This is a genomic window from Rhizobium sp. BK049 (assembly GCF_014193135.1).
GTDB lineage: Bacteria > Pseudomonadota > Alphaproteobacteria > Rhizobiales > Rhizobiaceae > Rhizobium.
Genome location: NZ_JACHYV010000006.1, coordinates 113,972 through 223,574, shown reverse-complemented (window position 1 = coordinate 223,574; position 109,603 = coordinate 113,972). Strand labels below are relative to the sequence as shown.

The 109,603-nt window shown below is 60.9% G+C and carries 118 protein-coding genes, 1 tRNA gene, 3 pseudogenes and 2 riboswitches (2 of these 124 cut by a window edge); of the genes and pseudogenes, 68 read left to right on the top strand and 54 right to left on the bottom strand.

Features of this window, described 5'->3' with window-relative positions:
* A protein-coding gene (locus FHT70_RS09045; protein WP_183700412.1) for a hypothetical protein crosses the window boundary here: on the top strand, nucleotides 1-1,093 show its 3' portion. It extends 11 nt beyond the left edge of the window; 1,093 of the gene's 1,104 nt are visible here — the last part of the coding sequence; its start codon lies beyond the left edge, outside the window; its stop codon occupies nucleotides 1,091-1,093.
* A 253-nt stretch (nucleotides 1,094-1,346) separates the two neighbouring features.
* On the opposite strand, the gene thrS is transcribed toward FHT70_RS09045, so the two are convergent.
* The 5 genes from thrS to FHT70_RS09020 all read right to left on the bottom strand — a co-directional run bounded on the left by thrS (nucleotide 1,347) and on the right by FHT70_RS09020 (nucleotide 5,273).
* Nucleotides 1,347-3,353 (bottom strand): threonine--tRNA ligase, encoded by a 2,007-nt coding sequence (gene thrS / locus FHT70_RS09040; protein ID WP_183700410.1) that lies wholly within the window; start codon nucleotides 3,351-3,353, stop codon nucleotides 1,347-1,349.
* 117 nt (nucleotides 3,354-3,470) lie between these two features.
* Nucleotides 3,471-3,998, bottom strand: coding sequence for a DUF1697 domain-containing protein (locus FHT70_RS09035; protein ID WP_085778234.1), 528 nt, complete (start codon nucleotides 3,996-3,998; stop codon nucleotides 3,471-3,473).
* Nucleotides 3,995-4,423, bottom strand: coding sequence for a DUF2267 domain-containing protein (locus FHT70_RS09030; protein WP_183700454.1), 429 nt, complete (start codon nucleotides 4,421-4,423; stop codon nucleotides 3,995-3,997). The genes FHT70_RS09035 and FHT70_RS09030 overlap by 4 nt, the downstream gene beginning before the upstream one ends.
* Nucleotides 4,420-4,821 carry a membrane protein insertion efficiency factor YidD gene (gene yidD, locus FHT70_RS09025; protein ID WP_183700408.1) on the bottom strand — a complete coding sequence of 134 codons (402 nt, stop codon included), beginning with the start codon at nucleotides 4,819-4,821 and terminating at the stop codon, nucleotides 4,420-4,422. The genes FHT70_RS09030 and yidD overlap by 4 nt, the downstream gene beginning before the upstream one ends.
* A gap of 5 nt (nucleotides 4,822-4,826) precedes the next feature.
* Nucleotides 4,827-5,273, bottom strand: a complete 447-nt coding sequence (locus FHT70_RS09020) for an iron-sulfur cluster assembly scaffold protein (protein ID WP_183700406.1) — start codon at nucleotides 5,271-5,273, stop codon at nucleotides 4,827-4,829.
* A 311-nt stretch (nucleotides 5,274-5,584) separates the two neighbouring features.
* On the opposite strand from FHT70_RS09020, the gene folE reads away from it, so the two are divergent.
* From folE to FHT70_RS09005, 3 genes are all read left to right on the top strand, one after another.
* Nucleotides 5,585-6,199 (top strand): GTP cyclohydrolase I FolE, encoded by a 615-nt coding sequence (gene folE / locus FHT70_RS09015; protein WP_097599323.1) that lies wholly within the window; start codon nucleotides 5,585-5,587, stop codon nucleotides 6,197-6,199.
* Between the two features lie 25 nt (nucleotides 6,200-6,224).
* Nucleotides 6,225-6,677, top strand: coding sequence for a phosphoribosyl-AMP cyclohydrolase (gene hisI / locus FHT70_RS09010; RefSeq protein WP_183700404.1), 453 nt, complete (start codon nucleotides 6,225-6,227; stop codon nucleotides 6,675-6,677).
* A 116-nt stretch (nucleotides 6,678-6,793) separates the two neighbouring features.
* Nucleotides 6,794-7,756, top strand: coding sequence for a patatin-like phospholipase family protein (locus FHT70_RS09005; RefSeq protein WP_183700403.1), 963 nt, complete (start codon nucleotides 6,794-6,796; stop codon nucleotides 7,754-7,756).
* 50 nt (nucleotides 7,757-7,806) lie between these two features.
* On the opposite strand, the gene FHT70_RS09000 is transcribed toward FHT70_RS09005, so the two are convergent.
* Both FHT70_RS09000 and FHT70_RS08995 read right to left on the bottom strand, forming a co-directional pair.
* Complete coding sequence (locus tag FHT70_RS09000) at nucleotides 7,807-8,241, bottom strand: CBS domain-containing protein (RefSeq protein ID WP_097599322.1); 435 nt, start codon at nucleotides 8,239-8,241, stop codon at nucleotides 7,807-7,809.
* Nucleotides 8,242-8,336: 95 nt separating this feature from the next.
* Entirely contained in the window at nucleotides 8,337-9,125 is a 789-nt protein-coding gene (locus tag FHT70_RS08995) for a rhomboid family intramembrane serine protease (protein ID WP_183700401.1), read from the bottom strand.
* A gap of 260 nt (nucleotides 9,126-9,385) precedes the next feature.
* Here FHT70_RS08995 and FHT70_RS08990 point away from each other — a divergent pair, with 260 nt between their 5' ends.
* The 7 genes from FHT70_RS08990 (at nucleotide 9,386) to FHT70_RS08960 (ending at nucleotide 16,155) form a co-directional block, all read left to right on the top strand.
* On the top strand, nucleotides 9,386-10,030 hold the full coding sequence (locus tag FHT70_RS08990) for a PAS domain-containing protein (protein ID WP_183700399.1): 645 nt from the start codon (nucleotides 9,386-9,388) through the stop codon (nucleotides 10,028-10,030).
* A gap of 125 nt (nucleotides 10,031-10,155) precedes the next feature.
* Nucleotides 10,156-10,767: a PilZ domain-containing protein gene (locus tag FHT70_RS08985; RefSeq protein WP_183700397.1), complete on the top strand. Its 612-nt coding sequence runs from the start codon at nucleotides 10,156-10,158 to the stop codon at nucleotides 10,765-10,767.
* Nucleotides 10,768-11,151: 384 nt separating this feature from the next.
* Complete coding sequence (pip, locus tag FHT70_RS08980; protein WP_183700395.1) at nucleotides 11,152-12,123, top strand: prolyl aminopeptidase; 972 nt, start codon at nucleotides 11,152-11,154, stop codon at nucleotides 12,121-12,123.
* A 352-nt stretch (nucleotides 12,124-12,475) separates the two neighbouring features.
* Nucleotides 12,476-13,081, top strand: coding sequence for a transglutaminase-like cysteine peptidase (locus FHT70_RS08975; protein ID WP_183700393.1), 606 nt, complete (start codon nucleotides 12,476-12,478; stop codon nucleotides 13,079-13,081).
* A 220-nt stretch (nucleotides 13,082-13,301) separates the two neighbouring features.
* Nucleotides 13,302-14,087 carry a hypothetical protein gene (locus tag FHT70_RS08970; protein ID WP_183700391.1) on the top strand — a complete coding sequence of 262 codons (786 nt, stop codon included), beginning with the start codon at nucleotides 13,302-13,304 and terminating at the stop codon, nucleotides 14,085-14,087.
* Nucleotides 14,088-14,227: 140 nt separating this feature from the next.
* Entirely contained in the window at nucleotides 14,228-15,766 is a 1,539-nt protein-coding gene (locus FHT70_RS08965) for a serine hydrolase (protein ID WP_183700389.1), read from the top strand.
* Between the two features lie 113 nt (nucleotides 15,767-15,879).
* Complete coding sequence (locus tag FHT70_RS08960; RefSeq protein WP_183700387.1) at nucleotides 15,880-16,155, top strand: hypothetical protein; 276 nt, start codon at nucleotides 15,880-15,882, stop codon at nucleotides 16,153-16,155.
* 44 nt (nucleotides 16,156-16,199) lie between these two features.
* On the opposite strand, the gene FHT70_RS08955 is transcribed toward FHT70_RS08960, so the two are convergent.
* Both FHT70_RS08955 and FHT70_RS08950 read right to left on the bottom strand, forming a co-directional pair.
* A complete protein-coding gene (locus FHT70_RS08955) occupies nucleotides 16,200-16,637 on the bottom strand; it encodes a DUF1489 family protein (RefSeq protein WP_183700385.1) in 438 nt (145 codons plus the stop codon).
* Nucleotides 16,638-16,697: 60 nt separating this feature from the next.
* On the bottom strand, nucleotides 16,698-18,101 hold the full coding sequence (locus tag FHT70_RS08950) for an L-serine ammonia-lyase (RefSeq protein WP_183700383.1): 1,404 nt from the start codon (nucleotides 18,099-18,101) through the stop codon (nucleotides 16,698-16,700).
* 229 nt (nucleotides 18,102-18,330) lie between these two features.
* Between FHT70_RS08950 and FHT70_RS08945 the strand changes: the two genes are divergently transcribed.
* Together FHT70_RS08945 and FHT70_RS08940 are read left to right on the top strand one after the other, a co-directional pair.
* A complete protein-coding gene (locus FHT70_RS08945; RefSeq protein WP_097599313.1) occupies nucleotides 18,331-19,095 on the top strand; it encodes a DUF599 domain-containing protein in 765 nt (254 codons plus the stop codon).
* Nucleotides 19,095-20,084: a heparan-alpha-glucosaminide N-acetyltransferase gene (locus tag FHT70_RS08940; RefSeq protein WP_183700381.1), complete on the top strand. Its 990-nt coding sequence runs from the start codon at nucleotides 19,095-19,097 to the stop codon at nucleotides 20,082-20,084. The genes FHT70_RS08945 and FHT70_RS08940 overlap by 1 nt, the downstream gene beginning before the upstream one ends.
* Nucleotides 20,085-20,111: 27 nt before the next feature.
* Here the strand turns inward: FHT70_RS08940 and FHT70_RS08935 are convergent, their stop codons facing one another.
* Together FHT70_RS08935 and mgtE are read right to left on the bottom strand one after the other, a co-directional pair.
* Nucleotides 20,112-20,504 carry a MerR family DNA-binding transcriptional regulator gene (locus FHT70_RS08935; RefSeq protein ID WP_011425479.1) on the bottom strand — a complete coding sequence of 131 codons (393 nt, stop codon included), beginning with the start codon at nucleotides 20,502-20,504 and terminating at the stop codon, nucleotides 20,112-20,114.
* A gap of 65 nt (nucleotides 20,505-20,569) precedes the next feature.
* Nucleotides 20,570-21,982, bottom strand: coding sequence for a magnesium transporter (mgtE, locus tag FHT70_RS08930; protein WP_085778252.1), 1,413 nt, complete (start codon nucleotides 21,980-21,982; stop codon nucleotides 20,570-20,572).
* A gap of 240 nt (nucleotides 21,983-22,222) precedes the next feature.
* On the opposite strand from mgtE, the gene FHT70_RS08925 reads away from it, so the two are divergent.
* The 3 genes from FHT70_RS08925 (at nucleotide 22,223) to FHT70_RS08915 (ending at nucleotide 23,967) form a co-directional block, all read left to right on the top strand.
* Nucleotides 22,223-22,717, top strand: a complete 495-nt coding sequence (locus tag FHT70_RS08925; RefSeq protein ID WP_085780076.1) for a peptide deformylase — start codon at nucleotides 22,223-22,225, stop codon at nucleotides 22,715-22,717.
* Nucleotides 22,718-22,787: 70 nt separating this feature from the next.
* On the top strand, nucleotides 22,788-23,300 hold the full coding sequence (locus tag FHT70_RS08920; protein ID WP_097599310.1) for a BON domain-containing protein: 513 nt from the start codon (nucleotides 22,788-22,790) through the stop codon (nucleotides 23,298-23,300).
* A gap of 298 nt (nucleotides 23,301-23,598) precedes the next feature.
* Entirely contained in the window at nucleotides 23,599-23,967 is a 369-nt protein-coding gene (locus FHT70_RS08915) for a hypothetical protein (RefSeq protein ID WP_183700379.1), read from the top strand.
* A gap of 60 nt (nucleotides 23,968-24,027) precedes the next feature.
* Here FHT70_RS08915 and FHT70_RS08910 read toward each other — a convergent pair whose 3' ends face one another.
* Both FHT70_RS08910 and FHT70_RS08905 read right to left on the bottom strand, forming a co-directional pair.
* Nucleotides 24,028-24,672 carry a methyltransferase gene (locus FHT70_RS08910; protein ID WP_097599377.1) on the bottom strand — a complete coding sequence of 215 codons (645 nt, stop codon included), beginning with the start codon at nucleotides 24,670-24,672 and terminating at the stop codon, nucleotides 24,028-24,030.
* A 249-nt stretch (nucleotides 24,673-24,921) separates the two neighbouring features.
* Nucleotides 24,922-25,006: transfer RNA gene (locus FHT70_RS08905), tRNA-Leu, on the bottom strand.
* Between the two features lie 182 nt (nucleotides 25,007-25,188).
* On the opposite strand from FHT70_RS08905, the gene lipB reads away from it, so the two are divergent.
* From lipB to FHT70_RS08865, 8 genes are all read left to right on the top strand, one after another.
* A complete protein-coding gene (gene lipB, locus FHT70_RS08900; protein ID WP_183700377.1) occupies nucleotides 25,189-25,908 on the top strand; it encodes a lipoyl(octanoyl) transferase LipB in 720 nt (239 codons plus the stop codon).
* An 80-nt stretch (nucleotides 25,909-25,988) separates the two neighbouring features.
* Nucleotides 25,989-26,909: a DMT family transporter gene (locus FHT70_RS08895; RefSeq protein WP_183700375.1), complete on the top strand. Its 921-nt coding sequence runs from the start codon at nucleotides 25,989-25,991 to the stop codon at nucleotides 26,907-26,909.
* Nucleotides 26,910-27,006: 97 nt separating this feature from the next.
* Nucleotides 27,007-27,711 (top strand): hypothetical protein, encoded by a 705-nt coding sequence (locus FHT70_RS08890; protein ID WP_183700373.1) that lies wholly within the window; start codon nucleotides 27,007-27,009, stop codon nucleotides 27,709-27,711.
* Between the two features lie 108 nt (nucleotides 27,712-27,819).
* Nucleotides 27,820-29,829: an acetyl/propionyl/methylcrotonyl-CoA carboxylase subunit alpha gene (locus FHT70_RS08885; RefSeq protein ID WP_183700371.1), complete on the top strand. Its 2,010-nt coding sequence runs from the start codon at nucleotides 27,820-27,822 to the stop codon at nucleotides 29,827-29,829.
* Nucleotides 29,830-29,904: 75 nt separating this feature from the next.
* A complete protein-coding gene (locus FHT70_RS08880; protein WP_183700369.1) occupies nucleotides 29,905-31,032 on the top strand; it encodes an S-(hydroxymethyl)glutathione dehydrogenase/class III alcohol dehydrogenase in 1,128 nt (375 codons plus the stop codon).
* Nucleotides 31,032-31,505 carry a GNAT family N-acetyltransferase gene (locus tag FHT70_RS08875; protein WP_085778260.1) on the top strand — a complete coding sequence of 158 codons (474 nt, stop codon included), beginning with the start codon at nucleotides 31,032-31,034 and terminating at the stop codon, nucleotides 31,503-31,505. Before FHT70_RS08880 ends, FHT70_RS08875 begins: the two co-directional genes overlap by 1 nt.
* A 10-nt stretch (nucleotides 31,506-31,515) precedes the next feature.
* The gene (locus FHT70_RS08870) at nucleotides 31,516-31,983 is read left to right on the top strand and encodes a YaiI/YqxD family protein (protein WP_183700367.1); all 468 of its coding nucleotides are present in this window, start codon (nucleotides 31,516-31,518) and stop codon (nucleotides 31,981-31,983) included.
* Nucleotides 31,984-32,146: 163 nt separating this feature from the next.
* Nucleotides 32,147-32,461, top strand: coding sequence for a multidrug efflux SMR transporter (locus tag FHT70_RS08865; protein WP_183700365.1), 315 nt, complete (start codon nucleotides 32,147-32,149; stop codon nucleotides 32,459-32,461).
* A 41-nt stretch (nucleotides 32,462-32,502) separates the two neighbouring features.
* On the opposite strand, the gene FHT70_RS08860 is transcribed toward FHT70_RS08865, so the two are convergent.
* The 7 genes from FHT70_RS08860 to crcB form a co-directional block, all read right to left on the bottom strand.
* Nucleotides 32,503-32,895: a DoxX family protein gene (locus tag FHT70_RS08860; RefSeq protein WP_183700363.1), complete on the bottom strand. Its 393-nt coding sequence runs from the start codon at nucleotides 32,893-32,895 to the stop codon at nucleotides 32,503-32,505.
* A gap of 116 nt (nucleotides 32,896-33,011) precedes the next feature.
* Entirely contained in the window at nucleotides 33,012-34,544 is a 1,533-nt protein-coding gene (locus FHT70_RS08855; RefSeq protein ID WP_183700361.1) for an acyl-CoA carboxylase subunit beta, read from the bottom strand.
* 36 nt (nucleotides 34,545-34,580) lie between these two features.
* Entirely contained in the window at nucleotides 34,581-35,039 is a 459-nt protein-coding gene (locus tag FHT70_RS08850; protein ID WP_183700359.1) for a hypothetical protein, read from the bottom strand.
* Between the two features lie 67 nt (nucleotides 35,040-35,106).
* On the bottom strand, nucleotides 35,107-35,892 hold the full coding sequence (locus FHT70_RS08845; protein ID WP_183700357.1) for an ATP12 family chaperone protein: 786 nt from the start codon (nucleotides 35,890-35,892) through the stop codon (nucleotides 35,107-35,109).
* A gap of 9 nt (nucleotides 35,893-35,901) precedes the next feature.
* On the bottom strand, nucleotides 35,902-36,555 hold the full coding sequence (locus FHT70_RS08840) for an HAD-IA family hydrolase (protein WP_097599298.1): 654 nt from the start codon (nucleotides 36,553-36,555) through the stop codon (nucleotides 35,902-35,904).
* Nucleotides 36,552-37,550, bottom strand: a complete 999-nt coding sequence (locus FHT70_RS08835; RefSeq protein WP_085778268.1) for an RluA family pseudouridine synthase — start codon at nucleotides 37,548-37,550, stop codon at nucleotides 36,552-36,554. Before FHT70_RS08835 ends, FHT70_RS08840 begins: the two co-directional genes overlap by 4 nt.
* An 87-nt stretch (nucleotides 37,551-37,637) precedes the next feature.
* Nucleotides 37,638-38,015: a fluoride efflux transporter CrcB gene (gene crcB / locus FHT70_RS08830; RefSeq protein WP_097599297.1), complete on the bottom strand. Its 378-nt coding sequence runs from the start codon at nucleotides 38,013-38,015 to the stop codon at nucleotides 37,638-37,640.
* A gap of 120 nt (nucleotides 38,016-38,135) precedes the next feature.
* Here crcB and FHT70_RS08825 point away from each other — a divergent pair, with 120 nt between their 5' ends.
* Nucleotides 38,136-38,402 (top strand): hypothetical protein, encoded by a 267-nt coding sequence (locus tag FHT70_RS08825; RefSeq protein WP_183700452.1) that lies wholly within the window; start codon nucleotides 38,136-38,138, stop codon nucleotides 38,400-38,402.
* Nucleotides 38,403-38,476: 74 nt separating this feature from the next.
* On the opposite strand, the gene FHT70_RS08820 is transcribed toward FHT70_RS08825, so the two are convergent.
* Complete coding sequence (locus FHT70_RS08820; RefSeq protein ID WP_183700355.1) at nucleotides 38,477-39,481, bottom strand: copper chaperone PCu(A)C; 1,005 nt, start codon at nucleotides 39,479-39,481, stop codon at nucleotides 38,477-38,479.
* Nucleotides 39,482-39,553: 72 nt separating this feature from the next.
* Nucleotides 39,554-39,934 carry a hypothetical protein gene (locus FHT70_RS08815; protein WP_183700353.1) on the bottom strand — a complete coding sequence of 127 codons (381 nt, stop codon included), beginning with the start codon at nucleotides 39,932-39,934 and terminating at the stop codon, nucleotides 39,554-39,556.
* 158 nt (nucleotides 39,935-40,092) lie between these two features.
* Nucleotides 40,093-40,185: riboswitch (glycine riboswitch) on the top strand.
* Nucleotides 40,186-40,266: riboswitch (glycine riboswitch) on the top strand. It begins immediately after the preceding riboswitch.
* A 75-nt stretch (nucleotides 40,267-40,341) separates the two neighbouring features.
* Between FHT70_RS08815 and gcvT the strand changes: the two genes are divergently transcribed.
* From gcvT to FHT70_RS30245, 5 genes and pseudogenes are all read left to right on the top strand, one after another.
* On the top strand, nucleotides 40,342-41,478 hold the full coding sequence (gene gcvT / locus FHT70_RS08810; protein WP_183700351.1) for a glycine cleavage system aminomethyltransferase GcvT: 1,137 nt from the start codon (nucleotides 40,342-40,344) through the stop codon (nucleotides 41,476-41,478).
* Nucleotides 41,479-41,505: 27 nt separating this feature from the next.
* Entirely contained in the window at nucleotides 41,506-41,868 is a 363-nt protein-coding gene (gene gcvH / locus FHT70_RS08805; RefSeq protein WP_064802805.1) for a glycine cleavage system protein GcvH, read from the top strand.
* Nucleotides 41,868-44,732: an aminomethyl-transferring glycine dehydrogenase gene (gene gcvP / locus FHT70_RS08800; protein ID WP_183700349.1), complete on the top strand. Its 2,865-nt coding sequence runs from the start codon at nucleotides 41,868-41,870 to the stop codon at nucleotides 44,730-44,732. Before gcvH ends, gcvP begins: the two co-directional genes overlap by 1 nt.
* A 211-nt stretch (nucleotides 44,733-44,943) precedes the next feature.
* The gene (locus FHT70_RS08795; RefSeq protein WP_183700347.1) at nucleotides 44,944-45,984 is read left to right on the top strand and encodes a GH25 family lysozyme; all 1,041 of its coding nucleotides are present in this window, start codon (nucleotides 44,944-44,946) and stop codon (nucleotides 45,982-45,984) included.
* Nucleotides 45,983-46,084: pseudogene (locus FHT70_RS30245) on the top strand (IS481 family transposase); the annotation flags it as partial. The gene FHT70_RS08795 and the pseudogene FHT70_RS30245, both read left to right, overlap by 2 nt.
* A 7-nt stretch (nucleotides 46,085-46,091) precedes the next feature.
* Here the strand turns inward: FHT70_RS30245 and FHT70_RS08790 are convergent.
* Nucleotides 46,092-46,220 (bottom strand): annotated as a pseudogene (locus FHT70_RS08790) (agmatinase); the annotation flags it as partial.
* Nucleotides 46,221-46,314: 94 nt separating this feature from the next.
* Between FHT70_RS08790 and FHT70_RS08785 the strand changes: the two are divergent.
* On the top strand, nucleotides 46,315-47,478 hold the full coding sequence (locus FHT70_RS08785) for an aminotransferase (protein WP_183700345.1): 1,164 nt from the start codon (nucleotides 46,315-46,317) through the stop codon (nucleotides 47,476-47,478).
* Here FHT70_RS08785 and FHT70_RS08780 read toward each other — a convergent pair.
* The 4 genes and pseudogenes from FHT70_RS08780 to hutC form a co-directional block, all read right to left on the bottom strand.
* Nucleotides 47,455-47,993, bottom strand: a pseudogene (locus tag FHT70_RS08780) (flavin reductase family protein). The gene FHT70_RS08785 and the pseudogene FHT70_RS08780 overlap by 24 nt on opposite strands.
* Entirely contained in the window at nucleotides 47,990-49,345 is a 1,356-nt protein-coding gene (locus FHT70_RS08775) for an LLM class flavin-dependent oxidoreductase (protein ID WP_183700341.1), read from the bottom strand. Before FHT70_RS08775 ends, FHT70_RS08780 begins: the two are co-directional and overlap by 4 nt.
* Nucleotides 49,346-49,459: 114 nt before the next feature.
* Nucleotides 49,460-50,389 (bottom strand): LysR family transcriptional regulator, encoded by a 930-nt coding sequence (locus tag FHT70_RS08770; RefSeq protein ID WP_183700339.1) that lies wholly within the window; start codon nucleotides 50,387-50,389, stop codon nucleotides 49,460-49,462.
* Between the two features lie 29 nt (nucleotides 50,390-50,418).
* Complete coding sequence (hutC, locus tag FHT70_RS08765) at nucleotides 50,419-51,126, bottom strand: histidine utilization repressor (protein ID WP_097599287.1); 708 nt, start codon at nucleotides 51,124-51,126, stop codon at nucleotides 50,419-50,421.
* Between the two features lie 229 nt (nucleotides 51,127-51,355).
* Between hutC and FHT70_RS08760 the strand changes: the two genes are divergently transcribed.
* The 6 genes from FHT70_RS08760 to FHT70_RS08735 all read left to right on the top strand — a co-directional run bounded on the left by FHT70_RS08760 (nucleotide 51,356) and on the right by FHT70_RS08735 (nucleotide 55,600).
* Entirely contained in the window at nucleotides 51,356-52,183 is an 828-nt protein-coding gene (locus tag FHT70_RS08760) for a transporter substrate-binding domain-containing protein (protein WP_183700337.1), read from the top strand.
* 96 nt (nucleotides 52,184-52,279) lie between these two features.
* Nucleotides 52,280-52,921, top strand: coding sequence for an amino acid ABC transporter permease (locus FHT70_RS08755; RefSeq protein WP_183700335.1), 642 nt, complete (start codon nucleotides 52,280-52,282; stop codon nucleotides 52,919-52,921).
* Entirely contained in the window at nucleotides 52,918-53,586 is a 669-nt protein-coding gene (locus FHT70_RS08750) for an amino acid ABC transporter permease (protein ID WP_097599285.1), read from the top strand. The genes FHT70_RS08755 and FHT70_RS08750 overlap by 4 nt, the downstream gene beginning before the upstream one ends.
* On the top strand, nucleotides 53,583-54,374 hold the full coding sequence (locus FHT70_RS08745; RefSeq protein ID WP_183700333.1) for an amino acid ABC transporter ATP-binding protein: 792 nt from the start codon (nucleotides 53,583-53,585) through the stop codon (nucleotides 54,372-54,374). Before FHT70_RS08750 ends, FHT70_RS08745 begins: the two co-directional genes overlap by 4 nt.
* A gap of 188 nt (nucleotides 54,375-54,562) precedes the next feature.
* The gene (locus tag FHT70_RS08740) at nucleotides 54,563-54,868 is read left to right on the top strand and encodes a flagellar basal body rod C-terminal domain-containing protein (protein WP_183700331.1); all 306 of its coding nucleotides are present in this window, start codon (nucleotides 54,563-54,565) and stop codon (nucleotides 54,866-54,868) included.
* A gap of 108 nt (nucleotides 54,869-54,976) precedes the next feature.
* Nucleotides 54,977-55,600 (top strand): hypothetical protein, encoded by a 624-nt coding sequence (locus tag FHT70_RS08735; protein WP_183700450.1) that lies wholly within the window; start codon nucleotides 54,977-54,979, stop codon nucleotides 55,598-55,600.
* Nucleotides 55,601-55,668: 68 nt separating this feature from the next.
* On the opposite strand, the gene sufA is transcribed toward FHT70_RS08735, so the two are convergent.
* The 8 genes from sufA to FHT70_RS08695 all read right to left on the bottom strand — a co-directional run bounded on the left by sufA (nucleotide 55,669) and on the right by FHT70_RS08695 (nucleotide 63,395).
* Nucleotides 55,669-56,061, bottom strand: coding sequence for a Fe-S cluster assembly scaffold SufA (gene sufA, locus FHT70_RS08730; RefSeq protein ID WP_183700329.1), 393 nt, complete (start codon nucleotides 56,059-56,061; stop codon nucleotides 55,669-55,671).
* 113 nt (nucleotides 56,062-56,174) lie between these two features.
* Nucleotides 56,175-56,555 carry an SUF system Fe-S cluster assembly protein gene (locus FHT70_RS08725; RefSeq protein ID WP_183700327.1) on the bottom strand — a complete coding sequence of 127 codons (381 nt, stop codon included), beginning with the start codon at nucleotides 56,553-56,555 and terminating at the stop codon, nucleotides 56,175-56,177.
* Between the two features lie 12 nt (nucleotides 56,556-56,567).
* Entirely contained in the window at nucleotides 56,568-57,809 is a 1,242-nt protein-coding gene (locus tag FHT70_RS08720) for a cysteine desulfurase (RefSeq protein WP_183700325.1), read from the bottom strand.
* A 13-nt stretch (nucleotides 57,810-57,822) separates the two neighbouring features.
* Nucleotides 57,823-59,097: a Fe-S cluster assembly protein SufD gene (sufD, locus tag FHT70_RS08715; RefSeq protein ID WP_183700323.1), complete on the bottom strand. Its 1,275-nt coding sequence runs from the start codon at nucleotides 59,095-59,097 to the stop codon at nucleotides 57,823-57,825.
* A gap of 24 nt (nucleotides 59,098-59,121) precedes the next feature.
* Nucleotides 59,122-59,880 carry a Fe-S cluster assembly ATPase SufC gene (sufC, locus tag FHT70_RS08710; RefSeq protein ID WP_183700321.1) on the bottom strand — a complete coding sequence of 253 codons (759 nt, stop codon included), beginning with the start codon at nucleotides 59,878-59,880 and terminating at the stop codon, nucleotides 59,122-59,124.
* 316 nt (nucleotides 59,881-60,196) lie between these two features.
* Nucleotides 60,197-60,538: a GIY-YIG nuclease family protein gene (locus FHT70_RS08705; RefSeq protein ID WP_183700319.1), complete on the bottom strand. Its 342-nt coding sequence runs from the start codon at nucleotides 60,536-60,538 to the stop codon at nucleotides 60,197-60,199.
* 60 nt (nucleotides 60,539-60,598) lie between these two features.
* A complete protein-coding gene (gene sufB, locus FHT70_RS08700; RefSeq protein WP_097599278.1) occupies nucleotides 60,599-62,068 on the bottom strand; it encodes a Fe-S cluster assembly protein SufB in 1,470 nt (489 codons plus the stop codon).
* Between the two features lie 160 nt (nucleotides 62,069-62,228).
* Entirely contained in the window at nucleotides 62,229-63,395 is a 1,167-nt protein-coding gene (locus FHT70_RS08695) for a cysteine desulfurase family protein (RefSeq protein WP_183700317.1), read from the bottom strand.
* 217 nt (nucleotides 63,396-63,612) lie between these two features.
* Between FHT70_RS08695 and FHT70_RS08690 the strand changes: the two genes are divergently transcribed.
* Nucleotides 63,613-64,290, top strand: coding sequence for an alpha/beta hydrolase (locus FHT70_RS08690; RefSeq protein WP_064705075.1), 678 nt, complete (start codon nucleotides 63,613-63,615; stop codon nucleotides 64,288-64,290).
* Between the two features lie 59 nt (nucleotides 64,291-64,349).
* Here FHT70_RS08690 and FHT70_RS08685 read toward each other — a convergent pair whose 3' ends face one another.
* A complete protein-coding gene (locus FHT70_RS08685; protein WP_183700315.1) occupies nucleotides 64,350-65,462 on the bottom strand; it encodes an anhydro-N-acetylmuramic acid kinase in 1,113 nt (370 codons plus the stop codon).
* A 131-nt stretch (nucleotides 65,463-65,593) separates the two neighbouring features.
* On the opposite strand from FHT70_RS08685, the gene tyrS reads away from it, so the two are divergent.
* Complete coding sequence (gene tyrS / locus FHT70_RS08680; RefSeq protein ID WP_183700313.1) at nucleotides 65,594-66,850, top strand: tyrosine--tRNA ligase; 1,257 nt, start codon at nucleotides 65,594-65,596, stop codon at nucleotides 66,848-66,850.
* Between the two features lie 62 nt (nucleotides 66,851-66,912).
* Here the strand turns inward: tyrS and FHT70_RS08675 are convergent, their stop codons facing one another.
* Nucleotides 66,913-67,209 (bottom strand): hypothetical protein, encoded by a 297-nt coding sequence (locus FHT70_RS08675; protein WP_183700448.1) that lies wholly within the window; start codon nucleotides 67,207-67,209, stop codon nucleotides 66,913-66,915.
* Nucleotides 67,210-67,392: 183 nt separating this feature from the next.
* Here FHT70_RS08675 and FHT70_RS08670 point away from each other — a divergent pair, with 183 nt between their 5' ends.
* The gene (locus FHT70_RS08670; RefSeq protein WP_183700311.1) at nucleotides 67,393-69,054 is read left to right on the top strand and encodes an alpha-amylase family protein; all 1,662 of its coding nucleotides are present in this window, start codon (nucleotides 67,393-67,395) and stop codon (nucleotides 69,052-69,054) included.
* Nucleotides 69,055-69,067: 13 nt separating this feature from the next.
* Here the strand turns inward: FHT70_RS08670 and FHT70_RS08665 are convergent, their stop codons facing one another.
* Nucleotides 69,068-72,466 (bottom strand): AsmA-like C-terminal domain-containing protein, encoded by a 3,399-nt coding sequence (locus FHT70_RS08665; RefSeq protein ID WP_183700309.1) that lies wholly within the window; start codon nucleotides 72,464-72,466, stop codon nucleotides 69,068-69,070.
* 125 nt (nucleotides 72,467-72,591) lie between these two features.
* Here FHT70_RS08665 and FHT70_RS08660 point away from each other — a divergent pair, with 125 nt between their 5' ends.
* The 5 genes from FHT70_RS08660 (at nucleotide 72,592) to FHT70_RS08640 (ending at nucleotide 77,406) form a co-directional block, all read left to right on the top strand.
* Nucleotides 72,592-73,065, top strand: a complete 474-nt coding sequence (locus FHT70_RS08660) for a peroxiredoxin (RefSeq protein ID WP_183700307.1) — start codon at nucleotides 72,592-72,594, stop codon at nucleotides 73,063-73,065.
* Nucleotides 73,062-73,889, top strand: coding sequence for a ferritin-like domain-containing protein (locus FHT70_RS08655; RefSeq protein ID WP_183700305.1), 828 nt, complete (start codon nucleotides 73,062-73,064; stop codon nucleotides 73,887-73,889). The genes FHT70_RS08660 and FHT70_RS08655 overlap by 4 nt, the downstream gene beginning before the upstream one ends.
* A 105-nt stretch (nucleotides 73,890-73,994) precedes the next feature.
* Entirely contained in the window at nucleotides 73,995-75,308 is a 1,314-nt protein-coding gene (locus tag FHT70_RS08650) for a peptidoglycan DD-metalloendopeptidase family protein (RefSeq protein ID WP_183700303.1), read from the top strand.
* Between the two features lie 157 nt (nucleotides 75,309-75,465).
* Nucleotides 75,466-76,959, top strand: coding sequence for a DEAD/DEAH box helicase (locus tag FHT70_RS08645; RefSeq protein WP_183700301.1), 1,494 nt, complete (start codon nucleotides 75,466-75,468; stop codon nucleotides 76,957-76,959).
* A 6-nt stretch (nucleotides 76,960-76,965) separates the two neighbouring features.
* Complete coding sequence (locus tag FHT70_RS08640) at nucleotides 76,966-77,406, top strand: NUDIX domain-containing protein (protein WP_183700300.1); 441 nt, start codon at nucleotides 76,966-76,968, stop codon at nucleotides 77,404-77,406.
* On the opposite strand, the gene FHT70_RS08635 is transcribed toward FHT70_RS08640, so the two are convergent.
* Together FHT70_RS08635 and FHT70_RS08630 are read right to left on the bottom strand one after the other, a co-directional pair.
* Nucleotides 77,376-77,696 (bottom strand): TfoX/Sxy family protein, encoded by a 321-nt coding sequence (locus FHT70_RS08635; RefSeq protein ID WP_064705086.1) that lies wholly within the window; start codon nucleotides 77,694-77,696, stop codon nucleotides 77,376-77,378. The two genes, FHT70_RS08640 and FHT70_RS08635, sit on opposite strands and share 31 nt — an antisense overlap.
* 27 nt (nucleotides 77,697-77,723) lie before the next feature.
* Complete coding sequence (locus tag FHT70_RS08630; protein WP_085778299.1) at nucleotides 77,724-78,218, bottom strand: flavin reductase; 495 nt, start codon at nucleotides 78,216-78,218, stop codon at nucleotides 77,724-77,726.
* 277 nt (nucleotides 78,219-78,495) lie between these two features.
* Between FHT70_RS08630 and FHT70_RS08625 the strand changes: the two genes are divergently transcribed.
* From FHT70_RS08625 to purB, 5 genes are all read left to right on the top strand, one after another.
* Complete coding sequence (locus FHT70_RS08625; protein ID WP_183700298.1) at nucleotides 78,496-79,578, top strand: ABC transporter substrate-binding protein; 1,083 nt, start codon at nucleotides 78,496-78,498, stop codon at nucleotides 79,576-79,578.
* 63 nt (nucleotides 79,579-79,641) lie between these two features.
* Nucleotides 79,642-80,319, top strand: a complete 678-nt coding sequence (rpe, locus tag FHT70_RS08620; RefSeq protein WP_183700296.1) for a ribulose-phosphate 3-epimerase — start codon at nucleotides 79,642-79,644, stop codon at nucleotides 80,317-80,319.
* Nucleotides 80,316-81,041, top strand: a complete 726-nt coding sequence (locus tag FHT70_RS08615) for a DUF2259 domain-containing protein (RefSeq protein WP_085778302.1) — start codon at nucleotides 80,316-80,318, stop codon at nucleotides 81,039-81,041. Before rpe ends, FHT70_RS08615 begins: the two co-directional genes overlap by 4 nt.
* A 17-nt stretch (nucleotides 81,042-81,058) precedes the next feature.
* Nucleotides 81,059-81,544 (top strand): hypothetical protein, encoded by a 486-nt coding sequence (locus tag FHT70_RS08610; protein WP_097599262.1) that lies wholly within the window; start codon nucleotides 81,059-81,061, stop codon nucleotides 81,542-81,544.
* 72 nt (nucleotides 81,545-81,616) lie between these two features.
* On the top strand, nucleotides 81,617-82,924 hold the full coding sequence (gene purB / locus FHT70_RS08605) for an adenylosuccinate lyase (protein ID WP_183700294.1): 1,308 nt from the start codon (nucleotides 81,617-81,619) through the stop codon (nucleotides 82,922-82,924).
* A gap of 284 nt (nucleotides 82,925-83,208) precedes the next feature.
* Here purB and FHT70_RS08600 read toward each other — a convergent pair whose 3' ends face one another.
* Together FHT70_RS08600 and FHT70_RS08595 are read right to left on the bottom strand one after the other, a co-directional pair.
* Nucleotides 83,209-83,691: a low affinity iron permease family protein gene (locus tag FHT70_RS08600; protein WP_183700446.1), complete on the bottom strand. Its 483-nt coding sequence runs from the start codon at nucleotides 83,689-83,691 to the stop codon at nucleotides 83,209-83,211.
* A 110-nt stretch (nucleotides 83,692-83,801) separates the two neighbouring features.
* Entirely contained in the window at nucleotides 83,802-84,605 is an 804-nt protein-coding gene (locus FHT70_RS08595; RefSeq protein WP_183700293.1) for a DUF2189 domain-containing protein, read from the bottom strand.
* A 176-nt stretch (nucleotides 84,606-84,781) separates the two neighbouring features.
* On the opposite strand from FHT70_RS08595, the gene FHT70_RS08590 reads away from it, so the two are divergent.
* The 7 genes from FHT70_RS08590 to FHT70_RS08560 all read left to right on the top strand — a co-directional run bounded on the left by FHT70_RS08590 (nucleotide 84,782) and on the right by FHT70_RS08560 (nucleotide 90,792).
* Complete coding sequence (locus FHT70_RS08590; RefSeq protein WP_085778306.1) at nucleotides 84,782-85,336, top strand: alpha/beta hydrolase; 555 nt, start codon at nucleotides 84,782-84,784, stop codon at nucleotides 85,334-85,336.
* A 94-nt stretch (nucleotides 85,337-85,430) separates the two neighbouring features.
* Nucleotides 85,431-87,722: an EAL domain-containing protein gene (locus tag FHT70_RS08585; RefSeq protein WP_183700291.1), complete on the top strand. Its 2,292-nt coding sequence runs from the start codon at nucleotides 85,431-85,433 to the stop codon at nucleotides 87,720-87,722.
* A gap of 271 nt (nucleotides 87,723-87,993) precedes the next feature.
* Complete coding sequence (gene purC, locus FHT70_RS08580) at nucleotides 87,994-88,758, top strand: phosphoribosylaminoimidazolesuccinocarboxamide synthase (protein WP_085780082.1); 765 nt, start codon at nucleotides 87,994-87,996, stop codon at nucleotides 88,756-88,758.
* 34 nt (nucleotides 88,759-88,792) lie between these two features.
* Nucleotides 88,793-89,035: a phosphoribosylformylglycinamidine synthase subunit PurS gene (gene purS, locus FHT70_RS08575; RefSeq protein ID WP_085778308.1), complete on the top strand. Its 243-nt coding sequence runs from the start codon at nucleotides 88,793-88,795 to the stop codon at nucleotides 89,033-89,035.
* A gap of 46 nt (nucleotides 89,036-89,081) precedes the next feature.
* On the top strand, nucleotides 89,082-89,636 hold the full coding sequence (locus FHT70_RS08570; RefSeq protein WP_183700290.1) for an RNA 2'-phosphotransferase: 555 nt from the start codon (nucleotides 89,082-89,084) through the stop codon (nucleotides 89,634-89,636).
* Nucleotides 89,633-90,304 carry a phosphoribosylformylglycinamidine synthase subunit PurQ gene (gene purQ / locus FHT70_RS08565; RefSeq protein WP_183700288.1) on the top strand — a complete coding sequence of 224 codons (672 nt, stop codon included), beginning with the start codon at nucleotides 89,633-89,635 and terminating at the stop codon, nucleotides 90,302-90,304. Before FHT70_RS08570 ends, purQ begins: the two co-directional genes overlap by 4 nt.
* Before the next feature lie 89 nt (nucleotides 90,305-90,393).
* The gene (locus FHT70_RS08560) at nucleotides 90,394-90,792 is read left to right on the top strand and encodes a hypothetical protein (RefSeq protein WP_097599255.1); all 399 of its coding nucleotides are present in this window, start codon (nucleotides 90,394-90,396) and stop codon (nucleotides 90,790-90,792) included.
* A 21-nt stretch (nucleotides 90,793-90,813) separates the two neighbouring features.
* Here FHT70_RS08560 and FHT70_RS08555 read toward each other — a convergent pair whose 3' ends face one another.
* A complete protein-coding gene (locus FHT70_RS08555; RefSeq protein ID WP_097599254.1) occupies nucleotides 90,814-91,068 on the bottom strand; it encodes a DUF1127 domain-containing protein in 255 nt (84 codons plus the stop codon).
* 81 nt (nucleotides 91,069-91,149) lie between these two features.
* Here FHT70_RS08555 and FHT70_RS08550 point away from each other — a divergent pair, with 81 nt between their 5' ends.
* From FHT70_RS08550 to FHT70_RS08535, 4 genes are all read left to right on the top strand, one after another.
* Nucleotides 91,150-92,568, top strand: a complete 1,419-nt coding sequence (locus FHT70_RS08550) for a PLP-dependent aminotransferase family protein (RefSeq protein WP_183700286.1) — start codon at nucleotides 91,150-91,152, stop codon at nucleotides 92,566-92,568.
* Nucleotides 92,569-92,690: 122 nt separating this feature from the next.
* Nucleotides 92,691-93,269, top strand: a complete 579-nt coding sequence (locus FHT70_RS08545) for an acyloxyacyl hydrolase (RefSeq protein ID WP_183700284.1) — start codon at nucleotides 92,691-92,693, stop codon at nucleotides 93,267-93,269.
* Between the two features lie 121 nt (nucleotides 93,270-93,390).
* Nucleotides 93,391-95,622 carry a phosphoribosylformylglycinamidine synthase subunit PurL gene (gene purL, locus FHT70_RS08540; protein ID WP_183700282.1) on the top strand — a complete coding sequence of 744 codons (2,232 nt, stop codon included), beginning with the start codon at nucleotides 93,391-93,393 and terminating at the stop codon, nucleotides 95,620-95,622.
* Between the two features lie 19 nt (nucleotides 95,623-95,641).
* The gene (locus tag FHT70_RS08535) at nucleotides 95,642-95,875 is read left to right on the top strand and encodes a BolA family transcriptional regulator (RefSeq protein WP_004676237.1); all 234 of its coding nucleotides are present in this window, start codon (nucleotides 95,642-95,644) and stop codon (nucleotides 95,873-95,875) included.
* A 254-nt stretch (nucleotides 95,876-96,129) separates the two neighbouring features.
* Here FHT70_RS08535 and FHT70_RS08530 read toward each other — a convergent pair whose 3' ends face one another.
* Genes FHT70_RS08530 through FHT70_RS08485 form a run of 10 tightly spaced genes read right to left on the bottom strand, consistent with a single transcriptional unit; the run spans nucleotide 96,130 to nucleotide 103,495 of the window.
* The gene (locus tag FHT70_RS08530; RefSeq protein ID WP_183700280.1) at nucleotides 96,130-97,167 is read right to left on the bottom strand and encodes a Gfo/Idh/MocA family oxidoreductase; all 1,038 of its coding nucleotides are present in this window, start codon (nucleotides 97,165-97,167) and stop codon (nucleotides 96,130-96,132) included.
* 3 nt (nucleotides 97,168-97,170) lie between these two features.
* Entirely contained in the window at nucleotides 97,171-97,620 is a 450-nt protein-coding gene (gene aroQ, locus FHT70_RS08525; RefSeq protein ID WP_183700278.1) for a type II 3-dehydroquinate dehydratase, read from the bottom strand.
* 31 nt (nucleotides 97,621-97,651) lie between these two features.
* On the bottom strand, nucleotides 97,652-98,020 hold the full coding sequence (locus tag FHT70_RS08520; RefSeq protein ID WP_097599248.1) for a 5-carboxymethyl-2-hydroxymuconate Delta-isomerase: 369 nt from the start codon (nucleotides 98,018-98,020) through the stop codon (nucleotides 97,652-97,654).
* 15 nt (nucleotides 98,021-98,035) lie between these two features.
* Nucleotides 98,036-98,896, bottom strand: a complete 861-nt coding sequence (locus FHT70_RS08515) for a shikimate dehydrogenase (protein ID WP_183700276.1) — start codon at nucleotides 98,894-98,896, stop codon at nucleotides 98,036-98,038.
* A gap of 18 nt (nucleotides 98,897-98,914) precedes the next feature.
* Nucleotides 98,915-99,688, bottom strand: a complete 774-nt coding sequence (locus tag FHT70_RS08510) for an amino acid ABC transporter ATP-binding protein (RefSeq protein ID WP_085778319.1) — start codon at nucleotides 99,686-99,688, stop codon at nucleotides 98,915-98,917.
* A gap of 7 nt (nucleotides 99,689-99,695) precedes the next feature.
* Nucleotides 99,696-100,520, bottom strand: a complete 825-nt coding sequence (locus tag FHT70_RS08505) for a transporter substrate-binding domain-containing protein (protein ID WP_183700274.1) — start codon at nucleotides 100,518-100,520, stop codon at nucleotides 99,696-99,698.
* A 44-nt stretch (nucleotides 100,521-100,564) separates the two neighbouring features.
* On the bottom strand, nucleotides 100,565-101,215 hold the full coding sequence (locus FHT70_RS08500) for an amino acid ABC transporter permease (RefSeq protein WP_183700272.1): 651 nt from the start codon (nucleotides 101,213-101,215) through the stop codon (nucleotides 100,565-100,567).
* 9 nt (nucleotides 101,216-101,224) lie between these two features.
* Nucleotides 101,225-101,893, bottom strand: a complete 669-nt coding sequence (locus tag FHT70_RS08495) for an amino acid ABC transporter permease (RefSeq protein ID WP_183700270.1) — start codon at nucleotides 101,891-101,893, stop codon at nucleotides 101,225-101,227.
* A 46-nt stretch (nucleotides 101,894-101,939) separates the two neighbouring features.
* A complete protein-coding gene (locus FHT70_RS08490) occupies nucleotides 101,940-102,761 on the bottom strand; it encodes a sugar phosphate isomerase/epimerase (protein ID WP_183700268.1) in 822 nt (273 codons plus the stop codon).
* The gene (locus tag FHT70_RS08485; RefSeq protein ID WP_183700266.1) at nucleotides 102,761-103,495 is read right to left on the bottom strand and encodes a GntR family transcriptional regulator; all 735 of its coding nucleotides are present in this window, start codon (nucleotides 103,493-103,495) and stop codon (nucleotides 102,761-102,763) included. Before FHT70_RS08485 ends, FHT70_RS08490 begins: the two co-directional genes overlap by 1 nt.
* 253 nt (nucleotides 103,496-103,748) lie before the next feature.
* Here FHT70_RS08485 and FHT70_RS08480 point away from each other — a divergent pair, with 253 nt between their 5' ends.
* The 4 genes from FHT70_RS08480 to FHT70_RS08465 are packed head-to-tail and all read left to right on the top strand — an operon-like array spanning nucleotide 103,749 to nucleotide 106,911.
* Nucleotides 103,749-104,642: an intradiol ring-cleavage dioxygenase gene (locus tag FHT70_RS08480; protein WP_097599241.1), complete on the top strand. Its 894-nt coding sequence runs from the start codon at nucleotides 103,749-103,751 to the stop codon at nucleotides 104,640-104,642.
* Between the two features lie 21 nt (nucleotides 104,643-104,663).
* Nucleotides 104,664-105,446, top strand: a complete 783-nt coding sequence (hpaH, locus tag FHT70_RS08475) for a 2-oxo-hept-4-ene-1,7-dioate hydratase (RefSeq protein WP_183700264.1) — start codon at nucleotides 104,664-104,666, stop codon at nucleotides 105,444-105,446.
* A 7-nt stretch (nucleotides 105,447-105,453) separates the two neighbouring features.
* Nucleotides 105,454-106,218 (top strand): 4-hydroxy-2-oxoheptanedioate aldolase, encoded by a 765-nt coding sequence (gene hpaI, locus FHT70_RS08470; protein WP_183700261.1) that lies wholly within the window; start codon nucleotides 105,454-105,456, stop codon nucleotides 106,216-106,218.
* Between the two features lie 12 nt (nucleotides 106,219-106,230).
* The gene (locus tag FHT70_RS08465) at nucleotides 106,231-106,911 is read left to right on the top strand and encodes a transporter substrate-binding domain-containing protein (RefSeq protein ID WP_097599238.1); all 681 of its coding nucleotides are present in this window, start codon (nucleotides 106,231-106,233) and stop codon (nucleotides 106,909-106,911) included.
* A 90-nt stretch (nucleotides 106,912-107,001) separates the two neighbouring features.
* Here FHT70_RS08465 and FHT70_RS08460 read toward each other — a convergent pair whose 3' ends face one another.
* Complete coding sequence (locus FHT70_RS08460) at nucleotides 107,002-108,192, bottom strand: hypothetical protein (RefSeq protein ID WP_183700259.1); 1,191 nt, start codon at nucleotides 108,190-108,192, stop codon at nucleotides 107,002-107,004.
* Nucleotides 108,193-108,354: 162 nt separating this feature from the next.
* On the opposite strand from FHT70_RS08460, the gene FHT70_RS08455 reads away from it, so the two are divergent.
* The 3 genes from FHT70_RS08455 to FHT70_RS08445 all read left to right on the top strand — a co-directional run.
* Nucleotides 108,355-108,579, top strand: a complete 225-nt coding sequence (locus FHT70_RS08455) for a hypothetical protein (RefSeq protein ID WP_097599236.1) — start codon at nucleotides 108,355-108,357, stop codon at nucleotides 108,577-108,579.
* Nucleotides 108,580-108,747: 168 nt separating this feature from the next.
* The gene (grxD, locus tag FHT70_RS08450; protein ID WP_011425564.1) at nucleotides 108,748-109,083 is read left to right on the top strand and encodes a Grx4 family monothiol glutaredoxin; all 336 of its coding nucleotides are present in this window, start codon (nucleotides 108,748-108,750) and stop codon (nucleotides 109,081-109,083) included.
* Between the two features lie 137 nt (nucleotides 109,084-109,220).
* On the top strand, nucleotides 109,221-109,603 hold the beginning of the coding sequence (locus FHT70_RS08445; RefSeq protein WP_097599235.1) for a multidrug effflux MFS transporter. It continues 823 nt past the right edge of the window; the window shows 383 of its 1,206 coding nt (coding positions 1-383); the start codon lies at nucleotides 109,221-109,223; its stop codon lies beyond the right edge, outside the window.

Below are 109,603 nucleotides of genomic sequence, written 5' to 3'. Positions count from 1 at the left end.
TTCGCCTCTTGCACGCATCGGCCTCGCCATCGCCCTGATGGTATTGATGCCCCTCGGCGCCGGTGCGCAGGATGCCTTCAAGGATTTCAAACAGCTCGACTCGACGTCGAAGATGCCTAAGCTCAATGCCTTCATCGCGCCCGGCGCCGCGCCTGAGGGCGCCAAGCTGCGCGACGTCGCGATGGAAGCCAAACTGACGGCCGACGGTACGCCTGTCGAGGATGGCCTTTCCTGGTATGTCTTCAGCCCGATCGCCGGCGCCGACGGCAAGCTGCCGCTGATCGCCAGCGCCAAGGGCGGACCCGCCGCCTTCCAGCTCGCTCCGGGCGATTATTTCGTCAATGTCTCCTTCGGCCGCGCCGGTGTCACCAAGAAGCTGACCGTGCCTGCTGACGGCGAGGTCGACAAGCAGGTGATGGTCCTTGATGCCGGCGGCCTGCTGCTCAATGCCGTCTCCGGCACTGATGCCCGCATCCGCCCCGACCAGCTGAGCTTCTCGATCTATTCCTCGGAAGTGCGCGACGATGGCGAGCGCGGTCTCGTGATGGCCGACGTCTCGCCGAACACCGTCGTGCGCCTCAATGCCGGCACCTATCACATCGTTTCCGAATATGGCAGCGTCAACGCCGTCATTCGAGCCGACATCCAGGTCGAGGCCGGCAAGCTCACAGAGGCAACGATCCAGCACCGCGCCGCCCAGATGACCTTCAAGCTGGTCTCCGAAGCCGGCGGCGAGGCGATTGCCGACACGGCCTGGTCGATCCTGACTGCCGCCGGCGACAGTGTCGGCGAAAGCGTCAGCGCCTTTCCGACCATGGTGCTTGCTGAAGGCGAATATTCTGCCATCGCCCGCAACAAGGACAAGATCTATCAGCGCGATTTTACAGTGGTTGCCGGCCGGAATACCGATGTAGAGGTTCTGATGAAGGACCAGGAGCCGCAGCAGCCCGAGAGCCCGGCGGCCCGCACGGTGCAGCAGGCGCCAGCCGGCACGCCGCCGCCTGCGGGTGTCCAGGCGGCTCCGGAGGAGCCTCTGCCCTCCTACGAACAGCTCGTGCCACAGGGCGGCGGCGACGGCGCCAGCCTGGATTGATTCTACCAGGCACGCTTCTGCAGCGTGCCAGCGATCAAGCCGATCGGCCGGCGCTCTGCAGCGCCGCGCGTCTGATCAGACGCGCATAGGACGCTATCATTTTGGATCTACGCATCGGCCGATGCGCTAGGCGCGGATTTCATTCATTGACAGGAAGATTTGGAAGTGCAGACGAGAGGCGCATGGGCGGCTGCCCTTCGCGAAAGATATTTCCGACAGCGCCGAAGTCGGCGCTGTCGTATTCCCCCTATTTTCAGGCCGCCTTGGCTTTCTTTGCGTCGACCTTGCGACGGATGTCGGGCGGCGTGGCCTCGAGGGTGAGGCTCTCGACGGCGGCGTCAAGCTCCATCGAAACCTGGTCCTGGCTGCCGAGGCGGCGGATGTTGACCGTGCGCTCCTCGGCTTCCTTCCTGCCGCAGACGATGATGACAGGAACCTTGGTGACGGAATGCTCGCGGATCTTGTAGTTGATCTTCTCGTTGCGGAAGTCGGTCTCGACGTTGAGACCGGCCTCGCGCAGCGCCTCGGCCACTTCAAGCCCGTAGGCATCAGCCTCCGATGTGATCGTTGCGACCACCACCTGCAGCGGCGACACCCAGAGCGGCATATGGCCGGCGAAGTTCTCGATCAGGATGCCGAGGAAGCGTTCCATCGAGCCGCAGATGGCGCGATGGATCATCACCGGCTGCGTCTTTTCGGAGTTGCTGTCGATGTAGAAGGCGCCGAAGCGCTCCGGCAGATTGAAGTCGACCTGCGTCGTGCCGCATTGCCATTCGCGGCCGATCGCATCCTTCAACGTATATTCGAACTTCGGACCGTAGAAGGCGCCCTCGCCCGGCAGGATGCCGGTCTTGATGCGGCCCTCTGACTGAGCCTCGATCGTCTTCAGCACATCGGTCATGACGGCTTCGGCGCGATCCCAGAGGGCGTCGGAGCCGACGCGCTTTTCCGGACGGGTGGAAAGCTTGACGACGATTTCCTTGAATCCGAAGTCTTCATAGACCGACAGGATCAGGTCGTTGATCTTCAGGCATTCGGCGGCCATCTGCTCGTCGGTGCAGAAGATATGCGCATCGTCCTGGGTGAAGCCGCGCACGCGCATCAATCCATGCAGCGCGCCCGAAGGCTCGTAGCGATGCACCAGCCCGAATTCCGCCAGACGGATCGGCAGCTCGCGATAGGACTTCAGGCCATGCTTGAAGATCTGCACGTGGCCGGGGCAGTTCATTGGCTTCAGCGCGAAGACGCGGTTGTCCGCTTCCTTGTCGTCGGGATGCGTCATCGCATGCGCCGATTTTACGGCGAACATGTTTTCCTGATACCAGCCCCAGTGACCGGAGGTTTCCCAGAGCGACGTATCGAGCACCTGTGGCGCGTTGACTTCTTCATAATCGACGGCAAGCCGACGGCGCATATACGCGACGAGCGTCTGAAAGATACGCCAGCCCTTACCGTGCCAAAAGACGACACCCGGGCCCTCTTCCTGGAAGTGGAACAGGTCCATTTCGCGGCCAAGCTTGCGGTGGTCGCGCTTTTCGGCTTCCGCCAGCACATGCAGGTAATTGTCCAGGTCGGCCTGATCGGCCCATGCCGTGCCGTAGATGCGCGATAGCATGGCGTTGTTGCTGTCGCCGCGCCAATAGGCGCCGGCAACCTTCATCAGCTTGAAGGCCGTGCCGACCTGGCCGGTGGAGGCCATATGCGGGCCGCGGCATAGGTCGAACCAGTCGCCCTGATGATAGATCTTCAGATCCTGCCCTTCCGGGATCGCATCGACGAGCTCGACCTTGTACTGTTCGCCCTTGGCGGCAAAGACTTCCTTGGCCTTCTCGCGCGACCAGATCTGCTTGGTGAACGGCGCGTTGCGGGCGATGATCTCCTTCATCTTCTTTTCGATCTTCGGCAGATCGTCGGGTGTGAAGGGCTCGTTCTTGGCAAAGTCGTAATAGAAGCCGTTCTCGATGACCGGGCCGATCGTCACCTGAGTGCCGGGCCAAAGCTCCTGCACCGCTTCGGCCATCACATGCGCGGCGTCATGGCGGATGAGCTCCAGCGCACGAGGATCCTTGCGGGTAATGATCTCGATCTTGCCGTCGCTCACGGTATCGGAAAGATCGCGCACGGCGCCGTCGATCGCGATGGCGACGGCGCTCTTCGCAAGCGACTTGGAAATGGATTCGGCGACATCCCTGCCGGTCGCGCCAGCAGGGAAACTGCGCACGGAACCATCGGGAAATGTCAGGGAAACGGATTGGGACATCGAAATTCTCCTTGTCCAGTCCCGCCAACGAATGCGGGTGGTTGAAATGACGCGACACCCAAGCGGGAGGCGCTGCCGCCTGATACTCAGGTTTCGCTCGGGAGTAAAGCAGCCGGCTCACATGATCATTTGCGCAAGACCGCAAACGGTGTTCCAGTTGCGCATCGTTCCGACGCCAAGCCGCTTGGTCGTCAGCGCCGAAAGCAGTTTTGACTGGCTCGGTTTGCCGGCGAAATCGATCCAGAGGTCGCCGCCGACGACGGCGATGCGTTGTCCTTCGGCCATCAGCGGCTTCAGCGCCTCCACCTTCTCAGGATCGATCGGCAGGCGCATCACCCGGACGATCACCTGGTCGCCGCTGCCGTCCCTGAAGGGGTTGGTGCCGCAGAGCGCCATCCAGGTGCAGTCGCTGCGCACGATGATATCGACATGTTTGCCGAACTTTTCTTCAAAGGCCTCTTCCAGCGCAACCTCGATTTCATGAGGACGCATGTCGTCGGCCTCGAAAACGAGATTGCCTGTTGAAACCAGAGTGCGCGGCTCGCGATAGCCGAGCTCTCTGGCAAGCGCGCGCAAGTCTTCCATGATCACCCGGCGACCTGGCGCCAGGACGATGCTGTGCAGCAGGGCGATGAACGTGCTCATGGCCGCCAGAACTCCGCTGCTCCTTCTGGCAAGGTCTGTAGCACCCTGTCGAATGCCGTTTCGTCGACTCGTTTTCGCACGGCCGCCGCCACGTCGCGAATGGCGGTGTCGGGCGAGAAATTGTGGTCACTCCGCAGTGACTGAACTTCGCGAGTCATTGTCCTGCGATCCTCGAAGGGACGTTTGACCTCATCGGGATCCCAGTCGGCAACGAAAATCGCCCGCAGCACCGGCGGCAGCAGATTGGCAAAGCGGATCGCCTCCTCGATATTAAGCCGTCGGCGAAACGTTTGGAAGACACCCTGGGTCATCGTATAGATCGCATTTCGGCTGTCGATCAGCGTATCGGTGCGGACGTCGTCCAGGTAGGCGTCGAAATCTGAGGATGCACGCCTGTACTCGCCGGGCATCGTCATCTTGCTCAACCTCTCTTGCGTCCGAGCGAGAGATACCGCCACGGTGTCCACCAGCGGAATCCGTCGTCAAGCACTTCCGGAACGGGATCGAGGCCGCTGGTGCCGCCCGGGCCGCAACGGCCCACTCGAAACAGCGTCATCCAGCCGCCGGCCCATAATCCGTGGCGGGCGATCGACTCGTAACCATATTCCGAGCAGGTGGGGACATGGCGGCAGGCATTGCCGACAAAGCCGGAAAGAGTCAGCTGATAGAGGCGGATAAACCCCATGCCGAGCAGGCGGTCCGGGGTCTTGCGAAACGGCCCGCTATAATTGCGGGAGTAGTGCGCATTTCTCGCGTGCGGCCGTCTTGCGGCCGCGCCGCCATCGTCCTCATCGTCAGCATGCCGGACGCAAGACTCGCACATTTCGGTTACGCCTCGACAACTTCCGCTCGTTTCGCCTCGATCTGCCCGATCGCATCGACGACGGCGTCGAAGGTCAGCATCGTGGAAGCGTGACGAGCCTTGTAGTCCCGCACGGGCAGGAGATAACGCATGTCTTCGAACCGTCCGCCGGGCCCTGCCCCGTCCGCCTTCAGCATAGCGAGCATGTCCAGTCGCGCCTGCCGCAATTCGCCCGATGTCGCGCCGACGACATGGCGGGCCATGATCGAGGACGAGGCCTGGCCGAGCGCGCAGGCCTTCACGTCATGGGAAAAACCGGTCACGACATCGCCATCCATCTTCAGCCAGATCCGCACCTTGGAGCCGCAAAGCCTGGAATGCGCCTGGGCGGTCGCATCGGCATCATCAAGCATCCCGGTCAACGGAATATTGCCGGCGAATTCGAGGATTTTGCTGTTGTAGATGTCGTCCATGCTGGATTTCCGCTCCAAAATCGCTGCGGATCGGCCTAAATAGGGCTGTCATTGTCGTTGAAACAAAAAACACATCGTGTCATCCGAGGATACTTACATATAATGGCCGTCTTCCTATATGTATGTCGTTCCAAGGCCATGAAAATGCAATGGCCTTGTGTAAGTTTGATTGGGAAACCGTGCCGGATGGGCGCTTGAAATCAGCCCTGAAAGCCCCGGAGCCTGCCAAAGGTGCATGAATTCCCGCATGGGACTGACCAGTGGCGATTCCGACAGATGGGTCCGCGATGCGGGCCAGGAGACCATTGATCATGGACGCCATCGTAAAGAACTTTCCGCAGCCGAACCGTGAATCGGACCGCCCCTCCCAGCAGGAAGCGGAAGAAGCCGTTCGCGTTCTGTTGCGCTGGGCCGGTGACGATCCGACGCGCGAAGGCCTCATCGAGACGCCGGCTCGTGTCGCCAAAGCATACCGCGAGCTTTTCGCCGGTTACGACATGGCGCCGGAAGACGTGCTCGGCCGAACCTTCGAGGAGGTCGCCGGTTACGACGACATGGTCCTCGTCAAGGACATTCCGTTCTACTCGCATTGCGAACACCATATGGTTCCGATCATCGGCAAGGCGCATGTCGCCTACATGCCTGATGGCCGCGTGCTCGGCCTGTCGAAGATTGCCCGTGTCGTCGAGATCTATGGGCGGCGCCTGCAGACCCAGGAAACGATGACCGCGCAGATCGCCCGGGCCATTGACGATACGCTTAACCCGCGCGGTGTTGCCGTACTCATCGAGGCCGAACATATGTGCATGGCGATGCGTGGCGTTCAGAAGCAGGGTTCGACCACCTTGACCACGACGTTTACCGGAACGTTCAAGACCGAGCCGGCCGATCAGGCCCGTTTCATGAGCATGGTGCGGAGCCGCTGATACCGGCTCCCTCGGGAGGGCCGCAATGAGTCAACTGATCTTCAATCAACCATCCGAGGACAAGTCGGCGTTGGAAGACGCCGGCGATTTCACGCCGCGTTTCGATGACCGTGGCCTGATCACTGCGATCGTCACCAACGCCGGCGATGGCGAACTGCTGATGGTGGCGCATATGAATGCCCAGGCCCTGGCGTTGACCATCCAGACGGGCACGGCCCATTATTTCAGCCGGTCGCGTGGCAAGATCTGGAAAAAGGGCGAGACCTCGGGCAATCTTCAGACAGTGAAAGAAATTCGCACCGATTGCGATCAGGATGCCATATGGCTGAAGGTCGAGGTCGCCGGCCATGACGCGACCTGTCACACCGGCCGCCGTTCCTGCTTCTATCGGACGGTGACGCTGCGCGACGGAAAGCCGATGCTCGACATCGTCGATGACGAGCGTCATTTCGATCCGCAGGACGTCTACGGAAAATAGACTGAACTATACTGGCATTTGCCCCTTATTGTGCCAGAAACCAGTTCTATATACCATTTGGCAACCGATCGGGCACACTATCAAGACTTACGTGTTCTACTGGAGGGGAGAGCGCAATGCTGAACTGGAGTCTGCACCGTCAAAGCGCTGAAGGCGAAGGTTCCGGTTCTGGCATGGCGACGATACTCGAGACAATCCCTGCGCCCGCGCCTGTCACCAGGATCAAGATCGCGCTCGCTCTTGGCGGCGGCGCGGCCCGCGGCTGGGCCCATATCGGCGTCTTGCGTGCTTTGGACGAAGCAAAGATCGAGATCGGCATGATCGCCGGCACATCGATCGGCGCGCTGGTCGGCGGCTGCTATCTCGCCGGCAAACTCGATGAACTCGAAAGCTTCGCTCGCTCGCTGACCATGCGCCGCATCGCCAGTCTGCTCGATCTGACGATCGGCGGCAGCGGGTTGTTCGGCGGCATGCGGCTGACCAAACGCATGCAGGAGCATCTCGAGGGCCTGAACGTCGAGGATCTGGACCGGCCGTTCGTCGCAGTCGCGGCCGAGGTCAATACCGGCCATGAGGTCTGGATCGCCAATGGTTCGCTGATCACGGCGCTGCGCGCCTCCTATGCGCTACCCGGCATTTTCGAGCCGGTCCGCAGCAATCACCGCACGCTGGTCGACGGCGCGCTGGTGAACCCGGTTCCCGTCTCCGTCTGCCGCGCCTATGAGCAGCCGCTGGTCGTCGCCGTCAATCTCAATTACGATCTCTACGGCCGCTCGGCCGTCGTCCGGCACAATGCCAGCCTCTCGCAGCAGGAAGTGCAGAAACAGGAAGAGGCACCCTATGCCCGCCTCGGCATGACCGGAGTCATGGTGCAGGCCTTCAACATTATCCAGGACAGAATTGCCCGCGCTCGCCTTGCCGGCGATCCGCCCGACATTTCGCTGCAGCCGCGCCTAAGCTATATCGGCCTCTCGGAATTCCACCGCGCCGGTGAGGCCATCGAGCGGGGCTACGAGGAAGCCAGGGCCAGGCTTCCCGAGATCAAGCGCATGCAGGAAGTCTGCGCCAGCGCTCCGTGACGCGTCGCCCCGACAGGAGCGACAGCACGTTTGAACGAACAGCCGCACCCTCAGCCGGCAATATAGGCCTTGATGTCCTCGGCTTCGCGCTCGACTTCGGCGATCCGCGATTTTACCACGTCGCCGATCGAGATGATGCCGGCAAGCTTGCCGTTGCTTTCCACCGGTACGTGGCGGAAGCGGCGGCTGGTCATCAGTTCCATCAGCTCGTTGACGGTCGTCTCTTCGTGGCAACGGTAGACTTTTGAAGTCATCACCTGCGAGAGCGGCTGATCGAGACCCCCCTTGCCGTGTTTGGCGATGGCATGCACGAGATCGCGCTCGGTGAACATGCCGGAAATCCGGTTCTCCATGCCGACGACAACGATGGCGCCGATCTTCTTCTTGCTCAGAATCGCGGCTGCCTCGGCGACGGTGGTGTTCGGCCCGGCGGTGACGACGTCCCTGCCCTTCAGGTCGAGGATTGCTTTGACTGAACTGGTCATTCGAACCTCCTTTGTCGAGCCTGTGACATGTGTCACAGGCATCCACGACGGCTTCTCCCCCCAATCGCGGATCGTTCGATGGTGCACCGCCCGGCTCAGGATTGCAACATATCCTTCTCCGCTCCCTTCGGTTCTGCAGGCGGCCGTGGCGCCCGGTCGAACAACGAAAACAAAAGGAATCCGAAGACGAAGCCGCCAATATGCGCATCCCAGGCGATCTCTTGGTCGCTGTCGCCTACGAGCGGAATGCCGACGGCGATCAGGGCGTTACCGACCAGCCAGAGAAGAATGAAAATGACGACGGTCCGGCTCTTCAGGGCGTCGACGACAGAAAGCCGGGCGTTGAGATGCGCAACCGGCATCGGTCGCCGATCGGCCGGAAAGGCGAATCGGCAGGCGGCCCCCATCAGCCCGGAAATGACGCCCGACGCGCCGATCACCAGCGATACGTCTCCCCAATTCAGGATCGCGTGCAGGGCGGCGGAAGCGGCGGCGGACAAGATCCAGAAGAACAGGAAGCGTAACGTCCCGATGCGGCGCGCGACCGGTGCGCCGAAGGCCATCAGCCAGAAGGCGTTGAAGAGGATATGCTGGGTGCTGCCGTGCAGCAGCGAATAGGTAACGGGCGTCCAGAACAGCTCCAGCCCCTGCTGCGATAGCGGAATCACGTAGCGAGCGGGGACGAAACCGAAGGTAAACAGCAGCCAGCCCACCGCATCGTCCGATAGAACGAGCGCCTGCACTGCATAGATGAGGATAAGCAGGCATAGGCTGAAGAGCAGCGCCGGCGGAAGGTTGAAGACCGGTACGCGCGGGGGCCGCGCCGGCGGCTCGGCCTCGGAAGGTTCGGGCGCCTTGTCTGGCGCGCCCGTCTGCTCGTTCATCTTTATCGCCTCGTTGAGGTCTCAGCCATACAGGAGGCATGACCAAAAAAAAAGCCGCCCGTAGTGCCGGGCGGCGTAACCCGAATTCCTGGAAAGACCCCGGATCGGCAGATTGTGCTGAACTCCGAAAGTCGGAGCGATGGCTGGACATTGTCACGATGGACGCCGCGCCTCAACCGAAACCCTTTCTTAACCTTAACGGCCCGGATCTGGCATGAAATCCGCAAGGTAGAAGCTGTACGGGCAATGACTGCCCGAAAATGCTCCGGAATGGGACAGGTTGGTGTGAAATGCGTGTTCAAACGACCATCGAAATTTTTGACTACTGGAACCATATCCGCGGCGCCGCCGATGCGCCGCTGAAATCACAGGTTGAACCCTCTGCCGTTCCCCATCTTCTGCAAAGTCTCTTTATCCTTGAGGCGCGCGACGACGGAGACATCGTTTTCCGACTCGCCGGCACCCGCATCTGCGATTTCTTCGGGCGCGACCTGCGGGGTGAACATTTTTCATCCCTCTGGGCGCATGGCCAGCATGCGGACATTGAACGCACGGCGATGGGCGTCATGGACCATGCCATGCCGGCCCTGTTCAACGCCACCGGCTACAGCACCGTCGGTCATCAGGCCTCTTTCGAGATCATCATGATGCCGCTGCGCTCGTCTAACGGCGCCTGCGACCGGCTGCTCGGCGCGATCGCTCCGACGGCGGCTGCGAGCTGGCTGGAGATCGTGCCGCTGGAATTCCTGGCGCTCGACCGCAGCCGTCTGCTGCCCGAAAAATTCAGCAAGGCCACGCCGGCCGAACTGCGCTCGATCAACGAGGTCGTCGCGGCAAAAGGCATCGGATTCGGCCAGGCCATGCGCCGCATGGTGTCACAGCTGCTGAGCGCCGAGGCGCGTTAAAGCGTCTCGTTTCGGGACACGGCGCGCACTCGTTTTCGGCTATGTCACAATAGGGCGAAACAACCTTCTGTTAATGGATTGGAGGTAAGGATTAATCTCTCCAGTTTTCATGAAGAAGCCCTTTGATGCACTCGTTCCAGCCAGCTCAGACGCAACGACCTGCGCCGCGCCCTGAACAAGGCGTTTTCCAGCGTGTGCCGATCAATATGCAGGGCCGGCTCATGCTTGCGAATTACGAGGAATTCGAATGCATGGTGATCGACATGTCGCCCGGCGACATGTACGTCACCTGCTCCGGCCGGCCGCGCGCCAACGAACGCGTTGTCGCCTATATCGACCATCTCGGGCGCGTCGAAGGTTACGTCCAGACACTCGACGGCCGCGGATTCACCATGTCGATCAACGCCACCGAGCGCAAGCGCGAGAAGCTCGCCGCCCAGCTCACCTGGCTTGCCAACAAGCACGAGCTCGGCCTGGCGGAAGATCGTCGCCACGACCGTCTGACGCCGCGTGATACGAAGACCGAACTCACGCTCGAGGATGGCACGCGCTATACCTGCCGGATCATGGACCTGTCGCTGTCGGGCGCCGCCATCGACGTCGAAATGCGTCCCTCGATCGGAACGGCGGTGCGCCTCGGCAACATGCGCGGCCGCGTCGTGCGTCACTTCGTCGAAGGCGTGGCGATCGAATTTCTGTCGATCCAGTCCCGCGAGACGCTGCGCGAATTCCTCTGACAGCCTGAAAAAACCGATGCCCTGCCGCGAGCCTTTGTGGCGGGTCCATTGATGACGGACAGCTCCAAAAGCGTTTGTCAAATCGGAGCCGCACCGGGTCTGTCGTGCACCGGGTCAGGTCGTTTGAAACGCACAAGCCTCCCCGCAAGCGATCTGCAAGCGGGCAGCAAATCCGGCTTTGGAAGATTGGCGCGAATCCTGTCGCAAGTCCTTCCAACCGGTAAGCACATAAAGTTATGAGTGGAACAACCTGCGCCATTGTTCGCCCGGAGCAGGTCGCGTGAAATCGGGCAGGATTGTTTTGGCCGGCAATTCCGTCCTGTCATCCGTCCTCCCTTCGCCATGGACATGATGGATAAGCCTATCTCGACCGCAGGTGCACCGATGCCAGCCCTCTATCCGGAAATCGAACCATACGATCACGGCCTACTCGATACGGGCGATGGCAACCTGATCTATTGGGAAGCCTGCGGCAACCCGATGGGGCGACCGGCGCTCGTCCTGCACGGCGGGCCCGGTTCAGGCTGTTCGACCGCGGCACGCCGGCAGTTCGATCCGGACGCCTACCGGATCATCCTTTTCGACCAGCGCAATTGCGGCCGAAGCCTGCCGAGTGCAGCCGATCCCGAAACCGATCTCTCCTGCAATACGACCTGGCATCTCGTCGCCGATATCGAAAGGCTGCGGCTCTTCCTAGGCATCGAGAGCTGGCTGCTGTTCGGTAACTCCTGGGGCTCGACGCTGGCGCTCGCCTATGCCGAATCGCATCCACAGTGCGTCAGGGCGATTGTCATATCGGGCGTGACCACCACGCGGCGATCGGAAATCGACTGGCTTTGCCGCAGCATGGCGCCGCTTTTTCCGGAAGAATGGCACCGCTTCCGTCAGGGAATCCCGTCCGGCACTCCAGGGCTGGACGACGACATGGCCAGCGCCTATCACCACCTCCTCAATGATCCGGACTCTGAGACGCGTCTCAAGGCGGCGCGAGACTGGCATGATTGGGAAGCAGCCTCGATCCTGCTCGCCGGGGAAGGACTGCCGCGCCGCTGGGCCGATCCGGCTTATGTGCTGACGCGCGCCCGCATCATCACCCACTACTTCGTAAACGGAGCCTGGCTGGAGGATGGCGTGCTCTTGAAGAACGCCGCGCGACTTGCCGACATTCCCGGCATCCTGCTGCAGGGGCGGTTCGACATCGAGGCGCCGCTCGTCACCGCCTGGGAACTGGCCCGCGCCTGGCCACAAAGCGAACTCGTAATCCTTCCGCACGCTTCCCATTCCACCGCAGGTCCCGACATGAGCGCAGCAATCGTCGCCGCCACCGATCGATTTCGCGATTTTTCTCAAAAATAATTTTAATGCCGGACGCCGGAATCCGAGCGATATTCTGCTTTCGGCCCGTTCCAACCGATCGATTCCACCGGCATTTCCGCCGCACACGTCCCGCCGTAGCGCCGCCGGCACTTATCCGGCCCAGCGAAAACTCTTAACGCCGCGACGGCGGCGCAGGCTTTCCGTGGACGAAGTCCTTGTCGCGCCCATTACAATTTTAATCGATTTCGACTCAAATACGCACTCAAGTTTATTCGCATTCGAGCCAAGTTTTATCGGCATTTGAATCAACTAAGACTTTAATTCTATTGCGTAATTTTGCGTGAGATAAAAACGTCCGTGTCATTGTCGCCTCAACTTAGGGGAGACGGCAATGACGACTGCGAACATCCTGAAAGGCGGCCTTCTGGCTAGTGCGATCATGATGGGAATGGCGGGCTCCGGACAGGCAACGCCCGCCAGCATGGCACTGGCAGGCAATGCCAGCCCGCCGATCGGACACTATGAATTTTGCAAGGCCAATCCGACGGAATGCGCCTATGCCGGCGGCGATGCCGGGCCAGCCGTCCTCACGGAGGACCGCTGGAAGGAAATTCTCAAGGTCAACTACACGGTCAATTCATCGATCCAGCCGGAGACGGATGAACAGATCTATGGCATCGAAGAGCGCTGGGCCTATCCGACCAGCGTCGGCGATTGCGAGGACTATGCCCTGCTGAAGCGCAAGATGCTGATCGAGGACGGCTTCTCGCCATCCGACACGCTGATCACCGTCGTGCTGCAGCCGAACGGCGAAGGCCACGCTGTGCTGACCGTCCGCACCGATCACGGCGACTTCATTCTCGACAACATGCGCAACAAAGTGCTGCTGTGGTCGGACACCGAATACACCTATCTGAAGCGCCAGTCCGCCAGCGATCCGGCCCGCTGGTCGAAGCTTCAGGACGGCCGCGCTGTCGCCGTCGGCAGCGTCAGGTAAACCAGCCAGCCGGCAAAGCCGACACAGGTTTCGGCCCGGTCAGTCCCCGCATCCCGTCCCCGACCGGTGCCTAAGAGCCGTTCCCGCTGTCCCGGGAACGGCTCGCTCCTTTTTGAGACAGAGGTCCACCCCGGCACAACGGCGACCCGAAATCTTAGCGAAGTATTAACCCTGCCGGCTCGATCATGGCGATGAGATTCATCATCGGCACCGGCGGCTCATGTTCTTCCTGCGGCGGACCGAAACGCGAAGAACCGCCATGAGCCAAGCCGCCCAAAGCGCACCCGACGAGCAGCCGCTTCTTTCGAGGAGGTTTCTTCTGCGCACGATGGCGGTGATATCGGTCCTAGCGGTCCTGACCGTCGCCATCAGCATCGCCGGCCGTTGGTTCGGCCGGCACATCTCCCTTGCCGGCAACACCGACAGCACGGCTGAAATCACGCTGACCATCGGCCGCGACACAGTGAAATTCCCCGAAAATACCATCCGCTTCCCGAGCCAGCGGCATGACGGCGTCGCCGAGCGCGTCGATCTTTACCTCGCCTGGCCCTCCATGCGGGGTTACGGCAAGGACAACCATCTGCGATTCGACGATGTCGCCCAATCCTCAGGCCTCATCTTTCTGCAGATCGCCCAAAGCACCATGTCGCGCGACATGTCCGGCCGGCTGGAGCCGATCTATTCACATCTGATCGAGGGAGCAGCCGAACCTTTCCCGGACGGATTGACACTCCATCGACTTCGCGCCGACGCCGGTTATGGCGGAGAAGTGCTGCTCACGGCCCCGGTCAAAGGCGGGCCGGACTACGTCGTGCGCTGCATATTGCCTTCAACTCCGGACAAGGCCGCAAGCGGAGATTGTCAGCGCGACATCAAGGTCGGCAAGGATCTCAGCGTCCTCTACCGATTCTCCAGCAGCCATCTCGCCGACTGGGAACATATTGATGCCGCGATCCGCCTCTTTGTGGAGCCGCGTCTTGTGAACCGATCTGTGACAGGTCCCTAAAATGCCGGCGGAGAAGGCATGAAACGATTCATCATAAACGGATTGGTAACGCTGAATCGGTAATTTCAAAAGACGAGCTGTGCGGCGGGGGGTGTGCGGTTCCTGCCCAATATCTGAAATGCAAAGCGAAGAGTGGAATAGTGTCAAGGTCAGTCTCCTCCGTATCATCGTCCCGGTCCGGCAGCTTCTTCGCGAAGCTCCTGGCGATCCTTTCGATGGCTCTCACGGTCGTCCTGGTTGATTCGGTCAATGCCGACGCGGAGGCGGCCAATCCGAAATATGCGGGCATCGTCGTCGACGCCAAGACCGGCAACGTTCTCTACAGCGAGAATGCCGATCGGCTGCAATACCCAGCCTCTTTGACCAAGATGATGACCCTTTACATGACCTTCGAGGCCTTGGAACAGGGTCGCATCCGCCTCGATACGCCGGTTCCCTTCTCCGCTCACGCGGCCGCCCAGGCGCCGACCAAGCTTGGCGTGCGCGCCGGCGGCACCATCACCGTCGAGCAGGGCATCCTCGGTCTCGTCACTCTGTCGGCCAATGATGCGGCAACCGCGCTTGGCGAGATGCTCGGCGGCAGCGAAGACCGCTTCGCCCAGATGATGACCGCCAAGGCGCATGCGCTCGGCATGACGCGCACCACCTATCGCAACGCCAACGGCCTGCCGAATACGGCGCAGATGACGACGGCCCGCGACCAGGCCCGCCTCGGCATCGCCCTTCGCCAGCATTTCCCGCAATATTACGGCTATTTTTCCACCCGCGCCTTCAAGTTCGGCACCCGCACGATCCGCAGCCACAACCGGCTGGTCGGCTCCGTGCGCGGCGTCGACGGCATCAAGACCGGTTATACCCGCGCCGCCGGCTTTAATCTGGTGAGTTCGGTGCAGGTCGACGGCAAGTCGATCGTCAGCGTCGTGCTCGGCGGCACTTCCGGGTCGGCTCGCGACGCCCAGATGCGCAACCTGATCGCCACCTACCTGCCGAAGGCGTCGAGCCGCGGCGGAAATTCGGCGCTGGTGGCCCAGACAGCCCCCGCCCCTGAAATGATCGAAACCCCCGCTCCGGTTCAGCCGCAGAAGGCCCGGCAGCAGGTCGCTTCACAGCAGGTTGCCCCCCAGCAGGTCGCAAAGACGATCACTGCGGCGCAGCCGCCAGTTTCTGCCGCTGCAGCCGATCTCGGCCTGCCGCATAAGGGCCCGCTGCCGGATGCGCGCGAGGTGGCCGAGACCGAGGTTGCCTATACCGAAACATCGGCGCCGAAGTCCGACAACCCGCTGGTCGCCCAGACGATGCCAGCGCCGACCAGGGTCAAGACCACGAGCTTCAAGCAGCAGGTTCCGGTGGCCGCACCGGCTGCCCACGACGACGCCGCCGTCGACCACGTCACGACCGCTTCGACCAGCAACACCCCGGCAAGCGCCGCACCGGCGGGCTGGGTGGTGCAGGTCGGCGTCTCGCCGAGCCGCCAGATGGCCATGGACCTCCTGGAGAGCGCCAAGAGCAAGGGCGGCAAGGCGCTGGCCTCGGCAAAGCCCTTCGCCGTCGCCTACGGCGCTGGCAATGACCAGGTCTACCGCGCCCGTTTCGGCGGCTTTGACGATCAGCGCGATGCGGTCAACGCCTGCAAGGCCTTGAAGAAGGCCGGCATCAAGTGCTGGGCAGCCGCACAATGAGCTATTCGGTGCTGCCTGCGACAGGGCCGGCGGCACCCCTAACGGCCGGAATCGGTGTTTGCGTTTCCGGCCACCGGTTTTGAACTCGATCAGTAGTGCGTACGGGGAAAACAATGGCGATCAATGAGAATGTTCCGGGAATGCCAGTGGACCGCCGCGGCGGGGCCAAAGCGCGTTCACCCCTGCATCCGCTGCACGAAGCGGCTCTGCGACTTGCCGAAATCGGTCTGCAACGACCGAGGGCGAAGTCCGCCAAGACCCGGGATCTCATCAACCTGCTGCTTTGCCACGGCGCCCGCGCCTGGCGCTATTCGCAGCCGGAAGCCCGCATTCATCTGCATGTGACGTCGCCGGACGGCAGCGCCCCGGTGCAACTGCGTCTGCGCTGAAATCCACAGGCCGTTGTCTGAAACCGGCATTTAGGGCGATAAAATTAGAGCAGGCCGAGCTCTGTCAGCTCGCGGCGCAGCTCCGCGGGCATTTCGGCGATCCCGGCGCCCAAGCTCGTCAGATCGGGCGGCACGTCGTCCTGCGTATAGTAGCGCCAGCCCTGGAAGGGCCGCTTCGGCTGTCCCGCGGTTTCGACGACCTCCGGGCCGAGCATCAGGCGGCAGCGTGAAATTCCTTCATCGTCGGTGAACGTTTCGATGTCGAGCAGCCTCTGCCTCGCCTGCACCTGTCCCTTGATCACCCAATAGAGCGAGCCGCCGTCGAGAAGCTCCTCCATGCGTTTGGGCACCATGCGCGTCGTGTGAACCGAATGCGGTTCGAGCCCGGCGGCTATGGCGCGCAGCGAGCGCTCCGCCACCCATTCGCGCAGATCCTCGATCGAGTCGGCGCCGACACAGAGTTTGATGAGATGCAATGCCATGCCGCCGTTGAAATCCTTTTGGCGGCGGGCGTCAAGTGTGAAGCTATGGAGTTCGCACGCTCAGCATTCGACGACGTTGACAGCCAGGCCGCCGGTCGAAGTTTCCTTGTATTTCTCGCTCATGTCGTGGCCGGTCTGGCGCATCGTCTCGATACAGGCGTCGAGCGGCACGAAATGCTGGCCGTCTCCCTTGACGGCAAGCGAGGCCGCCGTGACGGCCTTGACGGCGCCAAGCGCGTTGCGCTCGATACAGGGAACCTGCACGAGGCCTGCGACAGGATCGCAGGTCATGCCGAGATGATGTTCGAGCGCGATCTCGGCGGCGTTCTCGATCTGCTCCGGCGTACCGCCCATTACGGCAGCAAGGCCCGCGGCCGCCATCGCCGCGGCCGAGCCCACCTCGCCCTGACAGCCGACCTCGGCGCCGGAGATCGAGGCATTGTGCTTGATGATGCCGCCGATCGCCGCAGCCGTCAGCAGGTAATCGCGGATGCCGTTCTGGTCCCAGTCCTCGTGGAAATGCTCATAGTAGCGGATCGTTGCCGGAATGACGCCGGCCGCGCCATTGGTCGGCGCGGTGACGACGCGCCCGCCCGCCGCATTCTCCTCGTTGACGGCCATTGCATAGACGCTGAGCCAATCATTGGCGAGCAGCGGATTGACACGGTTGCTGCGCCACTCCTCCTGCAGCTTATCGTGGATGCGGCGGGCACGGCGCTTGACATTGAGGCCGCCGGGCATGACACCCTCGACCTTGAGGCCGCGCTCGATGCAGGAGCGCATTGCTTCCCAGATGCGATCGAGCCCCTGATCGAGCTCTTCTCGGCTGCGCTGGCTCTCCTCGTTCGCGCGCTTCATCTGCGCGATCGAAAGCCCCGAGCGCTCCGCCATCTCCAGCATCTGCTTGGCGGTCGAGAAGGGATAGGGCACGCGCACGCCGCCCGTCGCATTCTTCTTCGCCCGCATCTGCTCCAGCTCGGTGTCGGTAACGACGAAGCCGCCGCCGACCGAATAATAGATGCGCTTGAGGAGCAGCCGGCCGTCCTTGTCAAATGCGGAAAAGATCATGCCGTTGGCATGGCCTGGCAGCGGCTGTTTCTTGTCGAAGATCAGATCGGTCTTCGCCTGAAACTGGTAGGCCGGATGGCCCGCAGGCGTGATGCGGCCGGTGCGCTCCACGGTATCGATGATGCCGTCCATCCTGTCGGGATCGACACTGTCGGGCGCTTCGCCCATCAGTCCGAGAATGACAGCCCTGCCCGTGCCATGGCCGATCCCCGTATGGGCGAGCGAGCCATGCAGGCTGACCTTGATCGCGATGACCTGAGCGCCCGATGACGGACGCGGCCATTCGTTCGACAGGATCAGGTCGAGAAAACGATTGGCTGCCGACATCGGCCCCATCGTGTGCGAGCTCGACGGTCCGACACCGATCTTGAACACGTCGAATACCGATAGAAACATGGATGCGCCTTCTGAACACTGGAATGCGAATTTAAACCCCGCCGGTTTCGGATCCCAGCGGCGAACCGACATCGCATGGAGTCGGTGCGACATTTCACACTAACGCAGCGCTCTGAAAATCGGAATCGCTTTTCATAGCGCTATATCATTCCGGGCACGCCCTGCCGGTCATTGCAGCATCGCGGCGCATATGTAAGGTGGCCGCATTCATGCGGAGACTGAATCGTTGATGACGACGGCGGATTATATCGCTCTGGCCTTCTTTGCCTGTGTCTGGGCGGGTTATTCCTGGCTCTTGAAGGGCCGCACCTTCTTCGGCCGCACCAGCCTGACCCACGCGATGACCGAACGGCGGCGGGAGTGGATCTACAATTCGCTGCGCCGCGACCTGAAAATGATCGACACGCAGATCATGGCCGGACTGCAGAACGGCACGGCCTTTTTCGCCTCAACCTCGATTTTCGCGATGGGCAGTTGCTTCGCGCTGCTCGGCGCAACGGAGAAGGTCGACGCAGTCTTTGCCGACCTGCCCTTCGTGCTCCATGGCGGCCACGCCGCCTTCGAGATGAAGGTCGGTGGCCTGGCGGCGCTTTTCGGCTATGCCTTCTTCAAGTTCGGCTGGTCCTATCGGCTGTTCAATTACTGCACCATCCTCTTCGGCTCCATCCCGATGATGCGCGAAGCCGAGAGCGACATCATCGCCGCCGAGCGGGCCGCCGAGCGCGTCATCCGCATGAATGTCATCGCCGGCAGCAATTTCAACGAGGGTCTCAGGGCAATCTTCCTGTCGATCGGCTATCTCGGCTGGTTCATCAATCCTTACGTCTTCATGCTGACGACGGCGACCGTGATCTTCGTGTTGACCCGGCGACAGTTCTTTTCGCAGGCGCGGCTGGCGATCATGGATGCGGGCCCGCCATCAAATCTCCACCTTTCTGCTATTCGCCGCGACACGCCGTCGAACGACGGAAATGATTTGACCGGGGGACTTTGATGACAATGCCGGCAATGCAGGCCGATGGGGTGGCAAGACCGCCGCGCATCGGCCTATTGGATACGGCGCGCGGCGTCGCATTGATTGCTATGGCGAGCTACCATTTCACCTGGGATATGGAGTTCATGGCCTATCTGGCGCCGGGCACGGCCGAGACCGGCTGGCTGAAGATCTATGCCCGGGCGATCGCCACGACCTTTCTCTTCATCGTCGGCATCAGCCTGGTGCTCTCCAGCACGCCGACAATTCGCTGGCCGTCCTTCTGGAAACGTTTCGGCATGATTGCCGCGGCGGCTGCGGTCATTTCGATCGCCACCCGCATCGCGATGCCGGATACGTGGATCTATTTCGGCATCCTGCATTGTATCGCGGTGCTCACGCTCATCGGCGTCGTTTTTGTCAGATTGCCGGTCGCCTTCACGCTCCTCGTCACAGTCGCGCTCCTTGCCGCCTGGATTCTCGATAATTTCGGCACACCGGGTCTTCTGCGCTCATCCTTATTCGATCCGAGATATCTCGCCTGGATCGGGCTTGCCGAAACGCCGCAACGCTCTAACGATTATGTGCCGCTGTTTCCCTGGGCTACGCCGTTTTTCGTGGGCTTGAGCAGCGCCTTGATTGCCATCAGAACCAGGCTGCCGCATCGGCTCGCGGCCATCGGCACAGGCTCCTGGTGGCCGGCGAAGCTTGGCCGCCACAGCCTTGCCTTCTACCTCGTTCATCAGCCGGTGCTGATCGCGATCGCTTACGGACTTTCCCTTGTCGTCCCGCCGCCGCAGCCGGATCCGGTCGAAACTTACCTTAGGCAATGCAACTCCGCTTGCGTCATGCAGCAAGGCGAAGCCCTCTGCCGCAGCTTCTGCCAGTGCACGCTCGACAGATTGCAGGCTCAGGCGCTGCTGACACCGCTGCAGGCGGGCAAGATCGATCTGCAGAGCGATGAGCGAGTCCAGACGATCGCCGGCGAATGCAGCGCCGAGGCGCAATAAAGGTTCGGCGCCACCCTGCGGCAAGTCTCAGGTGGTAACGCCGATTTCGGCAAGGCGGCCGAGGCAGGCCTCTTCGATATTGTCGAGTTCGGTCAGCGTATCGTCTATGTCCTTGCGCTTCTGGCGCAAGTCCTCACGCTTCTCGTCGACGCGCTTCATCAGAAGTTTCAGCTGGCCGAGCTCGCCCGGCGGCTCCTTGTAGACCTGGATGATCTCGCGGATTTCCGCGATGGTGAAACCGATCCGCCGCCCGCGCAGGATTTCTCCAATGAGCCGTCGGTCCGCCGGCCGGAATAGACGCGTGCGCCCTCGCCGCTCCGGATGGATCAGTCCCTCGTCTTCGTAGAAGCGGAGCGTGCGCGTCGATACTCCAAATTCGCGCGTCAGCTCCGTTATGCTATAATATTTGTTCACCGGCATGTGTTCCCCGTCCTCGAACCGGCAATAATATTGACTTTTACGTAATAGTCAATTTCGGCGAACCGTCAGATGCCGAACCACCAGGTGGCAATGCCGAGAAAGGCGAAGAATCCGGTGCAGTCGGTCACCGTCGTGACGAACACCGACGAGGCGATCGCCGGGTCGGCACCCACCTTGTCGAGCAGCAGCGGCAGCAGAATGCCGGCAAGCGCGGCCGCCATCAAATTGATGATCATCGCCGCCGCGATTACCCCGCCAAGCTGATAGTCATGAAACCAGATGCCGGCGATCGCGCCCATGATCGTCGCAAAAACGGCGCCGTTGAGAAGGCCGACGCCGGCCTCCCTGCGGATGATGCGGCCGGCATTGTAAATGTCGAGATCGCGAGTGGCGAGCGCGCGCACCGTCACCGTCATCGTCTGCGTGCCGGCATTGCCGCCCATCGAGGCGACGATCGGCATCAGCACCGCAAGCGCGATCATTTTCTCGATCGAGGCATCGAACAGGCCGATGACGCTCGCCGACAGCATCGCGGTGCCGAGATTGATCAGAAGCCAGAGGAAACGCGAGCGCGCCGTCGAGATCACGTTGTCCGACAGTTCTTCGTCGCCGACGCCGCCGAGGCGCTTGATGTCCTCGTCCGCCTCTTCGTGGATGACGTCGACGACGTCGTCGATGGTCAGCACGCCAACCAGCCGGCCGTTCTCGTCAACGACGGCAGCAGACAGAAGGTCGTACTGTTCGAAGAGCTGGGCGGCCTCCTCCTGGTCCATCTCGGCGGGAACCGGATGGTTGGTTTCCCGCATGATCTGCTCGATCTTCGTCTGCCGCTTGGTGCGCAGGATCTGATCGAGATCGACGGCGCCAAGCAACTTGAAGGTCGGATCGATGACGAATATCTGCGAGAAGGAATAGGGCAGATCCTCCTCGTCGCGCATATAGTCGATCGTCTGGCCCACCGTCCAGAATGGCGGCACGGCGACGAACTCGGTCTGCATGCGGCGTCCGGCCGAGCTTTCCGGATAGTCGAGCGCCCGGCGCAGCCGCACCCGCTCGGTAAACGGCATCTGGGCGAGGATTTCTTCCCGATCCTCCTTGTCGAGGTCTTCGAGAATGTAAACAGCATCGTCCGAGTCGAGCTCGCCGATGGCGGCCGCGATCTGCTCGTTCGGCATCTGGTCGACGATTTCGCGGCGAATTGCCTCGTCGACCTCGGTCAGCGCCGTCATGTCGAAATCTTCGCCGAGCAGCCGCACCAGCGCCAGGCGCTGATCCGGCTGGATCGATTCGAGCAGGTCGCCTATCTCGGATTCATGCAGGCGGGCGACATTCCCGCGCAGGAACAGCGTGTCGCGATCGGCGATCGCCGCACCGACGAGCGCCAGGAAATCACCGCGGACATTGCCGTCCTCATCGTAGATATCCGCTTCCTCGTCATCGCGCCGGCGAATGCGGTCTTCCGTGTCGGTCGTCGTCATCTGCCGCCCTCGCACCTGGTTCGAATTTCAACGACTGCCGCACAGCATTCGCAAATGTCGGCCGAAAACACATTGTCAACAAGCGGATAAGCGAATCCCGCGCAAGGCTCCCGCGGTCGGAATTCTTGGCCCCTGCTAGCTCAAAGCATCCTTGTCGTAAAGCGCCAACCGTGCTTCGTGATGACAATGTCTGCGGCCGGCGATAGTTTCCCGCCGCTCAAAGAGAGGGGAGCCCGCTTCATGCCCATCCGTCCGATCCTGCGCTATCCGCATCCGGGCCTAAAGACCCTCTGCAAACCGGTGACGGCCTTCGATGCGTCGCTGCCCGCGCTTGCCGACGACCTGCTGGCGACCATGCGCGCAGCCCCCGGCGTCGGCATCACCGCCGCCCATATCGGCGTCTTCCTCCGCGTGACGGTGCTAGAGCTCGATCGGGCCGACGGCGTGCGCCTCTACGTCAATCCGCAGATTACCTGGAGGTCGCAGGAGACGATGAACCATGCCGAGGGTAGCGTCTCCATGCCCGGCGCGATCGAAGAGGTCACACGCCCACGGGGGATCCGCTTTCGCTATCAGGATGCCGGCGGCATCGTGCATGAGGAGGCCGCCGAAGGTTTCCTCGCCATCTGCGTCCAGCACGAGGTGGACCAGCTCGACGGTATCTTCTGGCTGCAGCGGCTTTCGCGGCTGAAACGCGAACGCCTCGTCAAAAAATGGGAGAAAACCCAAGGCTGACAAAACGCCCGCCACACCGAACAATTCGCCCCTGTCGGCGTTGTCCCGAGAGAAACTAGGAGCGACTATAATGGCAAGGATCGGTGACAAGACCCCGATTTCACGCGAGGCCCCCGCGCTTTCCCGTGAAGAAGATTATCGCGACCTCGAAGAACGCAATCTCGATGACGGCTGGCCCTATGCCGATGGCACCGCTGGCAGCGACCCGGCAAACCGTCCGTATGGCGAGACTGCCGCAAATTTCGACAGCGATCCCAACACAGGTTTCCGAGTCGATGGCACAGACCAAGACGGCAACGAGAATCGCCTCAAGGATTCGTTACGCGCCGGTATGATCGATCGCGACGAAAGCGACGAGCTCGAGGCGCGGGTGAACGACGCTCTCGAAAACATTCCCGAGGTCGATATCAACAGTATCGAGGTTCATGCCGACGGTCATGTCATCACCCTCGAAGGCTCGGTCGAGACCATCGGCATTGCCCGCAAGGTCGAGCTCGGCGCGCTCTCGGTCGACGGCGTTCACCATGTCCGCAACAAGCTGCAGCTGACCGGGGTTGACGCGCATATCCCGAACGAAGACTGAAAAGACCCGCATCAACGACCCGCCAGGAGGCGGCGCACCGCCTCCTATTGGTTCCGGACATTACCAAAAGTTAACAATTTGCGATTGTAGCAGGAGCAAGTAGCTTGCAGTCTATTTTGTTCGGCGATTGCCGTAACGGAAACGTCAAATTCGTTAACAACACCGTGATTTCATTTGAACAAAAGGCAATGAAGCGATCGGCTTCAGTTCACAATATCGCCGCAATTGACGCGCGAAATCTTCTCCGCCGGGGATGGTTTATGTTGTTGAATGCAACAACAGATTGAGGAGAAGAACCATGCGCATCAAATTTGCCCTCGCCGCATCCCTGTTTGCCGTCAGCCTTGCAGGCTCTGCCTTCGCTCAGCCGACTTATTCCGATGATTATACCAACGACAGTGATGGCTTTGCGCCCTCCAAGATGGCGCCGCCTGCCCCCGTGCATTATAGTAACAACCACAAGGCTTCGGCCTATTCCAGCGATTACACCAATGACAGCGACGGCTTCGCCCCGGTTGCCATGACGAAAGCGGCGATTGACAGGACCGCGACCGCAAGCATCAAGCCCCTCCCCCCGTGCCATAGCATGGTCGGCCCGAGCGGCTCCCATACCAAAGGTGCCGACAGCGGCGCCTCGCGCACAGAAGCCTGCCGCGCAACGCATTGATCCGACAAATAAGGGGCCGGAGAATCGGCCCCTTCATTCTAAACAGGGATCTGTCTGGCTTCAGAACACCAATGGAACGAGCCGGTAACGGGTCGTAGCCATGAAGGCCGCGTAAACAGGATCCTCCCTGAGCAGGCGCTCTTCCGCAAGAAGGCGTAGACACTGTGCGGCAAGTGCCGTGGCATAAATGGCAAAATTCCAAAAGCTCGGATGGGCCAGGAAGAAGCCGACATGCGTCAGCAGATAACCTGCGTACATCGGATGGCGGATCAACCTGTAGGGCCCGCCGATCTTCACGCCGCGATTTGCCGGCACCAGGCCGAAGCTTCGCCGCAATACCAGCTTTGCCGATATCTGCAGCAGGAAACCCAGCAACATTGCCAGAAAACAGAACCAGAGCGGTGCGAACGGCACTGCTGCCGAAGGCCTGACCAGCAGCGGGAAGAGCGTCCCGATCGCGGTGACCGCCCAGTCGAAGAGGCGCAAAGATGCGTTCCGAGTCGGCCGGCGCGTCAGGATCAGAAAGGCGGCGGCTCCTTCCGAAATCAGCAGCAAACAGTCAATGATCGCCCGATTGTCCTGCATCTGGGGCATGACACGCATAACGATCGCAACGAAGAGATAGCCCAGGAGCACCTTCTCGATAATGTCGAGGACGAAATATGTATCGAGGAATGACCAGCCTGCCGCCTCTTTCTTTTCCATCATCCCCAAGACTTCCGCAGCTATGAAATTGTAGCGTCTTATGTATTCGTCGAAACTAATAATAGGTTAAACCACCGCCCAACATCTCGCAGTTCGAGCGAGTCGCCCGAAGAGCCGAATCGTTTTTCGCATGGATTGTTCGATGCTCATATGCTTTGCCGATCCTTTGCAGAAACGGCAGCGATCACAGCCACGGGCTGATCAAGGGATGCCGAAATTATCGCTCGGCGAACGTTTCCCTGATAGGGATGGTGCGGTCGAGAAGACTCGAACTTCCACGGGTTGCCCCACAGCGACCTCAACGCTGCGCGTCTACCAATTCCGCCACGACCGCATCGTGGTAGGTGCCGATTTGCTTCGGCGGGGCAGCATGTAGCAAAAGCATTTGGGGTGCACAAGGGCGATATGACAGTTTTTTTGAAAACCTTTCACGGCATTTGAATTGGCCGGAAAACGGGTCCATATAGGTCTCCTGCCGCCCCTGTTTCGTCAGGCATTTGGGACAGGCGGCAAGGAATGGCCATGCTTCGCACCGATCTCGAATTCTCCATGCTCCCGAAACTCGGCACCCGCCCGGTGCGCTGGCGCATCGCCGATGGACTCGTTGCCTATGAGGCGGCGGTGGAGACGATGGAGCGCGAGGTGGCGGCAATCGGAGAAGGCGGCGACGAGCTTGTCTGGCTCGTGGAACATCCGCCGCTCTATACTGCCGGCACCAGCGCCAATGCGGGCGACCTCGTCCAGCCGGATCGCTTTCCGGTCTTTGCGACGGGACGCGGCGGTGAATATACCTATCACGGACCCGGTCAGCGCGTCGCCTATGTCATGCTCGACCTGAAGCGCAGGCGCCAGGATGTACGCGCCTTTGTCGCCGCGCTCGAGGAGGTCGTCATCCGTACGCTCGACATGATGAACGTGCGCGGCGAGCGCCGCGAGGATCGTGTCGGCGTCTGGGTTCGCCGCCCGGAAAAGCCGTTGCTGCCAGACGGCACGATGGCTGAAGACAAGATTGCCGCCCTCGGCATCCGGCTGCGCAAATGGGTGACCTTCCACGGCCTGTCGCTCAACGTCGATCCCGATCTCGATCATTTCAGCGGCATCGTGCCCTGCGGGATATCTGCCTATGGCGTCACCAGCCTCGTCGATCTCGGCCTTCCCCTCATGATGGCGGATGTGGACATCCGGCTGCGCGCCGCTTTCGAGACGGTTTTTGGTGAAACGGTCAATGACGCCTGACCGTTTGCGGGGTTTCACGGGCTTGATTTGCACGCCTTTCCCGTGATTGATGGGCACTGTTCCCATAAGAATCGGCAGCCATGTCAAAGCCCCATCAAAATTCCCTGCAGGGCATGGCAATCATGTCCGGCGCCATGTTCATTCTGCCCACCATGGATGCCATCGCCAAATATATGGCGACCTTTGAGGCGATGTCGCCGGGTCAGGTCACCTTCTATCGCTTCTTCTTCCAGATCGCCTGCACCCTGCCGATTCTCTTTGCTCTTTTTGGACGCAGGGCGCTTTCCGCAAAGCGGCCGTGGATGAATCTGCTGCGCGGCGTGTTGCACGGGGCAGCGAGCCTGCTGTTTTTTGTCGCCGTCAAATACATGCCGCTGGCCGACGTATTTGCCATCTATTTCGTCGAGCCTTTCATGCTGACCGCCATGTCGGCCCTGTTCCTTGGAGAGAAGGTCGGCTGGCGCCGCTGGATGGCGATCGCTGTCGGTTTCGGCGGCGCCATGATTGTCATCCAGCCGAGTTACGAGATTTTCGGCCTGAAGGCGCTGCTGCCGGTAGCCTGCGCCTTTCTCTTCTCGCTCTACCTTTTCCTCAATCGCGCGATCGGCGAGGCTGATTCGCCGCTCACCATGCAGACGATGGCCGGCATCGGCGGAACGATCTTCATGGCGGCCGCCCTTCTCGTCGGCAGCAGCGCCGGCAATGGGGACTTCGCCATATCCCTGCCCTCCTCCGGCCTCGGCCTTGCGCTGCTTCTCGCCCTCGGCTCGATCTCAGGATATGCGCACATGCTGGTGGTGCGAGCGTTCCGGCTTGCACCGCTGTCGCTGCTTGCCCCGTTCCAATATTTCGAGATCATCTCGGCCACCGTGCTCGGCTATGCGCTGTTCAATGATTTCCCGAATTTCTCCAAATGGATCGGCATTTTCATCATCGTCGCATCCGGCCTCTTCATCATCTGGCGAGAGCGGCTGCAGGCGCGATCGCTAAAATCTTCGTGATTCCCTCAGCAGCCGGTTAACTCCCCTTCTTGAGGGATCGTCAATTCGCAGTCGCTAAAACTGTCTCCGGCTTCATGATGAAGCCTGGAGTTAAAACATGAGCGAATTCCGTCTCGCTTTTCCGGCCTGTGTCGTGGCCGGCAAGCATCGGCTGACGGCCGAAGATATCGTGCTGTTGCGCAAACATGCTTTCCCCGAGGGCATCCGGACGTCCCAGGATGTCGTTGCAATGTTGGCGCTCAACAATTCCTGCCCCGAAAAATGTACCGAGTGGAACGCTTTCTTCGTAGAGCAGATCGCCGGTTTCATCGTCCATTACACCTATCCGCAGGGCTCGCTTGATGAAATCAACGTTGCCTGGATCATGCGCATGTTCACAACCGACGGCATCGTCAACTCGGCGCTGGAGCTTGAGCTCATTCTTCACGTCATGGAGATTTCAGCCGATGTCCCGGGTGAATTGAGAGCGCTTGCCCTCGACCAGCTTCGCCTGGCGATTACAGACGGCATCGGCGGCTATAAGCTGTCGCGCGCCGTCGAGCACAAGAACATCACACGCCAGGACGTCGATTTTGCGATGCGCATCTTCAGAAGCATCGCCGCAGACGGGGTGATCGCCGTGTCGCCGCCCGAATATGGCGTCCTCCATCAGATCGAGCAGGCAACGCTGCCGGGCGCCAACCATCCGCACTGGGCTGGGATCATGGCCGCGGTCACGCTGCGCGATCGCTCGGAACCGCCGCGCAGCCGCTGGCTGCGCATCATCGACGAGGAATCGGTCGCGGGAGCGGCCGTCGCCTGACATTAAGCGGCTTAATCTCACGTCTCCCGCCTGCCGGTTCCAAGCCCGATTGTGCGTTCCGGTGTTTTATGCGTAAAACTCCGGAACGCATTTCTGGGTGGAGTCTCGATGTTCAAGAAAATCCTGATCGCGAATCGCGGCGAGATTGCCTGCCGCGTGCTCAAGACCGCGCGCCGCATGCGCATTTTGACCGTTGCGGTCTATTCGGACGCGGATCGGGATGCGCTGCATGTCGAAATGGCCGACGAAGCCGTCCATATCGGCCCCGCCGCAGCGTCGGAAAGCTACCTGGTCGCCGACAAGATTATCGCCGCCTGCAAGGCGACCGGCGCCGAGGCGGTGCATCCCGGTTACGGATTTCTCTCCGAGCGCGCCTCTTTCTGCGACGAGCTGGAAAAGCAGGGCATCGTCTTCATCGGCCCGAAGCCGAAGGCCATCATGGCGATGGGCGACAAGATCGAATCGAAGAAGTTCGCCAATGCGGCCGGCGTCTCCACCGTGCCCGGCCATCTCGGCATCATCGAGGACGCTGCGCGCGCGGAAAAGATCGCTGGCGGCATCGGCTATCCGGTCATGATCAAGGCGTCTGCCGGCGGCGGCGGCAAGGGCATGCGCATTGCCTGGAACGAGGCCGAGGTGCGCGACGGCTTCGAGCGCGCCCGCTCCGAGGCGAAGAGCTCCTTCGGGGACGACCGCGTCTTCATCGAGAAGTTCATCGTCGAGCCGCGCCATATCGAGATCCAGGTGCTGGCTGATGCGCATGGCAAGGTCGTCTATCTCGGCGAGCGGGAATGCTCGATCCAGCGGCGGAACCAGAAGGTGGCGGAAGAGGCGCCCTCGCCTTTCCTCGACGAAAAAACGCGCAAGGCTATGGGCGAACAATCGGTGGCGCTGGCGAAAACCGTCGACTACCAGAGCGCCGGCACCGTCGAATTCATCGTCGACCGCGACCGCAATTTCTATTTCCTCGAAATGAACACCCGCCTGCAGGTCGAGCATCCGGTGACCGAACTCATCACCGGCATTGATCTCGTCGAACAGATGATCCGCATCGCCGCGGGAGAGCCGCTCAGCTTCAGCCAGGAGGATGTCAGACTGGACGGCTGGGCGATCGAAAGCCGGCTCTATGCCGAAGATCCATACCGCAACTTCCTGCCTTCGGTCGGCCGCCTGACACGCTACCGGCCTCCGGCCGAAGGCAGGACCGGCAACATTGTCGTCCGCAACGATACCGGCGTCTACGAGGGCGCCGAGATCTCGATGTATTACGACCCGATGATCGCCAAGCTCTGCACCTGGGCGCCGACGCGCAGCGAAGCGATCGAGGCCATGGGTCGGGCGCTGGACGGCTTCGTCGTCGACGGCATCGAGCACAATGTTCCCTTCCTGTCGGCGCTGATGAAACATCCGCGCTGGCGCGAGGGCCGCCTTTCCACTGGCTTCATTGCCGAGGAATATCCTGACGGTTTCGCGCCGATGAAGCCGGACCGGCAGGAGGAAGCCATGCTTTCCGCAATCGCGCTGTCTGCCTCGCTCATCGAAGCGAACCGCCGCGAACGTTTCGCCGATCGCCTGCGCGCCGCATCGGCCACACTGCGGGAGCATTGGGTGGTCAAAACAGGAGACAGCTACGTCGCTGTCAGATTGCTCGATGGCCTCGTCACTATTCCTTTCGATATGGAGATGGAGATCGAGGGTGAAAGCCGGAGCGTTGTCACCGATTGGAGACCGGGCGATCCGGTCTGGAGCGGCAGGGTCGGCGACCAGGATATTGCCGCGCAGATCCGCCCCGTCCTCAACGGCCTGCGGATCGACTGGCAGGGACTGTCGGTGATCGCCAAGGTCTTTTCGCCGCGCCATGCGGAACTCGACAGGCTGATGCCGGTGAAGCTGCCGCCGGATACCTCTAGGCTCCTGCTCTGCCCGATGCCCGGCCTGGTCGTGTCCATCGCGGTCGCCGAGGGTCAGGAGGTCAAGGCCGGTGAGACGCTTGCGATCGTCGAGGCGATGAAGATGGAAAACGTCTTGCGCGCCGAGCGCGATCTCGTCGTCTCGAAGATCAATGCCGCCGCCGGCGAAAGCCTGGCCGTCGACGCCGTCATCATGGAATTCGCTTGAGCCCTGCTCGCCAGCCATGTCAAGCTTGGCCGATGCAAGCAGTTGGGAACCGACAAATTAGCAGGAGATAGGAAGATGGACGTTCGCGCCGCCGTAGCCGTTCAGGCTGGAAAACCGCTTGAAGTGATGACCGTGCAGCTGGAGGGGCCGAAGGCCGGCGAAGTGCTGGTGGAGGTCAAGGCGACGGGCATCTGCCACACCGACGATTTCACCCTGTCGGGCGCCGATCCGGAAGGCCTGTTCCCCGCCATCCTCGGCCATGAGGGCGCCGGCATCGTCGTCGATGTCGGCCCGGGTGTGACCTCGGTCAAGAAGGGCGACCATGTCATTCCGCTTTACACGCCGGAATGCCGTGAATGTTATTCCTGCACGTCGCGCAAGACCAATCTCTGCACCGCCATCCGCGCCACCCAGGGCCAGGGCGTCATGCCGGACGGCACCTCGCGCTTCTCGATCGGCAAGGACAAGATCCATCACTATATGGGCTGCTCGACCTTCGCCAATTACACGGTGCTGCCGGAGATCGCGCTCGCCAAGATCAACCCAGACGCGCCCTTCGACAAGGTCTGCTACATCGGCTGCGGCGTCACCACCGGCATCGGCGCCGTCATCAACACCGCCAAGGTCGAGGTCGGATCGACGGCAATCGTCTTCGGGCTCGGCGGCATCGGCCTGAACGTCATTCAGGGCCTGCGGCTTGCCGGCGCCGACATGATCATCGGCGTCGATATCAACCCGGATCGCAAGGCCTGGGGCGAGAAGTTCGGCATGACGCATTTCGTCAATCCGAAGGAGGTCGGCGACGACATCGTGCCCTATCTGGTCAACATGACCAAGCGTAACGGCGACCTGATCGGCGGCGCCGACTACACCTTCGACTGCACCGGCAACACCAAGGTCATGCGCCAGGCGCTGGAGGCCAGCCATCGCGGCTGGGGCAAATCGGTCATCATCGGCGTGGCCGGCGCCGGCCAGGAAATCTCGACACGGCCGTTCCAGCTGGTGACCGGCCGCAACTGGATGGGCACCGCCTTCGGCGGCGCGCGCGGCCGCACCGACGTGCCGAAGATCGTCGACTGGTACATGCAGGGCAAGATCCAGATCGATCCGATGATCACCCACACCATGCCGCTCGAAGACATCAACAAGGGCTTCGACCTGATGCACAGGGGTGAAAGCATCCGCGGCGTGGTGGTCTATTGATGCCTGCAGCAAGCTACCGGGTCGATCTGAGGACTCTCGATGAGCTCCCCGCGCGGGAGCTCTACGACCTCCTGCGAATGCGGGTCGATGTCTTCGTCGTCGAGCAGAACTGTCCCTATCCGGAACTCGACGGCAAGGACATCGATGCCCTGCATCTCAGACTGCTGGAGGGCGGTGACCTCCTGGCGGCGGCGCGGATCCTCAAACCGCATGAGCCGCAGGACCCGTCCAAGATCGGCCGCGTCGTCGTCTCGCCTGCCCATCGCGGCAAACGTCTGGGCGACGCATTGATGCGTGAATCGATCACCGCCTGTGAGCGGCGTTATCCGGCAAATCCGATTGCCTTGTCAGCGCAGGCCCATCTGCGCCGCTTCTACGAATCCTTCGGCTTTGTCGGGACGTCGCAGGAATATCTGGAAGACGGCATTCCCCATATCGATATGGTCAGACGGCCGGCCATTCAGATGGCATGAGGACACCGCCATGATCTATGTCGACGCTGATGCCTGCCCGGTGAAGCCGGAGATCCTGAAGGTTGCCGAACGCCACGGCCTCGAAGTCACGTTCGTCGCCAATTCCGGCCTGCGCCCGTCCCGCGACCCGATGGTCCACAACGTCATCGTCTCCAACGCCTTCGATGCCGCCGACAACTGGATCGCCGAGCGCGCCAGCGCCGGCGACGTCGTCGTTACCGCCGACGTGCCGCTTGCCGTGCGCTGCGTCGCCGCCGGCGCCTTCGTCAGCGGTCCGACCGGGCGTGTTTTCGACGAGAGCAATATCGGCATGGCGAGCGCCATGCGCGATCTTGGTGCACATTTGCGCGAAACCGGGGAAAGCAAAGGTTACAACGCCGCCTTCAGCCCGAAAGACCGCTCGCGTTTCCTCGAAACCTTCGACCGCCTCTGCCGCCGCGCCAAGAAACTTTCCGCCGAGGCCGGCGGCCAGTCATGACCTCTTTGGCGGCTGGCAAGAAACGGGTGGCATGGCAGCCATGCCGATTCCTACCTTGAAGACAGCCGTTCCCTCACTGATATAGGCACTATCGCAGACGACTGCGGCGTCCTGAGGATGCACCGTCGCGGGGACGGCCTCGCTCTTGAACAAGGAGAGGCGTATGGCCTGGTTTCTGCTTTTTCTCGCTGGGCTTTTTGAATGTGGCTGGGCGATCGGCCTTAAATACACCGAGGGTTTCACGCGGCCGCTGCCGACGGCGCTGACTGTCATTTCCATGGTGGTGAGCGTCGTCCTGCTCGGCCTGGCGGTGAAGTACCTGCCGATCGGCACCGCTTATGCGGTGTGGACCGGCATCGGCACGGTCGGCACCGTGCTCCTCGGCATTTGGCTGCTCGGCGATCAGGCAAGCGTCTCCCGCCTTGCCTGCATCATGCTAATCGTCGGCGGCATCGCCGGTCTCAAGCTGACAGCCTGAAATAAGCTTGATGGGCGTCACCGACGCCCCTCAGCAATCGCTCACGCTGCCTTACGGTTGTCGACGGAGAAAGCGCCGGCACCCGAGAAGAACAGGTAGAGGAAGACGAAGCAGAACAGAATCGCCGCGTCGCCCTGGTTGAGGGCCGGGAAGAAGCTTTTCGGCGCATGTGCCATGAAATAGGCGACCGCCATTTCGCCGGCCAGCAGGAAGGCCACGGGCCGCGTCATCAGGCCGACGAGAATAAGAACTCCGCCGACAAGCTCCAGAAGAGCCGCGAAAAGAATCAACGGCGGCAGCGAGCCCGGCATCTGCTCAGCCGGGAAGGCGAAAAGCTTCATGGTGCCGTGCTCGATAAACAGCAGCGCGGTGATGATTCTGAGAGCGGCTAGCCCATAGGGGCGATAGGCGGAAAGACGCTCGAAAGTTGACATTAAACCTCTCCATTAAAGAAATTGCAGCCGAGCGTTAGCCCGTCTCCGGCCGCGATTGAACACACGGATCGCTGACGGCCGTTCACTTTTTCGACAGCAGGCAACGCGGCCAGATATCAGAGCGGGATGTTGTCGTGTTTTTTCCAGGGATTGGCGAGATCCTTGTTGCGCAGCATCTTCAGACCGCGCGCCAGCCGCCGCCGGGTCGAATGCGGCATGATCACCTCGTCGACATAACCGCGCTCGGCAGCGACGAAGGGCGACAGGAACCTGTCCTCGTACATTTTCGTATGGGCGGCGATCTTCTCCGGATCGGCGATATCCTTGCGGAAGATGATCTCGACGGCACCCTTGGCGCCCATCACGGCGATCTGCGCAGTCGGCCAGGCATAATTCAAATCACCGCGCAGATGTTTCGACGCCATCACGTCATAGGCGCCGCCAAAGGCCTTGCGGGTGATCACGGTGAGCTTCGGCACCGTCGCCTCGGCATAGGCGAAGAGCAGCTTGGCGCCGTGCTTGATCAGGCCCCCATATTCCTGCGCCGTGCCCGGCAGAAAGCCCGGCACGTCGACGAAAGTGACGATCGGAATGTTGAAGCAGTCGCAGAAGCGCACGAAGCGCGCCGCCTTGCGCGAGGCGTCGCTGTCGAGCACGCCGGCCAGCACCATCGGCTGGTTGGCGACGAAACCGACCGTGGAGCCCTCGACGCGGCCGAAGCCGCAGACGATGTTTTTGGCGAAGCTCTCCTGGATCTCGAAGAAATCCCCCTCGTCCGCCACCTTCCGGATCAGTTCCTTGATGTCGTAGGGCTTGTTGGCACTCGCCGGCACTAGGGTGTCAAGCGACGCATCGGTCTCGGTCACCGATTGATAACATTCGATCTCCGGCACCGGCGACGTGTTCGAAAGCGGCAGGAAATCGATCAGCCGGCGCACCTGCAACAGCGTATCGACATCATTCTCATAGGCGCCGTCGGCGATCGATGAGCGTGTCGTGTGCACCGTAGCGCCGCCAAGCTCCTCAGCTGTCACCGTCTCGTTGGTCACGGTCTTTACCACATCGGGACCGGTGACGAACATGTAGGAGGTGTCGCGCACCATGAAGATGAAATCGGTCATCGCAGGCGAATAGACGTCGCCGCCGGCGCAGGGGCCCATGATCACCGAGATCTGCGGAATGACGCCCGAGGCAAGCACATTGCGCTGGAAGACTTCGGCATAACCGCCAAGCGCGGCGACTCCTTCCTGGATGCGGGCGCCGCCGGCGTCGTAGATGCCGACGATCGGCGCGCGGTTCTTCAGCGCCATGTCCTGCACCTTCATGATCTTCTCGGCATGCGCTTCCGAAAGCGAGCCACCGAAGACGGTGAAGTCCTTGGCGAAGACGAAGACCGTGCGGCCGTTGACCGTGCCCCACCCGCTGACGACGCCGTCGCCGGCGATACGGCTCTTATCCATGCCGAAATCGGTGGAGCGGTGCTCCACGAACATGTCGAACTCTTCGAAGGTGCCCTCGTCGAGGAAGAGGTCGATGCGCTCGCGCGCCGTCAGCTTGCCGCGCTTGTGCTGAGCATCGATCCGCTCCTTGCCACCGCCGAGACGCGCGATGCCGCGGCGGCGTTCCAGTTCTTCGAGAATTTCCTTCATGCGATCTCCCCTCGCCGCTCTCGCGGTCGATATGCGCTAGCGGCTGCGTCCGCTGAGCGAGAAAACCGAGCGGATCCGTGCCGCGACGTCCTCGGCCATGATGTCGTCGGCAAGTTTCGGGTCGGCGGCCATACTGGTTACGTCGAAGGCGCTGACGGCAATCACCGAGCCGTCGTCGACCGAAGCCGCGTCAACCCTGATTTTGGCGACGTTGCGGTCCTTTTGGAAACCGAGTCCCTTCTCAATCGAAACCACGCGAATTGTCAGCACTACCCGCGGCAGCACGGTGTCGCGCATCGTTGCATTGATGGCGGCATTGACGCGCTCGTTGATCCCGGCAAGCAGCTCGGCGGGGATGTTCGGGCCGGAGAGAACGACAGCGCTGCGCACATCATAGAGCGGTGCCTTCGGCTTGTTGGCCGAGAGGCTGCCGCAGGCCGTCAGCGCAATACAGACGAGCACGGTCCGGCAAGAACTCGATCTCAGCCAATCCATCGCAAAATCCCGCACCACCCCGTTGGAGTCGCAGATTTCGCCATAATGTCTGAGAAGGCAATATGTTTCAGGCGCTTAGGGCGAAAAAAACATCCGCTGCCGCCTTGAACTCGGCAAAGCGCTTGGCTCTTCGCTCCTCGGCTTCCTCGTCCCGCCCCCAATGCTCGATCGTCCAGTCTTCGTCGAGATGAGCAAGCGACCACGTCGCCTCCGCCGTCAGCCGGCCCTCGGCAAACGCGAGCGCCAGGATCGCCGAGCCGGTCAGCGTCGTGACCGTATGGAGGGCAGCGAGCGCCATGGGACTCTGATGCCGCGCCAGTGTCACGGCGAAGGCCGCGGTCGCCTCTCGCGGCTGTTCGTGAGGCATCACCCCTTCGACGAGGATGAAACGGGCGCCGAGATCATGGGCCGCCCAGTCGATTACCGGGTCCCAACGCTCCCTCTGGCGCTCGACCAACAGCTCCGGCGTGTCGGCGCGGTAGCAGATGAGGTCGCTCGAGGAAAAGCGGAGAATGTCTTCGAAAATGGCCTGCGTATTGGTTGCCACGCCATCGAGCGCGGTGTTGACCAGCCGGGTCACCGGCATGGTGACCGGATCGATTTCCTCGCCCTGCCCACGCCATTCGGCGGCGACAAGCTGTGCGAGCGCCACTGTGGGAACGGCAAGAACCTGCCGTGCCGGCGTGCGCACCGACTTGCCGTCGAGCGTGATCGCGAAGCTGCCCTCGTGCTCGGCGACCGCCACGTCGGTATAGAAACGCTTCGGCAGCGGCTTCTTCATCTGGATCTGCGCCCGACGGATGGGATCGGGATGGCTCAGACCCTCGGAAAGATCGTTCAGCAGATCGCGCATGGGCTCACCTCAAGAAAAATGGCGCAATATCTCGTTCGGATGATAGGCGATCGCATCGGCGCCGTTGGCGATCAGTTCATCCACGCTGGCATAGCCCCAGGCAACACCGATCGCTTTTGCGCCGGCAGCCTTTGCCATTTGCATATCGTAAACCGCATCGCCAATGACAATGGTATCGGCGGCATTCATCCCGGTTTCGTCGCAACATTCCGTCACCATTGCCGGATGCGGCTTGGAGGGGCAGTCGTCGGCGGTGCGCGCAACGACGAAATGCCTGTCGAAGCCGTGCGTGTCCATTACGAGCTTCAAACCGCGGCGGGATTTACCCGTCACCGCCCCGATCAGCAGATCCTCGCGGCCGCTGATCGCATCGATCATCTCGCGGATTCCGGCAAACAGCGGCTCCCGGTACTCGAGATCCTGACGCACGATGGTAAACAGCGATTTGTAATGCGCCGTCATCTCGACGTCTTCCTGCTCGACGTGCGGCTTGCCCTGCATGCGGGCTATGGCGATATCCAGCGACAGGCCGATAATGGCCTTGGTGTCCTCAAATCGCGGCTCAGCCTTGCCGAACTTCTCGAAGGTGCGCCGCATGGTTTCATGGATAAGCCCGGCACTGTCGACCAAGGTGCCGTCGCAATCAAAAAGCGCAAGTTTCATTCTTGGTCGTCCAGGATGGGAGCCGAATTTTCATCGAAGCCGAGCAGGTTCCAGCTCTGCACCATATGCGGCGGCAGAGGCGCGGTGACGCGCAGGCGCCCCCCTGAGGGATGCGGGATGTCGATATGGCGGGCGTGCAGGTGCAGCCGCTTCTGGATACCGCCGGGAAAATCCCAGTTCGGATCGTCGTCGAAATATTTGGGATCGCCTATGATCGGATGGCCGATATGCAAGGCATGGACACGCAGCTGGTGCGTGCGCCCTGTATAGGGCTCCATCTCCAGCCAGGCGAGACGTTGCGCCGCCGTCTCGACGATGCGGTAGTAGGACACGGCATGATCGGCGCCGTCTTCGCCATGCTTGGCGATGCGCATGCGGTCGCCATCAGCGGTCGGCTCTTTGACGAGCCAGGTCGAAATCTTGTCCTCACGCTTGCGCGGCACGCCTTTGACCAGAGACCAATAGGTCTTCTTCGTATCGCGCTCGCGGAAGGCGGCGGTCAGCTTCTGTGCCGCACCCCGGGTACGGGCGATGACGAGCACGCCTGACGTATCGCGGTCGAGGCGGTGGACGAGCCGCGGCTTCTCGCCCTTCGGGCTGGTCCAGGCCTCAAGCATCTGGTCGATATGCCTGGCGACGCCGGAGCCGCCCTGGACGGCAAGGCCGGGCGGTTTGTTGAGGACAATCACCTTTTCGTCCTCGTGCAGCACCATGCGTGACAGGAGGTCGAAATCCGTGGAATGTTTGAGATCCTTGCCGGCGATCGGCCCGGTTTTCAGCTTGGCGTCGACATCGAGCGGCGGCACGCGTACCGTCTGGCCGGGCTGCACGCGTGCATCCGATTTCACCCGTCCGCCGTCCACACGTATTTGGCCGGAGCGCAGCAGCTTCTGCAGCGGCCCGAAGCCCAGCCCGGGAAAATGAACCTTGAACCAGCGATCGAGCCGCATGCCCGCCTCGTCGGCTTCAACCTTGATATGTTCTATGCCAGCCATGAATAGTCTTTCGGAAATTGCAGCGCGGGCCAAGCCGGCGTTCTTGCCGCAGCCTTAGAGCATTTTCATGCAAAACGGAAACCGGAATCAGACCAAAGCGCGCATGATGGCGAGGCCCGCGAACACGGCCGCCATCGAAAGGCCGACGCTGGCTGCTATGTAGAGGCCGCCGGCGACAGCCTCGCCGCGCTCGAAGAGCGAGATGGCATCGAGCGAGAAAGCAGAGAAGGTGGTGAAGCCGCCGAGAAAGCCGGTGATCAGCAGCAGGCGCAGTTCCATCGATGCGTTGAACTTCCGCGCGACCAGTTCGGCGAAGACACCGATGACGAAGCAGCCGACGACATTGACGGCAAGAGTGCCCCAGGGAAAGGCCGGTCCCATGAGCTTTAGCGCCCATTGGCCGACATAATATCTGAGGACGGAACCGATTGCGCCGCCCAGCGCGACAAGGAGAGCCTGAATCATAAGCCGGATTTACCTCAGTTCGGCGACGACTCCAATGGAACCGCGCGGATTCTTGCCACTCGGTAAAATGCCAATGATTTTGTTACGATGGCACCAAGACCATGCGAATATCGTGATGGCATGACGCAGCTCCTGTCCATATCGGCCAACAGCGCCGCCATTGCCTTCGAATCGCTGAGGATCCCCCAGCGCGTCGCTACGAGCACGGCGGCGCGTGATGCAAAGCGCATCGCTGACCGGCAATTGAACGGCGGGGCGTCCGATCAGGCCGAGGAGCCCTCCAGCATCATTCAGTCGACGGAGGTGGCGCTCGACCTGATGGCAAAGGGCAACCAGCAACCACAGACAGGCCTGCGGCAGGCGCTGCAATCCTACGAGGATGTCTAACAGACAAGCCGCTTCCAATAGAAAGCCCGCGACTGTAATCGCAACCGCAGGCTCTCTGTGTGAATCGGCCGGCCCTACTTGCCCTGGGCCGGCAGCACCTGCAGCACCAGATCGACCTTGCCGGCTTTCTCGAAGCTCAGCGTCACCGGCACCGTGTCACCCTGTTTAAATGGCGTCTTCACCTTCTGAAACATCAGATGCAGGCCGCCGGGCTCGAGCTTGACCGTTTCGCCCGCGGCAATGGCGATGCCATCCTTCAGCTGGCGCATCCGCATGACATTGTCCTTGGTAGCCATCTCGTGGATCTGAACCTCGCCCGCCGCGGGCGAGCTGATGGAGAGCAGGCGATCATCCATCTTGCCGTTGTTCTTCACCGTGAAAAAGCCGCCGCCGACCGGCTGGCCGGGCAGCATCGCTTTGGCGAAGGCGCCGGAGATTTCGAGGTCGCCGGCCTTGACTGTGTCGCCGGCTGGCATTGCTGCCGACATGTCCATGCCGGGCATGGGGGACATTCCGGACATGTTCATCCCGGCCATATCGTCATGGTCGTGGCCATGATCATCACCGGCAACGATTTTCAGCAGCGGCGCCGGGCTTTTAAGCGCGTGCGGATCGCCGCCTTCTCCGGCCACCTGATCCCAGGCCGTGACCTTATCGCCGCACAGCTGCGTCACCGGAAAGGCAAGCGAGCTGCCGGCTTCGACGCCCGACACCTTGCCCTGGATGACGAAGGTATCGTAGAAATCATCGGAAAGATTGCCGTTCTTCCAGCGGATCTCGATGGCGCCCGCCTTCACCTTGTCGCCGTGATTGTCGTAGCTCTTCTGGTAATCGCCCTTGATCACCTCGAGTTCCCAGTCGGCCTTCGGCTGCGGCTTGGCGAAGACGAAGCCTTCCGGCAGTTTGACCCGCACTTCCGTGGTCGCCTTGCCATCGCAGCCGTGCGGCACCTGCAGCGTCGCAAGAATGGTGCTGTCGAGCTTCGCCTCCTTGTCGAGGAAGGTGACATGCGCCTCGGCGCCTGCGAAGGCGGTTGCGGAAAGAAGCGCGGCAAGCGCTAAAGTCTTGATTGTTTTCATCGGATATCTCCTCGCCGGCCGCGGCCCTCTTCGGGCGAACCGGCATTTTGCGTCATAGGTTGCGGAGGCAGATCAGATGAGGGTGGGAGGTCCACGCGAATTCGGTCGGCTGACGGCACTGACGGTGACAACGGCTGCAGTCTCGATTGGCGGATTGACGAGCGAGGCGAGCTTGCGCTCGAGCCACCAACCCGCATCCGGCGTCGGCAGGATCACCGATGCAGACAGCCGGCAGGCTTCGCAATTCGGCTTGAAGCCGACAGTCTTGCCTCCGGCCTCCTTCACGGTGACGCAGAGCGAGGCAAAGCTGCCGTCGGGCAGCACGTAGGCCGCGGCATCATAACCATCGGAAGCGACAGTCTGCGGCGCTTGATGGGTGAATCCGAGCAAAAGTAGGCCCAAGGCGCAAAGCATGCGCAGGAAGAGCGTCGCTTTCAGTCCTGTCTGCCGCATGAGATCCCCTTCAACAGCATGTCGCGATAGCCGTTTTCCCAGCCGAATGCAAAAGCAGATTTGCCGCAGATCGCGCCCTTCCCTGACTTTGGCGACAAAAATTTGTCAGGTCACGACATTTGGCCTTGCCAAGCGCTGCGCCCGCCGGATAATTGCGGCCAACCCTGTTGGGAGAATCCGGTGCTTCTGCCACCGGTGCCGAAGGAGCAACCGCCCCGGAAACTCTCAGGCCAAAGGACCAGCAAGGGGGCAGACGGAACTCTGGAGAGAAGCGTTTTCGAAACGCTCGCCGAAGGGATAACAATCTCAGGCAAAGGGACAGAGGGGGCTCAGGAGAGAAGCGCGCAGCCGCGCCTTCAGATTTGAGCCCGCGCCTTAATAAGAGGCGCAAACCCCGGAGGCGTCGTTTGGACGATACTGCTGCCCTCAAGAAAACCCCGCTGCATGCCCTGCATCTTTCGCTCGGCGCCCGCATGGTGCCGTTTGCTGCTTACGACATGCCAGTGCAATATCCGGCGGGCGTCATGAAGGAACATCTTCATACCCGCGCCGAGGCTGGCCTCTTCGACGTCTCCCACATGGGCCAGGTCATCGTGAAGGCGAAGTCGGGCAGCTATGAGGATGCGGCGCTGGCGCTGGAAAGCCTGGTGCCGGTCGATATTCTCGGGCTCCCGGCCGGCCGCCAGCGATACGGCTTCTTTACCGACGACACCGGCGGCATCCTCGACGATCTGATGATCACCCATGTCGACGACCACCTTTTCGTTGTCGTCAACGCCGCCTGCAAGGAGGCCGATCTGGCCCATCTGCAGACCCACATCGGCGACCAGTGCGACATCACGCTTCTGAACCGCGCCTTGATCGCGCTGCAGGGACCGCGCGCGGTCGAGGTTCTCGCCGAGCTCTGGGCCGACGTCGCGGCGATGAAATTCATGGATGTGCGCCACTGCCGGCTGCACGACGTTTCCTGCCTGGTTTCGCGCTCCGGCTATAGTGGCGAGGACGGCTTCGAAATCTCCGTCCCGGCCGACAAGGCCGAAGATGTCGCTATGCGGTTGCTCGAACATCCGGACGTCCAGGCGATCGGCCTCGGCGCCCGTGACTCGCTGCGTCTGGAAGCCGGCCTTTGCCTTTATGGCAATGATATCGATACGACCACCTCGCCGGTCGAGGCAGCGCTCGAATGGGCTATGCAGAAGGCGCGGCGCACGGGCGGGGCCCGAGCCGGCGGCTTTCCGGGCTCCGGCCGCATCCTCTCCGAACTCGAAAACGGCGCCGCCCGCCGTCGTGTCGGCCTGAAGCCGGAAGGCAAGGCGCCGGTGCGCGGCCATGCCAAGCTCTACGCCGATGCCGAGGGAAAGGTCGAAATCGGTGAAGTCACGTCGGGCGGCTTCGGCCCCAGCGTCGAAGGTCCCGTCGCCATGGGCTACGTGCCCGTCTCCCATTCGACCGTAGGGACCCTTGTCTACGCCGAGGTGCGCGGCAAGTTCCTGCCGGTCACCGTCTCCGCCCTGCCCTTCGTCAAGCCGACCTACAAACGCTGAAACCCTGTTTCCCTAGAGGATATTTCCATGCTGAAATTTACCGCTGAACATGAATGGCTCGAACTTGACGGCGATGTCGCAACCGTCGGCATCACCACCTATGCCGTCGAACAGTTGGGCGATCTTGTCTTCGTCGAACTGCCTGAAGTGGGCAAGAGCTTCGCCAAGAACGACGACGCCGCAACCGTTGAATCCGTCAAGGCGGCCTCCGAGGTCTATTGTCCGCTCGATGGCGAGATCACCGCGGTCAACGAGGCGATCGTCGCCGACCCCTCGCTCATCAACTCCGACCCTCAAGGCGCCGGCTGGTTCTTCAAGCTGAAGCTCAAGAACCCCGCCGATGCCGATGGTCTGCTCGATGAGGCCGCCTACAAGGAGCTCACCGCGTAATGACGACGCCGACCGAATTCCAGTTCACCGATTATCAGCCCTACGATTTCGCCAATCGCCGTCACATCGGCCCCTCGCCGACCGAGATGACCGAGATGCTGAAGGTGATCGGCTATAACAGCCTCGACGGCCTGATCGACGCGACGCTGCCGCCCGCCATCCGTCAGAAGGCGCCGCTCGTCTGGGGCGCGCCGATGACCGAGCGCGAAGCGCTCGACAAACTGCGCGAGACGGCAAACAAGAACAAGGTGCTGGTCTCGTTGATCGGCCAGGGCTACTACGGCACGATCACGCCGCCGGTCATTCAGCGCAACATTCTGGAAAACCCCGCCTGGTACACGGCCTATACGCCCTATCAGCCTGAGATCAGCCAAGGCCGTCTCGAAGCGCTGCTCAACTATCAGACGATGATCTGCGACTTGACCGGCCTCGACGTCGCCAACGCCTCGCTGCTTGACGAGGCGACCGCCGCCGCCGAAGGCATGGCGATGGCCGAGCGCGTTTCGAAGTCGAAGGCGAAAGCCTTCTTCGTCGATGCCGATTGCCATCCGCAGACCATCGCCCTCATTCGCACCCGTGCCGAGCCGCTTGGCTGGCAGGTCATCGTCGGCAATCCCTTCACCGATCTCGATCCCGTCGACGTCTTTGGCGCGATCTTCCAATATCCCGGCACGCACGGTCACCTGCATGACTTCACCGGCCTGATTGCGCGCCTGCACCAGGCTGGCGCCATCGCAATCGTTGCCGCCGATATTCTCGCGCTGACGCTGCTGAAATCGCCGGGCGAGATGGGCGCCGATATAGCCGTCGGCTCTTCGCAGCGTTTTGGCGTTCCGGTCGGCTACGGCGGTCCGCACGCCGCCTATATGGCGGTCAAGGACGCCATCAAACGCTCCATGCCCGGCCGCCTCGTCGGCGTTTCCGTCGATGCCCGTGGCAACCGCGCCTATCGACTGTCGCTGCAGACCCGCGAACAGCACATCCGCCGGGAGAAAGCGACTTCCAACATCTGCACCGCCCAGGTGCTGCTTGCTGTCATGGCCTCGATGTATGCGGTCTTCCACGGTCCGAAGGGCATCAAGGCGATCGCCCAGCAGGTGCACCAGAAGGCCGTGCTGATGGCCAAGGGCCTGGAGAAACTCGGCTACCAGATCGAGCCGGAAAGCTTCTTCGATACGATCACTGTCGATGTCGGCCATATGCAGGGCCTGATCCTACGCGCTGCCGTCGCCGAAGGCGTCAATCTGCGCAAGGTCGGCGAAACGAAGATCGGCATGAGCCTCGACGAGCGCACGCGGCCCGCGACACTCGAAGCGGTATGGCGCGCCTTCGGCGGCAATTTCGCCGTCGCGGATTTCGAGCCTTCCTACCGCCTGCCGAAGGACCTCCTCAGGACCAGCGATTATCTCACCCACCCGATCTTCCACATGAACCGGGCTGAAAGCGAGATGACGCGGTACATCCGGCGGCTCTCCGACCGTGACCTCGCGCTCGACCGTGCGATGATCCCGCTCGGCTCCTGCACGATGAAGCTCAATGCGACGGCGGAAATGCTGCCGATCACCTGGCCGGAATTTTCCGATATCCATCCCTTCGTGCCATCGGACCAGGCGCTCGGCTATCACGAGATGCTGGATGACCTCACGGGAAAGCTATGCGCCGTCACCGGCTACGACGCCTTCTCGATGCAGCCGAATTCCGGCGCGCAAGGCGAATATGCCGGCCTGCTGACGATCCGCAACTATCATATCGCCAATGGCGACGGTCATCGCGACGTCTGCCTGATTCCGACATCGGCACACGGCACCAACCCCGCTTCCGCCCAGATGGTCGGCATGAAGGTTGTCGTCGTCAAGGTCCGTGAGAACGGCGACATCGACATGGACGACTTCCGCGCCAAGGCTGAAGAGCACGCAGCAAACCTCTCCTGCTGCATGATCACCTATCCCTCGACGCACGGCGTGTTCGAGGAGACAGTCAAGGAAATCTGCGATCTCGTGCATCAGCACGGCGGCCAGGTCTATCTCGACGGCGCCAACATGAACGCCATGGTCGGCCTGTCCCGCCCCGGTGACATCGGCTCCGACGTGTCGCACCTCAACCTGCACAAGACCTTCTGCATCCCGCATGGCGGCGGCGGCCCCGGCATGGGCCCGATCGGCGTCAAGGCGCACCTGGCGCCCTACCTCCCGGGTCATCCGGAAACCGATGGGCGGCCGGGTGCCGTATCGGCGGCGGGCTTCGGCTCGGCCTCGATCCTGCCGATCTCCTGGAGCTACTGCCTGATGATGGGCGGCGAAGGCCTGACCCAGGCGACCAAGGTGGCGATCCTCAACGCCAACTACATCGCCACCCGGCTGAAGGGCGCTTATGACGTGCTCTATAAGTCGAAGACCGGGCGCGTCGCGCATGAATGCATCATCGACACGCGTCCACTGGTCGACAGCGCAGGCGTGACCGTCGACGACGTCGCCAAGCGCCTGATCGACTGCGGCTTCCACGCACCGACCATGAGCTGGCCGGTATCAGGCACGCTGATGATCGAGCCGACGGAAAGCGAGACCAAGGCCGAGCTCGACCGCTTCTGCGAGGCGATGCTGGCGATCCGCGAGGAAGCCCGCGCCATCGAGGAAGGACGCATGGACAAGGCCAATAACCCGCTGAAAAACGCGCCGCACACCGTCGAAGACCTCGTTGGCGAATGGGATCGCCCCTACAGCCGGGAGCAGGCCTGCTTCCCACCCGGCGCCTTCCGCGTCGACAAATACTGGTCCCCAGTCAACCGCGTCGATAATGTCTACGGCGACCGCAACCTCATCTGCACCTGCCCGCCGGTGGAAAGCTACGCCGAAGCGGCGGAATGACATGACTTGGTAAGCCCTTCCTGACGAATTCGGGAGGGGCTGCCGACACTTCGGCCTTCCATGCACCGCTCGTGCCATCCCTGACACAGCCCTGCGAGGCACAGGGTTCAAATTTAACCTTTCTTAGCAAGTCTCTGTTAGCAATTCGAAATGGGCGGTTTCCACCTGTGATGGATGTTGCCGCCGACCTCTGTTTTGCGTGCGGGTTCTCATGCGTCCATCGGCTGTGCCAGCAATTCTCCTCGCCACCCTCATCCTGTCGGGATGCGCCGCAAGCTCCGGCGCCGAAGATGTGCTCACCCCTGTGCCGTCGGTGGAAACCACCAATGCCATTAGCAAGCCGAACGGCCCGATACCGGCTGCTGCTGTCGGCGACCCTGCGCCACAGGCAAGCCCCCCGCAGCAGGCGCTGAGCTGGACAGGGCCCGTTCCGGAGCCGCAAGCGCTCGCGCCAGCCGACAGGCCGGTCGGCATGCCGATGCCGACGGAAAGGCCTGTCGCGATGCTGATGCCCGATGCCCCGGATGTCGATCCTGACGCCGGCCCGAAATCCCCCAAACGCTCGCGAATCTATAGCCACCGCTTCCGCGATGCCAAACCGATCAACTTCGGCAGAACTTCGCCGAGAAAGCTTGCCGTGCATGGCGTCGACGTGTCGCGCTGGCAGGGCGAGATCGACTGGGAGACTTTGCGCCAGCAGGGCGCCAACTTCGTCTACATCAAGGCGACGGACGGGGGCGATCACCTCGACCCGATGTTTAAGAAGAATTGGCGCCGCGCCAAGGAAGCCGGGCTGAAACATGGCGCCTATCACTTCTTCTACTGGTGCCGGACAGCCGGCGAACAGGCCGACTGGTTCATCCGCAACGTTCCGAAGGAAGCCAATGCGCTCCCGCCCGTCATCGATGTCGAGTGGAACGGTGAGTCGAGCTGCAAGCGCCGCATCTCCCCGGCTCGGGTCCGGGAAAAGATGCAGGTCTTCATGGACAAGCTCGAGCGGCATTACGGCCAGCGCCCGATCATCTACACGGCGCCGGACTTCTATCGCGACAATCTGAAGGGCCAGATGCTTGACTATCCCTTCTGGCTGCGCTCGGTAGCCGCTCACCCCTCCAAGGTCTATCCCGGCCGCAAGTGGGTGTTCTGGCAGTATTCCGGCTCCGGCCTCTCCGACGGCGTCGACGGCAAGATCGACCTCAATGTGTTCAACGGCAGCGAAAGCGATTGGCACGACTGGGTAGCGTCGCGTTAATCTCGAAAGCCTGAAAGCCCATGTCCTTGCCTTCGTCACAGCCTATAACTGTGCCAAGCACCTCAAGCCATTGCGATGGCGAACTCCCTACCAGGCAATCTGCGATTCAGTCTCGTGCCGTTCTTGGAGATGATCTTCTCCGCCACTTTCCGAAACTTCTCATCGAATATCTCACCACCATTGGCGTTCGCGAAATCTGCGCGCAACTGTTCGAGTCGGTTTTTGTCCCACACCATGCGCATATGTCTCCGCTTCGGTTCCGTCAGCCGACAAAGGGGTTGAGAAGGTAATTGGTATCGTTGTAGCAATTGCCATCAAAGAGAAATCGACATGATCGCTGCAAAACCCAATTTACGTGTTTCCCGACTCTCGGCCCCGCCCATTCCTTCCGTCATCGCCTGGAGCCGCGAATATAAAGGAAACAAGGGGCCGCTCATCGATCTATCGCAAGCCGTACCCGGCTATCCCGCCCATCCGGAGATGCTTCGCCTGCTTGCCGAGGCGGCCGGACAGCAGGCGATGACAGGCTACGGTCCGATCGAAGGCGAGCCCGTGTTACGCAAGGCCTATGCAGCACATCTCGCCGCGCTTTACGGCGCCGACCTTTCCGAAGGTAATATCCACATCACCGCCGGCTGCAATCAGGCGTTCATGTGCGCGGCGATCGCCCTTGCTGGCGCGGGCGATACGGTGGCTCTCACCAATCCCTTCTATTTCAATCACGATACGACGCTGTCGATGCTGGGGATCGGACGTCGATTGGTTGAGTGCGATCCTCGCAGCGGTTTTCTGCCTAATCCGAGTTCGACCGAAGCAGCACTTGCGGCCGGCGCCAAGGTGCTGGCGGTCGTCTCACCCAACAATCCCACCGGAGCGGTATATCCGCCAAGCCTGCTGCACGAGCTTTTTGTTCTCTGCCGGAAGTATGGCACCTGGCTGATCCTTGATGAAACCTATCGCGATTTCCTGGGCGAGGATTGCGGCCGGCCGCACTCACTCCTGTCCGAGCCGGGTTGGGAGGACACGGTCGTCCTTCTTTACAGTTTTTCGAAATCCTTTTGCATCCCCGGCCACAGGCTGGGTGCCATCACGGCAGGACCCAAGCTCGTCGCCGAGATCGCCAAGGTGATGGACAATATGCAGATCTGCGCACCGCGCTCGGCTCAGATTGCCGTTGCATCGGCTATCCCCGCGCTTGCCGATTGGCGGGCCGGCAACCGGCTGGAAATCGCGCGCCGGGCGGATGCGTTAAAGCTGGTCTTTTCCAGCTTGCATGATTGGGAAATAGGAGCGATCGGCGCCTATTTCGCCTTCGTCCGCCACCCTTTCGCCGATCGATCATCTTCAGAGGTCGCCGAAAGACTCGCCAGGGAATCGGGCATCGTCTGTTTGCCGGGCGCCTATTTCGGCGAGAGACAAGAGCATTACCTCAGACTTGCCTTTGCCAATGCGGATGTTGCCTCGATAGGGCTATTGTCGGAGCGGCTCCGCTAGAACGCGGCAATCGACCTCCGCCGGAGTTCACGATAGCCGCCGCGCCAATAGATGAGCGGCCCTATGCCTTGTCGGACTTGGATGGCGCAAATATGTCCGATCAGAATCGCATGGGAATGATGGTGGAATGCCGTTTCGAGCCTGCAGTCCAGCACGGTAAGAGCGTTTTCGAGAACGGGCGCGCCAGTCCTGAGGCGATACCATCCGGCATTACCGAAGCGTTCGATGCCCTTGCGTCCGTCGAAACCTGCAAAGGATTGCGCCACCTGCTGCTGGTCGGCCGCGAGCACGTTGACACAGAAACAGCCGTACCGCTGCAATATCGGCCACGAGGAAGATGCGCGGTTGACGCTGACGATGACGGAGGGCACCTCCGCCGAAAATGAAGAGACCGAGGTTGCGGTGAAGCCGGTGTGGTTTTTTCCGTCGCCGACCGTGATCACGCTGACCGCACCCGCCAGATGACGCATCGAAAGCTTGAAATCTGCTTCGCTGATCAAAGCCGCGGCACTCATCGGGCCGGCGTCCGAGTTTCGGCAAAACGATTTGCCGGCACTGAAAGACCGAGGTTTTCGCGCAGGGTCCTTCCCTCATATTCCTCGCGGAACAGACCGCGGCGGCGAAGCTCGGGCAGGACGAGCCTCACGAAGTCGTCGAGGCTGGACGGCAGGGTCGGGAACATCAGGATAAAGCCATCGGCGGCCCGCGTCTCGAACCATTCCTCCATAAAGTCGGCGATCCGGGTGGGCGTGCCTGTAATGCCATTTCCGGTATGCTTCTCGGCATAGTGCCGGATGAGCTCGCCGACGGTATGGCCGCTCCTGACGAAACCGACCAGTTCGTCGAACAAGGCGCGTGAACCCTTCGGCGCGGCCGGAAGCCGATCCATTGGGAAGGGCTTATCGAGCGGCACGTCGCGCAAGTCCGCTTCCAGGAATTCGGAAAGCATTAACCGGCCGACATCAGGATGCATCTTGTCGATCAGATAGTCGACCTTCGCCTTTGCCTCGGCTTCCGTTTCACCGACGTTGAGAACGATGCCCGGCATGATCTTCAGGTCGTCGGCATCGCGCCCATAGGCCGGCATCCGGCTCTTGACGTTTTCGTAGAAGGCCCTGTTTCGCTCGATATTCGACGCGAGGCTGAAGACGATCTCGGCAGTGCGCGCCGCCATGTCCATTCCGGGTTCCGAACCGCCGGCCTGGGCGATGACGGGACGGCCCTGGGGCGTTCGCGCAATGTTGAGGGGTCCGCGGACCTGGAAATGCTTGCCTTTGTGATTGAGCGTGTGGTGCTTGTCCTTGTCATAATAGACACCGCTTTCGCGGTCGAGAAGCAGAGCACCTTCCTCGAAGCTGTCCCAAAGGCCGAAAACGACATCGACGAATTCGTTGCCGCGCTCATAGCGTAGCGCGTGCGGATCAAGTCCCTCGCGATTGAAGTTGTAACCGGTTTCGTCATGGTCGGAGGTGACGACGTTCCAGCAGACGCGCCCGTTGCTCAGATGGTCAATCGAGGCGAACAGGCGGGCGACATTGTATGGCTCGTAATAACTTGTCGACACCGTCGCAACGAGACCGAGATTGCTGGTCGTGACGGCCAATGCTGATAGCAGTGAGAGGGGTTCGAAACGATTCATCTTGGTCGGAATACGGGCAAGCGCATCCGGATCACCGACGGCGGCAGCCGGAGAATCCGCCATGAACATGAAATCGAACTTGGCCGCCTCGGATCGTTTGGCGACATCGAGCAGATGGGCGAAGTCATTGGCGCCGCCGACATCGCTGGCCGGATGCAGCCACGAGGCCGGATGAAAGCCGAAAGTGTAGACGAAGGTCCCAAGTTTCATCTTGTCAGTTCGCGCCATCGAGCTCTCCCCTTATGCATGCTGCCGATTGAAGGTGGCCGCTCAAATTATCACCAGGCGCAAATTTTCATCAACATCGCGGCGCTAAGGTCCTTTTTAGATTTTCTAAAACGTTCATTTGGGCGCTGACACCAAAGCCTGCTGACGGGAAAGGGCGACGAGCCAGTCGCGGAATTCGCGGCCGCGCGGCTTTTGCAGTGCCGCTCGGTCCCAGGCCAGAAAGTAGCTTTCGCGCAGCGGCATCCGCATGTCGACGGGAGTGACGAGCGTCTGCGCCTCGAGTTCATCGGTAATCATCGACATCTGCGCTAGGACGACGCCCCGCTTGTTGACGGCTGCATCGATCGCGCTGCTCGACAGGGTAAAGGAGAGGCCGGGCGTCGATGCGTCGAACGGTATACCGGCCATGGCCGCAAACTCCGCCCAGCTTGGGTAAGGCGTGAAGTGCCTTTCCCACTCGACATGCAGAAGCGGCTGGTCAAAGAGATCCCGGGCCGCGTGCGCGCGATCCGGCATCAGCGACGGCGAGCAGGCAGGCACGACCCAATCGCGAAACAGTTCCGTATAATGGTCGTGCTGCAGGACGTCCGACCCGTAGCTTACGCGGAAATCGACATCGTCGAAACCGATCCTGGGCTCCTTGTCCCGTCCAATAATTCTCACTTGAACATCGGGGTGCAGGACCTGCCAGTCGAAGATTCGCCTGCCGATCCATCTGTTGACGACGGAAGAAAGCGCGCTAAGGACCAGCGGCGTCTCGTTGCGTGCCCTTTCCAACAACTGCTGAGCGAATGCAAATTGCTCAAATCCCTTCGAAATCTCCTGATGATAAAGCCGGCCCCAGGCGGTCAGCTCAACGGTTCGCCCGCTCCGCTCCAGTAGCGAAACTCCAAGAAAACTTTCGATCTTGTGAATTTGCTGGCTGATTGCCCCCGGCGAGACCTTGAGCTCCAGTGCCGCAGCCGTCACGCCGCCGCAACGCCCCACCGCCTCGAAGGCTTGCAGACCCTTGAGCGGGATCGTCTTGAAGCGCTCATCGATCACTTGCAGAACCTCCCGTCGGGTGCGCCAACTCAATTTGCCATCGGATGAAACGTCCCTGCGAACTGGAACCGGTCGCCTGGATGGGTAATCTCGACATATGTCACCGTCCGGCCGTTCTGCCAGGTCTGCCGGATTAGGCTAAGGCACGCCTGGCCTCTTTCTGTCTCCAGCATCCGCGCCGTCGCCGGATCGGCCGAGACGGCGCGGATGACGTGTTTGGCCTTGGACCAGGGAACTTCTGCAAGCAGCCATTTGCCGGGCGGGATCGAGGCGAAGCTCTCGCCGCGCGCACGGGGGACGACGTCGAGCATGATGATCCGCCGTTCGATGGCATAGGGTCTGCCGTCCACGATATGCAGGCATTGAAGCCTGAGTATCTCCGCATCGGGGGCTTCCGACAGCTGTTTCGCGTCCGTTTCTCCAAGGCGTTCGACTTTACGTGTGAGAAGCTCGAAGCGGTGTTCGTGCCCGGCCAGTTCCGCTTCGGTGCTGATATCCTGAATATCCATTACCGTGCGGTCGATCTGGGGCGATGCAACAAACGAACCGGTCTTGCGCCTTCTGACGATCATGCCGCGCTCGACCAGAGCCGACAGTGCCTTGCTGACTGTCATGCGCGAGCATTGATATTCCGCGACCAGTTCATGTTCTATGGGAATACGATCGCCGGGCCGCCAATCGCCGCTGATGATCTTCGCCTCGATATCCATGAAAATACGCTGATAAATTGACACCAAGTCCACACCTCGTTGGGCGTCACGATCGAAGTGCCGGAGCGGTCGCGTCACACCGGCAAAGATTGCCACCACCCGGCACAATTTTTGCGTTCCTCGACTTTTACATTGACACTCTAGGCCAGCCTATATCTATTTGTATAGTCAAAAGCAGAGCATAAAAATCCGCGCATTGAAATCAAAATCGGGAACAAAACTCCTCCGTCGGAGGAATAAAACTGGAGAGATGATCATGAAGGCAAAGTCACTGCTGACGGGTCTGGTCGGCGCTGCGTTCCTGTTGGGAGCAGCCTTTTCCGCCCACGCAGCCGATACGCTGGCGGCCGTCAGGGCAGCCGGCACGCTCAAGGTTGGCACCGAAACGGCCTTCGCACCGTTTGACTATATCGATGCCGGTGAACATACGGGCCTGAACGTCGACCTTTTTGCCGAGATCGGCAAGGAACTTGGCGTCAAGATCGAGTGGGTGGCACTTCCCTGGGACGGCGTCTTCCCCGCGCTTGAAGCCGGCAAGTTCGATGTCGTCGCAGGTCCTGCAACGATCACCAAGAAGCGCATGGAGCGCTATCGCTTCACGCCGCCGATCGCCGAAGCGACGATTGCCATCCTCAAGAAAGCCGGCGACACAACGATCAGCAAGCCGGAAGACATTGCCGGCAAGACGATTGGTGTCGGCAAGGCAACTGCCCAGCTCGACCAGCTGAAGGAATTCTCCGACACGCTGCCGACCAAAGTCGATGTGCGCGAATATCCTGCCTTCACTGAGACCTACGCCGATCTCGCAGCCGGCCGTATTGCCGGCGTTGCCAATTCGCTCCCGAACATCGCCTTTGTCGCCAGCCAGCGAAAGGGCACTTTCGAAGTCGTCCTGCCGCCTTTCGGAAAGAAGTCCTATTTCGGCTTCATCGGTCTCAAGGACGCCGATCACGCCCCGCTGATGGACGCGATCGATGCCGCAATGCTCAAGATAAAGGCAGACGGGCGTATGGCGGAGCTGCAAAAGAAGTGGTTCGGTGCGTCATTCGACACGCCTGACGCTGTCAAAGATCCGGCATTCTGATCATTGCCGGTGAGATGCCCGCGCCCCGCCATCGGTCGGGGCGCAATTTGCCGTGGAACAGACGTCACGGCCGCAGCACGCAGGCAAGCACCGCCCATGTCCACCAAACTTTTCGAGCTTCTTCTGCAAGCTTCGATCTACACCGTTACGATCAGCGTAGTTTCGATTCTGATCGGCTTTGCGATCGCGATCATTGTTTCCGCGATGCTCCTTTCGCGGCAACTACTTTTCGTGTTGCCGGGGAAGATTTTCATCAGCTTCTTTCGCGGCGTGCCGCTGCTGGTGCAGCTGTTGCTGATCTATAACCTTCTGCCGGTGATCGGCATCAACGTGCCGAGTATCGTTGCGGCGATCGTTGGCCTTTCGCTGTGCACGGCTGCCTATCAGGCTGAAAATCTACGCGGCGGGTTTGTCAGCGTTCCGTCGGGCCTTGTCGAGTCCGCCGAGATGGTCGGCCTCACGCCCATGCAGATCTTCCGCCGGATCAAGGCGCCGATCGCTCTGCGGCTGACCTTTCCGGCGCTCGTCAACGAAGCGATCCTTATTTTGAAGGCTTCTTCGCTGGTCTCCGTTGTCGGGATCATCGAGCTGACGCGCATGGCCCAGGACCTTGCCGGCAGTACCTTTCTGCCGCTCGAAATCTTCGCTTCCGCCGGTCTGATCTACCTCGCCATCAATTGGATCGTAGCGCTTGCCGGCGGTCTGATCGAACGCTCCCTGCCGGGAGTACCGCAGTGACCTTCGATATCAATGTGATTTTCAGCCATTTGCCGGAGATCGCCAGCGGTGCCTTCGTGACGATCGTTATCTGGATCGTCGCGGCTCTTGCCGCTGCCGTTCTGGGTTTCCTTGTCGCTGTCGCGCGGCGTTTTGGCGGGGTGCTCTTGGACAGGGCGTTCGGCATTGTCATCGCAGTGCTGCGCGGCACGCCCTTCCTCATTCAGATATTCCTCGTCTACTACGGGGGCCCCTTCATCGGATTGTCGCTCAATCCGATCCCGGCAGGCGTCGTTGGCCTTTCCATCTACGGCGCGGCCTATTTCAGCGAGATATTCCGCTCGGGCTTTGCCGCCGTCCCGAAGGGGCATATCGAAGCGGGTCTATGCGTTGGCCTGACACACACGCAGATCGTCAGGCGCATATTGCTGCCTGAGATGACCATGCTGGTGCTGCCGCCATCGCTCAACATGACGATCATCCTCATGAAGGAGACGGCCGTGTTGTCGATCATCACCGTGCCGGAACTGACGGCAACACTGAGCGCCATCGGATCGCAGCAATATGCATTTGTCGAAGCGCTTTTTGTCCTCGCCCTCTTCTACTGGGCGCTGGTCGAAATCACCGGCTGGCTCGGTCGTCTCGCCGAAACGAAACTCACCAGATTCAGGTTTTTCAACATATGAGCGTTCCCGCGATTGCAGTCAAAAATCTTGTCAAGACGTTTGGCGATTCCACCGTGCTGAACGGTATCGATCTTGATATTTCCCAGGGACAGGTTTCCTGCGTGATCGGTCCATCGGGATCAGGCAAGAGCACGCTGCTGCGCTGCATGGCGTTTCTGGAAGAACCGACAAAGGGTACCATTGCCGTCAATGGCGAGGTGCTCGGCTTTGCGGAAAATGCGAATGGCGTAAGGGAGCGGTTGCCGGCTGCCGCCAATCGCCGGATTCGCGCCCAGATCGGCATGGTTTTTCAGCAGTTCAATCTCTGGCCACACATGACGGCGCTCGGCAACGTCAGCGAGGCGCTGAAGACGGTTCACAAAAAGAACCGCAAGGAGGCAGAGGAACGGGCAATGGCTCAACTCGCCAAGGTCGGTCTCGAGGGTCGGGCAAACCACTATCCGTCACAGCTCTCGGGAGGACAGCAGCAGCGTGTCGCTATCGCGCGGGCCCTGGCTCTCAACCCGAAGATCATCCTCTTTGACGAACCAACCTCATCACTCGATCCCGAACTGACCGGCGAGGTGCTGAACGTCATGCGCGATCTCGCCGCCGAAGGCATGACAATGGTCGTCGTTTCCCACGAGATCGGGTTTGCCGCAACGGTCGGCCAGCAGATCATCTTTCTCGATCACGGCAAGGTGCTGTTCACCGGTCCGCCCCAAGAGGTTTTCAAGCGACCGAGAAACCCGCGCCTCGAGCAGTTTCTTGATACCTATATCGATCGCGGAGCCTCGATGTTGCTGTGATGCTCATCCCACTTGATCCGTCCAAGCGTTTTGGTCCTGTAGGTTTGTCCCGGCTGCGCGCCGTGCCAATGCGAAGCACATCTGACGGCATGGTTGCGTACCCATAGGTCTTTGCTAACGCAACGCCTTCAGCATTCCCTAAATCCTTGCGGGTAAAAAACGACGATCCAGTTCTGGGGAAAAGGCTGATGAGCATATCGACTATTGCAGGCACTGCTCTTTTGGGAATGCGGGCACAGACGACACGGATCAGCGCGATCGCCAGCAACGTCGCAAACAGAAGCACCCCTGGTTATAACAGGCTGAACACCAGCCTCACCTCCGTTGCCTCAGGCAGCGTCGAGGCCGTCGTCGGTCCGACGGATTCGGATGTCGATGCGGCCACCGAACTCACCGACCTGATCGAAGCCGAGCAGAGCTACAATGCGAACGCCATGGTCTTCGAGACCGGCGCTGACATCTGGGAAATGCTGATGAGCATCAAGCGCGACTAGGCAATCCTCAAAGCCATGGCCCTATTCGTTACTCTATTTTCACACGTGCCGATCCGCATTTTGGGATCGCCCATTGGTGCACAAATACCATTTCAGGAAGTATGCCGCTTGCGTCACGTTGCCTTGCCAGTCCTTCTGCATTTGGCCCTCGTGACCAGTGCAGGTGCCAGCGAAGACCTGTCCGGTGTTTGGCGCGACCTGTTCACACGATGTCGAATTTCCATGGAGAACGGCAAAGACTTTAATGCAACAGGATTACGCGACCTTGGCCGTCACCTCAGGACGGTAGCCCCCTTGACCGCTCCTGGAGTACCCTTTCCACTGACATCTGGATACCAGGAGGCTGAATGGCGCTGGGAAGTGCCGGGATCTCGTTTCGTGGTCGTGGAAGGCGAGCATCCATCCGATCGTGGCAAATCAAAACGCTCGTGCGAGATCAAACTCGCGGAGAAAGCAGAGCCGATCTCCACGGACGAGGAAAAGCTACTGAGGGCGACATTTCTCGTGGAACGGGATAAACTCCTGGTCACTGGAGGCTATGAATATTGGAACCCGGATCCGTTATTTTCTACCAATCTCGGTATTCGGCTGGCCCGTAAGAACCCCCACGGCTGCCGCGTCGTCTCTTTCCTAGACATCGACACGCGATCCGACTCGCAGCCGTTTTTTATGACAGGTTCCGCTGAGCAGGACACAATATGCGGCGCGGCGCCTCGCCTTGCTCGTCCATAAGCAAGACACAGGCCCGCGACCGTTTGGAAGCAGTTGATGGAGAATTCCCCATCAGCCTAAAGGGGCTATCAGGAATGCGCCGGCTCGCTCTGGCGCTGTGCGGCAAGGGCCGCAAGATCGGCAGGTTTCAGCTCGACGGATTCGCCGCAGCCGCAGGCCGATGTCTGGTTGGGATTGGTGAAGGTGAAGCCGGAGCGGAGCGTCGTCTGCTCGAAGCCCATTTCGGTGCCGAGAAGATAGAGCACGGCTGACGGTTCGACCCAGACTTTGGCGCCGTCGCGCTCGATCAGATCATCCTTGGCATTCGGCTCGGTCACCAGATCAATGGTGTACTCCATCCCGGCGCAGCCGCCCTTCTTGATGCCGACACGAATGCCCTTGGCTTCCGGTCCGGAATTTTCGACGATCGCCTTGACGCGGGCGGCAGCCCCTTCCGTCATGCTCATCACTGCAAAGCCCATCGGCTTTTTCTCCTTCCACAACCGGGGTCAAGATCCGGTGCTTCGTGAATCAAATGTAGTCGCCCGAGGTAAACGGATCAATACCGTGGTACTGCGCCAGTACCATCGCCTGCTCAGTACCAGCCGACGGCGACCTGGGCCTCTTCCGACATGCGGTCCGGCGTCCACGGCGGGTCGAAGGTCATTTCGACCTCGACGCCCGACACGCCCTCGACGGCGCCGACGGCGTTTTCGACCCAGCCAGGCATTTCGCCGGCAACCGGGCAGCCGGGCGCGGTGAGCGTCATCATGATCTTCACCATCCGGTCGTCCTCGATGTCGATCTTGTAGACCAGACCGAGTTCGAAGATGTCGGCGGGGATTTCGGGGTCATAGACGGTCTTCAGCGCGGCAATGACGTCATCGCTGAGCCGCGCCAGTTCATCGGCCGGGATGCTGGAGCGCACGATGCCTTCGCGCACATCGATCTTCTGTTCGCTTTCGTCCAGGCTCATCACGGACACTCCTCAGGCAAAGAACTTGCGCGCATAGTCAAGCGCATCGGCCAGGGCATCGACCTCGGCGCGGGTATTGTACATGCCGAACGATGCACGGCATGTGGAGGTGACGCCGAAGCGTTTCAAGAGCGGCATGGCACAATGGGTGCCGGCCCGCACGGCAATGCCCTGCCGGTCGATTACCATCGAGACGTCATGGGCGTGAATGCCTGCCAGTTCGAAGGAAAAAATGCTCCCCTTGCCGGGTGCTGTCCCGAACATCCGCAGCGAATTGACCGACCGGAGGCGCTCGGTCGCGTAAGCTGCGAGGTCGGCCTCATGCCGGGCGATTGCCTCGCGGCCGACCTTCTCCATATAGTCGAGGGCGTAACCGAGCCCGATCGCCTGCACGATCGGCGGCGTGCCGGCTTCGAAGCGATGTGGCGGATCGTTGTAGGTGACCGAGTCCTCGGCGACTTCGAAGATCATCTCGCCGCCGCCCTGGAAGGGGCGCATCTGCGAGAGCCGCTCCTTCTTGCCGTAGAGAATGCCGATTCCCGACGGGCCGTAGAGCTTGTGGCCTGTCATGACATACCAGTCGCAGTCGATATCCTGCACGTCGACCGGCAGGTGCACGGCGCCCTGGCTGCCGTCGATCAGCACCGGGATGCCGCGTTCATGGGCAATGCGGCAGACTTCCTTGACCGGAACAATCGTGCCGAGCGCATTCGACATATGGGTAATGGCGACAAGCTTGGTACGCTCCGTCAGGCTCTTCTCAAAATCCTCGATATGGAAGGCGCCTTCCTCATCGACCGGCACCCAGACCAGCTTGGCGCCCTGGCGCTCGCGGATGAAGTGCCAGGGCACGATATTGGAATGGTGCTCCATGATCGTCAGGACGATCTCGTCGCCTTCGCCGATCTTAGGCATGCCCCAGCCATAGGCGACAGTATTGATCGCTTCGGTCGAATTCTTGGTGAAGACGATGTCGTTGACATCAGGCGCGTTGAGGAAGTGGCGGACCTTCTCGCGCGCTCCCTCATAAGCATCCGTCGCGGCATTGGAGAGGTAATGCAGCCCGCGATGCACATTCGCATATTCATGGGCGTAAGCATGCGAGATGGCGTCGATCACCGCCTGCGGCTTCTGCGCCGACGCGCCGTTGTCGAGATAGACCAGCGGCTTGCCGTGCACCTTCTCCGCCAGGATCGGAAAATCCCGGCGGATGGCTTCGACGTCGTACTCAGTGGCCGGAACTATCTTGTCCATGGCATTTATCCGATCAGGCGTGCTTTTCGAGCCAGGCCGAGATCACGCCTTCCAGCGCTTCGACCAGGGCCTCGTCTTCCAGTTCCTCGACAATCTCGGCGACGAAAGCATTGACGAGCATCGCCCGCGCCTTGTTTTCCGGAATGCCGCGCGCCATCAGGTAATAGAGATGATTGGCGTCGATATCGGTCACCGTCGCCCCATGGCCGCACTGCACGTCGTCGGCGAAGATCTCGAGCTCCGGCTTCACCGAGAATTCGGCGTCGTCGGACATCAAGAGCGTGTTGCAGGCCATCTTGGCGTCGGTCTTCTGGGCGTCAGGCGCAACCCGGATCATGCCCTGGAAGACGCCCTTTGCGCGGTCGAAGACGACGTTGCGGATCACTTCGGTCGAACCGGTATGCGGCACATCGTGGCCGAGCACCATTGTCACATCGGTATGGCTCTCGGCCCCGAGCAGATTGATGCCGCGCAGCGTCAGATCGGCGCCCTCGCCCGTCACCTTGATATTCAGTTCCTGGCGCACCAGCTTGCCGCCGGCGTTGATGACGAACAGGCGAAGCTTGGCACCGGCGCCGAGATCGACGCGGATCTGGCCGAGATGCGTATCCTCGGCGCCCTGCTGCTGCAGGATGATCCAGGTCAACTCCGTGCCCTCGCCCACAGTGATGTCACTGACGTGGGACACGAAGGCGGCATCACCCGTCACCGCATGGTGACGCTCGATGACGGTTCCCTTGACGCCGGCCCCAAAGGAAACCGGAAGGCGCGTATGCGTCTGCCCGCCGGCATGGATGAACTGGATTTCCAGCGGCTTCTCAAGCTCGGTTTCATCTGGCATGTCTAGGACATAGCCGTCGCGCACGAAGCTTCCGTTGATCCGCCCGACAGCGTCGTCGCTGCCCAACGCATCGAGCCTTTCCGCAGCGGAACCATCGATCAGCCGTTCGGAATAGGCCGAAAGCCCAAGACCATCGACGGTCACCTTCTGATTGGCATGGCCCTGGAAGACCGCCAGCACCGAGGAACCGGCAACGACCGGCTCAAGTGCGTTGGAGCCGGCATCACCCACTTGCGCCGGCACGGAACGCAGCAGGTTCTTGAGATCGGTATAGTGCCAGGCTTCGATTCGGCGGGTCGGCAGGCCGGCCTTCTTCAAATCATCGAGAAGCCGGTCACGCAGCGCTATCACTGCACCATTGCCGGGCAGGTCACCGATCTGATGGTTGAAGGCCTCGATCAGCGCCGTTTCGGCCGCGGTGAGACGGCTCGTCGTCTGCATGTTCATGGACGTTGTCCTTTCCACCCGAACTCAGGCCGCTGCTGCGCCGATGATGTCGGCGTAACCATTGGCTTCCAGCTCATGCGCCAGGGTCTTGTCGCCGGACTTGACCACCTGGCCCTTGTAAAGGACGTGGACGGTGTCAGGCACGATATAGTCGAGCAGGCGCTGGTAGTGGGTGATGACGACGACGGCGCGGTCGGGCGAACGCAGCGCGTTGACGCCGTCGGCAACGATCTTCAGCGCGTCGATGTCGAGGCCGGAATCGGTTTCGTCGAGCACGCAGAGCTTCGGCTCCAGCAGCGCCATCTGCAGAATTTCGGCCCTCTTCTTCTCGCCGCCGGAGAAACCGACATTGAGCGGCCGCTTCAGCATTTCGGTATTGATCTGCAGCTTGGCCGCTGCTTCCTTGACACGGCGCATGAAATCCGGCGTCGTCAGCTCGTCCTCGCCACGCGCTTTGCGCTGTTCGTTCATCGCCACCTTTAGGAACTGCATGGTGGCGACACCGGGGATTTCGACCGGATACTGGAAGGCGAGGAAGATGCCCTTGGCGGCGCGTTCGGACGGATCGAGCTCGAGAATGCTCTCGCCGTTATATAGGATGTCGCCCTCGGTCACCTCATAGTCTTCGCGGCCCGACAGCACGTAGGAGAGTGTCGACTTGCCGGAGCCGTTCGGCCCCATGATCGCCGCCACTTCGCCGGCCTTCACCGTGAGGTTCAGGCCACGGATGATCTCGGTGCCGTCTTCGGCGATACGGGCATGAAGGTTTCTGATTTCAAGCATTTCGTTCTTCCTGTTCATAAAGCGGGTTCAAGTGCCGCCTGATTGACCGTTCGCACCGGCCTCGATCCGTCATCCTCGGGCTTGTCCCGAGGATCTAAGCCTTCAATTGTAATCGCTCTACTGCTCCGACGAGACTTTCCGCTTACGTGCGCAGATCCTCGGGACAAGCCCGAGGATGACGTCACTAAGGGTGTGCAGGCTTCGGATTTCAAGCATACCATTCTTCCTATTCATAGAGCGGGTACAAGGCCGCCCAATTGACCGTTTTCACCGGTCTCGATCGTCATCCTCGGGCTTGTCCCGAGGATCTAAGCCTTCAATTGTAATCGCTCCACTGCCGCGTATTCTCATGCGGCCGATAGACATTCTCGATTTCGTCGATGCGCTCGTAAAGGTCCATCCAGGTCGGGTTGAGCTCCTCGACGAGCTTGATTTTCCATTCACGCAGGTAGCGTTTTAGAGATTTCTCTCGCTGGATCGCCAGCACAATGTTCGGGTGGCTTTCAAACCAGACGAGGTTTTTCGCTCTGTATTTCTCCGTAAAACCCTTATGGATTTTGTTGCGGTGTTCCCATACGCGCCCTTGCAGATCGCTGGTGACGCCGGTGTAGATTACACCTCTTGGTTTGTCGGACATCATGTAGACAAACCCGCTCACCCGATCCTCCGCAGTTGTGCTTAGATCCTCGGGACAAGTCCGAGGATGACGGAAAACCGCTTAGCCAACACTCCCTTCAAGCGAAATGCTGATCAGCTTCTGCGCCTCGACCGCGAATTCCATCGGCAGTTCCTGCAGGACTTCCTTGACGAAGCCGTTGACGATCAGCGCGATCGCCGCTTCGGTGGGGATGCCGCGCTGCAGGCAGTAGAACAGCTGGTCCTCGGAAATCTTCGAGGTCGTCGCTTCGTGCTCGAACTGCGCCGTCGAATTCTTCGCCTCGATATAAGGCACGGTGTGAGCGCCGCACTTGTCACCGATCAGCAGCGAATCGCACTGGGTGAAATTGCGCGCGTTCGACGCCTTGCGGTGAGCCGAGACCTGGCCGCGATAGGTGTTGTTGGAAACGCCGGCGGCGATGCCCTTGGAGACGATGCGGCTCGACGTGTTCTTGCCGAGATGGATCATCTTGGTGCCGCTGTCGATCTGCTGATGGCCGTTGGAGACGGCGATCGAGTAGAATTCACCGCGGCTGTCGTCGCCGCGCAGGATGCAGGACGGGTACTTCCAGGTGATCGCCGAGCCGGTTTCGACCTGCGTCCAGGAGATTTTCGATCGGTGACCGCGGCAATCGCCGCGCTTGGTGACGAAGTTGTAGATGCCGCCCTTGCCTTCCTTGTCGCCCGGATACCAGTTCTGGACGGTGGAATATTTGATCTCGGCATCGTCGAGAGCCACGAGCTCGACCACGGCCGCATGCAGCTGGTTTTCATCGCGCTGCGGCGCCGTGCAGCCTTCGAGATAGGAGACGTAAGCGCCCTCTTCCGCGATGATCAGCGTGCGCTCGAACTGGCCGGTGCCCTTCTCGTTGATGCGGAAATAGGTGGAAAGCTCCATCGGGCAGCGAACGCCCTTCGGCACGAAAACGAAGGAGCCGTCGGTGAAAACAGCCGAATTCAGGGTCGCGTAATAGTTGTCCGAGGTCGGCACCACGGAGCCGAGATATTTGCGAACCAGATCGGGATACTCGCGAATGGCTTCGGAGATCGACATGAAGATCACGCCGGCCTTCTTCAGCTCCGCCTTGAAGGTGGTGACGACCGAGACGCTGTCGAAAACGGCGTCGACGGCGATCTTCGGCTTCTCGACCCCGGCCAGGATCTCCTGCTCGCGCAGCGGGATGCCAAGCTTCTCATAGACCTTCAAGAGCTCCGGATCGACCTCGTCGAGCGACTTCGGACCTGGCGCGCTCTTCGGCGCGGCGTAATAGTGGATGTCGTTGAAATCGATCTTCGGATAGTTGACGCGCGCCCAGGTCGGTTCTTCCAGCGTCAGCCAACGCCGATAGGCCTCGAGACGCCATTCCAGCATCCACTCCGGCTCCTGCTTCTTGGCCGAAATGAAGCGGATGATATCCTCGGACAGGCCCTTCGGCGCCTTATCCATTTCGATGACGGTCTCGAAACCGTATTTGTACTGGTCCACATCGATCAGGCGGACCTGGTCGATCGTTTCCTGCACGGCAGCCATTTCGTTCTCCAATCTCGCCGGATACAAGGTCCGGCAGCTTGTAGCGTATGGGCAATTGACTTGCCCCGGCAAATTCTTTGCCCTGATGTAGGAGGCCAAAAGGAACTTTTCAGCCCGATTGGCAAGCGGAAATTTGTGTTTCCGCAAGTTTATGAGGCGGTCAAGCCGCCTCGCCCGCCGACTTGCGCCGGCAGGCGATCTTCGCGAAGGCGGCGATCGCCCTGTCGATATCCTCTTCAGTGGTCGAAAAGCCGAGCGAGATGCGCAGCGCACCGAGCTTGGCGTCGCGCCCCATCGCCGTCAGCACATGGCTTTCGCCAACCTTGCCGGATGAGCAAGCAGAGCCCGCCGAAAGGGCAACGCCTTCAAGATCGAAAGCGATCTGCCCGGTCTCCGCCTTCAGGCAAGGGAGCGTAAAGAAAATCGTGTTGGCGACCCGCGGACCACCGGTACCGTGGATGATAACATCGGGCGCGGCAGCGCGCATGCCGGCTTCCAGCCTGTCGCGAAGCGCAGCAATCGCAGCGTTGCGTTCCTCAAGATCCTGAAGCACGGTTTCCGCCGCAGCTCCGAAGCCGATCAGCGCCAGCGAATTCTGTGTCCCCGAGCGGTGACCTTTTTCCTGCCCGCCGCCGTGGATAAGCGCCTTCGGCATCAGCGCCTCGCCGCGCGCGATCAGTGCACCCGCCCCCTTCGGTCCACCGATCTTGTGAGAGGAGACGATGATGAAATCCGCGCCGATGCGCTCGATCTCGATCGGCAGACGGCCGGCCGCCTGCACGGCGTCGACGACAAAGAGACCACCGTGCGCCCGCACAATCTTGGCCGCCTCTTCGACCGGCTGGACGATGCCCGTCTCGTTGTTGACGAACATGATCGCCACTATCGGAAGGCCCGTCGATTTGTCATGGGCATCGAGAAGCGCGGCCAGCTCGTTCAGATCGACGATACCGGCATTCGTTACCGGAATCTCGGTCGTGCGATCCTTCGGGAACCGGCCTCCCTCTCGTACAGCCAGGTGCTCAACGGCGGAAAAATAGAGGTGGCCGAGTTGAAGCGGCGTGCGGCCCATACGAAAATCCGGCGTCAGTACCAGATTGGCAGCTTCCGTCGCGCCGCTGGTGAAGATCACGTTGCCCGGATCGGTGCCGGCAAGGGCGGCCACCTTGCGCCGTGCTCCCTCAATGGCGGCGCGGGCGGCACGGCCCTCTCCATGTACGCTGTTCGGATTGCCGAATATGTCGATGGCGCGCATGATCGCATCGCGTGCTGCGGGGTGCAGCGGCGATGTGGCGTTCCAGTCGAGATAAAGGCGTGGCGGCGCCATGATCCTCAGTCCTGCGCTTAACGAGCTTGCTTCAGCGGCCGCGGTGCATTTTTCTTGAAATTTCCGCCGGGCTTGCCTTATGACACGTTCCACGACGCGTGGATCGCCATGCAAGTTTCGAATTGTTCTAAACTGCGTTTTAGAAAAGATGACAACATTAGTCAAGTCATGTTGTCATCCAACGCAGCGCGAACACGAAATAAAACCCGGAGTACCAATGCCCGAAGTTATTTTCAACGGCCCAGCCGGCCGTCTTGAAGGCCGCTACCAGCCCTCCAAAGAAAAAAGCGCGCCCATCGCGCTCATCCTGCATCCGCATCCGCAGTTCGGCGGCACGATGAACAATCAGATCGTCTATCAGCTCTTCTACATGTTCCAGAAGCGCGGGTTCACGACGCTGCGCTTCAATTTCCGGGGCATCGGCCGCAGCCAGGGCGAATTCGATCATGGCGCCGGCGAACTCTCGGATGCCGCCTCCGCGCTCGACTGGGTTCAGAGCCTACACCCTGATTCCAAAACCTGCTGGGTCGCCGGTTATTCCTTCGGCGCCTGGATCGGCATGCAGCTTCTGATGCGCCGGCCGGAAATCGAGGGCTTCATGTCGATCGCCCCGCAGCCGAATACCTACGACTTCTCCTTCCTGGCGCCGTGCCCCTCGTCCGGCCTGATCATCAACGGCGAGGCCGACAAGGTGGCGCCGGAAAAGGATGTCAACGGCCTTGTGGAGAAACTGAAAACCCAGAAAGGCATCCTCATCACCCATCGCACCGTCGCCAACGCCAACCACTTCTTCAATGGTCAGGTGGAGACGCTGATGAGCGAATGCGAGGATTATCTCGACCGTCGCCTCAATGGCGAACTGGTGCCCGAGCCGGCTGCCAAGCGGATCCGCTGACCGCATGGCGCCGGCGTCTGCCCACCGGCATCCTCACGACGCGCTGGGTTCTTCGCTTGTCATGGCGTTGCCAGCACGCCGCCGCTGACGGGAGCCGCAACTCCCGTCGTGCCGGGAAAGGTGAGCGGCAGCCCGTCCAGCGAGCGTACGGCAAGATAGGCCCAGGCCTCGGCCTCCATCGCATCGCCGTCGAAGCCCGCGGCCTCGGCGCTCAACACTTTCGATCCCTCGGCCATCGCCGAGAGCTCGGCCATCAAGGTGCCGTTCAGCCGTCCGCCGCCGCAGACGATATAGGCCGAGGGACGTTCGGGCAGGAACCCGGCGGATTTGACGATCGATGCGGCGGCGACATGCGCAAGCGTCCGGGCGCCGTCTTCGAGGCTCGCATCGCCAGGCCGAAGTGGTGCGAAATCGCCGCGATCGAGCGAACGGCGGACATTGCCGCGGAAAAACGGGCTGTCCAGATACCGCTCCGCCAGAGCCGGGACGATCTTGCCGCGCCCGCCGATCTCGCCGCCGGGATCATAGGTTTTGCCGGTCTGCATCTCTATCCATTGGTCGATCAGCGTATTGCCAGGGCCGCTGTCGAAGGCGGCAATCCGGCCGTCAGCGCCGACATAGGTGAGGTTGGAGATGCCGCCGATATTGACGAAGCACACCGCCTCCCCCGCCTGCTGGAATTTTCCCGCAAGGGCAGCGTGATAGACCGGCACCAGCGGCGCACCTTGCCCGCCATGCACAATGTCGTTGGCACGCATGTCGTAAACCACCGGCAGGCCCGTCCGGCGCGCCAGTTCCCGGCCGTCACCGATCTGGATCGTCAGTCCCTCGTCCGGCCGGTGAAGCACCGTCTGGCCATGGAAACCGACAACGTCGATGCCATTGAGCGTGAACCCGAAACGCTCGAGGAATGCCGTAACGGCAGTTGCATGCCGTAGGGTGAATTCGTCCTCGATCTCCCGAAGTTCCCCCGGCCGTTCGTTCCTGTCGCGAAGCGGCCGCGCCAGTTCCAGCGCCCGTTTGAGACGCGCACGAAACTCTGCATCATACGGCACGCCCACGAACGGCCCGCGCTCGATGAAGCCGCGGCCGTCGGTTCTGATCAGCGCGACATCGATTCCGTCCATCGACGTGCCGCTCATCAGGCCGATCGCTGTTCTGACCACATCCATGAGGCTTGCCTCCCATGCGATTCCCGGATGCACTTTTGCAAAAACAGTGCTAAACGCGCCGCGACAGATCAACAACAACGAAGTTGCGTGAAGCCCGGTGGGCGCAGCGCAGACACCAAGAGACGAAAGCCATGTCCGAGTTCAAGTCCGATTTCCTCCGCACGCTGAAAGAGCGCGGCTTCATTCATCAGGTTTCCGATGAACGCGGCCTCGACGACCTGTTCGCGAAGGAGATCGTGACGGCCTATGTCGGCTACGACGCAACGGCGACGAGCCTGCATATCGGCAATTTGATCTCCGCTACCATGCTCCACTGGCTGCAGGAGACGGGCCATCGGCCGATCGCGCTGATGGGCGGCGGCACTTCGATGGTCGGCGACCCCTCCTTCCGTGACGAGCAGCGCAGGCTTCTGACGCGGGAGGCGATCGCCACCAACATTGAGGGCATTAAGAAAATCTTCTCACGCATCCTGCGCTTCGGGGACGGCCCGACCGATGCCCTCATGGTCAATAATGCAGACTGGCTGCTGAAGCTCAACTATATCGATTTCCTGCGCGATGTCGGCCGGCATTTCTCGGTCAATCGCATGCTCTCCTTCGACAGCGTCAAGCTGCGCCTCGATCGCGAGCAGTCGCTCTCCTTCCTCGAATTCAATTACATGATCATGCAGGGCTACGACTTCGTCGAGCTCAACCGCCGCTACGGCTGCCGCCTGCAGATGGGCGGGTCGGACCAGTGGGGCAACATCATCAACGGCGTCGATCTCGGTCACCGCATGGGCACGCCGCAGCTCTACGCGCTGACGACGCCGCTTCTGACGACGAGCTCCGGCGCGAAAATGGGTAAGACCGCCTCCGGCGCCGTCTGGTTGAACGAAGACGTCTTCAGCCCCTATGATTTCTGGCAGTACTGGCGCAACACCGAAGACGCCGATGTCGGCCGCTTCCTGAAGATCTTCACCCGCCTGCCGCTGGCCGAGATCGCCAGACTCGAGGCGCTCGGCGGCGCCGAAATCAACGAGGCGAAGAAGATTCTCGCCACGGAAGCGACCGCGATCGTCCACGGTCGTGAGGCAGCCGAGGCGTCCGCCGAAACGGCGCGCACCACCTTTGAGGAAGGCCGCGTTGCCGAAAACCTGCCTTCGGTCGAGATCCCGGCCACCGAGCTTGACGGCGGCATCGGCCTGCTCTCGCTGATGGTCCGCGCCGGCCTGGCCGGCTCCAACGGCGAGGCTCGTCGCCACGTCCAGGGCGGCGCAGTGCGCATCAATGATGAGGCTGTCAGCGACGAACGTCGCCTGATCGGCAGCGGCGAAATCACCGCCGATGGCGTCATCAAGCTCTCGCTCGGCAAGAAGAAGCACATCCTGATCCGCCGCGCGGCGTAGCTGGCCTCGAATTAGACGGACCTTGAAGCCGGCCGCCACGCCGGCTTTTCCTTTGGCGGCGATCAGTCTGCCCGCCATCGGTATTCCGCTTCGTCTTGTTTCGTCTCTCGAAGGAGAGGTCCGGGCGGATTGACCTCCGAAGCGGGTCGTACGCGTGACCACCAGCCGATCGAGAAGATCGGCGGCGTCATCTTTGCGTCGAGCGGAACCAGCAGGACATGCTCGGAGGGGATGCTCTTCACCGGCTTGAGCCGTGCGCCCTTTTCTGCAGAATTCGAAGCCTCACCGACTGTCACGGCTATCATGGTGGCCGATAGGAAAGAGACTGTCCGGGCGCACTGCATGGCATTCTCCGACATTGCGCCAGCCGCTGCTGCAGCTGGCACCAACAATACATCAGAATTATCTAAAATAAGCAAAGCATCAATGATCAGCCTGTCGCTATAGATCACAATTATCCAACCTGCCGCGCCACGATATCGCCTTCCCGGAACCTTTTCCGCCCGACGGGATTTGCGACCAGATGCATTTGGAGCGCCGGCATGATCAACGACCTCTGGTATAAGAACGCCGTCATCTACTGCCTGTCCGTCGAGACCTTCATGGATGCGAACGGCGACGGCGTCGGTGATTTTCAAGGCCTGATGCGCCGTCTCGACTATCTCTCCGGCCTCGGCGTGACGGCGATCTGGCTCATGCCGTTCCAGACTTCGCCCGGTCGCGACGACGGCTACGACGTTTCCGATTACTATGATGTAGACCCGCGCTATGGCTCGCTCGGCGACTTCGTCGAGTTCACCCATGGTGCCAAACAGCGGGGCATCCGGGTGTTGATCGATCTGGTGATCAATCACACCTCAAAGGATCATCCCTGGTTCGAACACGCCAGAAGCGATCCACAGTCGCGCTATCGCGACTGGTACGTCTGGTCAGACAAAAAGCCTGCAAACGCTGATCAGGGCATGGTCTTCCCGGGTGTCCAGAAGACGACCTGGACCTATGACGAAAAAGCCAGGGCCTATTATTTCCACCGCTTCTACGATCACCAGCCTGATCTCAACACCTCCAATCCTGAGGTGCAGGCGGAGATCCTCAAGATAATGGGCTTCTGGATTCAGCTCGGCGTCTCGGGCTTCCGAATGGACGCCGCCCCTTTCATCATCGCCACGAAGGGCGCCGAGGTCACCAAGCCGGTCGAGCAGTTTGACATGCTGAGAAAGTTTCGCGAATTCCTACAATGGCGCCTGGGAGACTCCATCGTGCTGGCGGAAGCCAATATCCTGCCGAAGGACAATTTCGAATATTTCGGCGACGACGGCGACCGCATGCAGATGATGTTCAATTTCCAAGTCAATCAGACGCTGTTTTATGCGCTCGCGACCGCCGACACGCGGCCTCTGAAGAAGGCGATGGAGGTCACCAAGCCGCGCCCGGCGACCGCGCAATGGGGGCTGTTTCTTCGCAATCACGATGAACTCGATCTCGGTCGCCTGACGGATAAGCAGCGCGACGCGGTATTCGCCGCGTTTGGCCCCGAAAAGGGCATGCAGCTTTACGACAGGGGCATCCGCCGGCGCCTCGCGCCCATGCTCGGCGGCGACCGTCGCAGGATCGAGCTGGCCTACAGCCTGCTGTTCTCGCTGCCCGGAACGCCAGTCATCCGCTACGGCGATGAAATCGGCATGGGCGACGATTTGTGCCTGCCGGAGCGCAGCTGCGCGCGCACGCCGATGCAATGGTCGACGGAGCCGGAAGGCGGTTTCACCAAAAGCGCGAAGTCCGTTTCGCCTGTTATAAAGGACGGCCCCTACGGTTTCGAACATATCAATGTCGCCGTCCAGCGGCGCGATCCGAATTCGCTCTTGAACTGGACCGAGCGGATGATCCGGATGCGCAAGGAGGCTCCCGAGATCGGCTGGGGCGATTTCTCAACGGTCGACACAGGTGACGACGGCGTGCTGGCGCTGCGCTATGACTGGCGCGGCAATTCGGTGCTGATCCTGCATAACCTGCATCCGCACCCGACGGAAGTAACCTTCGATCCTGATGTTGGCGAACTCGGGCGATTGCTGATCGATATTGCCGATGGGGCAAGCAGCGAAGCCGACGACAAAGGGCGCCATACGGTCATGCTCGATGCCTATGGCTACCGCTGGTATCGGGTCGGCGGTCTCGACTATCTCCTCAGGCGGAAAGATATCTAAGCCTCGTTTTTCCTCACTGGAATTCGAAAATCTGCCGGAAAACACCAGGCGCGATGATCGATAGCGGATTGATCTGCAGGTTCGGCTGGTCGAACTTGCCGGTGAGCTTGAAGGTGATGCCGATCAGGCCGCGGTCGCTGCCATTGCCGAGGATGACGCCGATCAGCGGCAATTCGGCAAAGAGGCGGTTGAGGCCATAGGCCGGCATGAAGGTGCCGGTCATATCCATATTGCCCTTGCGGTCGCGCACCACGCCCTGGAAAGTCGCGCCGATCTGGTCGCCGCGCAGCACGCCGTTCTCGATACCGACCATGCCATTGCGCGAGATGACGCGGGCAAAGCCGCGCTGGAAGCGTTGCGAAGAGGTGTCGATGTCGCGTTTGACCGCCTCATTGAGGCTTCGCTGCTCGTTTCCGACAGGTGTCGAGACGATCGAATGCAGGCGCTGTTCGTTGACGATCGAGAAGCGGCGCACATCTAGCGAGCCGTCCCATCCGCCCTGCGGCGAAAGCCGGATAGCCAGGTTGAGCAGGCCGCCCTGTATGTGCTGATAGAGATCGGCAAAACGCGATACCGCACCGGCGTCGCCGCTGGTGATATTGATGACACCGCCGTCCTTCATCTGGCTGACAACGGCCTCGCCGCTGTCCGTGATGCCGGAAAAATTCAGCGTCTGCAGCTTGTCGCCGCGCAGTGACACCTGCGCCTGGAAATTGCCGACCTTCTCGTCATTGAAGCCGACGACGTTTTTCAGCTTGGCGCGCACCGATACGTCGGTGTTGTCGCCATCGCCGTCCTCGCCGCCCTCCGAGCCCGATTTTAATCGGGCGATGATCGGCCGCGCATCGGCGCTGTCGCCGGAAACGGAGACGTCGAAATTGCCCTTGCTGCGTTTGACCGACAGAGCGAAATCGTCGAGCGAGGAGAGCCTGACGCTGTCGAAATCCGCCGAGATAAGGCCGGTCTTGCCGACGACAAGCGATCCGCTGGCGCCGAAGCCATCACCCTTCAGCCGGAAACTCTTGATCTCGGTATTCTCGGGCGGGCCGGACATTTCGAATTCCGCGGAGGCGGCAATGCCGCTGCCTTTCGACCAGCCGATCCAGGGCAGGTCGAGCATCGATTTGGTGAGGTCGAGCTGAACGTCTTGCCGGTCATCGTCGATCCGCGTCAGCACCATCTTCAGGTTGCCCCTGACGATATCGGAAAGCCCAGGCATCACCTTGCTGCGCTGCTCATCGGAGAGCGTCGCCGTAATCACGCGCTGCCGCTGCACACCAGACGACGCCTCGACCGGCTCGGTCAGATCGATATCGGCAGGAATGCCGTCGATCTCGCCTTTGGCGTCGAGCGTGATCTGCTTCGGATCGCCGTTCAGCATGCCGCTGACATTGCTGATCGTGCGGCCGGAAAACGGCTTGGCAAGATCGACGTCAGCGAGCTTCATGGCGGCCTTCCACTCGGCCGGCGGCGGGTTTTGTGACGACAGTAGTCCGAAATGCGCCTTCACATTCGCGTCGATATGCCCCTTGAAATCGTCGGGCGTAAACCCGGCGCGCTGCAGCACCCGGATCGGCTTATAGGTGAGGAGCTCGCCTATGGCGTCCGCCGCGCCCGATACCGCAAGATCGATATCGGCCATCAGCGGTTTGTCGTAGGCGGACGGTATGACGAACGTTCCCTGCCCGAGGCCGACGGACCGGCCGGAGGGAAAATAGGACATGCCGCTCTTGATCGAAATCGTTGCAACGGGACCGGTCAGATCGAAATGCGCCGCCGTATCACGGACCGGCGGAATGTCGCCGGCGACGTTCATCCGCGCGCCTGCAATATCGAAGCCGATGCGGATCTGATTGGTGTCGAGCTTCAATCCTTTACCGCCGGCTGCCTCGTCAAGCCGACCGAAGGGAATGAAGACTGAAATCGAGGCATCGGTCACGGTGCCGCCGAAGAGATTGCCATGCACCCAAGTGCGCACCTTGGGCGCCATCCAGAACGGCCAGAGCTGCTTGATCGCCGTCGTCTGCAGCTCTCTGGACTGGCCGGCAAAGCTGATTTCCGGCGATTTGTCACCGAGCCTGATGTGCAACGCCCCGTAAAGCGCGCCGAGCGGGCTGGAGACAGTCATATTGGGAAACAGGAATTCCCGGCCGGCGACCATATAGCGTCCGGTCGCCTGGACGTCGAAAGCAACAGGCTCTTCGCCGGAGCCGCTCGGAGCGGCAGTGCCGCCGCTGACGAGCAGATCGATGCCGAAGCCCTTGCCGGCTTTAGGATCGAGTTTGTCGAGATCGATCAGCGCGCCGTTGAGGGGCAGCGTGGTTGCGCCGAACCGGAGATTCGATTTAGCGATCTCGACTGTCTGCTTGACGAAGTCATAGGCCAGATTGATTTGCCCGCCCGACAGTTCCTGCGGATCGCCGTCGGCATAGATCAGACCGGGATCGACGTCGATCGTCGCCGCGAGCGCCGGCTCGACGCCATCGCGCGCCCTGGTGGCCGACACCGTCAGATCGGCAAAAGTGTTAAGTCCCTGCCGTATCACGCCCTGATCGTTGCGCTTCAGCGTAAACGGCGTCAGGTTCGCATGCTTGAGCGTTGCCGTCACCTTCGACACCTGGCCGTCTTCCTTCTCGGCCAGCACGTCGAGTTCCGCCACCTCGCCGTTAAGCGCCACCTCGCCTCTCAATTGCAGCGAGGATGGCCCGCCAAGAGCAAACACCAGATTGTCGACGACGAGCGACAGCGGGCCGTTCGCGGTATCGGCAAGCTTGATGTCGATGCCGGAGATGCGCACCGAATTCGTCGAGCCGCGCGTCACGATGCTGTCGAACACGTCGAGTTGCGCGAAGATCGTCTCCATCGCCGCCGGCATGGCGTCGAGGCGCAGATCGTCAAGCTTGACCGGGTTGCCGGAGGGCAGAAGCGCGGTGTCGAGTGCGATATCCTCCGCTTCGATATCCGCAACGGCGATGCGGCCGCGGAAAAGCTGCAGCGGATCGAGGCCCAGGCGCACCGAACCCGTAGTCGACAGGTGCTGGCCGCTCTTCTGGTCGATCATATTGACGTTGCGCGCTTCCAGCGCCAGTCGGAAGTCGGAGGTGAACCGGATGACGGTGGAGCCGACTTCGGCGCGGTAACGCGGTCCCGCCACGCCATCAAGCGCCGCCTGCGCCTGCTGAGACAGCGGCTTGTCGAACATGCCGCCTTCGATGGTGAACACGATGGCAGCAAGGATAATGAGAATCAGTCCTAGAAACACTGACGTCAGCTTCGCCGTCCGGCGCATCGGCGAACGCGGCGGCGGGCAATGAACGATGATCGGATCCTCGGCCTGAGCGGACGGCAAGCGGTCCAGCGCAACGATATCCTTCTTGCGAAACGTGACCTTTTCGCCGCGGATGGCTGACATGCGCCCTCGGGCTCTCCCTTAAATCGAAGAATTGAACCCGGCCATGCTGGACGGGTTTCCGTCCAATATATAATTCGGGGACAGAGAGTGTCATCCATAAACCCGGCAAAAGAAAGGTTTTCCCAATGGCGGTTCCCGGCATCGGTGCCCTGGCCCCCGACTTCAACCTCCCCCGCGATGGCGGCGGCCGTGTCTCGCTTTCCGATTTTCACGGCCGGCCCCTCGTTATCTTCTTCTACCCCAAGGACGACACGACAGGCTGCACGGCTGAATCGCTTGCTTTCACAGCGCTGGCGCCGGAGTTTGAAGCAGCAGGTGCTGCCGTTATCGGCATGTCACCCGATTCGGCAGCCTGCCATGACAAGTTCATCAAAAAGCACCGTCTTTCGGTGGCGCTCGCCTCCGACGAAGAGAAGACGACGCTCCAGGCCTACGGTGTCTGGAAGGAAAAGAGTATGTACGGCCGCAATTTCATGGGCGTGGAGCGCACGACTTTCCTCATCCGCCAGGACGGCACGATCGCGACGATCTGGCAGAAGGTGAAGGTGCAGGGCCATGCCGAGACCGTCCTCGAAGCCGTCAGGAACCTGGCCGCGTGACCGTTGATCTCGCGATAAGCTCGCTGCGCGGCGGCGCTATCGACGCCATCCGCTCAGCCGATCTCGACCGCAAGACCGCCCTTGCGCAGGAAAGCGCCACCCGTTGGTTCGCCCGCCGGGTGTCGCTGCGCTCACCGCTCGACGCAGCCCTGCCGGAGAGGCCCGGTCGCCCCGAGAAACCGGTACTGACGCCGCCGACCCAAGTGGAAAGGCGCTCGCTGCACACGCTGAAAGGCCGGATCGCCCTTCTCCATGCCATTGCTCATATCGAGCTCAACGCCGTCGATCTGGCGCTCGATATCGTCGCACGATTCGCGACCGAGCCTGTGCCCAATTCCTTCTTCGACGGCTGGATGCAGGTCGCATTCGAGGAAGCGAAGCATTTCCGCATGGTGCGCGCCCGCCTCAACGATCTCGGCGCCGATTACGGCGATCTTCCCGCCCATGACGGGTTGTGGCAGGCGGCTCATTCGACGCGCAATGATCTTACGGCGAGACTCGCCGTCGTGCCGCTCATTTTGGAAGCCCGCGGTCTCGACGTCACCCCTTCGCTGCAGGCGAAGATGCGTGAGACTGGCGATCTCGAAAGCGCAGCGGTGCTCGATGTCATCTACAACGACGAGAAAGGTCACGTCGCCGTCGGCGCCAAATGGTTCCGCTTCCTCTGCGCGCGGGAGAAACGCGATCCGGCAAAGGCCTTTCAGGAGCTGGTGCGCGCCAATTTCCGCGGGCCGCTGAAGCCGCCTTTCAACGATCTCGCTCGCGCCGAAGCCGGGCTGACGCCATCCTTCTACCGCTCCCTGGCATCGATCAGCCATGCATGAGCTGATCGATTTTCTAACGTAAACCACGACGACGAAAGCATTCATTAACCATAAACGTGTCTAATTTTCCGAAAGAGGCGTAGAGCATCAATCGGGAGAGCCTGCGTGAACGGCGGACATCAGCACCGGGTATTCGGCAAGCGGGCGCAGGAACATATTCTGATCCTGGCAAGCGGTGACAAGGTCCGCCACATGACGGTTCGGCCGTGGATGGCCGCTCCCGCCTTCTGCTTCCTCGGCGTCTTTTCCATCGGCTATCTCCTGGCGACCTCCTATCTCGTCCTGCGCGACGACCTGATCGGCGCCACTATGGCGCGCCAGGCCCGCATGCAGCACGACTATGAGGACCGCATCGCCGCCCTTCGCGCCCAGGTCGACCGCATCACCTCCCGTCAACTTCTTGACCAACAGGTAGTGGAAGACAAAGTCGACAAGCTGATGGAGCAGCAGATGGCGCTCACCTCACGCCACGGCAAACTCGACAACTTGCTCGATCGTGCCGAAAGCTCCGGGCTCACAGATAAGGACAGCGCGCCGTCTTCGCCTGCGCAATCCTATGCCCCGGCCATTAAGGATAAGCGCGCTTCGCTCGGCGAAAGCGGCATCGAGGCTATCGAGAAACAGCTCGCAGGCGGCGCACCAGCCGACGCCACTCCCGACAATACGACTCTTGCTTACGTGCCGGCCACAGAGACGGTCGGCGATCGCGCCGACCGCATCTTCTCCAAGGTGACGCTGTCGCTGAAGGATGTCGAACAGGACCAGCGCAACCGCATCGAGCAACTGACGAGCGACGCCGGCAATGCCGCCAATGCCATCGAGAGCGTGCTGACCCGGTTCAAGATTCCGATGCCCGAGACCGCTACCAAGCAGGACTGGGATGACAGCGCCGTTGGCGGCCCGTTCGTCGAGCCGGAGAGCAATGATGATTTCAACAATTCGCTGATCGCTCTCGACGGCGCGCTGACACGGCTCGAAGCTGTGCGTAATACCGCCGAATCCCTGCCCTTCCGCAACCCCGCCGTCGGCAAGGAAATGACCAGCCCCTTCGGCAACCGGCGCGATCCTTTCCTGGGCCGCCTGGCGCTGCATTCCGGCGTAGACTTCCGCTTTTCGCCGGGCGAAAAGATCCGCCCGACAGCGCCCGGCAAGGTGATATCAGCCGGCTGGACAGGCGGTTACGGCAATATGGTCGAGATCGATCACGGCAACGGCATCTCGACGCGTTATGGCCACATGTCCCAGGTTCTGGTCACGGCCGGCGATACGGTCGACCGCAACGACGTCATCGGCCTTGCCGGCAGCACCGGCCGCTCGACCGGTACCCATCTGCATTATGAAGTGCGCCAGAACGGCCATGCGGTCGATCCAGTATATTTCATGAATGCGGGCCTTAAACTCGCCACCTATATCAAGTAATACCCGCCCGGTAACCAAAGCTTCACTCTGCACAGGGTGCGGCCTCTCTATTTCTTGACTTGCCGGCCATTCGGAGCTATGTCGCGCTGCATTGCGGCATGCAATCCCGCCGACTCGTTCAGAGCTCGGCCGAACCGGAACGGAAACAGTTTTCCCTTTGACGACATTCGCTGACCTTGGCTTGAGCCAAAAAGTGCTATCGGCCGTTGCCGATGCGGGCTATTCGACCCCCACGCCTATTCAGGCGGGAGCCATTCCTTTTGCGCTTGAACGCCGCGATATTTGCGGCATCGCGCAGACCGGCACCGGCAAGACGGCATCCTTTGTCCTGCCGATGCTGTCGCTTCTGGAAAAGGGCCGCGCCCGCGCCCGCATGCCCCGCACGCTGATCCTCGAGCCGACGCGCGAACTCGCCGCTCAGGTCGCCGAGAATTTCGAGAAGTATGGCAAGAACCACCGCCTCAATGTCGCGCTTCTGATCGGCGGCGTTTCCTTCGAGGACCAGGACCGCAAGCTCGAGCGCGGCGCCGACGTGCTGATCTGCACGCCCGGCCGCCTGCTCGACCATTTCGAGCGCGGCAAGCTCTTGATGAGCGGCGTTGAAATCCTTGTCATCGACGAGGCCGACCGCATGCTCGACATGGGCTTCATTCCCGATATCGAGCGCATCGCCAAGCTCATCCCCTTCACCCGCCAGACGCTGTTCTTCTCGGCCACCATGCCGCCGGAGATCCAGAAGCTCGCCGACCGGTTCCTGCAGAACCCGGAGCGCATCGAAGTGGCAAAGCCCGCTTCGGCCGCAAAGACCGTGACGCAGCGCTTCGTCGCCTCGCACAGCAAGGATTACGAGAAGCGCGCGGTTTTACGTGAGCTGGTCCGCGCCCAGACCGAACTCAAGAACGCGATCATCTTCTGCAACCGCAAGAAGGATGTCGCCGATCTCTTCCGTTCGCTCGAACGCCACGGCTTCTCCGTCGGTGCGTTGCATGGCGACATGGACCAGCGTTCCCGCACGACGATGCTGCAGAACTTCCGTGACGGTAACCTCCAGCTGCTGGTGGCCTCCGACGTTGCCGCCCGCGGTCTCGACATTCCCGATGTCAGCCACGTCTTCAATTTCGACGTGCCGATCCACTCCGAGGACTATGTCCACCGCATCGGCCGCACCGGCCGCGCCGGTCGATCCGGCGCCGCCTTCACTCTCGTCACCAAGCGCGACACGAAGTTTGTCGACGCGATCGAGAAGCTGATCGGCGAAAATGTCGAATGGCTGAATGGCGACCTGAACTCGCTGCCACCGGCGGAAGAAGGCAAGGACAGTCCTCGCCGCAACGGACGCGAACGTGGCGACAAGGATCGCGGGCGCGGACGCGGCAGACACAGTACTGCGAGTCATAAATCTGATAACGACATACAGGATAATGACGTCCAAGTGATCACAGCAGCACCAGCAAAGGCCGAAGTCGTGAAGAACGAGCGCAAAGCAGAGCAGAAGCCGCAAAACAATGCGCGCAACAATCGGCCTTATCCGGCAAATGACGACAGCCGCGACCGCCGCCGTCATCGTGATCACGATGACGGCCCGACCCCGGTCGGTTTCGGCGACGATATCCCCGCCTTCATGCTGATCGCCGGCAGCGCCAAGGTCTAACATCCATTGGGCAAGCCTGGCGTCGACTTCCCGGGCCTTGGCGTCGGCTTGGTGATCCTACGCCAAGGTAGGATCCTTCTCTACAAGCGCATGCGCCCACCTGAAGCCGGCTACTGGAACATCGTCGGCGGCAAGGTCGATCACATGGAGCCGGCTGAAGAAGCTGCGCGCCGCGAGGCCGAGGAAGAAACCGGCCTCAGGATCGGCCGGATCGAGCGCATCGGCATGACCGAACAGATCATCGATGCCGACCGCCAGCACTGGATCTCCATCCTTTATCTCGCGCGCGACGTCGATGGCGAGCCGCAATTGACCGAGCCGGACAAGCTTTCGGATTTCGGCTGGTTTCCCTTGACGGATTTGCCGGAACCGCTGTCAGCCTTCACCAAGGCGGCGATCGCAGCCTTGCCACCCGCTCAACTTTCGGCGCGAAGCGCCGCCTCATAGGCGAGCCGCACCCACTTCGCCATCAGATCGGGATCGTCGTAAGCCTCTTCAGGAATCGACCAGTAGGGCATTTTCACCGGCTTGCCCTTTTTGCCTTCATAGGCCCATTGCGTGGCGCCGGCGGCAGCAAATTCCGGGGCGCTCGTCTCATCGGCTTTCAGTAGCATCTCGTCGCGCACTTCGACGGCGACGATGCGCCCGAGATGATAGATGCCCTTGCCTCCGAACATCCGCTTGATCGTGACGGGGCCGAGCCCCTGAAACATTTCCTCGATCCCGGCATTATCCATTCTCTGTTTCCTTACCCGCCAGCCGCATTACAGCGTGTGATAATCCCGGTTCATATAGATGAGCGCCGGGTGCTTCTCGCTGAAGCGGACGGCGGCAACTTCACCGAAGATGACATTGTGTGTCGGCATTTCCTTGATGTCGGTCACCCGGCAATCGAAGGCGGCGAGCGCATCGGCAAGAACGGGGGCGCCGGTGACGAGCGTGTCGAAACGGCCGCTGGCGAAGCGCTCGTCATTGGCAATCGCGGTGCGCCCGGAGAAAGCGTCGGCGACGGCTTGGTGGTGGGCGCCGAGCGTGTTGAGCACGAAGATGCCGCTGCGGAAAAAGATCTCGTTCTTCGGATTGGTATTGTTGAGGCAGATCAGCACCGAAGCCGGGTTGTCCGAAACCGAGCAGGCGGCGGTGATGGTGACGCCGCGGCGCAGACCTTCCATTGCCGTCGTCACCAGCTGCACATGACCGGCATATCGGCTCATGGCATCGCGATAAAGGCCGGGGTCGATATGCTGCCTGTTCAACACGTGCTTCTCCCGCGCGCTCTTCTGCCTGCGTCGTTCCTTAAATCGGGATCGATTTAGGAGAACTATGCAGCAATTCAAAATGCTACAGTGTCCTTTGCGCGACTGAAATGAGGTCCGGCACCGTAGTTCGACTTGCTATCGCGCCAATATGGCGAGCATCGGTTACCTTTTCTACAATAGGACCGGTGAAAAGCGCTGGGTTCCGCTTGTTTTTCTTTGACGATTGCGGCCTTGCGGATAAAAGGGCATGGACGATGGCTAGGGATCTTCGCCTTTCATGATCAACCTGCGTGGCATAGCAGCCTTTCTGACGCTGCTCGGAACGGCGGCGCAAGGTCATGCGGCCGGCGTGACGATCGGCGTCGTCGCCCCGCAGGGCGGGCCGCTCGGCCTGCTCGGCGCGCAGATCGCCGCCGGCGCCGGTTTCGAGATCCAGCAATCAGGCAATACGCTCGTCGCCGTCAACGAGAGCTGCGAGGACAATAGCGGCGCGGCGGTCGCCGATGCGCTCGTGAGTGCCAAGGTGCAGATTGCCGTTGGTTTTCTCTGCAGTGAGACGCTGGAAGGCGCACTGCCGAAGCTGAAGGACGCCAATATTCCCGCGATCACCGTTTCGGCACGTTCGCGCATCCTGATGGAGGATGCGCTGAAAAACGGCTGGCCGCTCTTCCGCTTGGCACCGGCCGACGGCACTGAGGCGGCAAAGATCATCGAGGTGATCCTCAAGGACTGGGCAGCCGACCCGATCGCGCTGATCGAGGACGGCACCATTCATGGCCGCGAACTAACGGAAGCTGTGCGCAATGCGCTGGAGCAGAACGGCCTGAAGCCAGTTTTCACCGATACCTACCGGCCGGGACAGGAGCAGCAGATCGCCCTCGTCCGCCGCCTGAAACGGGCCGGCGCCACAAGGGTCTTCGTTGGCGGCGATCGCAACGATGTCGCCGTCATGGCCCGCGACGCCAAGGCGGAAAACATTCCGCTGTCGATCCTCGCCGGCGACGCCATGCGCGCCGCCGATCAGCCGCAGCCTCTCGCCCCCGGGGTGCGTGCCGTCGCCCTGCCCGAATATGCGCTTTTGCCAGAAGGCGCGCCGGCGGCCGGCGCTTTGCGCGCCCAGGGCACCGAGCCTGAAGGTTATGTCCTGCCATCCCTGGCGGCGGCCCTGATTGCCGGCCAGGCGGCCGAAGCCGCCGCTGCCGCCGGCAAGCCGCTGCGGGAGACCCTTGTCGGCACGACGTTCCAGACACCGATCGGCGCAGTCGCCTTCACCGGCGCGCACGAGCTTTCGCAAAACCCCTACCGCCTGCTTGAATGGCGGGGCAATGGCTTTTTTCCACCTGCTGCGCCGACTCAATGAACGGCCGCCAGCCCTGAATTCCGGCGCCGTGCGCAGATGGCGCCCATACGGGAGTAAGACTTGATGACGCTGCCCATTCGCATTGCCCCTTCGATCCTCGCGGCGGATTTCGCCAGGCTCGGCGAGGAGGTGCGCGACGTAACGGCCGCCGGCGCCGACTGGATCCACCTTGACGTGATGGATGGGCATTTCGTGCCGAACATCTCCTTCGGTCCCGATGTCATCAAGTCGCTGCGTTCCTATACGAATGTCACTTTCGACTGCCATCTGATGATCTCTCCGGTCGATGACTACCTCGAAGCCTTCGCCAAGGCGGGCTGCGACCGCATCACCGTGCATGCCGAATCCGGGCCACATCTGCATCGCTCACTGCAAGCCATCCGCAATCTTGGCAAGAAGGTCGGCGTGACGATCAATCCGGCGACGCCGCTGAGCGCCATCGAAAACGTGGTCGACGACGTTGACCTTATCCTCATCATGTCGGTCAATCCCGGTTTCGGCGGACAGAAATTCATTCCGGCGATGACGGCCAAGATCGCAGCGGCAAAGTCTCTGATCGGTGACCGGCCGATCGAACTCGAGGTCGACGGCGGCGTCACCGTGGAAACGGCGCCCGATATCGCGCGCGCCGGCGGCAACGTGCTCGTCGCCGGCTCGGCAATTTTCAAAGGCGGTACGGTCGACAGCTATCGTAAGACCGTCGCCGAATTGCGTCAGGCAGCCGAAGGGGCACGAGCATGAGGAAGCGTCTGATCTTTGGTGGCATGATTGCAGCCGCATTGGCCGGCCTGCCCGGCTTGTCGCTGGCCGGAGACATTGCCAGCATCCAGCCGATCGGCTTTTCCGCTGACGGCAAGGTCTTCGCATTTCAGGAATTCGGCATCAAAGAAAACAGCAAGACTCCCTATTCGGAAACCTACTTCATCAATACCGACGGCGGCCAATATCTCGAAGGCACCCCCTTTCGCACCGAACTGACCGATAAGGACGCCAATCTTTCCAAGGCCCGCCGGCAGAACTTAACGGCGGCGCGCAGCCAGATGGATAAGTACGACCTTCTGACAAATCCGGGTCTGATTGCCGCCTTCAACCCGCCAACCGAGCTCGGCTCGCCCTCGAAGACACTTCGCTACACCACACTTGCGATCGATGGGCCACCGAAGACGCCCTATACGCTCTCACTCGGCGAGATGCCGGTGCCGACGCCGAAGGAATGCGCAACGGTCGACAAGCGTGTCCTTGGTTTCAGCCTGCAGATGATCGAGAAGGAAGGTGTCCCGAACCGTCAGGCTGCGCGGCAGGCAACGGCTGTTCCGGCCGAGCGCACATGCTCGGTCGAATTCAGGATCGGCGGCGCGGTGGTCTACCAGCCTGAAGACGGAAATCAAATTCACATTGCGCTGGTTCTCGCCTTCGATGCTGAGAGGAACGGACGCTGGATCGCCGTCCCGGTCCATCCCTGAGCATGGATCGCCCCAGGATGGATCGCCTAAGGGCGGCAAAGCCGCCCTCCTCCGATCTCTTTGCCGGCGCGTTGCTCTGGGGCGTGCAGATGCTGGCCGCCGCCATGCTCGGCCTTTACCTCCGCAACGGCCTCGAGACGAGCCGGCTCGCCGAGGTGGCGGCACTCTATTTTCTCGGCGGCCTGCTCTCCTGGCCATTCGCCCTGCCGGTCGCTCGGTTTTTTGCCTATAACAGGCCACCGGAAGCGCGCTTCGCCGCCTTTTTCGTGACGCTGACGGCAGCCACGATCCTGATGACCGCCTTCCTCTTCGCCATGGAATACCGCATCTTCTATTCGCGCTGGCACGCGCCCTTCGGCAGCGTCGCCTGGGCCTTCCAGTTCGTCTTCACCGGCATCAGTGCCGTCTACCAGTTTCTGGTGATCGGCCTTCGCCTTTTCCTGCCGCTCGGCCTCGTCTGCCTTGTCGTCAGCAGCTATCATCTCACCAAACGCATGCGTTGAGATTGCCGCCGGTCTTTGCTACAGGGGCGCTAACTCAATGAAGCAAACCTCTCGAAGTGAAGGCAGCCGCCCATGATCCCGCGTTACTCCCGGCCCGAAATGGTCGCCATCTGGTCTCCCGAAACCAAGTTCCGCATCTGGTTCGAGATCGAGGCACATGCCTGCGACGCGCTGGCCGAACTCGGCGTCATCCCGAAATCGGCGGCAAGGACGATCTGGGAAAAAGGGGGTACCGCCACCTTCGACGTCGCCCGCATCGACGAAATCGAGGCGGTCACCAAGCATGACGTCATCGCCTTCCTGACTCACCTCGCCGAAATCGTCGGCCCGGATGCGCGCTTCGTCCACCAGGGCATGACCTCATCAGACGTGCTCGATACCTGCTTCAACGTCCAGCTGGTGCGTGCCACTGATATCCTCATCGCCGATCTCGACCGGCTGCTCGCAGCGCTGAAAACCCGCGCCTTCGAACACAAGGACACCGTCACCATCGGCCGCTCGCACGGCATCCATGCCGAGCCGACCACCTTCGGCGTCAAGCTGGCGCTTGCCTATGCCGAATTCGAGCGCTGCCGCCAGCGTCTCGTCGCTGCCCGCGAGGAAGTCGCGACCTGCGCCATCTCGGGCGCCGTCGGCACCTTCGCCAATATCGATCCGCGCGTCGAGGAACATGTCGCCGAAGCACTCGGCCTGAAGGCCGAGCCGGTCTCGACCCAGGTCATCCCGCGTGACCGCCACGCCATGTATTTCGCGACCCTCGGTGTTGTCGCCTCGTCGATCGAGCGGCTCGCGACCGAAATCCGCCATCTGCAGCGCACGGAAGTGCTGGAGGCGGAAGAATACTTCTCGCCCGGCCAGAAGGGCTCCTCGGCCATGCCGCACAAGCGTAACCCGGTGCTGACCGAAAACCTTACCGGCCTTGCCCGCATGGTCCGCTCCTACGCCATGCCGGCCATGGAAAACGTCGCCCTCTGGCACGAGCGTGATATCTCCCATTCCTCGGTCGAACGCATGATCGGCCCGGACGCCACAGTCACCCTCGATTTCGCCCTGTCGCGTCTGGCCGGCGTCATCGAAAAGCTGCTGGTCTATCCCGAAAACATGGAGAAGAACCTCAACAAGTTCCGCGGCCTCGTCCACTCCCAGCGCGTCCTCCTGGCGCTGACCCAGGCCGGCACCTCCCGCGAAGACGCCTACCGGCTTGTGCAGCGCAATGCCATGAAAGTCTGGGAACAGGGCAAGGATTTTCTGGAAGAGCTGCTGGCTGATGCTGAGGTCAGGGCTGCCTTGTCCGAGGAGGATATTCGGGAGAAGTTCGATCTTGGGTATCACACGAAGCATGTGGATACGATCTTCCGCCGCGTCTTCGGCAACGCTTGAGCGGACTGCAACGATGTGACGGCGTCTTGTAGCCGCCGTCCGACTGTTGACAAACTACTGCGAAAGCCGCGACGTCATCCTCGGCTTTGTTGTGCCGAGGATCTGCGCCGACCCAATTAAGTGACTGAAAATAGATGTTTTCCTGTCAAGAAACTGCAGTGGTTAGATGCTCGGCACAAGGCCGAGCATGACGGACGAGACTTTTTTAACAGACTGACGGGGACTACGCAGGCGCCGTTTTCATTTCTGTCTTTTTCTTTTTGTGATTGCAGAATGGATGATGGTTAGCTTTTCTCAAGTGGCCTTTGTTTCTGCTTCGATGCTTTGGCATTCGCAGAGCGTTTGCGCGCCTGCGCCTTTTTCGGTGGTGGCATCGCTAGCTCAATCTCGGTCGTTTGGCAGGCCTCCGTCTGCCCCCTGCCCTTGGCGGCCTTGGCGACCAGTTCGTCGAGATGTTTCAGCTCTTCCTCGTCGAGATTTTCGATGCCGATAAAGCGGTTCTCCGCATGGCTTGTCAAAATGATTTCGTTGAGTTTGGCTTGGATTGCCCGGGTGTCGCGCGTCTGGGCGTTCTGCAGGACGAAGACCATCAGGAAGGTGATGATGGTCGTTCCCGTGTTGATGATGAGCTGCCAGGTTTCCGAATAGTCGAAGAAAGGTCCGAGCAAAGCCCAGATAATAACGACGCACAGTGCCAGGATGAAGATGACGGGCTTACCCGCCCATTCCGATGTGTTGCTTGCGAAGCGGGCAAACAGATGCGTCATCATCACCTCTGAAATCTCTCCTCGGAGTAAAAAAACTCCGAGGCAGGTTCGAGGTTCCCGAAAATCGGGGATCCCACGGTATGAAGGTTTTCCCGCGGGCAGGACCGAAGCTACACAGCTTCCCGCGCAATCAGCTTGCGGTAGAGATGCCAGGTCGCGTGGCCGAGGATCGGGATAACGAGTGCGAGTCCGGCAAAGACCGGGATGGTGCCGACAACGAGAAGTCCGGCGACGATCAGGCCCCAGAGCAGCACCGGTACCGGATTGGCGATCGTCGCACGAATCGAGGTCACGACGGCGGCAACCGCTCCGACGTCGCGGTCGAGCAGAAGCGGAAAGGTGATGACCGATATCGCCAGCACGACGAGCGCGAAGACAAAACCGATGAGATTGCCCCAGATGATCAGCTGCAGGCCCTGGGCCGTACCGAAGACCTGGCGGGTGAAGTCCGTCATGGTGCGCGGGAACACATCACCGAGAAGATTGGCGTACAGCGTCTGTGCCGTCACCAGCCAGACGACGAAAAGGGCAAAGAGCATCAGTCCGACGGCGATGATCGATGGCAGCGCCGGCGAATGGCGCACCTCAAGCGCATGCGTCCATGACGTATCGAGGCCTTCCTCGCGTCGGCGGCTGATCTCATAAAGACCGATCGCCGCAATCGGACCGATCAGCACGAAACCGGACATCAGCGGGAATACCATCGGCAGCAGGTTGGCGCCGGAGGTCCACAGCGTCAGGAAGACGCCGGCGATTGGATACATCAGGCACAAGAACACATAGTGGGAAGGCTTTTCACTGAAATCGTCGAGCCCGCGCTTCAGCGCGTCGAAGACGTCGGCGATACCGATGCGATTGACCACGGGCCGCGCCAGGTTTTCACTGGCACCCGTCATGACATGAAATGCCGCCATGGCTTTCTCCTCCTCAGCCGAGACTTTGGTCGGCCGCGGATAGGCATCGGCGGGCAAGCCGATACGAAATCCGCAACCGGCACTGGAGCAACATAACAAAATTCATCGCCCGTGTCGCTCTCTCCCTTGCCGCCCCTCTTGACATCTTGGGCGGGCTTTCTCACATCGGCGGCACTATGAAAGCCTCAGACGCAGATATCCTTATCATCCCCGGCTATACCAATTCCGGCCCCGGCCATTGGCAGAGCCGCTGGGAGGCGAAGCTCAGCACGGCGCGGCGCGTCGAACAGGCCGAATGGACGAAGCCGGTCCGCGAGGACTGGATCGCCCGTATCGCCGAAGAGGTGAACGCCTCGACCCGCCCCGTTGTGCTCGTCGCCCATTCGCTCGGCGTGCCCTCGGCAATCCATGCCATCCCGCATTTCCGCAAGCGGGTGGCAGGCGCTTTCCTCGTCGCTCCGCCTGAAGTCACCAATCCGGATATCCGCCCCAAGCACCTGATGACCTTCGGGCCCTATCCGCGCGACCCACTGCCCTTCCCTTCCATCACCGTCGCCAGCCGCAATGATCCGTTCGGCAGCTACGAGCATGCCGACGATATCGCCAGTTGCTGGGGTTCCTTCCTCGTCGATGCCGGCGAGGCGGGACATATCAGCGCTGAATCCGGGCACGGCCCCTGGCCGGAAGGAACAATGGTCTTCGCCCAGTTCCTCAGCCGCCTCTCTGTCTGATTTGGGAGACCCGGCGCTCGTCATTTCAGCGACTACTTTCTAAGGCTTTCTTAATAGAAGTGCCGCAGACTGCGCCGAGATGAAATCAGCGAGAATGCCCGTGAGGAAAGCCCATTCAGGGGCCCATGAAGCGCATGGCGATCCTGCAGCGGCTGAGGCCGGCGATGGGTCGACCGACGATTCTGATCTGGCTGAGCGCGAGAGCCGCTGGAACCATGCGCTTGTTGGTTCCGGCCTCGGCGTATGGGACCACAATTACCGTCTAAACCGGAAATATTATTCACCGACGTGGAAAACCATCCGCGGAATGGCGCCGGACGAGGACGTCGCCGGCGACTACGAGGCTTGGCTGCAACTCGTCCACCCCGACGACCGCGACTTCGTCGCCCATGCGATCGACCGGCAGAATGCTGGCGATCCGGATTATCAGATCTTCCAATATCGTGAACGCCACAGGGACGGCCACTGGGTCTGGATCGACTGCCGTGGGGCCTGCGTCGAGTGGGATGAGAATGGCGTACCGACGCGCGTCGTTGGAACGGATACCGATATCACCGCCCGCAAGGAAGCCGAGGAGACGCTGTCGCGCCTGTCGCGCCGACTCGACCTGGCGCTGGAAGTTTCCCGCATCGGCGTCTTCGAGGCCGATATCGAAAATGACGTCGTCGAATGGGATGATCGCCTGATTGCCATCTACGGCTTGCAGGGTGCGGCACGCAAGATCGGCGGTGACGCCTGGGCCAAGAGCCTGCATCCGGATGACCGTGAACGCGTGCTCGGCCTCGCCGATCGCAGCGTCGAAAGCGGCAGCGATTTTCAGCAGGAATACCGCATCATCCGCGGCGACGGAGTCGAACGAATCATCCGTGCCCGCTCGGCCTTCTTCGTCGACGGCAACGGCCAACGCAAACTGATCGGCGCCAATTGGGACGTCACCGAGGAGGTCGCGCTTCGCAACGAGCTGCAGCGCGCCAAGGATTTGGCGGAAGCCCGCAACCGCGAACTCGAAGCCGCCAAGGAGAGCATCGAGCATCTGGCCTTGCACGATTACCTCACCGGCCTGCCAAACCGCCGTTATCTCGACAAGATGCTGGACGACCGAGCAGCGGAATGCCGGGTTAACGGCCTCGCTTTGGCGGTTCTGCATATCGATCTCGACCGCTTCAAGCAGATCAACGATACCCTCGGCCATCGGGCGGGCGACGCAATGCTGCAACACACCGCAAATGTCCTCAGACATTCCGTTCGCGCCGCCGATTTCGTCGCGCGTATCGGCGGTGACGAATTTGTCATCCTCTGCGCCGTCGACGCTGCATCGAAGAAGATCGCTAGCCTGGCCGAACGCCTGATCCGCGAATTGCGCCGGCCCGTCAGATATGAGGGGCATGAATGCCGTTTCGGCGCCAGCATCGGCATCGCGGTCGATGGCGGCGCCAAGCTCGACGCCAAGCAGACGCTGCTCGACGCGGACATTGCGCTCTATCGCGCCAAGGGGCTTGGCCGAAACCGCTTCGAATTCTTCTCGGCATCGGCCCGCAACGATATCGTCTCCGCCAAGCAGCTCGCCGATGAAATCCTCATCGGCCTGGAGCGCGATGAATTCGTGCCGTTCTATCAGTTGCAGTTCGACGCCCGCACGCTCGATGTCACAGGCATCGAGACGCTCGCCCGCTGGCAACACCCCGTGCACGGGCTGCTGACGCCGGATCGCTTTCTCGATATCGCCGAGGATCTCGACGTCGTCTCGACGATCGACGCCCTGATCCTGGAGCGCGCGCTGGCAGACCGGCGTGCCTGGATCAAGGATGGGCTGTCGATCCCCAAAATATCGGTCAACGTTTCCGCCCGGCGGCTGACCGATCCCGACCTCGGCAAAAAGCTCCGCGCCCTGAAGATCGAACCCGGCGCCATCGCCTTCGAACTGCTGGAATCGATCTCGCTCGATGATTGCGACGAGGCGGTGGCCGCCAATTTGAAAAAGCTGCGCAAGCTCGGCATCGACATCCATATCGACGACTTCGGCACCGGCCACGCCTCGATCGTCAGCCTTCTGCGCCTGAGCCCGAACACACTGAAGATTGATCGCGAGCTGATCCGCATGCTGCCGCAATCGGCCGAGCAGCGTAAACTCGTCGGCGCGATCATCGATATCGGGCGCTCGCTCAATATTCTCGTCATTGCCGAGGGCGTGGAGACGGCGGATCATGTCCGCATTCTGGAGCAACTCGGCTGCGACACGCTGCAGGGCTATGCGCTCGCCCGGCCGATGCCGGCCATGCAGATCCCCTCCTTCATTCGCGCCGGATGCTGGCGCCTCGGGCTGACCGCCGCGCGCGGACTGCAGACGCATCTTCGCCGCGCGCTGCCAAGCAGAAGAGTCAAATAAAACCTGTATAAGCGGCCCGCCATTTCGCCTTCATTCCACCGTAGAGGAAAAGCCGCTAGACTCGTAAAGCGAATTCATTCGATTCTCTTGGCGCTATTCCGTAAAATCCGGAAATAGGGCCACCAAATCCGGGAACCGCGGCCACGAAATCCGGAAACCGGGGAAGGAGCGACAGGCGGATTGTGAAACACTCTCTTTTCCTTTAAGGGGACGCCACGAGATCGATCCACTCGCGCTATCCCAAGAGCGCCAACAACAGAGAATGACCAAGATGAACCGTCGCCGCCGTATCTACGAGGGCAAGGCAAAGATTCTGTATGAGGGTCCGGAGCCGGGCACTTTGATCCAGTTCTTCAAGGACGATGCCACCGCCTTCAACAAGAAGAAACACGAAGTCATCGACGGCAAGGGCGTCCTCAACAACCGCATTTCCGAATATATCTTCAGCCACCTGAACAAGATCGGCATCCCCACCCATTTCATCCGCCGGCTCAATATGCGCGAGCAGCTGATCAGGGAAGTGGAGATGATCCCGCTGGAGATCGTCGTGCGCAACGTCGCTGCCGGTTCTCTCGCCAAGCGCCTTGGTATCGAGGAAGGCGTCGTGCTGCCCCGCTCGATCATCGAGTTCTATTACAAGTCCGATGCGCTCGACGATCCGATGGTCTCCGAAGAGCACATCACCGCCTTCGGCTGGGCCAATCCGGCCGAGCTCGACGACATCATGGCACTCGCCATCCGCGTCAACGATTTCATGACCGGTCTCTTCCTCGGCGTCGGCATCCAGCTTGTCGATTTCAAGATCGAATGCGGCCGCCTCTTCGAAGGCGATCTGATGCGCATCATCCTCGCCGACGAGATCTCGCCGGACAGCTGCCGGCTCTGGGATATCGAAACCCGCGAGAAGATGGACAAGGACCGGTTCCGCCGCGACCTCGGTGGCTTGCTTGAAGCCTACTCCGAAGTCGCTCGCCGCCTCGGCATCATCAATGAAAACGAGCCTGTGCGCGGCACCGGCCCCGTTTTGGTTAAGTAAAGATCGTCTGGTCAAGTAAGGCAGGAAAGACAAAGTGATCAAGGCTCGTGTCACCGTCACGCTCAAAAACGGCGTTCTCGATCCGCAGGGCAAGGCCATCGAAGGGGCGCTCAGCGCCCTCGGCTTTTCGGGCGTCGGCCATGTAAGGCAGGGCAAGGTCTTCGACCTCGAGCTCGAAGGCGCCGACAAGGCCAGCGCCGAGGCAGACCTCAAGGCGATGTGCGAAAAACTGCTCGCCAACACGGTCATCGAGAATTACGCGATCGCGATCGACTGACCTGCAGACCTGCCCGTCAACCGGCGGGTCCTATGGATTGAGCGTCATGCTGAAGGCAAAGCTGGAGACGGAAGTCTCGAAATTCATGAGCTATGTTTTGCGCCATGCGCCGGATGCCGCAGGCTTGACGCTTGATGCCGAGGGTTGGGTGTCGTTCGATGATCTCGAAAAGGTGCTGACGTCGAAATACGGCGTCTCCCGCGCCGATATCGTCGAGATCATCGACAACAGTCCGAAGAAACGCTTCACGCTTGTCGATAACAGGATCCGCGCCAATCAGGGCCACAGTGTCGAGGTTGATCTGGCGTTAGCCCCGGCTGAACCGCCGGCAGTTCTCTTTCACGGCACGTCACTCACGAACTGGCCGTCGATCGAGCGCGAAGGCCCGAAGAAGATGGAGCGGCACCACGTCCATCTGTCGGCCGACATCGATACGGCGAAAATTGTCGCCGTGCGGCGCAAGGGCGACTATATCATTCTGCGTGTCGACGCAGCCGCCATGTTTTCAGAAGGCCATTCTTTCTTTGTCGCGGACAATGGAGTATGGCTCGCCGAGAGCGTTCCAGTCCAATATCTTTCGCGAAATGCGGGGACTCTATGAAATCAGCCGTCGTTCAACTTCCGGGCCTCAACCGCGATCGCGACATGATCGCCGCTCTCACCAAGATCTCGGGTCACCAGCCGGTGACGATCTGGCAAACGGAGACGGAAATCCCCGACGTTGACCTGATCGTCATCCCCGGCGGCTTCTCCTATGGCGATTATCTGCGCTGCGGCGCGATCGCCGCCCGAATGCCGGTCATGCAGGCGATCATCGACAAGGCTGCAAAGGGCGTGAAGGTGCTCGGCGTCTGCAACGGCTTCCAGATCCTCGTCGAAGCGGGCCTGCTGCCGGGCGCGCTGATGCGCAACGCCTCGCTGAAATTCGTCTGCCGCGAGATCAAGCTCGAAGTCGTCAATGCCGAGACGGATTTCACCCGCGCCTACGCGCAAGGACAGGTCATCCGTTGCCCGGTCGCCCATCACGATGGCAATTATTTTGCCGACGAAGCGACGCTGGCGAAGATCGAGGGCAATGGTCAGGTTCTGTTCCGTTATGCCGAGGGCACCAATCCGAACGGTTCGATCAACGACATTGCCGGCGTGATGAACGAAAAGGGCAATGTGCTCGGCATGATGCCGCATCCGGAAAACCTGATCGAGGCCGCCCATGGCGGTTCGGATGGCCGGGGCCTCTTCGCCTCGGCGCTCGACGTCGTCGCCGCCTGACCTCACCTCAGCCATGCCGCCCGCAGGCCTACCGCGGGCAACGGCATGCAGCCGAAAAGACCTTCATCCGGATCACTGGAGCAAGATCAATGCGCCCTCGCCTCACCGTCGCAAACGCCGCTTTGTTGACCGCTCTGGCAACCGTTGTCGCGGCCTGCCAGTCGCCGGCACCGGCGGCAGGCCCAAACCGGGCGGCGTTGCCGACGATGGAGCGCGTAGCGCTCGGCGCCAATGCCTGCTGGTTCAAATCTGGCGATCCGGCCTTTGCAGCCTATAAGCTCGCTCCGGAACTCAATTCCTTCTCCGGTCGGCCGCGCATCCTGCTCGTCCACAAGGGCAGCCCGGAAAGCCGGCCGCTGCTCGTCGTCCAGGCCGAGGGAAGCCCTGCCCATCTGCAGGCCTTTGGTCCGATTATGCAGGAGCCTGTCGCCGGCCGCATCGCCGCCGATGTCAATCGTTGGTCCGGCGGCAACAGGGCCTGCAAATGATCGCTGCGGTCGCCCGCAGCATCAGTCCCAGAAAAATGACTTGCTGATTTCGCGTGCGGCTTCGGACTGCGAAACCCCGATATCCTTGAGTCCTGCCGCAGTAAGCTCCCTGAGCGCGCGCCGGCCCTCCCGCTTCTGATGCCAGAGACGAATGGCGGCCCAGATCCGTCCCAGATGCGTCGTCGCTTCGGCAGGCGGGCTGGGAAGGATGAGGCGCCTGTCCTCATAAGAGACAATAGGTACAATTGGCGTGTTGATTTCAGGCAATGCAGACATTTCAGGGATCCTCTCGGCTCATCCTTGGGATTGACTCTTAATCTTGACAGGTACGCGGTGACAATATAAGCAATTGTCACCATGACAAATTGGCTTCCTGATCTTTCCCGCGGCTCCGGGCCGGTCTATCTCCGACTTGCCGACAGCATCGAATCCGCCATTGCGAGCGGCGCCCTGCCCGCCGGCAGCAAGTTGCCGCCGCAGCGCAATCTTGCCTATGATATCGGCGTGACGATCGGCACGATCGGCCGCGCCTATGCGCTGGTGCACGAGCGCGGCCTGGTCGCCGGCGAGGTGGGCCGCGGCACCTATGTGCTGAACCGCGCCGAGACGCCGCCCGGCGAACAAACCGATGCACTGGCCGTCTCGCTCGGCGGCACCCGCTTTCAGGACGCGCCCGCCGACAAGATCCGTTTCGATACGACAGCCGCCCCAGACCTCGGCCAAGGCAAGATCATCTCAGCCATCCTCGCCGAGATCGGCGAACAGCATCTCACCGAGATTTCCTCCTATTCCCGTAGTTTTCCGCGCAACTGGTTCGACGCCGGCCGCCGCTGGCTTGCCCGCAGCGGCTGGACACCGGAGGTCGAAAACATCGTACCGACGCTCGGCGCCCATGCCGCGGCGGTGGCCGTTATTGCCGCTGTCTCGGCGCCGGGCGACAAGATCGTCTTCGAAAATCTGACCTATACCCAGGTCAGCCGCAGCGCCCGCCTTCTCGGCCGCCGCACGGTGACGGTCGATTCCGACGAATTCGGCGTCATTCCCGACGATTTCGAAAGGCTCTGCCAGCAGCAGCATCCGAAGATCGCCTTCCTGATGCCGACGGTTCATAATCCGACAGTGACGATCATGCCCTACGAGCGGCGCGCAGCGATTGCTGCAATTGCCAGAAAGCACAGCGTCTGGCTAATCGAGGACGACCTCTACGGCGGCATGGCCGACGATGAAACGCCACTCATCGCCGCGCTTGCGCCAGACCGCACCTTCCTGGTCAACGGCCTGTCGAAATCGGTCGCCGCCGGTGTGCGCGGCGGCTGGGTCGCCTGCCCGCCACACTTTGCCCAGCGCATCAAGGTGACGCATAGGATGGTCACGGGCGGCCTGCCTTTCATCCTGGCGGAGACCTGTGCCCGCCTGGTCGAAAGCGGCCGGGCGCACGAAATCCGCAAGGAAGTTATCGGAGAACTCTCCCGGCGCGCCCACCTCGCCCGCGAGCATCTGCGGGGTTTCGACTTCGCGTCGCACCCACATGCGCCCTTCCTCTGGCTGAAACTGCCGGAGCCCTGGATGTCCGGCACCTTCAAGAATGCAGCCTTTCGCGACGGCGTGCTGGTCGATGACGAAGACGAATTCAAGGCGGCTCGCAGCGAGAAAACCTATTACCGCATTCGCATCGGCTTCTCCTCACCCAAAACGGGCCAGGAATTGACCGCAGGCCTGATGATCCTGCGCCGGCTGCTGGAAAATGGCGGATCCGCCTATGACGGCGAAATATGACCTGTTGCAAATACACGCCATAATTCCGAAAAAACGCACACGCCGGACGAGAGCGTTTTACCACTGCCACCCCCATGCTACCTCTTTGTTATTCCCGCTTGGTGCGAATCAAAGGACGGCAGATGAGGGTCGAGTTCGGAAAGATCGCGTTACGCTTCTTGGGGCTGGCATCCGTGGCCGCCGTAGCCGTCACCTCGATGGCGGGTTCGGCCAATGCCGGCGAGCAGATATTCGATGAATTGCGTTTCGGAGCCTCCGCCTCGGTGCAATCGGGTCATGCGGGGGAAGATGGCGTCTTTCCGGAGATTACCGCTCTCTTCGATCCTTTCGGATATGAGGAGGCTGTCGGCTGGCAGCAACAGCTGTTGCATCCTCGTGTCCATCTCGGCACGTCGATCGGCACTTCGGGTGAAGCAAGCCAATTCTTCACGGGCTTCACCTGGACAGTCGATCTCAATGAAAAACTCTTTGGCGAAGCCGGATTCGGCGGCGTCATCCATACCGGCGAGCTGGACGACAATGATGACGGCCCGGAACTCGGCTGCCGCGTCCTGTTCCACGAATATGTCGGCGCCGGTTACCGTTTAACCCGCAATTGGAACGTGATAGCACAGATCGCCCACTCCTCTCATGCCGATCTCTGCGACGGCCCGAATGACGGAATGACGCGCGCCGGCATCCAGATCGGCTACAAGTTCTGAGCGATTGGCGCCTTTACGAGAAAAGCCTGCGCGCCCTCTGTTGACGGCGGGCTTTTTTCTGTCGCGCGTCGCCGCTACATAAGCTAAAGACAGCGCAAAACGCGCCAGGGACTTTCCGCTCATGACCATTCCAAACACCATCCCGATCACGCCGGAACTCGTTGCAAGCCACGGCCTGAAGCCGGACGAGTACCAGCGCATTCTGGATCTGATCGGCCGCGAGCCGACCTTCACCGAGCTCGGCATCTTCTCGGCCATGTGGAACGAGCACTGCTCCTACAAATCCTCGAAGAAATGGCTGCGCACGCTGCCAACCAAGGGGCCGCGCGTCATCCAGGGGCCCGGCGAGAATGCCGGCGTCGTCGATATCGATGACGGCGATTGCGTCGTTTTCAAGATGGAGAGCCACAACCACCCCTCCTATATCGAGCCTTACCAGGGGGCCGCGACCGGCGTCGGCGGCATCCTTCGCGACGTCTTCACCATGGGCGCGCGGCCGATCGCCGCGATGAATGCGCTGCGCTTCGGTGAGCCGGATCACCCCAAGACCCGCCATCTCGTCTCCGGCGTCGTCTCCGGCGTCGGCGGCTACGGCAATTCCTTCGGCGTGCCGACGGTCGGCGGCGAAGTCGAGTTCGATGCGCGTTATAACGGCAACATACTCGTCAACGCCTTTGCCGCTGGTATCGCCAAATCCAACGCCATCTTCCTCTCCGAAGCCAAGGGCGTCGGTCTTCCGGTCGTATATCTCGGCGCTAAGACCGGCCGCGACGGCGTCGGCGGCGCGACAATGGCATCGGCCGAATTCGACGAATCGATCGAAGAAAAGCGCCCGACCGTTCAGGTCGGCGACCCCTTCACCGAAAAATGCCTGCTCGAAGCCTGCCTTGAGCTGATGCAGACCGGCGCGGTCATCGCCATCCAGGACATGGGTGCGGCCGGCCTCACCTGCTCGGCTGTCGAAATGGGCGCCAAGGGCGATCTCGGCATTCTGCTGGAACTCGACAAGGTGCCGGTCCGTGAAGAGCGGATGACCGCCTATGAGATGATGCTGTCGGAAAGCCAGGAGCGCATGCTCATGGTGCTGCAGCCGGAAAAGGAAGAGCAGGCCAAGGCGATCTTCGTCAAATGGGGCCTCGACTTCGCCATCGTCGGCAGGACGACCGACGACCTGCGCTTCCGCGTCATGCATCGGGGCGAAGAAGTCGCCAACCTGCCGATCAAGGATCTCGGCGACCAGGCGCCGGAATATGACCGCCCCTGGCGTGAATCCGGCAAGCCTGCGCCCCTGCCCGCCAATCTTGTCGCGGCGCCTAAGGATTACGGCCAGGCACTGCTCCAGCTCGTCGGCTCCGCCAATCAGTCGAGCCGCCGCTGGGTCTACGAACAGTATGACACGCTGATCCAGGGCAACTCGCTGCAGCTCCCCGGCGGCGACGCCGGCGTCGTGCGCGTCGATGGCCACAAGAGCAAGGCGCTTGCCTTCTCCTCCGACGTGACGCCGCGTTATGTCGAGGCCGATCCCTTCGAGGGCGGCAAGCAGGCGGTCGCCGAATGCTGGCGCAACATCACCGCGACCGGCGCCGAGCCGCTTGCCGCCACCGACAATTTGAACTTCGGCAACCCCGAAAAGCCCGAGATCATGGGCCAGTTCGTGCAGGCGGTGAAGGGCATCGGCGAAGCATGCCGCGCGCTCGACTTTCCGATTGTCTCCGGCAACGTCTCGCTCTACAACGAGACCAATGGCATCGCCATCCTGCCGACGCCGACGATTGCAGGCGTCGGCCTGCTGCCGGACTGGCGCAAGATGGTCCGCATCGGCAGCGCCAATGACGGCGACAAGGTGATCATGATCGGCGTCGACGGCAGCCATCTCGGTCAGTCCGTCTACCTCAGAGACCTGCTCTCCACGCGTGAAGGCCCGGCGCCGGAAGTCGATCTCTTCGCCGAGCGCCGCAACGGCGATTTCGTCCGCTCCGTCATCCGCAACGGCCAGGCGACCGCCTGCCACGACATATCCTCGGGCGGCCTGGCCGTCGCGCTCGCCGAAATGGCCATGGCCTCGGACAAAGGCATGAAGATCGATCTCGGCGAAGGCAAGGGTGCTGCGCATGCGCTGCTCTTCGGCGAAGACCAGGCCCGTTACGTGCTGACTGTGCCGGCCGATGTCGCCGATTTCGTCTGCGTCAATGCAGAAGGCGCCGGCGTTCCCTTCCGTCGCCTCGGCACGGTCGGGGGCGATACACTTGATGTCGGCGATCTTATTTCACTGCAGATTCAGCAATTGCGCGATGCCCATGAATCGTGGTTCCCTGACTTCATGGAAGGCCGCGGCGAGCTTGCCGCGGAATGATGCGCAAGGAGTAACGATCATGGCCATGAAACCCGGCGATATTGAAGACATGATCAAGGCTGGGATTCCCGGTGCCAAGGTGACGATCCGCGATCTGGCGGGCGACGGCGATCACTACGCCGCCGAAGTCGTCGCCGAAGCCTTCCGCGGCAAGAGCCGCGTACAGCAGCACCAGATGGTCTACGAGGCGCTGAAGGGAAACATGGGGGGCGTATTGCACGCCCTCGCTTTGCAGACCTCCGCACCGGATTGACATGCCGGCTTCGGCCGGTCGAAGCTTTGAAATAAAGAGGCCCGGGTGGAAGGATTCTTTCCTTCCGGGTCTTTAGTTCTCTGCAAAGCGGTTTCTGCATGACAACGGTCTCCGGCCTCGCATGCGCCGTGCTTCAACCTCCCTATTCCTGCCCTCGGGCTTGACCCAAGGGACATCCCAGGAATGCCGCCACCGCGCTTCAGCTCGGTGAAATGACTAATGCTCCCCGACCGCCGTAACCTGGCGCGAACGATTTAGGTCAGGCTGATACGCTTGCCCGCCGCGGCGGATCGCTTCACGGCGTCGATAACTTTTAAGGTTTCTAGTCCCTCACGTCCGCTGACCAGCGGCGCTTCTTCCCCTCTGATGACCCTGCAAAGCTGGCGTATCTGAAGGACTAGCGGATCCTCGTTCTCGATTTCGGCGCGATGACATTCGAACGGTTCCATCCAGCTCCTTTTGCCCGGATTGCTCCACATGTTGAGCGACGGCACCGACAGCGACCCGTGGGTGCCGCCGATCATGTAGCAAGCCTCCTCGGTTTTAGGGTAAGCGGGGTTTTCGCCGGTCGTCATCTCCCAACTCCATGGCGCGACGACGGAATCCGAAACGGAAGCAGTCCCGAGAATTCCGTTCTTGAACTCGATGAGGATCACCGCGGTCTCCTCAACGGCGTTTGCGCGAACTGCGTTGGATTCGAGCGCCTGGACCGCCGTGACATCCCCGAATAAGTAGCGAAGGTTGTCGATGTCGTGGATCAGATTGAGAAAGACTGGTCCCGCGCCGCGTTCGCGCCGCCAGGAAGTGTCGAAGTATTCCTCCGGTTTGAATAGCCAGAACATGGCATTCACGACCAGTATTCGTCCGAGCTTTCCGCTTTCGATGATCTGTTTAGCTTTTTGCATCATCGGATTATGTCGGCGATGATGTCCGGTCAGCAGCGGAACGCCTTTGGCCTCGGCCATCTCAACGAGCCTCTCGCCAGCAGCAATATCGTCGACGATGGGCTTCTCGATCAATGCCGGGATGCCGGCCTCGAGGGCCTCAAAACCGTTTCTGACATGGATCTGGTTGGGCGTCGCGATGATAACGCCGTCAGGACGCGCTGCGGCGACCATCTCAGCAAAGGTCGAAAACCATTTGACGCCAACCTCGCTGGCGATCGCCTCTCCAACCGGGCTCGGGTCGACGATAGCGACAAGCTCCGCCATCGGTTCGTCCAGCACGTGTTTGATGTGGCGCTTCCCGATAAGCCCCGCGCCGAGGACCGCCAGTTTGACCGGAGGAGCCATTTGTCAGTCCTTCTTGGGTGCCGTGAGCATCGTCGCAACGCGGCGGATTCCGAGCGGATAGCCCTCCGTACCCAGACCGGTGATGATGCCGTCGGCGCGGTGGGAAACGAAGGAATGATGACGGAAGCTTTCGCGCTTATACATGTTGGAGATATGGATCTCGATGACGGGACCTTCGAACGTGTTCAAGGCATCGAGGATCGCAAGCGACGTGTGCGTGAATGCGGCCGGATTGATGACGATACCGGCTCCGTCTTCGCGCGCTTCGTGAATCCAGTCGATGATTTCATATTCACGGTTGCTCTGGTGGAAACGGATCTCGTGGCCGAGTTCTGAGGCCACTTTCCGGCAGTCTGCCTCGACATCGGCCAGCGTCTCGTGACCATAGATGTGAGGCTGACGCTTGCCGAGCAAATTGAGATTTGGGCCATTCAGAACGTAGATCAGGCTCATTGTAATTCTCCTTGTGAGGGCGTTGCCAAGCTTAGGCGAACGCTATTTCCTGGAATGCGAAATTCGGATCGGACTCGTAAAGATCGGCCCGCAGCCCCAGACGCCCTGCTTGCAGCGCGGGGGCTGCGACATCGCGCGCAGCTTCGAGGACCGCCTTCAACAACTCCCGCTTCGTTTCTGCCGGCCGGCCAGGGGCCATGCGCACGATTATCTGGATGAAGTGATTTTCCGGATGCTCGTCACCGACGCAGGAGAAGGTCGCCTCCCTGGCGAAGGTCCGCACGGCCGTGGGCCTCACCAGGCCCCCGTCGCGCACCCGGTGGTGGACCGCTCTGGTCAATTCATCGATCGCCACCCGTTCGGCAGCACCCTGGCTATAGTCGATAATGATGTGCGGCAAGACATGTCCTCCCGGTCAGGCTGGAGCTCGACACAATTCTTCGAAGTGGCGCGACATGCGTTCCGCATCCGGTTTTACGCCCGTGAACAGTTCAAAGGCCGCCGCGGCCTGGAACACGGTCATGCCGCCGCCCGGCAAGGTCCTGCACCCCTTCTTTTCCGCCAGGGCCAGAAGTTCGGTCACGAGCGGCATGTAGACGATATCGGCGACCCAGTGATGTGGATGAAGCCATTCCGGATCGATCGGGAGACCGGGATGACTTCGCATGCCCGTCGGGGTAGCGTGGATCAGCCCATCCGCAGAATCGAGCGCCGCGCCGACGTCTCTGATCGGCTGCGCGCAGGTTCTTGAAAAGCGCCGGTTGAGCTGATCGGCAAGCGCGGCGGCGCGATTTGTGTCCTGGTCGAAGATCGAGAGCATCTCGATACCGAGCTTGATGGCCGCGTGCGCGACGGCGACTCCTGCCCCGCCTGCGCCGAGCAGGACGGCATGCGTTTTGGCGACACCGGGCATGCCCCGCTCGAAATTCTTATAGAAGCCATACCAGTCCGTATTGTGCCCGATCCTCTTTCCGTCCCGAAGCACGACTGTGTTGACCGCTCCGAGCATCTCGGCGTCCTCGGACAGGCTCGTAAGATGAGCGATGACCGTCTGCTTGCACGGGTGCGTGATGTTGCTTCCTGCGAAGCCGCGGTCTTCGAGTTCTACGAGCAATTCAGGCAGCGCAGAAGCGGGTAAACTGCGCTCTGAGAGGTCGACGAGCTCGTAATGGTAATCCAGCTTCAGGTGCCGCGCCTCGGTTTCATGGAGCGCGGGGGACTTCGACATCTGGATGTCGGCCCCGATGAGACCGACGAGGAATGTGTTATTGTTCATTTGGATAACCCAATCGGCTCAGTGATGTGCGAGGATCTCGCCAAGGAAAGCCTTGGTGCGCTCATGCGTCGGAGACTTGAAGAAGACCTCGGGCTCGGCCTCCTCTATGATCTCGCCGGAAGCCATGAAGATGACCCTGTCTGCAACTTGACGGGCAAAACCCATTTCATGGGTCACGCAGATCATGGTCATGCCGTCGCGTGCGAGGCCGATCATCGTGTCCAGCACTTCCTTGACCATTTCCGGATCGAGCGCCGATGTGGGTTCGTCGAACAGCATCGCCTTGGGCTCCATGCAAAGCGCCCTGGCAATAGCGACACGCTGCTGCTGGCCACCGCTGAGCTGCGCGGGATACTTCTCCGCCTGATCAAGGATTCGAACCCGTTCCAGGTATTTTCTCGCCAGCCTCTCGGCGTCAGCCCGGCTGGTTCCGCGGACCCTCATGGGCGCAAGCGCGCAGTTCTGCAGAACGGTCATGTGGGGGAACAAATTGAAGTTCTGGAACACCATCCCGACTTCGCGCCGAATGGCGTCAACCGCCTTGCTCGTGCCGTCGAGCGATTGTCCGTCGACGACGATCCTGCCTTCCTGGATCAACTCGAGAGCGTTGATGCAGCGGATTAACGTCGACTTGCCGGAACCCGAAGGCCCGCAAAGGACGATCTTCTCGCCTTTGCGGACCGACAGGCTGATATTTTTCAACGCATGGAAGGAGCCGTACCATTTCTGAACCTTTTCAAGGGATATCAATGTCGACTGATCATTAGCGGAACTGAGCACGGCGCCCTCCATGTATGCTTTACTTGACGGTGAACGGGATGTTGGGGATGGATTCCGGGAACTTCGGCAGATCGATGTTCATCCACTTCTTGGTGATGGCTGTAAGTTCGCCATTCCCCTTGATCTTGTCGAGGAAGGCATTGACGGCCTCGTTCCAGTCCCTCTCGCCCAGTCGCGTTCCGACGCCATTGTAAGTCGTCAGGAAGTCGATCTTGCGCTCGTAGGTGCCGGGGCTGGCGGCATCGAGCCGCTGTCCGTAGAACATGTTGCCTCCGACGGCCTTGACCTGTCCGGAGACCAGCGCCTGAATGGTCGAGGCGTCGTCGTCGAAGCGGCGGACGGTCGCCGTCGATCCCACAGCGTCGGTAATGGCCTTGTCCTGAGAGCTGGACTTCGGCACGCCGATTTCCCAGCCGGCAACATCGGCAGGCGTTTTCGCGGTATCGGCCTTTGCCGCATAGAGCGAGATCGTGTTCGCCGCGTATGGCTTGCTGTACTGGATTGATTTGGCGCGCTCTTCCGTCATCGCCATCGTGGCGAACAGGATATCGACCTTGCCAGTGGTCAGGGCCGGAATGCGATTGGCGACGGCGAGCGGCTGGAACTGGACCTTAACTCCGAGTTCCCTAGCGAAGAGTGTCGCGACATCGGCATCGAACCCGTCCTGCTTGCCGCTCGTGTTGACGAAGCCCCATGGCGCATTATCGCCCTGAATGCCGACGACGATCGTGCCCTTGGCCTTGATCTCCTCGACCGTCGCCGCGGAAGCCGCTGCGGCGCCCACCGTGACGAAGGCGGCCGTAGCCAGGGCCATTCCAAGAAATTGTCTGCGATTGTTATGCATTTCCATTCTCCTCCTCTGTGGTCTTTGCTTCGGGCGAAGCAAGGTTAGCGGGCGGCTTTCGCCATCCGTTTTTCGAGGCCGCTCCCGATGTGGGAGAGAGGCCAACAAATGATGAAGTAGATCATTCCGACGATCCCGAAGACGAGCAGTGGGCGGTAGGTCTGGTTCGAAATGATCTGTCCGGCACGGGTCAGCTCGATGAAGCCGACGATTGCTGCAAGCGATGTGCCCTTGATGAGCTGAACGAGAAATCCGATGGTTGCGGGCATCGAAATCTTCAGCGCTTGTGGGAGGACAACGTCCTTCATTCGGGAGATGTAATGCAGCCCGAGTGCGTTCGCGGCTTCGGTCTGGCCCTTCGGAACGGCTTCGATCGAGCCGCGCCAGATCTCGCCCAGGAAGGCGCTTGCATGGAGCGTGAACGCGATGGCCACAGCGATCCATGCATTGACGTCCACGCCCAATAGCGCGACGCCGTAGTAGACGACGAAGAGCTGCATCAGCAGCGGCGTGCCCTGGAAGAGCGCGATGTAGCCCGACGATACGAAACGTGCGACACGGTTCTGCGACGTGCGCACCAGAGCGATCAGGATTCCGAATATGCCTCCGCCGACAAAGCCGATGATGGCCAGCAGCACGGTCCACTTCAGACCCTGTAAGAGGAAGAACAGCTCGTTTTCGCCGATGGGACCCATGAACGCCTCCTATCGGGTCGGGTAGTTGAAGTAGGAACGGGAGATAATGGCGAAGATGCCCATCATCAGGCTCGAGATGACCAGGTAGATTGCGGTCACGCTAAAATAGACCTCGAAGCTTCGAAAAGTGTCGGATTCGATCCGTTGGGCCGCCGAGGTCAACTCGTAGGCGGCGATCGAAGTGCAGACCGAGGTCGTCAAGGTCAGCATCACGAACTGGCTGGTCAGGGACGGATAGATCGCCCGCAGAGCCGGCTTCAGAACGATCAGCCGGAACACATCGGCCTTATGCAAACCCAAAGCGAAACCTGCCTCGACCTGGCCCTTGTTCACGCTTTCCACGCCGCCTCGAATGATCTCGATCGCATAAGCGCCGCCATTGATCCCCAGCGCGATGACAGCGGTAGCGGTGGGGTTCAATCGGATGCCCATGAGTGGAAGGGCGAAGTAGATGAAGAAAATCTGCACCAGGAATGGTGTGTTTCGGACAATCTCGACGAAGGCAATCACCGGAGATCGAACGAGCTTGTTCCTGGATGTTCTTGCAGCGACGCCGAGGATACCGATCGCGAGCGCAAGGATCATTCCGGCAACGGCAAGACCGAGCGTCCCAAGCGAACCCCAAAACAATTCCGGGGCGCGGTCGAAGACCGCACCAAAATCGAATGTATAACCCATGTTAACTTCCTCCCTCCGACGCGGCTCGCGCCCCGCCGGCGCCGGATCAGCGATCCGGCCCGAATAATCCCTCGGCCTTGTCGTACAGATGCTTCAAATGCGTCTCAGGCGAGGCAGACCCTGCGAGTGGGACTTCCACTGAGATCGCCGCCGAGCTGCCGATCGCTGCGACGAGTTCCTTCAACGGTAGTTCGCCCTCTCCCGGCGCGAACCGCCCGCCTCTAGCTTCAGCGATCATCTCCTCTGGCGTCACCGGCGCCGGTCCAGCGACATCGCACAACTGAACGTGCCTTACCCAGCGCATCTCGGTCCGGAGCGAGGCGAGCGTGCCGCCATTCCTGAAGAAATGTACTCCGTCGACAAGGGCGCCGGCATTGCGGGCATCACTCGCCTTCACAAGACTGACGCTGTCCCGGAAGGTTCTAGTCACCCGCCAACCCATGTTCTCGACATCGACAGCCAAGCCGTAGCGGTCCGAAAGGCGGCAGAGATCCGCGAAGTTCGAGACCAATCTGGATTGATCAGGATCGTCTCCGCAGACACTGAGCCGGCGTGCTCCAATGTCCGCAGCCGCGGCGACTGTGGCCTCCAACGACGACGCGTCGAAAGCGGGGTCGATTACGAAGAACTCGATATCGAAAACCTCGACGCCCTCACCGGCAAGAACGGATTTCAGCTCGCCCGCAACCGAACCTCCGACAGGCAGCTCGTAATAGGGCGCACCAGGGAACGCCGGATGCAGCCTGAGCCCGATCCTGGAGAATCCCGCGCGTGCAGCGGCCTTCGCAAACTCCACAGGAGGCAGCAGTATCGATGAGAAGTGAGCGACGCCAATTATGGGCGCCGATTTCGATGTTACGGCAGCCATCACACGATTCCCTTCGTCGCGAGATGGTTGCGCAGATTGGTGCCGGTGCGATGAATGTGCTGGCGGAGCTTGTCGCAGGCATAGTCGACATCACGCGCGACTGCGCCCTGGGCAATCTCGCTATGTTCCTGCCCGACGTTGCGATCGCCCGACGTACGAATCAGGAAGACGCGGCGATATCGGTCGTTGAGATTGAGCAGAAGACTGCAGAAATGAAGTAGCAGAGGTTTCCCGCAGCCCGAGATCAGTGTCAGGTGGAACTCGCGGTGAAGCGCTTCCCAGTGCTCCAGCGTTTCTGGATGCGCGGCGTCGCGCTCCGTGCGGTTGAGACGGTGAAGTGCACGCATGACGTTGCCCTCCCAATCGACGTCTCCGAGACGCATGGATTCACGCAGCGCGAACACTTCGAGTTCCTCGCGTAGGCTGGTGACCTCTTCGAGATTGGCCAGGGAGATCGGCGCGACGCGATAGCCTCTGTTGTCCTGAAACTCGACCAGACCGTCTGAAATGAGCCTGGCCAAGCCCTCCCGCAACGGGCTCAGACTGACATTGAAAGTCTTCCGCGCCTTGTCGAGATTGATCTTGCTGCCCGCTTCCAGTTCCCCGGAGATGATCGCCTCCCGAAGGCGCGATGCGAGCTGGCTGCCGATGGTGTTCTTGCCATCGTCGAGGAAGCCGGCTGACGGCGCGTCTTCTGTCAACGGCGCAAGAGAGCTGTCGTCGGCCGAGTTCATCCTTCCTCCCAAAGCAACCTGCCAAAGTTTCGATAATCGATATGATAAACGATTATTGATGTCAACTTGAATACGTCAGAAACCACTAGATGCCCCGCGTCTACGCTCCGGTAAAGGCAATTAAAAACGCAATTCCAATCACTTAACTAACAAAAACCACGGCTGCTCCTCTGCCAACAGCATTGAGCGCTTGGTCGCCGGTTGACAAATAATCGATTATTCTGATAGTCGAACCTCATTGGGAGGTAGCCTTATGGTAATTAGAACCGAAAGCGAGTTGACGCCTGCCGTCCTCGCCGTGATGAACCGCACCGCGGATCCACGGCTCCGGGAGATACTTGTTGCAATGGTGAAGCACCTCCACGCATTCGTGCGGGAGGTCAGACTGTCGGAAGTCGAGTTTCGCGAAGCGACCGCCATCCTCAACGAAATTGGGCAACTGCAGACCGACAGCCACAATGAGTTCGTGCTCATGGCCGGATCGCTTGGCGTCTCGGCGCTCGTGTGCCTGCTCAACAACGGCGACAACGGGCAGACCGAGACGTCACAGTCGCTGCTCGGGCCCTTCTGGCGGCTCAACTCACCGCGGGTCGAGAACGGCGGAACCATCATCCGCTCGGAAACGCCCGGAACACCCCTTTTCGTCCACGCGAAGGTGGTTGATCGAGGAGGCAAGCCCATCCAGGGCGCGGAGATCGACGTATGGCACGCCTCGCCTGTCGGCCTTTACGAGAACCAGGATCCTGATCAGGCGGAAATGAACCTGCGCGGCAAGTTCACTACGGACGACGAGGGTCGATTCTGGTTCAGAACGGTCAAGATGGTGGGCTATCCCATCCCTGTCGACGGGGTCGTAGGTCGGCTTCTCCAAGCGCAAGGCCGCCACCCTTACCGACCTGCGCATCTGCATGCCCTGATCTTCAAAGAGGGATACAAAACCCTCATCTCCCAGGTCTTCGACCCGAGCGATCCGAACATTGATTCCGATGTGCAGTTCGGCGTCACCGCGGCTTTGACAGGCGACTTTGTCCGTCATGACGAGCCGCACCCATCCGATACGGACGTCAGTGGGCCCTGGTTCTCGCTCGACTACACCTACGTCATGGAGCCGGGCGAGGCCATCCTGCCGCGTCCCCCGATCAAATAAAGAAACCAGCAGAGCCACATCATGATTACCGAAAAGGAACGCCAGGCGGCAGCCGACGCACTGCTGAAGGCAGAAACCGAACGCAAGCCGATCGTCCAGCCGAGCAGGACATATCCGAATTTGGAACTTGAAGACGCTTACGAGATTCAAGCACTCTGGGCGCAGGCCCGGGTTGCAAAGGGGGCGCGAATCGCGGGTCATAAGATCGGACTGACATCGCGGGCGATGCAGATGGCCTCGAAAATGACGGAGCCCGACTACGGCGTCATTCTCGACGACGCCCTTTTTAACGACGGAGCGCAGATCAGAGCGGAGCTCTTTATCAAGCCTCGCCTCGAAGTCGAACTCGCTTTCGTAATGGGTGAGGATCTCGAGGGACCGGGCACTCGGATCTATGATGTCATGCGCGCAACGGAGTTTGTCGTCCCTGCGCTTGAGATCATCGATTACCGAACCGAGGTACCCAGAGCGATCACCGATACGATCGCCGACAACGCTGCTTTTGGAGCGATCGTCGTTGGTGGTCGTATCATCCGGCCAATGGATATTGACATCCGCTGGGTTGGCGCGACCCTTTCAAAAAACGGCATCATCGAGGAATCGGGTGTTTCAGCAGCTATCATGGGGCATCCGGCCGCGGGTGTCGCCTGGCTTGTGAACAAGCTTCATGCCGTCGGAGCCGGGTTGAAGAAGGGCCAGATCGTTCTTGCAGGCTCGTTTACTCGCCCGGTGGACATAGCCAAGGGCGATGTCATCCAAGCCGACTATGGTCCGGTCGGCTCGATCGGCGTCTCGTTCGTGTGAGGCGCCGATGGAACTTCCTATCAATCACTTCAAACGAAAATTGAGAGCCGGTCAGAGCCAGATCGGTCTCTGGTGCGGCCTTCCCGGAAGCTACGCGGCAGAAATCGTCGCGCCGTCGGGCTTCGACTGGGTGCTGTTCGATACCGAGCACTCTCCAAGCGACGTCCTTACCGTCCTGCCGCAATTGCAGGCGGTCGCGCCTTACGACGTTTCCCCAGTCGTACGCCCGGCATTCAACGATCCCGTGCTGATCAAGCGCTTTCTGGACATCGGCGTCCAGACGCTCCTCATTCCCTATGTGCAGAACGAGGAGGAGGCGAAGGCAGCGGTCGCCGCCATACGGTATCCGCCGCACGGGATTCGCGGGGTCTCCGCCTTGACGCGCGCCACCCGCTTCGGGCGCGTGCCGAACTACGCGCGGGTTGCCGAACAGGAGATCTGCCTGCTTCTGCAGGTCGAGACCCGAGAGGCACTCGGTCGGCTGGAGGCGATCGCAGCGGTCGAAGGCGTCGACGGTGTCTTCATCGGTCCCGCCGATCTGGCGGCCAGCTTTGGCCATCCTGGACAACCGGGACACCCCGAGGTGGTCGCGGCGATCGAAGATGCGATCGGACGCCTGAAAATTCTCGGAAAGCCGGCAGGCATCCTCACGCCGGACGAGACTTTCGCCGCCCGCTGCATTTCGCTCGGGACGTTGTTCACCGCCGTTGGCGTAGACGTCGCCCTCCTTGCAAGAGGATCGGAGGCGCTCGCAGCCCGCTTTGCATCTTAGGAGTTCGCGCCGATGTCGACGCGCGAGAAAGTTCTGTCCGAGATAGCACCGGCGGGCATAATCCGGGCCGCCGTCAACATGTCGAATGCAGCGTTGGTCCGTTGGGACGATCAGGCCGGCGCCTTGGTCGGCCCAAGCGCTCAGATCGGTCACAAGATTGCCGAGCAACTGGATTGCGGCCTGTCGCTGATCCAGTACGGCTCAGCCGCCGACATCCTCACCGCTTCCGATCGCGGCGAGTGGGACATTGCTTTTATTGCCTCGGATCCCTCGAGAGCCGACCGGTTCTCCTTTTCACCTCCCTACATTTCCGTCAGAGCGACCTATTTGGTACCGGAGGACACGGCGTTCCGATCCGTCGGAGACGTCGATGCTGAAGGAGTGCGGATAGCCTCCGCAAAAAGCGCCGCCTATACGAAGCAGCTCGAGCGTATTCTTGAAAAAGCTACTGTCTCGCATACTGACAGTCCGGCAGCTGCAATCGATCGTCTTGTCAGATCGCAGTGCGACGCGGCTGCAGGATTGACCGAATTCCTCGTTCAGAGTTTGGAGCGAATTACCGGCTTCCGGCTGGTGGAGGGAGCGTTCTCTGAAATTCCCCAGACGATCGCCGTCCACCGAAGAGCCATTCATGCCTCAGCCTTCTTTGCGGATTTCGTACACCGTCTGAATGCAAGCGCTGGAGCGCCGTAAAGTAACGTCCTCGGCTCTTGGACGCGTGCTGGCTGTGGAGGGATCAGATCGGCAATATCGTAACCAGCCAACAGCGCTGGAGGCCAGCCTTCAAGCCGGCAGCTTATTCTGTTCCGGAGAGGCAAAGACAGAGGCCGGCATCGGTCCTGACGTCATCAGGGTGAAATCAAAGGACGCCTTGAGATCTGGGCCTAGCACATATTGCCGATGGACCCGCAGCTGGTCCTTGCGGATCTTCCGGTAATGTTCGCCCGTCAGCATCTGCTTGACGCGGATAAGAAGGATCTTTGCCGGCGGCGCATCTGCATGGCCGGAGACGGCCACAACCGGCACCTTGTAGAAGTTGATCGAATCCGTCAGGCATTGCACGTCAAGCCAGAAGATCTCCGGACAGCGGGCGATCAGGCCAACGCGGGCGCGAAGCAGGCTTGCCGATGACAGCAGGGCGCATTGCAGAATGGCGCTGCCGAGTGTGGCAAACACGACGCGCCTGCCCTTGAAGATCTCCGGCTCCCTTTCAAGCAATATGCCGATCACATGGGCGGCGACGCTCGATCCCATGCTATGCGAGGAGATCACGTACTCGTCCGCCTCCTCGGCGAGCGCCTTGCGCACCGCGGTCGCCCGCTCTTCCAGCCAGTCGTTGAAGTCGGCCCGATCCATACGGCCGAGCGCCACTGCCATTTCCCAATCTGCAAAAAGATGCAGCGTATGGAAACGCTCGGAAAAAGGCAGGAAGGCGAAGATGAAGAAGCAAAGCGCCAGTGGCCCGCTCCAGAGCACATGCCAGGCGGAGAAGCCGAGACTATAGGGCAGGATAACGATCTCTGGCGTCAGCACGATTGCCAGCGCCGTCAGCAGGAATGGAAAGAGGAAGAACAGGCCAAAACGCCACGCATGCCTGAAATATCCCCGCATGCCACCTTCGAGCATGATCTCGGCGCAGCTTCGAAAGCCTGCAATGATCCGGCTCAGCGTATTGCGGCTGCGCAGCCCGCGCACGAGCATGTCGTGATCAACCATGTGGATCCGGCTCTTCGTCCGCCAGCCGGCGGAACTGGTCTCGGCCGCAGGCGCCGGTGCGCGCACTTCTGCGCTGCCCGTCGTGACCTCGAAGCAGAGAGGATCGCTTCCCGCCTCTGGCGCGCCGGTTTCGACCGAGTAGCCCCAGACGGCAGCACTCTGTCTGGCTGAGCGTTCGTACCGTGCCCTGTGGGCAAGCCCGTCGAGCGGCTCGAAGCCTGGGAAATGAAGGACGACCCGCTTCTTTATCAATTTCATTTCACTGTTCCGCCCGGCCAAAGACCGGTCTGTTGCAGCGATCCGGCTGCCGGTCACTGATATCGCCAAAAAGCAGGCATGATCTCAAAGGCGCCTTGCTAACCGAACTCTTCTGGAATTCAATAGCAGCCACGTTGTTTTCGCGGCGAATGGAGGGGTTTTGTGGCTGACCTTGTCAAAGAATTGATATCGGGCGTCGTCGATAGCGTTCTGAAGGAAATTCTGAAGAAAACCACCGGCCGCGTCACGACGAAGCGCAGGAGGCGCAAGGCGCGCCCTGCCGCGACCACGACGGCTGCCCGCAAGGCGCCCAAGCGCAAGCCGGCCCGCAAGCAGATCAGCAAGCGCAGAACCGCCGCCGGCCGCAGCCGTCAGCGTCGCGTCTGAGACACGCGGCAACACTTCGGCCCTAACGCGACGGCAACAATCCCGAAGTGGTCTCACCACATTGGTTTTTTTGGATCCGGCGGCTGGAATTCCTGTTGTCACATGCTATCTAAGGAAAACGATTGAAACGGCGGGCCTTTAACTCGCCTGTTGAAAGGATCAGATCCCATGAGCGGCATTCACGAATTCATCGACAACGAAATCAAGAGCAACGACGTCGTCCTCTTCATGAAGGGCACGCCGCAGTTTCCGCAGTGCGGGTTCTCCGGCCAGGTCGTGCAGATTCTCGATTACATCGGCGTCGACTACAAGGGCATCAATGTGCTCGCCGATTCGGAAATCCGCCAAGGCATCAAGGATTATTCCAACTGGCCGACGATTCCGCAGCTTTACATAAAGGGCGAGTTCATCGGCGGCTGCGACATCGTCCGAGAAATGTTCCAGGCCGGTGAACTGCAGCAGCATCTCCAGGAAAACGGCGTCACCGTTCGCGGCGCCGCCTGACCGGTCACCGGACGTCCGCCCGGTTTCCAAATCTGTTTCTCGAGTCCGAGGCGCTGCGGTGAGCAGCGCCTTGGCCTGTTTATGGGAATTTCATTGTGACAGATTCATCACAAGCCGTGTCCGCGGGCCGCCTGCCCATGGGCAAGCGTGAGTTCATCGCGCTTGCCGCCTTCCTGATGGCCATCAACTCGCTTGCCATAGACATCATGCTCCCGGCGCTGCAGCAGATCGGCGCGAGCCTCGGAGTCGAAAGCGAGAATCACCGGCAATTCGTCGTCTCCTCCTATCTGCTCGGTTTCGGCTGCGCCCAGCTTTTCTACGGTCCGCTCTCCGACCGCTTCGGCCGCCGCACGCCGCTGCTGATCGGCCTCGTAGTCTATATCACGTCCGCCATCGGAATCGTTTTCGTTCCCTCCTTCGCAGGCCTGCTGGTGCTGCGCTTCATCCAGGGCGTCGGCTCGGCCGCCACCCGCGTCATCACCATCTCCATCGTCCGCGACATCTATGGCGGCCGACAGAT

Excerpts from the sequence above, each read along its gene's own strand:
- crcB (WP_097599297.1), bottom strand. The coding sequence starts at position 38,015 with ATGATTCAGGCTCTCCTTGTCGCGCTGGGCGGCGCAATCGGTTCCGTC.
- FHT70_RS08550 (WP_183700286.1), top strand. The coding sequence starts at position 91,150 with ATGACAAATTGGCTTCCTGATCTTTCCCGCGGCTCCGGGCCGGTCTAT.
- FHT70_RS08485 (WP_183700266.1), bottom strand. The coding sequence starts at position 103,495 with ATGAACTCGGCCGACGACAGCTCTCTTGCGCCGTTGACAGAAGACGCG.
- FHT70_RS08985 (WP_183700397.1), top strand. The coding sequence starts at position 10,156 with ATGCACTCGTTCCAGCCAGCTCAGACGCAACGACCTGCGCCGCGCCCT.
- FHT70_RS08760 (WP_183700337.1), top strand. The coding sequence starts at position 51,356 with ATGAAGGCAAAGTCACTGCTGACGGGTCTGGTCGGCGCTGCGTTCCTG.
- FHT70_RS08535 (WP_004676237.1), top strand. The coding sequence starts at position 95,642 with ATGGCCATGAAACCCGGCGATATTGAAGACATGATCAAGGCTGGGATT.
- FHT70_RS08865 (WP_183700365.1), top strand. The coding sequence starts at position 32,147 with ATGGCCTGGTTTCTGCTTTTTCTCGCTGGGCTTTTTGAATGTGGCTGG.
- FHT70_RS08960 (WP_183700387.1), top strand. The coding sequence starts at position 15,880 with ATGGCGATCAATGAGAATGTTCCGGGAATGCCAGTGGACCGCCGCGGC.
- pip (WP_183700395.1), top strand. The coding sequence starts at position 11,152 with ATGCCAGCCCTCTATCCGGAAATCGAACCATACGATCACGGCCTACTC.
- FHT70_RS08975 (WP_183700393.1), top strand. The coding sequence starts at position 12,476 with ATGACGACTGCGAACATCCTGAAAGGCGGCCTTCTGGCTAGTGCGATC.
- FHT70_RS08555 (WP_097599254.1), bottom strand. The coding sequence starts at position 91,068 with ATGTCTGCATTGCCTGAAATCAACACGCCAATTGTACCTATTGTCTCT.
- FHT70_RS08845 (WP_183700357.1), bottom strand. The coding sequence starts at position 35,892 with ATGCGCGATCTGCTGAACGATCTTTCCGAGGGTCTGAGCCATCCCGAT.
- FHT70_RS08490 (WP_183700268.1), bottom strand. The coding sequence starts at position 102,761 with ATGGCTGCCGTAACATCGAAATCGGCGCCCATAATTGGCGTCGCTCAC.
- FHT70_RS08990 (WP_183700399.1), top strand. The coding sequence starts at position 9,386 with ATGCTCCGGAATGGGACAGGTTGGTGTGAAATGCGTGTTCAAACGACC.
- sufD (WP_183700323.1), bottom strand. The coding sequence starts at position 59,097 with ATGAACATGCAGACGACGAGCCGTCTCACCGCGGCCGAAACGGCGCTG.
- FHT70_RS08695 (WP_183700317.1), bottom strand. The coding sequence starts at position 63,395 with ATGGCGCCGCCACGCCTTTATCTCGACTGGAACGCCACATCGCCGCTG.
- FHT70_RS08795 (WP_183700347.1), top strand. The coding sequence starts at position 44,944 with ATGCGTCCATCGGCTGTGCCAGCAATTCTCCTCGCCACCCTCATCCTG.
- FHT70_RS08835 (WP_085778268.1), bottom strand. The coding sequence starts at position 37,550 with ATGGCTGGCATAGAACATATCAAGGTTGAAGCCGACGAGGCGGGCATG.
- FHT70_RS08785 (WP_183700345.1), top strand. The coding sequence starts at position 46,315 with ATGATCGCTGCAAAACCCAATTTACGTGTTTCCCGACTCTCGGCCCCG.
- FHT70_RS08945 (WP_097599313.1), top strand. The coding sequence starts at position 18,331 with ATGACGACGGCGGATTATATCGCTCTGGCCTTCTTTGCCTGTGTCTGG.
- FHT70_RS08545 (WP_183700284.1), top strand. The coding sequence starts at position 92,691 with ATGAGGGTCGAGTTCGGAAAGATCGCGTTACGCTTCTTGGGGCTGGCA.
- FHT70_RS08970 (WP_183700391.1), top strand. The coding sequence starts at position 13,302 with ATGTTCTTCCTGCGGCGGACCGAAACGCGAAGAACCGCCATGAGCCAA.
- FHT70_RS09020 (WP_183700406.1), bottom strand. The coding sequence starts at position 5,273 with ATGGACGACATCTACAACAGCAAAATCCTCGAATTCGCCGGCAATATT.
- FHT70_RS08625 (WP_183700298.1), top strand. The coding sequence starts at position 78,496 with ATGATCAACCTGCGTGGCATAGCAGCCTTTCTGACGCTGCTCGGAACG.
- FHT70_RS08925 (WP_085780076.1), top strand. The coding sequence starts at position 22,223 with ATGCCCATCCGTCCGATCCTGCGCTATCCGCATCCGGGCCTAAAGACC.
- sufA (WP_183700329.1), bottom strand. The coding sequence starts at position 56,061 with ATGGGCTTTGCAGTGATGAGCATGACGGAAGGGGCTGCCGCCCGCGTC.
- grxD (WP_011425564.1), top strand. The coding sequence starts at position 108,748 with ATGAGCGGCATTCACGAATTCATCGACAACGAAATCAAGAGCAACGAC.
- FHT70_RS08495 (WP_183700270.1), bottom strand. The coding sequence starts at position 101,893 with ATGGGTTATACATTCGATTTTGGTGCGGTCTTCGACCGCGCCCCGGAA.
- FHT70_RS08920 (WP_097599310.1), top strand. The coding sequence starts at position 22,788 with ATGGCAAGGATCGGTGACAAGACCCCGATTTCACGCGAGGCCCCCGCG.
- FHT70_RS08675 (WP_183700448.1), bottom strand. The coding sequence starts at position 67,209 with ATGTCGGAGAATGCCATGCAGTGCGCCCGGACAGTCTCTTTCCTATCG.
- purB (WP_183700294.1), top strand. The coding sequence starts at position 81,617 with ATGATCCCGCGTTACTCCCGGCCCGAAATGGTCGCCATCTGGTCTCCC.
- FHT70_RS08615 (WP_085778302.1), top strand. The coding sequence starts at position 80,316 with ATGAGGAAGCGTCTGATCTTTGGTGGCATGATTGCAGCCGCATTGGCC.
- sufB (WP_097599278.1), bottom strand. The coding sequence starts at position 62,068 with ATGGCTGCCGTGCAGGAAACGATCGACCAGGTCCGCCTGATCGATGTG.
- gcvP (WP_183700349.1), top strand. The coding sequence starts at position 41,868 with ATGACGACGCCGACCGAATTCCAGTTCACCGATTATCAGCCCTACGAT.
- FHT70_RS08875 (WP_085778260.1), top strand. The coding sequence starts at position 31,032 with ATGCCTGCAGCAAGCTACCGGGTCGATCTGAGGACTCTCGATGAGCTC.
- hpaH (WP_183700264.1), top strand. The coding sequence starts at position 104,664 with ATGATTACCGAAAAGGAACGCCAGGCGGCAGCCGACGCACTGCTGAAG.
- gcvH (WP_064802805.1), top strand. The coding sequence starts at position 41,506 with ATGCTGAAATTTACCGCTGAACATGAATGGCTCGAACTTGACGGCGAT.
- FHT70_RS08825 (WP_183700452.1), top strand. The coding sequence starts at position 38,136 with ATGACGCAGCTCCTGTCCATATCGGCCAACAGCGCCGCCATTGCCTTC.
- purL (WP_183700282.1), top strand. The coding sequence starts at position 93,391 with ATGACCATTCCAAACACCATCCCGATCACGCCGGAACTCGTTGCAAGC.
- FHT70_RS08895 (WP_183700375.1), top strand. The coding sequence starts at position 25,989 with ATGTCAAAGCCCCATCAAAATTCCCTGCAGGGCATGGCAATCATGTCC.
- FHT70_RS08460 (WP_183700259.1), bottom strand. The coding sequence starts at position 108,192 with ATGAAATTGATAAAGAAGCGGGTCGTCCTTCATTTCCCAGGCTTCGAG.
- FHT70_RS08690 (WP_064705075.1), top strand. The coding sequence starts at position 63,613 with ATGCCCGAAGTTATTTTCAACGGCCCAGCCGGCCGTCTTGAAGGCCGC.
- aroQ (WP_183700278.1), bottom strand. The coding sequence starts at position 97,620 with ATGAGCCTGATCTACGTTCTGAATGGCCCAAATCTCAATTTGCTCGGC.
- FHT70_RS09000 (WP_097599322.1), bottom strand. The coding sequence starts at position 8,241 with ATGACCAGTTCAGTCAAAGCAATCCTCGACCTGAAGGGCAGGGACGTC.
- FHT70_RS08665 (WP_183700309.1), bottom strand. The coding sequence starts at position 72,466 with ATGTCAGCCATCCGCGGCGAAAAGGTCACGTTTCGCAAGAAGGATATC.
- FHT70_RS08910 (WP_097599377.1), bottom strand. The coding sequence starts at position 24,672 with ATGGAAAAGAAAGAGGCGGCAGGCTGGTCATTCCTCGATACATATTTC.
- FHT70_RS09005 (WP_183700403.1), top strand. The coding sequence starts at position 6,794 with ATGCTGAACTGGAGTCTGCACCGTCAAAGCGCTGAAGGCGAAGGTTCC.
- FHT70_RS08935 (WP_011425479.1), bottom strand. The coding sequence starts at position 20,504 with ATGCCGGTGAACAAATATTATAGCATAACGGAGCTGACGCGCGAATTT.
- FHT70_RS08820 (WP_183700355.1), bottom strand. The coding sequence starts at position 39,481 with ATGAAAACAATCAAGACTTTAGCGCTTGCCGCGCTTCTTTCCGCAACC.
- FHT70_RS08995 (WP_183700401.1), bottom strand. The coding sequence starts at position 9,125 with ATGAACGAGCAGACGGGCGCGCCAGACAAGGCGCCCGAACCTTCCGAG.
- FHT70_RS08505 (WP_183700274.1), bottom strand. The coding sequence starts at position 100,520 with ATGCATAACAATCGCAGACAATTTCTTGGAATGGCCCTGGCTACGGCC.
- FHT70_RS08610 (WP_097599262.1), top strand. The coding sequence starts at position 81,059 with ATGGATCGCCTAAGGGCGGCAAAGCCGCCCTCCTCCGATCTCTTTGCC.
- FHT70_RS08585 (WP_183700291.1), top strand. The coding sequence starts at position 85,431 with ATGCCCGTGAGGAAAGCCCATTCAGGGGCCCATGAAGCGCATGGCGAT.
- FHT70_RS08860 (WP_183700363.1), bottom strand. The coding sequence starts at position 32,895 with ATGTCAACTTTCGAGCGTCTTTCCGCCTATCGCCCCTATGGGCTAGCC.
- FHT70_RS08775 (WP_183700341.1), bottom strand. The coding sequence starts at position 49,345 with ATGGCGCGAACTGACAAGATGAAACTTGGGACCTTCGTCTACACTTTC.
- FHT70_RS08885 (WP_183700371.1), top strand. The coding sequence starts at position 27,820 with ATGTTCAAGAAAATCCTGATCGCGAATCGCGGCGAGATTGCCTGCCGC.
- FHT70_RS08850 (WP_183700359.1), bottom strand. The coding sequence starts at position 35,039 with ATGGATTGGCTGAGATCGAGTTCTTGCCGGACCGTGCTCGTCTGTATT.
- FHT70_RS09035 (WP_085778234.1), bottom strand. The coding sequence starts at position 3,998 with ATGAGCACGTTCATCGCCCTGCTGCACAGCATCGTCCTGGCGCCAGGT.
- lipB (WP_183700377.1), top strand. The coding sequence starts at position 25,189 with ATGGCCATGCTTCGCACCGATCTCGAATTCTCCATGCTCCCGAAACTC.
- FHT70_RS08685 (WP_183700315.1), bottom strand. The coding sequence starts at position 65,462 with ATGGATGTGGTCAGAACAGCGATCGGCCTGATGAGCGGCACGTCGATG.
- FHT70_RS08635 (WP_064705086.1), bottom strand. The coding sequence starts at position 77,696 with ATGGATAATGCCGGGATCGAGGAAATGTTTCAGGGGCTCGGCCCCGTC.
- mgtE (WP_085778252.1), bottom strand. The coding sequence starts at position 21,982 with ATGACGACGACCGACACGGAAGACCGCATTCGCCGGCGCGATGACGAG.
- FHT70_RS08595 (WP_183700293.1), bottom strand. The coding sequence starts at position 84,605 with ATGGCGGCATTTCATGTCATGACGGGTGCCAGTGAAAACCTGGCGCGG.
- FHT70_RS08745 (WP_183700333.1), top strand. The coding sequence starts at position 53,583 with ATGAGCGTTCCCGCGATTGCAGTCAAAAATCTTGTCAAGACGTTTGGC.
- FHT70_RS08815 (WP_183700353.1), bottom strand. The coding sequence starts at position 39,934 with ATGCGGCAGACAGGACTGAAAGCGACGCTCTTCCTGCGCATGCTTTGC.
- folE (WP_097599323.1), top strand. The coding sequence starts at position 5,585 with ATGGACGCCATCGTAAAGAACTTTCCGCAGCCGAACCGTGAATCGGAC.
- FHT70_RS08480 (WP_097599241.1), top strand. The coding sequence starts at position 103,749 with ATGGTAATTAGAACCGAAAGCGAGTTGACGCCTGCCGTCCTCGCCGTG.
- FHT70_RS08570 (WP_183700290.1), top strand. The coding sequence starts at position 89,082 with ATGCTGAAGGCAAAGCTGGAGACGGAAGTCTCGAAATTCATGAGCTAT.
- thrS (WP_183700410.1), bottom strand. The coding sequence starts at position 3,353 with ATGTCCCAATCCGTTTCCCTGACATTTCCCGATGGTTCCGTGCGCAGT.
- hisI (WP_183700404.1), top strand. The coding sequence starts at position 6,225 with ATGAGTCAACTGATCTTCAATCAACCATCCGAGGACAAGTCGGCGTTG.
- FHT70_RS08515 (WP_183700276.1), bottom strand. The coding sequence starts at position 98,896 with ATGAACAATAACACATTCCTCGTCGGTCTCATCGGGGCCGACATCCAG.
- FHT70_RS08870 (WP_183700367.1), top strand. The coding sequence starts at position 31,516 with ATGATCTATGTCGACGCTGATGCCTGCCCGGTGAAGCCGGAGATCCTG.
- rpe (WP_183700296.1), top strand. The coding sequence starts at position 79,642 with ATGACGCTGCCCATTCGCATTGCCCCTTCGATCCTCGCGGCGGATTTC.
- FHT70_RS08530 (WP_183700280.1), bottom strand. The coding sequence starts at position 97,167 with ATGGCTCCTCCGGTCAAACTGGCGGTCCTCGGCGCGGGGCTTATCGGG.
- yidD (WP_183700408.1), bottom strand. The coding sequence starts at position 4,821 with ATGTGCGAGTCTTGCGTCCGGCATGCTGACGATGAGGACGATGGCGGC.
- FHT70_RS08510 (WP_085778319.1), bottom strand. The coding sequence starts at position 99,688 with ATGGAGGGCGCCGTGCTCAGTTCCGCTAATGATCAGTCGACATTGATA.
- FHT70_RS08465 (WP_097599238.1), top strand. The coding sequence starts at position 106,231 with ATGTCGACGCGCGAGAAAGTTCTGTCCGAGATAGCACCGGCGGGCATA.
- FHT70_RS08940 (WP_183700381.1), top strand. The coding sequence starts at position 19,095 with ATGACAATGCCGGCAATGCAGGCCGATGGGGTGGCAAGACCGCCGCGC.
- FHT70_RS08560 (WP_097599255.1), top strand. The coding sequence starts at position 90,394 with ATGCGCCCTCGCCTCACCGTCGCAAACGCCGCTTTGTTGACCGCTCTG.
- FHT70_RS08740 (WP_183700331.1), top strand. The coding sequence starts at position 54,563 with ATGAGCATATCGACTATTGCAGGCACTGCTCTTTTGGGAATGCGGGCA.
- purC (WP_085780082.1), top strand. The coding sequence starts at position 87,994 with ATGAACCGTCGCCGCCGTATCTACGAGGGCAAGGCAAAGATTCTGTAT.
- FHT70_RS08660 (WP_183700307.1), top strand. The coding sequence starts at position 72,592 with ATGGCGGTTCCCGGCATCGGTGCCCTGGCCCCCGACTTCAACCTCCCC.
- FHT70_RS08880 (WP_183700369.1), top strand. The coding sequence starts at position 29,905 with ATGGACGTTCGCGCCGCCGTAGCCGTTCAGGCTGGAAAACCGCTTGAA.
- FHT70_RS08720 (WP_183700325.1), bottom strand. The coding sequence starts at position 57,809 with ATGGACAAGATAGTTCCGGCCACTGAGTACGACGTCGAAGCCATCCGC.
- sufC (WP_183700321.1), bottom strand. The coding sequence starts at position 59,880 with ATGCTTGAAATCAGAAACCTTCATGCCCGTATCGCCGAAGACGGCACC.
- FHT70_RS08855 (WP_183700361.1), bottom strand. The coding sequence starts at position 34,544 with ATGAAGGAAATTCTCGAAGAACTGGAACGCCGCCGCGGCATCGCGCGT.
- tyrS (WP_183700313.1), top strand. The coding sequence starts at position 65,594 with ATGTCCGAGTTCAAGTCCGATTTCCTCCGCACGCTGAAAGAGCGCGGC.
- FHT70_RS08755 (WP_183700335.1), top strand. The coding sequence starts at position 52,280 with ATGTCCACCAAACTTTTCGAGCTTCTTCTGCAAGCTTCGATCTACACC.
- FHT70_RS08600 (WP_183700446.1), bottom strand. The coding sequence starts at position 83,691 with ATGACGCATCTGTTTGCCCGCTTCGCAAGCAACACATCGGAATGGGCG.
- FHT70_RS08840 (WP_097599298.1), bottom strand. The coding sequence starts at position 36,555 with ATGAAACTTGCGCTTTTTGATTGCGACGGCACCTTGGTCGACAGTGCC.
- FHT70_RS08590 (WP_085778306.1), top strand. The coding sequence starts at position 84,782 with ATGAAAGCCTCAGACGCAGATATCCTTATCATCCCCGGCTATACCAAT.
- hpaI (WP_183700261.1), top strand. The coding sequence starts at position 105,454 with ATGGAACTTCCTATCAATCACTTCAAACGAAAATTGAGAGCCGGTCAG.
- FHT70_RS08915 (WP_183700379.1), top strand. The coding sequence starts at position 23,599 with ATGCGCATCAAATTTGCCCTCGCCGCATCCCTGTTTGCCGTCAGCCTT.
- FHT70_RS08955 (WP_183700385.1), bottom strand. The coding sequence starts at position 16,637 with ATGGCATTGCATCTCATCAAACTCTGTGTCGGCGCCGACTCGATCGAG.
- FHT70_RS08725 (WP_183700327.1), bottom strand. The coding sequence starts at position 56,555 with ATGAGCCTGGACGAAAGCGAACAGAAGATCGATGTGCGCGAAGGCATC.
- purQ (WP_183700288.1), top strand. The coding sequence starts at position 89,633 with ATGAAATCAGCCGTCGTTCAACTTCCGGGCCTCAACCGCGATCGCGAC.
- FHT70_RS08890 (WP_183700373.1), top strand. The coding sequence starts at position 27,007 with ATGAGCGAATTCCGTCTCGCTTTTCCGGCCTGTGTCGTGGCCGGCAAG.
- FHT70_RS08950 (WP_183700383.1), bottom strand. The coding sequence starts at position 18,101 with ATGTTTCTATCGGTATTCGACGTGTTCAAGATCGGTGTCGGACCGTCG.
- FHT70_RS08670 (WP_183700311.1), top strand. The coding sequence starts at position 67,393 with ATGATCAACGACCTCTGGTATAAGAACGCCGTCATCTACTGCCTGTCC.
- FHT70_RS08500 (WP_183700272.1), bottom strand. The coding sequence starts at position 101,215 with ATGGGTCCCATCGGCGAAAACGAGCTGTTCTTCCTCTTACAGGGTCTG.